At 67.4% G+C, this 105,617-nt stretch carries 95 protein-coding genes and 1 tRNA gene; 43 read left to right on the top strand and 53 right to left on the bottom strand.

Annotated elements, in window-relative coordinates; translation table 11 throughout:
* Positions 1–273: 273 nt before the first annotated feature.
* Together rpsT and mutM are read right to left on the bottom strand one after the other, a co-directional pair.
* A complete protein-coding gene (gene rpsT / locus ACZ5BM_RS16635) occupies positions 274–543 on the bottom strand; it encodes a 30S ribosomal protein S20 (protein WP_498909258.1) in 270 nt (89 codons plus the stop codon).
* A gap of 142 nt (positions 544–685) precedes the next feature.
* Complete coding sequence (mutM, locus tag ACZ5BM_RS16630) at positions 686–1,534, bottom strand: Fpg/Nei family DNA glycosylase (RefSeq protein ID WP_498909257.1); 849 nt, start codon at positions 1,532–1,534, stop codon at positions 686–688.
* 27 nt (positions 1,535–1,561) lie between these two features.
* On the opposite strand from mutM, the gene ACZ5BM_RS16625 reads away from it, so the two are divergent.
* The 5 genes from ACZ5BM_RS16625 to ACZ5BM_RS16605 all read left to right on the top strand — a co-directional run bounded on the left by ACZ5BM_RS16625 (position 1,562) and on the right by ACZ5BM_RS16605 (position 7,341).
* A complete protein-coding gene (locus ACZ5BM_RS16625; RefSeq protein ID WP_498909255.1) occupies positions 1,562–2,338 on the top strand; it encodes a class I SAM-dependent methyltransferase in 777 nt (258 codons plus the stop codon).
* The gene (gene coaBC / locus ACZ5BM_RS16620) at positions 2,338–3,573 is read left to right on the top strand and encodes a bifunctional phosphopantothenoylcysteine decarboxylase/phosphopantothenate--cysteine ligase CoaBC (protein ID WP_498911696.1); all 1,236 of its coding nucleotides are present in this window, start codon (positions 2,338–2,340) and stop codon (positions 3,571–3,573) included. The genes ACZ5BM_RS16625 and coaBC overlap by 1 nt, the downstream gene beginning before the upstream one ends.
* A gap of 58 nt (positions 3,574–3,631) precedes the next feature.
* The gene (dut, locus tag ACZ5BM_RS16615; RefSeq protein ID WP_498909254.1) at positions 3,632–4,087 is read left to right on the top strand and encodes a dUTP diphosphatase; all 456 of its coding nucleotides are present in this window, start codon (positions 3,632–3,634) and stop codon (positions 4,085–4,087) included.
* A gap of 156 nt (positions 4,088–4,243) precedes the next feature.
* Positions 4,244–5,989, top strand: coding sequence for an ABC transporter permease (locus tag ACZ5BM_RS16610; protein ID WP_498911694.1), 1,746 nt, complete (start codon positions 4,244–4,246; stop codon positions 5,987–5,989).
* A gap of 14 nt (positions 5,990–6,003) precedes the next feature.
* Positions 6,004–7,341 (top strand): ABC transporter ATP-binding protein, encoded by a 1,338-nt coding sequence (locus tag ACZ5BM_RS16605; RefSeq protein WP_498909252.1) that lies wholly within the window; start codon positions 6,004–6,006, stop codon positions 7,339–7,341.
* A 63-nt stretch (positions 7,342–7,404) separates the two neighbouring features.
* Here the strand turns inward: ACZ5BM_RS16605 and msrA are convergent, their stop codons facing one another.
* Positions 7,405–7,968, bottom strand: a complete 564-nt coding sequence (gene msrA, locus ACZ5BM_RS16600; RefSeq protein WP_498909251.1) for a peptide-methionine (S)-S-oxide reductase — start codon at positions 7,966–7,968, stop codon at positions 7,405–7,407.
* Positions 7,969–8,188: 220 nt separating this feature from the next.
* Here msrA and ACZ5BM_RS16595 point away from each other — a divergent pair, with 220 nt between their 5' ends.
* Positions 8,189–8,632 carry a DUF2934 domain-containing protein gene (locus ACZ5BM_RS16595; protein ID WP_498909250.1) on the top strand — a complete coding sequence of 148 codons (444 nt, stop codon included), beginning with the start codon at positions 8,189–8,191 and terminating at the stop codon, positions 8,630–8,632.
* A gap of 47 nt (positions 8,633–8,679) precedes the next feature.
* On the opposite strand, the gene ACZ5BM_RS16590 is transcribed toward ACZ5BM_RS16595, so the two are convergent.
* Positions 8,680–8,973, bottom strand: coding sequence for a hypothetical protein (locus tag ACZ5BM_RS16590; RefSeq protein WP_498909249.1), 294 nt, complete (start codon positions 8,971–8,973; stop codon positions 8,680–8,682).
* Between the two features lie 11 nt (positions 8,974–8,984).
* Positions 8,985–9,857, bottom strand: coding sequence for a glycosyltransferase family 2 protein (locus ACZ5BM_RS16585; RefSeq protein WP_498909248.1), 873 nt, complete (start codon positions 9,855–9,857; stop codon positions 8,985–8,987).
* A gap of 178 nt (positions 9,858–10,035) precedes the next feature.
* Here ACZ5BM_RS16585 and ACZ5BM_RS16580 point away from each other — a divergent pair, with 178 nt between their 5' ends.
* Together ACZ5BM_RS16580 and ACZ5BM_RS16575 are read left to right on the top strand one after the other, a co-directional pair.
* The gene (locus tag ACZ5BM_RS16580) at positions 10,036–11,589 is read left to right on the top strand and encodes an amino acid permease (protein ID WP_498909247.1); all 1,554 of its coding nucleotides are present in this window, start codon (positions 10,036–10,038) and stop codon (positions 11,587–11,589) included.
* The gene (locus tag ACZ5BM_RS16575; protein ID WP_498909246.1) at positions 11,583–11,828 is read left to right on the top strand and encodes a hypothetical protein; all 246 of its coding nucleotides are present in this window, start codon (positions 11,583–11,585) and stop codon (positions 11,826–11,828) included. Before ACZ5BM_RS16580 ends, ACZ5BM_RS16575 begins: the two co-directional genes overlap by 7 nt.
* Before the next feature lie 40 nt (positions 11,829–11,868).
* On the opposite strand, the gene yajC is transcribed toward ACZ5BM_RS16575, so the two are convergent.
* The gene (gene yajC, locus ACZ5BM_RS16570; RefSeq protein ID WP_498909244.1) at positions 11,869–12,255 is read right to left on the bottom strand and encodes a preprotein translocase subunit YajC; all 387 of its coding nucleotides are present in this window, start codon (positions 12,253–12,255) and stop codon (positions 11,869–11,871) included.
* Between the two features lie 99 nt (positions 12,256–12,354).
* On the opposite strand from yajC, the gene ACZ5BM_RS16565 reads away from it, so the two are divergent.
* On the top strand, positions 12,355–13,203 hold the full coding sequence (locus tag ACZ5BM_RS16565; protein ID WP_498909243.1) for an ATP-binding protein: 849 nt from the start codon (positions 12,355–12,357) through the stop codon (positions 13,201–13,203).
* On the opposite strand, the gene ACZ5BM_RS16560 is transcribed toward ACZ5BM_RS16565, so the two are convergent.
* The 11 genes from ACZ5BM_RS16560 to argS all read right to left on the bottom strand — a co-directional run bounded on the left by ACZ5BM_RS16560 (position 13,200) and on the right by argS (position 26,147).
* Entirely contained in the window at positions 13,200–14,753 is a 1,554-nt protein-coding gene (locus tag ACZ5BM_RS16560; RefSeq protein ID WP_498909242.1) for a glycosyltransferase family 4 protein, read from the bottom strand. The two genes, ACZ5BM_RS16565 and ACZ5BM_RS16560, sit on opposite strands and share 4 nt — an antisense overlap.
* The gene (locus ACZ5BM_RS16555) at positions 14,750–16,228 is read right to left on the bottom strand and encodes a glycosyltransferase family protein (protein ID WP_498909241.1); all 1,479 of its coding nucleotides are present in this window, start codon (positions 16,226–16,228) and stop codon (positions 14,750–14,752) included. The genes ACZ5BM_RS16560 and ACZ5BM_RS16555 overlap by 4 nt, the downstream gene beginning before the upstream one ends.
* Positions 16,229–16,270: 42 nt before the next feature.
* Positions 16,271–18,199, bottom strand: coding sequence for a glycosyltransferase (locus ACZ5BM_RS16550; RefSeq protein WP_498909240.1), 1,929 nt, complete (start codon positions 18,197–18,199; stop codon positions 16,271–16,273).
* Positions 18,200–18,267: 68 nt separating this feature from the next.
* Complete coding sequence (serS, locus tag ACZ5BM_RS16545) at positions 18,268–19,548, bottom strand: serine--tRNA ligase (protein WP_498909239.1); 1,281 nt, start codon at positions 19,546–19,548, stop codon at positions 18,268–18,270.
* Entirely contained in the window at positions 19,548–20,309 is a 762-nt protein-coding gene (gene tatC, locus ACZ5BM_RS16540) for a twin-arginine translocase subunit TatC (protein ID WP_498911692.1), read from the bottom strand. Before tatC ends, serS begins: the two co-directional genes overlap by 1 nt.
* A 70-nt stretch (positions 20,310–20,379) precedes the next feature.
* A complete protein-coding gene (gene tatB / locus ACZ5BM_RS16535; RefSeq protein ID WP_498909238.1) occupies positions 20,380–20,946 on the bottom strand; it encodes a Sec-independent protein translocase protein TatB in 567 nt (188 codons plus the stop codon).
* A gap of 76 nt (positions 20,947–21,022) precedes the next feature.
* The gene (scpB, locus tag ACZ5BM_RS16530) at positions 21,023–21,631 is read right to left on the bottom strand and encodes an SMC-Scp complex subunit ScpB (protein WP_498909237.1); all 609 of its coding nucleotides are present in this window, start codon (positions 21,629–21,631) and stop codon (positions 21,023–21,025) included.
* Positions 21,628–22,458: a segregation and condensation protein A gene (locus tag ACZ5BM_RS16525; RefSeq protein WP_498909236.1), complete on the bottom strand. Its 831-nt coding sequence runs from the start codon at positions 22,456–22,458 to the stop codon at positions 21,628–21,630. The genes scpB and ACZ5BM_RS16525 overlap by 4 nt, the downstream gene beginning before the upstream one ends.
* The gene (nagZ, locus tag ACZ5BM_RS16520; protein ID WP_498909235.1) at positions 22,452–23,450 is read right to left on the bottom strand and encodes a glycoside hydrolase family 3 protein; all 999 of its coding nucleotides are present in this window, start codon (positions 23,448–23,450) and stop codon (positions 22,452–22,454) included. Before nagZ ends, ACZ5BM_RS16525 begins: the two co-directional genes overlap by 7 nt.
* Positions 23,450–24,307, bottom strand: a complete 858-nt coding sequence (locus tag ACZ5BM_RS16515; protein ID WP_498909234.1) for an SPOR domain-containing protein — start codon at positions 24,305–24,307, stop codon at positions 23,450–23,452. Before ACZ5BM_RS16515 ends, nagZ begins: the two co-directional genes overlap by 1 nt.
* A gap of 37 nt (positions 24,308–24,344) precedes the next feature.
* Entirely contained in the window at positions 24,345–26,147 is a 1,803-nt protein-coding gene (argS, locus tag ACZ5BM_RS16510) for an arginine--tRNA ligase (RefSeq protein WP_498909233.1), read from the bottom strand.
* Positions 26,148–26,365: 218 nt separating this feature from the next.
* Between argS and ACZ5BM_RS16505 the strand changes: the two genes are divergently transcribed.
* The 3 genes from ACZ5BM_RS16505 to ACZ5BM_RS16495 all read left to right on the top strand — a co-directional run bounded on the left by ACZ5BM_RS16505 (position 26,366) and on the right by ACZ5BM_RS16495 (position 27,928).
* Positions 26,366–26,686, top strand: a complete 321-nt coding sequence (locus ACZ5BM_RS16505) for a DMT family transporter (protein WP_498909231.1) — start codon at positions 26,366–26,368, stop codon at positions 26,684–26,686.
* A gap of 65 nt (positions 26,687–26,751) precedes the next feature.
* The gene (locus ACZ5BM_RS16500; RefSeq protein WP_498911690.1) at positions 26,752–27,144 is read left to right on the top strand and encodes a HesB/IscA family protein; all 393 of its coding nucleotides are present in this window, start codon (positions 26,752–26,754) and stop codon (positions 27,142–27,144) included.
* Position 27,145: 1 nt separating this feature from the next.
* Positions 27,146–27,928, top strand: coding sequence for an exodeoxyribonuclease III (locus ACZ5BM_RS16495; RefSeq protein ID WP_498909230.1), 783 nt, complete (start codon positions 27,146–27,148; stop codon positions 27,926–27,928).
* Positions 27,929–27,949: 21 nt separating this feature from the next.
* On the opposite strand, the gene ACZ5BM_RS16490 is transcribed toward ACZ5BM_RS16495, so the two are convergent.
* From ACZ5BM_RS16490 to ACZ5BM_RS16480, 3 genes are read right to left on the bottom strand one after another with little or no spacing between them, the layout of a single operon-like run.
* The gene (locus ACZ5BM_RS16490) at positions 27,950–28,660 is read right to left on the bottom strand and encodes a hypothetical protein (RefSeq protein ID WP_498909229.1); all 711 of its coding nucleotides are present in this window, start codon (positions 28,658–28,660) and stop codon (positions 27,950–27,952) included.
* Positions 28,661–28,707: 47 nt separating this feature from the next.
* Positions 28,708–30,015: a P-loop NTPase and SpoVK domain-containing protein gene (locus tag ACZ5BM_RS16485; protein WP_498909228.1), complete on the bottom strand. Its 1,308-nt coding sequence runs from the start codon at positions 30,013–30,015 to the stop codon at positions 28,708–28,710.
* A complete protein-coding gene (locus ACZ5BM_RS16480) occupies positions 30,012–30,800 on the bottom strand; it encodes a hypothetical protein (RefSeq protein WP_498909227.1) in 789 nt (262 codons plus the stop codon). Before ACZ5BM_RS16480 ends, ACZ5BM_RS16485 begins: the two co-directional genes overlap by 4 nt.
* Before the next feature lie 39 nt (positions 30,801–30,839).
* Between ACZ5BM_RS16480 and ACZ5BM_RS16475 the strand changes: the two genes are divergently transcribed.
* The 3 genes from ACZ5BM_RS16475 (at position 30,840) to ACZ5BM_RS16465 (ending at position 35,668) form a co-directional block, all read left to right on the top strand.
* Complete coding sequence (locus ACZ5BM_RS16475; protein ID WP_498909226.1) at positions 30,840–32,810, top strand: M61 family metallopeptidase; 1,971 nt, start codon at positions 30,840–30,842, stop codon at positions 32,808–32,810.
* Between the two features lie 111 nt (positions 32,811–32,921).
* Positions 32,922–34,985, top strand: coding sequence for a phosphocholine-specific phospholipase C (locus ACZ5BM_RS16470; protein ID WP_498909225.1), 2,064 nt, complete (start codon positions 32,922–32,924; stop codon positions 34,983–34,985).
* On the top strand, positions 34,982–35,668 hold the full coding sequence (locus ACZ5BM_RS16465; protein ID WP_498909224.1) for a hypothetical protein: 687 nt from the start codon (positions 34,982–34,984) through the stop codon (positions 35,666–35,668). Before ACZ5BM_RS16470 ends, ACZ5BM_RS16465 begins: the two co-directional genes overlap by 4 nt.
* 24 nt (positions 35,669–35,692) lie before the next feature.
* On the opposite strand, the gene yghU is transcribed toward ACZ5BM_RS16465, so the two are convergent.
* From yghU to ACZ5BM_RS16440, 5 genes are all read right to left on the bottom strand, one after another.
* Positions 35,693–36,559, bottom strand: a complete 867-nt coding sequence (yghU, locus tag ACZ5BM_RS16460) for a thiol:disulfide oxidoreductase (protein WP_498909223.1) — start codon at positions 36,557–36,559, stop codon at positions 35,693–35,695.
* 107 nt (positions 36,560–36,666) lie between these two features.
* Complete coding sequence (locus ACZ5BM_RS16455) at positions 36,667–39,360, bottom strand: valine--tRNA ligase (protein ID WP_498909221.1); 2,694 nt, start codon at positions 39,358–39,360, stop codon at positions 36,667–36,669.
* Positions 39,361–39,449: 89 nt separating this feature from the next.
* Entirely contained in the window at positions 39,450–40,130 is a 681-nt protein-coding gene (locus ACZ5BM_RS16450; RefSeq protein ID WP_498909219.1) for a DUF2497 domain-containing protein, read from the bottom strand.
* 3 nt (positions 40,131–40,133) lie between these two features.
* A complete protein-coding gene (locus tag ACZ5BM_RS16445) occupies positions 40,134–41,555 on the bottom strand; it encodes a TolC family protein (protein ID WP_498909218.1) in 1,422 nt (473 codons plus the stop codon).
* 96 nt (positions 41,556–41,651) lie between these two features.
* Positions 41,652–42,356 carry a protein-L-isoaspartate O-methyltransferase family protein gene (locus tag ACZ5BM_RS16440; protein WP_498909217.1) on the bottom strand — a complete coding sequence of 235 codons (705 nt, stop codon included), beginning with the start codon at positions 42,354–42,356 and terminating at the stop codon, positions 41,652–41,654.
* A 171-nt stretch (positions 42,357–42,527) separates the two neighbouring features.
* Here ACZ5BM_RS16440 and ACZ5BM_RS16435 point away from each other — a divergent pair.
* The 3 genes from ACZ5BM_RS16435 (at position 42,528) to ACZ5BM_RS16425 (ending at position 44,744) form a co-directional block, all read left to right on the top strand.
* A tRNA-Cys gene (locus ACZ5BM_RS16435) sits at positions 42,528–42,601 on the top strand.
* 379 nt (positions 42,602–42,980) lie between these two features.
* Positions 42,981–43,436 (top strand): hypothetical protein, encoded by a 456-nt coding sequence (locus ACZ5BM_RS16430; protein ID WP_498909216.1) that lies wholly within the window; start codon positions 42,981–42,983, stop codon positions 43,434–43,436.
* Between the two features lie 30 nt (positions 43,437–43,466).
* Positions 43,467–44,744: a hypothetical protein gene (locus tag ACZ5BM_RS16425; protein WP_498909215.1), complete on the top strand. Its 1,278-nt coding sequence runs from the start codon at positions 43,467–43,469 to the stop codon at positions 44,742–44,744.
* 162 nt (positions 44,745–44,906) lie between these two features.
* On the opposite strand, the gene hpxZ is transcribed toward ACZ5BM_RS16425, so the two are convergent.
* The 6 genes from hpxZ to nrdR all read right to left on the bottom strand — a co-directional run bounded on the left by hpxZ (position 44,907) and on the right by nrdR (position 49,170).
* On the bottom strand, positions 44,907–45,284 hold the full coding sequence (gene hpxZ / locus ACZ5BM_RS16420) for a nuclear transport factor 2 family protein (RefSeq protein WP_498909214.1): 378 nt from the start codon (positions 45,282–45,284) through the stop codon (positions 44,907–44,909).
* A complete protein-coding gene (locus ACZ5BM_RS16415) occupies positions 45,281–46,681 on the bottom strand; it encodes an amidase (RefSeq protein ID WP_498909213.1) in 1,401 nt (466 codons plus the stop codon). The genes hpxZ and ACZ5BM_RS16415 overlap by 4 nt, the downstream gene beginning before the upstream one ends.
* Positions 46,678–46,869 (bottom strand): DUF4089 domain-containing protein, encoded by a 192-nt coding sequence (locus ACZ5BM_RS16410; protein WP_498909212.1) that lies wholly within the window; start codon positions 46,867–46,869, stop codon positions 46,678–46,680. The genes ACZ5BM_RS16415 and ACZ5BM_RS16410 overlap by 4 nt, the downstream gene beginning before the upstream one ends.
* Positions 46,870–47,087: 218 nt before the next feature.
* A complete protein-coding gene (gene thiL / locus ACZ5BM_RS16405) occupies positions 47,088–48,038 on the bottom strand; it encodes a thiamine-phosphate kinase (RefSeq protein WP_498909211.1) in 951 nt (316 codons plus the stop codon).
* Between the two features lie 9 nt (positions 48,039–48,047).
* Positions 48,048–48,581: a transcription antitermination factor NusB gene (gene nusB, locus ACZ5BM_RS16400; protein ID WP_498909210.1), complete on the bottom strand. Its 534-nt coding sequence runs from the start codon at positions 48,579–48,581 to the stop codon at positions 48,048–48,050.
* Between the two features lie 55 nt (positions 48,582–48,636).
* Entirely contained in the window at positions 48,637–49,170 is a 534-nt protein-coding gene (gene nrdR, locus ACZ5BM_RS16395; protein ID WP_498909209.1) for a transcriptional regulator NrdR, read from the bottom strand.
* A gap of 133 nt (positions 49,171–49,303) precedes the next feature.
* Between nrdR and ACZ5BM_RS16390 the strand changes: the two genes are divergently transcribed.
* Complete coding sequence (locus ACZ5BM_RS16390) at positions 49,304–49,759, top strand: copper chaperone PCu(A)C (RefSeq protein WP_498909207.1); 456 nt, start codon at positions 49,304–49,306, stop codon at positions 49,757–49,759.
* Positions 49,760–49,829: 70 nt separating this feature from the next.
* Here ACZ5BM_RS16390 and glpK read toward each other — a convergent pair whose 3' ends face one another.
* The 13 genes from glpK to ACZ5BM_RS16325 all read right to left on the bottom strand — a co-directional run bounded on the left by glpK (position 49,830) and on the right by ACZ5BM_RS16325 (position 66,109).
* Positions 49,830–51,311: an FGGY family carbohydrate kinase gene (glpK, locus tag ACZ5BM_RS16385; protein ID WP_498909206.1), complete on the bottom strand. Its 1,482-nt coding sequence runs from the start codon at positions 51,309–51,311 to the stop codon at positions 49,830–49,832.
* A 37-nt stretch (positions 51,312–51,348) separates the two neighbouring features.
* Positions 51,349–52,236, bottom strand: a complete 888-nt coding sequence (locus tag ACZ5BM_RS16380; protein WP_498909204.1) for an MIP/aquaporin family protein — start codon at positions 52,234–52,236, stop codon at positions 51,349–51,351.
* A 61-nt stretch (positions 52,237–52,297) separates the two neighbouring features.
* Entirely contained in the window at positions 52,298–53,851 is a 1,554-nt protein-coding gene (gene glpD, locus ACZ5BM_RS16375) for a glycerol-3-phosphate dehydrogenase (RefSeq protein ID WP_498909203.1), read from the bottom strand.
* A gap of 40 nt (positions 53,852–53,891) precedes the next feature.
* Entirely contained in the window at positions 53,892–54,689 is a 798-nt protein-coding gene (locus ACZ5BM_RS16370; RefSeq protein ID WP_498909202.1) for a DeoR/GlpR family DNA-binding transcription regulator, read from the bottom strand.
* Between the two features lie 108 nt (positions 54,690–54,797).
* A complete protein-coding gene (locus ACZ5BM_RS16365; protein ID WP_498909201.1) occupies positions 54,798–56,516 on the bottom strand; it encodes a methyl-accepting chemotaxis protein in 1,719 nt (572 codons plus the stop codon).
* Between the two features lie 142 nt (positions 56,517–56,658).
* Entirely contained in the window at positions 56,659–58,524 is a 1,866-nt protein-coding gene (gene recQ / locus ACZ5BM_RS16360) for a RecQ family ATP-dependent DNA helicase (protein ID WP_498909200.1), read from the bottom strand.
* Between the two features lie 29 nt (positions 58,525–58,553).
* Positions 58,554–58,979 carry an OmpA family protein gene (locus ACZ5BM_RS16355; protein WP_498909199.1) on the bottom strand — a complete coding sequence of 142 codons (426 nt, stop codon included), beginning with the start codon at positions 58,977–58,979 and terminating at the stop codon, positions 58,554–58,556.
* 135 nt (positions 58,980–59,114) lie between these two features.
* The gene (gene cydC / locus ACZ5BM_RS16350; protein ID WP_498909198.1) at positions 59,115–60,794 is read right to left on the bottom strand and encodes an amino acid ABC transporter ATP-binding/permease protein; all 1,680 of its coding nucleotides are present in this window, start codon (positions 60,792–60,794) and stop codon (positions 59,115–59,117) included.
* On the bottom strand, positions 60,791–62,572 hold the full coding sequence (gene cydD / locus ACZ5BM_RS16345; RefSeq protein ID WP_498909197.1) for an ABC transporter ATP-binding protein/permease: 1,782 nt from the start codon (positions 62,570–62,572) through the stop codon (positions 60,791–60,793). Before cydD ends, cydC begins: the two co-directional genes overlap by 4 nt.
* A gap of 39 nt (positions 62,573–62,611) precedes the next feature.
* Positions 62,612–64,366, bottom strand: a complete 1,755-nt coding sequence (locus tag ACZ5BM_RS16340; protein ID WP_498909196.1) for a sensor histidine kinase — start codon at positions 64,364–64,366, stop codon at positions 62,612–62,614.
* 1 nt (position 64,367) lies between these two features.
* Positions 64,368–64,553 (bottom strand): hypothetical protein, encoded by a 186-nt coding sequence (locus tag ACZ5BM_RS16335; protein ID WP_498909194.1) that lies wholly within the window; start codon positions 64,551–64,553, stop codon positions 64,368–64,370.
* A 132-nt stretch (positions 64,554–64,685) separates the two neighbouring features.
* Complete coding sequence (locus ACZ5BM_RS16330; RefSeq protein ID WP_498909192.1) at positions 64,686–65,270, bottom strand: sigma-70 family RNA polymerase sigma factor; 585 nt, start codon at positions 65,268–65,270, stop codon at positions 64,686–64,688.
* A gap of 368 nt (positions 65,271–65,638) precedes the next feature.
* Positions 65,639–66,109, bottom strand: a complete 471-nt coding sequence (locus ACZ5BM_RS16325; RefSeq protein ID WP_498909191.1) for a sigma-70 family RNA polymerase sigma factor — start codon at positions 66,107–66,109, stop codon at positions 65,639–65,641.
* Between the two features lie 158 nt (positions 66,110–66,267).
* On the opposite strand from ACZ5BM_RS16325, the gene ACZ5BM_RS16320 reads away from it, so the two are divergent.
* The 9 genes from ACZ5BM_RS16320 (at position 66,268) to ACZ5BM_RS16280 (ending at position 82,983) form a co-directional block, all read left to right on the top strand.
* The gene (locus tag ACZ5BM_RS16320) at positions 66,268–67,011 is read left to right on the top strand and encodes a response regulator (RefSeq protein ID WP_498909190.1); all 744 of its coding nucleotides are present in this window, start codon (positions 66,268–66,270) and stop codon (positions 67,009–67,011) included.
* A gap of 218 nt (positions 67,012–67,229) precedes the next feature.
* Entirely contained in the window at positions 67,230–70,316 is a 3,087-nt protein-coding gene (locus ACZ5BM_RS16315) for an alpha-1,4-glucan--maltose-1-phosphate maltosyltransferase (RefSeq protein ID WP_498909189.1), read from the top strand.
* Between the two features lie 47 nt (positions 70,317–70,363).
* Positions 70,364–73,669, top strand: coding sequence for a maltose alpha-D-glucosyltransferase (gene treS, locus ACZ5BM_RS16310; RefSeq protein ID WP_498909188.1), 3,306 nt, complete (start codon positions 70,364–70,366; stop codon positions 73,667–73,669).
* Between the two features lie 4 nt (positions 73,670–73,673).
* Positions 73,674–75,863: a 1,4-alpha-glucan-branching protein gene (gene glgB, locus ACZ5BM_RS16305; protein WP_498909187.1), complete on the top strand. Its 2,190-nt coding sequence runs from the start codon at positions 73,674–73,676 to the stop codon at positions 75,861–75,863.
* Positions 75,860–77,851, top strand: coding sequence for a 4-alpha-glucanotransferase (gene malQ, locus ACZ5BM_RS16300; RefSeq protein ID WP_498909186.1), 1,992 nt, complete (start codon positions 75,860–75,862; stop codon positions 77,849–77,851). Before glgB ends, malQ begins: the two co-directional genes overlap by 4 nt.
* Before the next feature lie 136 nt (positions 77,852–77,987).
* The gene (locus ACZ5BM_RS16295) at positions 77,988–79,487 is read left to right on the top strand and encodes an alpha,alpha-trehalose-phosphate synthase (UDP-forming) (RefSeq protein ID WP_498909185.1); all 1,500 of its coding nucleotides are present in this window, start codon (positions 77,988–77,990) and stop codon (positions 79,485–79,487) included.
* 109 nt (positions 79,488–79,596) lie between these two features.
* A complete protein-coding gene (locus ACZ5BM_RS16290) occupies positions 79,597–81,402 on the top strand; it encodes an ABC-F family ATP-binding cassette domain-containing protein (protein ID WP_498909184.1) in 1,806 nt (601 codons plus the stop codon).
* Positions 81,402–81,686, top strand: a complete 285-nt coding sequence (locus ACZ5BM_RS16285) for a 4a-hydroxytetrahydrobiopterin dehydratase (protein WP_498909183.1) — start codon at positions 81,402–81,404, stop codon at positions 81,684–81,686. The genes ACZ5BM_RS16290 and ACZ5BM_RS16285 overlap by 1 nt, the downstream gene beginning before the upstream one ends.
* 73 nt (positions 81,687–81,759) lie before the next feature.
* On the top strand, positions 81,760–82,983 hold the full coding sequence (locus tag ACZ5BM_RS16280) for a PepSY-associated TM helix domain-containing protein (protein WP_498909182.1): 1,224 nt from the start codon (positions 81,760–81,762) through the stop codon (positions 82,981–82,983).
* On the opposite strand, the gene ACZ5BM_RS16275 is transcribed toward ACZ5BM_RS16280, so the two are convergent.
* Positions 82,970–83,179, bottom strand: coding sequence for a hypervirulence associated TUDOR domain-containing protein (locus ACZ5BM_RS16275; RefSeq protein ID WP_498909181.1), 210 nt, complete (start codon positions 83,177–83,179; stop codon positions 82,970–82,972). The genes ACZ5BM_RS16280 and ACZ5BM_RS16275 overlap by 14 nt on opposite strands.
* Before the next feature lie 186 nt (positions 83,180–83,365).
* Between ACZ5BM_RS16275 and ACZ5BM_RS16270 the strand changes: the two genes are divergently transcribed.
* From ACZ5BM_RS16270 to ACZ5BM_RS16255, 4 genes are all read left to right on the top strand, one after another.
* Entirely contained in the window at positions 83,366–85,468 is a 2,103-nt protein-coding gene (locus tag ACZ5BM_RS16270) for a S46 family peptidase (RefSeq protein WP_498909180.1), read from the top strand.
* 416 nt (positions 85,469–85,884) lie between these two features.
* A complete protein-coding gene (locus tag ACZ5BM_RS16265) occupies positions 85,885–86,481 on the top strand; it encodes a LysE family translocator (protein ID WP_498909179.1) in 597 nt (198 codons plus the stop codon).
* Between the two features lie 107 nt (positions 86,482–86,588).
* Entirely contained in the window at positions 86,589–88,040 is a 1,452-nt protein-coding gene (locus tag ACZ5BM_RS16260) for a mechanosensitive ion channel domain-containing protein (RefSeq protein WP_498909178.1), read from the top strand.
* 185 nt (positions 88,041–88,225) lie between these two features.
* On the top strand, positions 88,226–89,068 hold the full coding sequence (locus ACZ5BM_RS16255) for a class I SAM-dependent methyltransferase (RefSeq protein WP_498909177.1): 843 nt from the start codon (positions 88,226–88,228) through the stop codon (positions 89,066–89,068).
* A 24-nt stretch (positions 89,069–89,092) separates the two neighbouring features.
* On the opposite strand, the gene ACZ5BM_RS16250 is transcribed toward ACZ5BM_RS16255, so the two are convergent.
* A complete protein-coding gene (locus tag ACZ5BM_RS16250; RefSeq protein ID WP_498909176.1) occupies positions 89,093–90,124 on the bottom strand; it encodes a Gfo/Idh/MocA family protein in 1,032 nt (343 codons plus the stop codon).
* Between the two features lie 182 nt (positions 90,125–90,306).
* Between ACZ5BM_RS16250 and ACZ5BM_RS16245 the strand changes: the two genes are divergently transcribed.
* The 3 genes from ACZ5BM_RS16245 to secF all read left to right on the top strand — a co-directional run bounded on the left by ACZ5BM_RS16245 (position 90,307) and on the right by secF (position 94,432).
* Positions 90,307–91,677 carry an NAD-dependent succinate-semialdehyde dehydrogenase gene (locus ACZ5BM_RS16245; protein ID WP_498909175.1) on the top strand — a complete coding sequence of 457 codons (1,371 nt, stop codon included), beginning with the start codon at positions 90,307–90,309 and terminating at the stop codon, positions 91,675–91,677.
* A gap of 192 nt (positions 91,678–91,869) precedes the next feature.
* Positions 91,870–93,423 carry a preprotein translocase subunit SecD gene (secD, locus tag ACZ5BM_RS16240; RefSeq protein ID WP_498909174.1) on the top strand — a complete coding sequence of 518 codons (1,554 nt, stop codon included), beginning with the start codon at positions 91,870–91,872 and terminating at the stop codon, positions 93,421–93,423.
* A gap of 10 nt (positions 93,424–93,433) precedes the next feature.
* Positions 93,434–94,432 (top strand): protein translocase subunit SecF, encoded by a 999-nt coding sequence (gene secF, locus ACZ5BM_RS16235; RefSeq protein WP_498909173.1) that lies wholly within the window; start codon positions 93,434–93,436, stop codon positions 94,430–94,432.
* Positions 94,433–94,442: 10 nt separating this feature from the next.
* Here the strand turns inward: secF and ACZ5BM_RS16230 are convergent, their stop codons facing one another.
* Positions 94,443–94,742, bottom strand: a complete 300-nt coding sequence (locus tag ACZ5BM_RS16230; RefSeq protein WP_498909172.1) for a hypothetical protein — start codon at positions 94,740–94,742, stop codon at positions 94,443–94,445.
* Positions 94,743–94,979: 237 nt separating this feature from the next.
* Here ACZ5BM_RS16230 and ACZ5BM_RS16225 point away from each other — a divergent pair, with 237 nt between their 5' ends.
* Positions 94,980–95,411, top strand: a complete 432-nt coding sequence (locus ACZ5BM_RS16225) for a DUF3597 domain-containing protein (protein ID WP_498909171.1) — start codon at positions 94,980–94,982, stop codon at positions 95,409–95,411.
* A 71-nt stretch (positions 95,412–95,482) separates the two neighbouring features.
* On the opposite strand, the gene mscL is transcribed toward ACZ5BM_RS16225, so the two are convergent.
* Positions 95,483–95,965: an MscL family protein gene (gene mscL / locus ACZ5BM_RS16220; protein WP_498909170.1), complete on the bottom strand. Its 483-nt coding sequence runs from the start codon at positions 95,963–95,965 to the stop codon at positions 95,483–95,485.
* 80 nt (positions 95,966–96,045) lie between these two features.
* On the bottom strand, positions 96,046–96,966 hold the full coding sequence (pdxY, locus tag ACZ5BM_RS16215) for a pyridoxal kinase (RefSeq protein ID WP_498911688.1): 921 nt from the start codon (positions 96,964–96,966) through the stop codon (positions 96,046–96,048).
* Position 96,967: 1 nt separating this feature from the next.
* On the opposite strand from pdxY, the gene ACZ5BM_RS16210 reads away from it, so the two are divergent.
* The 3 genes from ACZ5BM_RS16210 (at position 96,968) to ACZ5BM_RS16200 (ending at position 98,551) form a co-directional block, all read left to right on the top strand.
* Positions 96,968–97,558, top strand: a complete 591-nt coding sequence (locus ACZ5BM_RS16210) for a Spy/CpxP family protein refolding chaperone (protein ID WP_498909169.1) — start codon at positions 96,968–96,970, stop codon at positions 97,556–97,558.
* Between the two features lie 109 nt (positions 97,559–97,667).
* Positions 97,668–97,898 (top strand): 50S ribosomal protein L31, encoded by a 231-nt coding sequence (gene rpmE, locus ACZ5BM_RS16205; RefSeq protein ID WP_498909168.1) that lies wholly within the window; start codon positions 97,668–97,670, stop codon positions 97,896–97,898.
* 173 nt (positions 97,899–98,071) lie between these two features.
* Positions 98,072–98,551, top strand: a complete 480-nt coding sequence (locus tag ACZ5BM_RS16200; RefSeq protein ID WP_498909167.1) for an alpha-crystallin domain-containing protein — start codon at positions 98,072–98,074, stop codon at positions 98,549–98,551.
* 61 nt (positions 98,552–98,612) lie between these two features.
* Here the strand turns inward: ACZ5BM_RS16200 and ACZ5BM_RS16195 are convergent, their stop codons facing one another.
* The 3 genes from ACZ5BM_RS16195 to ACZ5BM_RS16185 are packed head-to-tail and all read right to left on the bottom strand — an operon-like array spanning position 98,613 to position 102,393.
* Positions 98,613–99,341 (bottom strand): DUF1266 domain-containing protein, encoded by a 729-nt coding sequence (locus ACZ5BM_RS16195; RefSeq protein ID WP_498909166.1) that lies wholly within the window; start codon positions 99,339–99,341, stop codon positions 98,613–98,615.
* Positions 99,338–100,669 (bottom strand): hypothetical protein, encoded by a 1,332-nt coding sequence (locus ACZ5BM_RS16190; protein WP_498909164.1) that lies wholly within the window; start codon positions 100,667–100,669, stop codon positions 99,338–99,340. Before ACZ5BM_RS16190 ends, ACZ5BM_RS16195 begins: the two co-directional genes overlap by 4 nt.
* The gene (locus tag ACZ5BM_RS16185; RefSeq protein WP_498911686.1) at positions 100,666–102,393 is read right to left on the bottom strand and encodes an Hsp70 family protein; all 1,728 of its coding nucleotides are present in this window, start codon (positions 102,391–102,393) and stop codon (positions 100,666–100,668) included. The genes ACZ5BM_RS16190 and ACZ5BM_RS16185 overlap by 4 nt, the downstream gene beginning before the upstream one ends.
* A gap of 280 nt (positions 102,394–102,673) precedes the next feature.
* Between ACZ5BM_RS16185 and ACZ5BM_RS16180 the strand changes: the two genes are divergently transcribed.
* Positions 102,674–103,255, top strand: coding sequence for a DUF1013 domain-containing protein (locus ACZ5BM_RS16180; RefSeq protein ID WP_498909162.1), 582 nt, complete (start codon positions 102,674–102,676; stop codon positions 103,253–103,255).
* A 43-nt stretch (positions 103,256–103,298) separates the two neighbouring features.
* Here ACZ5BM_RS16180 and ACZ5BM_RS16175 read toward each other — a convergent pair whose 3' ends face one another.
* Entirely contained in the window at positions 103,299–103,466 is a 168-nt protein-coding gene (locus tag ACZ5BM_RS16175) for a YdcH family protein (RefSeq protein ID WP_498909161.1), read from the bottom strand.
* Between the two features lie 168 nt (positions 103,467–103,634).
* Here ACZ5BM_RS16175 and ACZ5BM_RS16170 point away from each other — a divergent pair, with 168 nt between their 5' ends.
* Genes ACZ5BM_RS16170 through ACZ5BM_RS16160 form a run of 3 tightly spaced genes read left to right on the top strand, consistent with a single transcriptional unit; the run spans position 103,635 to position 105,550 of the window.
* A complete protein-coding gene (locus ACZ5BM_RS16170; protein WP_498909160.1) occupies positions 103,635–103,835 on the top strand; it encodes a DUF465 domain-containing protein in 201 nt (66 codons plus the stop codon).
* Positions 103,836–103,847: 12 nt separating this feature from the next.
* Entirely contained in the window at positions 103,848–104,399 is a 552-nt protein-coding gene (gene purE, locus ACZ5BM_RS16165; protein WP_498909159.1) for a 5-(carboxyamino)imidazole ribonucleotide mutase, read from the top strand.
* Positions 104,396–105,550 (top strand): 5-(carboxyamino)imidazole ribonucleotide synthase, encoded by a 1,155-nt coding sequence (locus ACZ5BM_RS16160; protein WP_498909158.1) that lies wholly within the window; start codon positions 104,396–104,398, stop codon positions 105,548–105,550. The genes purE and ACZ5BM_RS16160 overlap by 4 nt, the downstream gene beginning before the upstream one ends.
* The last annotated feature ends 67 nt before the right edge of the window (positions 105,551–105,617 follow it).

Genomic DNA, 105,617 nt, shown 5'->3' with positions numbered 1-105,617 from the left:
ACGACAGGCCTTGTGTCGGTCCAGCGACCGTTCCGGACGATAGAGCCGCGACTCGTCCGAGGCAACGGGAATCTGGTCACAAAACCGCCTTGAGACGCACTCTCCGGCCAGGGGCGACTCGCGTGTGGAACATACAACGAAGTCGCCGGAAATCGTGATCAGACAAGGCAACAACGAAAACGGCCCATGCGCGGACGCATGGGCCGTTTCAAAATTTCGATCGCTGTGGATCGCGGGAGGACAGGCCTCCCGGAACCCGCTCCGGCGCCTGGATCAGGCGGTCGCGATCGCCTTGATGCGAGCGCTCAGACGGGAGATCTTGCGCGAAATGGTGTTGGCATGGGCCACGCCCTTGCCGGCCGCACGCTGCATCTCCGGCTGCGCGGCGCGCAGAGCGGCGGAAGCCTGCTCCTTGTCGCCGGACGCGATCGCGGTCTCGACCTTCTTGATGAAGGTGCGCATGCGCGACTTGCGGGCTGCGTTGCGGGCGGTGCGGACTTCGGTCTGCCGGATGCGCTTGCGCGCGGATGCGGTGTTCGCCATGGCTCTCTGTTCTGTAAGCGCGTCAATGAGCCGGTGGCCGTTCCCTCCCGCGTCAGCGAGAACAAACAGCAACCCCGGCGAAGGGTCGGACTTCTAGTTCACCCCCTGCCGCCAAGTCAAGGAAACCGGCAACGCTTTCCGATCACACCTGCCGTGTCGGGCAGAAGAACGTGCTCCGCCCGCCCTGGACGATGCGCCGCACCCCATCGCAGCCGGGTTTTCCGACGCAATCCGGGCAAGGCTCGCCTTCCCGCCCATAGACCCGCCAGTTGTGCTGGAAATAGCCCAGCTCCCCGTCCGGCTGCACGTAATCCCTGAGCGACGATCCCCCGGCCGCGATCGCCTCGGTCAGAACCGCCCGAATCGCCTTCACCAGACGCTCGATTCCCGTCCGCCCGACCGAACCCGCCACACGCTCTGGCGACAGCCCGGCCCGGAACAACGCCTCGCACACATATATATTGCCCAGACCCGCCACGATGCGCTGGTCCAGCAGCGCAGCCTTCAGCGACGTCCGACGCCCGGCGAACGCCTCCCCGAGAAACCGCGCCATGAACCCCGTCTCCAGCGGCTCCGGCCCCAGCCCCGCCAGAAGCCGGTGCGAGTCCTCTCCCGCCGTCGGCATCAGATCCACCGCCCCGAACCGGCGCGGATCCACCAGCCCCAGACGGCAGCCCTCCTCGGTCTCGATCACCACATGCTCGTGCGGCCCGACGACCACCTCCTGCACCGCATCCAGACGGGTCAGATTGATCCGCCCGGACATGCCGAGATGCCACAGCACGCTGTCGCCGCCATTGAGACGCATCAGGATGTATTTGCCGCGCCTGCGGAAATCCCGCACCAGCGCCCCCTGCAAACGCGCCGCCAGCCCGGGCGGCATCGCCCAGCGCAGATCCGGGCGGCGCACTTCCGCGCGCACGATGGTGTGGCCTTCGAGATGCGCTCGCATCCCGCGCATCACGGTCTCGACTTCGGGGAGTTCCGGCATGGGCCCGGCAGGCTATACAAGGGACCGATGAGCGACAATTCCCTGCCCACTCCGCACGCCGCCCCCTCGGGCACCACCACCGATTTCGGCTTCCGCGACGTGCCGCTGGCCGAGAAGAAGCCCATGGTGCGCGCGGTGTTCGACAGCGTCGCGCCCAAATACGACCTGATGAACGATCTCATGTCGCTGGGCATCCATCGCGCCTGGAAGCGCATCTTCATCCAGACCCTCGCCCCCCGACCGCATCTCTCCCTGCTCGACCTCGCCGGCGGCACGGGCGACATCTCGTTCGGCTGGCTCCGCGCCGGCGGCGGTCCCGCCATCCTCAGCGACATCAACGCCGCCATGCTGGGCGTCGGTCGCACCCGCGCCGTCGAGCGCGCCCTGGTCGCCGATCTCCGCTTCCTGGTCGCCGATGCCGAGCGCCTGCCCCTGCCCGACCGCTCTGTGGACCGCGTGTCCATGGCGTTCGGCCTGCGCAACTGCACCGACAAGGACGCCGTGCTGTCCGAAGCCCGACGCGTGCTCAAGCCCGGCGGCCGCTTCCACTGCCTCGAATTCTCCCGCGTGCAGGTCGCGGCCCTGGCTCCGGTCTACGATGCCTGGTCCTTCCGCGTCCTGCCCAGGCTCGGACAGGCCATCGCCGGCGACGCCGAGAGCTACCAGTATCTCGCCGAAAGCATCCGCATGTTCCCCGATCAGGACACGCTCGCCGGCATGATGCGCAAGGCCGGCCTCGCCCGCGTCTCGGTGCGCAACCTGTCCGGCGGAATCGCCGCGATCCATTCCGGCTGGCGCCTGTGATCGCCCCCGGCACGCTCCAGGGCAGGAGCGTGCTGCTGATCGTTTCCGGCGGCATCGCCGCCTACAAGTCGCTGGAACTGATCCGCCTCCTCACCGCCGAGGGCTGCACGGTCCGCTGCGTCCTCACCGAGGCCGGCGCCCAGTTCGTCACCCCGCTCAGCCTGCAGGCCCTCAGCGGTCATCCGGTCCACACCACCCTCTGGTCGCTCACGGACGAAAGCGAGATGGGCCATATCGCCCTGTCCCGCGCCGCCGATCTCGTCGTCGTCTGCCCCGCCTCCGCCGACATTCTCGCCAGGATGGCCGCGGGCATGGCCGGCGACCTCGCCTCGACCCTGCTGCTCGCCACCGACACGCCGGTCCTGGCCGCCCCCGCCATGAACGTCCGCATGTGGCTGCACCCCGCCACGCAGCACAACGTCGCCACGCTCCGCGCCCGCGGCGTCAGCTTCGTCGGCCCCGAGGACGGCATCATGGCCTGCAACGAGTTCGGCCCCGGCCGTCTCGCCGAACCGCCGGAGATCCTCCGCGCCATCGCCGCGCAACTCGCCGCGCCCGCCGCACCGGTGCAGCCCCTCGCCGGCCGCCACGCCCTCGTCACCGCCGGCCCTACCCACGAACCCATCGACCCGGTGCGTTACATCGCCAACCGCTCCTCCGGCCGTCAGGGCTATGCCATCGCCGCCGCCCTCGCCGCGCGCGGCGCACGCGTCACTTTGGTCAGCGGCCCCGCCGCCCTGCCCACGCCGCCCGGCGTGTCCCGCATCGACATCGAAACCGCCCGCGAGATGCTCGCCGCCTGCGACGCCGCCCTGCCCGCCGACATCGCCGTACTCTGCGCCGCCGTCGCCGACTGGCGCAGCGCGCACGAGGCCTGCCGCAAACTCAAGAAGCACCCCGGCGAAGCCCCCGAGCCGCTCCCGCTCGTGCTCAACCCCGACATCCTCGCCCATCTCTCCGCCCCCGGCCCGAACCGCCCGGCCCTCGTGGTCGGCTTCGCCGCCGAAACAAACGATCTGCTCGCCAACGCCGCCGCCAAGCTCGACCGCAAGGGCTGCGACTGGATCGTCGCCAACGACGTCGCCGACGGCACCGGCATCATGGGCGGCGACACCAACGAGGTGCATCTGCTCACCCGCGACGGCGCCGAAACATGGCCCCGCCTGCACAAGGACGCCGTGGCCGACCGCATCGCCGACCGCATCGCCGACCGGTTCGCCACCCCGCCGGCTTGACCGCGACGCCCCTCGCCCGCAGACACGCGCTCCCAACGCACAGCGCAGGATCCCGCCCATGACCGCACCGACACGCATCATCCGCGTGCGACGCCTGCCGCATGCCGCCGGCCTGCCCCTGCCCGGCTACGAGACCGCGGGCGCCGCCGGCATGGACCTGCTCGCCGCCATCGACGAACCGATCCTGCTCGAACCCGGCGCCCGCATCCTCGTGCCCACCGGCCTCGCCATGGCCTTGCCGCCCGGACACGAACTCCAGATCCGCCCCCGTTCCGGCCTCGCCTTCAAGCACGGCATCGTCCTGCCCAACGCGCCCGGCACGATCGACGAGGATTATCGCGGCGAACTCAAGATCATCGTCATGAACGCCGGCGACGCCCCCTTCCGCATCGAACGCGGCACACGCATCGCCCAGGCCGTGCTGGCCCCCGTGCTCCGCGCCGAATGGAACGAGGTCGAAACGCTAGACGACACCGCACGCGCCGCAGGCGGTTTCGGCAGCACGGGACACTGATCCGCTTCCTCGCCCCGACGGCCACGGGACCGACTGCCACGGGAACGTCACGAACAGCCCGCCCGGGCGGGCTGGCGGCCCCGCAACGGGTGCGCTAAAGGCCGACGATCCGCCCCGGAACGCAACGATCGCACTAAACGAGGCCCCATGCTGCAAATGCGCTTCGCCAACCTGCGCGTGCCCGGCATCGGCGTTCCCGCCAATCCGTCCGTCGAAACCAAGCCCAACGTGTTCGACTTCGTCGCGATCATGCTGCTGCTCGGCGTCGCCGTCGCCGTCGCCTCGGTCGCACGACACACCTTCGCGCCTCTCTCCGCCCCCGGCGCCACCGAGATCCATCTCGATCCGGCCTATCTGCCCGCCTACGCCGTGCGCACCACGCTGCGCATGTTCGCGGCCCTGCTCGCCTCCCTCGTCTTCACCTTCACCTATGCGGTGTGGGCCGCGAAAAGCCGACGCGTCGGCGCGATCCTGGTCCCGATCCTCGACATCCTCCAGTCGATCCCGATCCTCGGCTTCCTCACCTTCACCGTCGTGTTCTTCATGAGCCTGTTCCCCGGCCGCGTGCTGGGCGCCGAACTCGCCGTGATCTTCACCATCTTCACCTCGCAGGCCTGGAACATGGCCTTCTCCATGTACCAGTCGCTGAAGACCGTACCCTCCGACCTCAACGAGGTTTCGCGCGGCTTCGGCCTGTCCTCCTGGCAGCGCTTCTGGCGGCTCGAAGTGCCCTACGCCATGCCCGGACTGGTGTGGAACACCATGATGAGCATGTCCGGCGGCTGGTTCATGGTGGTCGCCTCCGAAGCCGTCACCGTCGGCAACACCTCCTTCGTGCTGCCCGGCGTCGGCTCCTTCATCGCCGAGGCCGTCTCCCACAAGGATCTCTGGGCGGTGGTCGAGGCCATCATCACCATGCTGGTGGTGATCCTGATCTACGACCAGATCCTGTTCCGCCCGCTGGTCGCCTGGTCGGCACGCTTCCGCATGGAAACCACCGCCGGCGCCGTCGCGGAAGACCCGTGGATGCTGGCCCTGCTGCGCCGCACTCGCCTGCTCAACCGCGCCTCGCGCCTGTTCGGCGACATGCTCACCTCCGTCGGCGGCCTGCCGATCGGCGCCCGCCCCACTTCGCGCCAGCGCGCCCTGGTGCCCGCCCGCCTCGGCGACGGGCTGTGGTACGGCATGCTCGCCGTCGTGGTCGCGATCGCCTGCTGGCAGGTCTACGAATACGCCCGCGCCAATCTCTCCTGGCACGAGATCGGCCATGTCATGCTGCTCGGCTGCTACACCATGATCCGCGTGGTCACCATGATCGCGCTCGCCTCGCTCGTCTGGGTACCGATCGGCGTCTGGCTCGGATTGCGCCCCAGCTGGGCCCAGCGCGCGCAGCCGGTGGCGCAGTTCCTCGCCGCCTTCCCCGCCAACCTGACCTATCCGGTGTTCGTGGTCGTCATCGTCCACTACCATCTCAACAGCAATATCTGGCTGACCCCGCTGATGGTGCTCGGCACGCAGTGGTACATCCTGTTCAACGTCATCGCCGGCGCCGCCGCCTTTCCGGGCGACCTGCTGGAAGCAGCGCGCAACTTCCAGATCCGCGGCTGGCGCTGGTGGTATCGCGTGATGCTGCCCGGCATCTTCCCGTATTTCGTGACCGGCGCCCTCACCGCCTCGGGCGGCGCCTGGAACGCCTCCATCCTGTCCGAGATCGCGAGCTGGGGCTCCACCACGCTCGTCGCGACCGGCCTCGGCTCCTATATCGCCGAAGCCACCACCGCGGGCGCCACCGCCAAGGTCGCTCTCGGCATGGTCGCCATGTCCTTCTTCGTGATCCTGTTCAACCGCATCCTCTGGCGTCCGCTCTACAGCTTCGCCAGCCGCCGCCTCACCTTTTCCTGAAGGAGCCCACCCTCATGGACACCGCCATGCACGCTCCGGTCCTGCAGGAAGAGCTGGTCCGCGTTCGCGAATGCCGTCAGGCCTATCACAAGGAAAGCTCCGCCGACCTCGTGGTGCTCGACAATGTCGACCTCACCCTGCACGCGGGCGAGATCGTCGGCCTGCTCGGCCGCTCCGGCTCGGGCAAATCCACCCTGCTGCGCATCGTCTCCGGCCTGCTGCGCCCCACCTCCGGCGACGTGCGCTGGCGCGGGCAGCCGCTCACCGGCCCCGCCCCCGGCGTCGCCATGGTGTTCCAGAGCTTCGCCCTGTTCCCCTGGCTCACCGTGCAGGCCAACGTCGAACTCGGCCTCGAAGCCAAGGGCGTGCATCGCGCCGAGCGCGAGCGCCTCGCCGAGGAGGCGATCGACCTGATCGGCCTCGGCGGCTACGAGAACGCCTATCCCAAGGAACTCTCCGGCGGCATGCGTCAGCGCGTCGGCCTCGCCCGCGCCCTCGTGGTCCATCCCGACCTGCTGCTTATGGACGAGCCCTTCTCCGCGCTCGACGTGCTCACCGCCGAGAACCTCCGCACCGACCTCATCGAGCTGTGGTCGGAAAAGAAGCTGCCGGTGAAGGCCGTGCTGATCGTCACGCACAACATCGAGGAAAGCGTGCTCATGTGCGACCGCATCCTCGTGTTCTCCTCCAACCCCGGACGCGTCGCGCACGAACTCACCGTGCCCTTCCCGCACCCCCGCAACCGTCACGATCCCGCCTTCCGCCAGTTCGTCGACCGCATCTACGGGCTGATGACCAAGCGCGAGGTAGAGCCCCCGGTCGATGCCGCCGCCACCACAGGCGGCCTGCCGGCGCGCGCCTTCGCCCAGGCACTGCCGGAACTGCCGATGAACTTGATGGCCGGCCTGATGGAAACACTGGCCGAGCAGCCCTATCGCGGACGCGCCGACCTGCCGCTTCTGGCCGGCGCGCTGCAGCTCGAACTCGACGAGCTGCTGCCGCTGGGCGAAAGCCTGCAGATGCTCAAATTCGCCGAGCTGGCCGAAGGCGACATCCTGCTCACCGCGGAAGGCACACGCTTCGTCCAGGCAGACCGCGACGAGCGCAAGAGCATCCTCGCCGCCAGCCTGCTCAAGAACCTCGCTCTGGTCGGCGCCATCAAATCGGTGCTCGACGAGCGCTGGAACCACCGCGCCCGCGCCGAACGCTTCCGCGACGAGCTGGAAGACCACATGTCGCCGGATTACGCGCGCCAGACCTTGCAAACCGTGATCGGCTGGGGCCGCTACGCCGAACTGTTCGACTTCGACGAGGAAGCCGACCAGTTCTTCATCGAGGACGACGACGACTGAACCGCCGTCACCAGGACGACACGAAAAACCCCGGCCGTTTCCGCGCGCCGGGGTTTGTTGTTCTCAGGCCGGACGCTTCTGCAAGCGGTCGGCGTAGCGCTTCCTGAACTTCGCCACCTTCGGCGCCACCGCCACCTGGCAATAGCCGCTGTTCGGGTTGAGCGCGAAATAATCCTCGTGCTCCTGTTCCGCCGGCCAGAACACCGGCATCGGCGCGATCTCGGTGACGATCCGGCCGTCCCACACGCCTTCCGCCGCCACCTCCGCCACGATCGCCTCCGCGCGCGCCCGCTCGGCGTCGTCATGCACGTAGATCACCGAGCGATACTGGGTGCCGACATCGTTTCCCTGCCGGTTGAGCTGGGTCGGATCGTGGATGGTGAAGAACACGCGCAGAAGATCGTCGAACGACACCGCCGCCGGATCGTACTCCACGCGCACCACCTCGGCATGGCCTGTGTTGCCGGAACACACCTCCTTGTAGCGCGGCCTTTCCGTATGGCCGCCGGCATAACCGGACTGCACGGACAGAACGCCCTGCAACTCCTTGAACACCGCTTCCACGCACCAGAAGCAGCCACCGCCCAGAACGGTGGTCGCGGTGCCGCCCGATCGGTCGTCCGACATGCCGTATCCTTTTCCGTGTTTCATCGAACGTCACCAGATGGTCGTTCGGCGACGCGGTTGCAAACCCCCTTCAGGGAAACGCGGAATCGCACGGCCTGGGACGGCTTGCGGCATCCACGACACGCCTCGCCGCGAATTCCCCGGACCCGGAACTCGGTCCCGCAACGAACGCTTTGATCGCCGACGATCCGCTTACGCGACCAGCCTCAGGAGGGCGCCCTTGTCCGACAATCCTCTGGAAAACGACCCCGCCCGCGAGGAACGCATTCGGCACCGCGCCTATCACCTCTGGGAGGCCGACGGAAAGCCGCACGGCCGCGACGCGGAATACTGGGAACGCGCCAGCGAGCTGGTCGGTCTCGAGGACAGCGCGGGCGCGGGCCAGCTTCCGAACCCCGCCACGCTGCCGGGCGCGGATCCCTACAGGACAGAGCCGGTCGAGGAAGCCTTCATCCAGGACAATCTCGGCGAATTCCCTGACCGTCTCGCCGATCAGGGCGACATCCGCCCGACCCCCAGCAAGGAAGCCGAGGACGAGGTGGCTCACGAAAGCCCCGCTCCGGGTGCGGAAGGTCCGGCCGTCGCCAAACCGAAGCGCGCCAAGAAGGCAGCCGAGGCCGATACGGCAGCCAAGCCGAAACGCAGCGGCAAACCCAAAAGCTGAACCCCTCGAGGCGACGACCATCCTTCGACGGTCGCCGCCTCTTGGTTCTATTTCGGCACCACCACGGTCCCCCGGGGGACCGCCTTGTCCGGTCTGACGATCTTCGTCCGAGACGTGTCCCTGTGCGGTTTCACGACAGGCATCGCCGGATCGACCGTCGCCGGCGGCTTCATCACCGGCATGGTCGTGTCCACCGCCGGCGGCGGCTTGACCACCCCGTTCTCACTGGGGCCGCTCGCCGGCACATGGGTCGTCGCAGCCCCGTCCTGCGGGGCCGCTTCCGCCGTCCCGATCGTCGCGAGCAGCACCAGAGCGCCCGTCGCCATCCAACCCGTCCGCATCGCCGTTCTCCTCAGAACTCGTTCCGGAGCCGCGTCGGCACCTCCCAGAGATGCTCGCCGCTCAGGTGCAGGTCGATCCGGTAGGTCTCCGTCTCGCGGCCTCTCGTGCTGTCCATCACACGACTGAGCCACGGACCCAGCACCGGGTCCTCCGCCTTCAGGGCCACGGCCTCCACACGCGGAAGCCCCGCCATCCGACGCAGCATGGTTTCCCAGTCCGTATCCGGCATGCGCTGGTGCGCGCCGGCCTCCGCCGAGACCCAGGGCTGCTGCCGTGTCCGCTGCAAACGCTCCAGACCGCTCGGCAGATCCGCGTAGCGCAGATGGAACAGAAACAACGGTGCGAACCAGGGCGCTGCATCGATGCAGTGGAAGCCCGGCGCCCAGGACACGCGTCGGCGGATGATCACCGGCTTGCACATGGCGCTGCTGAAGCGCAGCCAGCGGCGTTGCGCACCGATGGGGCGCGACCAGTCGATCGCCGGCTCGTCCTCCGGCGCGTGAATCACGTCGAGCCCGATCGCCGTCACCACCGCGTTCTCCGGCAGGCCGGCGGCGAACGCGGCCAAGGACGGCGCCACATCCGGATCGGCCACCAGGATCTCGTCCACATCCACGTAGATCACGGCCCGGTACCAGCGCAGCAATCCGGCGCAGAGATCGCCGATGAAGCCGTTGCGCGTGGTGTCGTCCTGCGGCGAACGCGGGATCCGGATCACGCTGGCCCTGCCGGTGCGATCGGGCACGGTGCTGCCGTCGTCGCTGCCGTGATCCACGACATAGCAGTGCTCCTCGCCCACGGCGGCGCCGTAATGGCGCAGCCAGACAGGCAGGAACACCGCCTCGTTGTAGACCATGGTCACGATCGCGAGCGGCGCCTTCATGCGACGATCCTATCCCGAAACGAGCGGCAACAGAATGCCGCCGCGACCGGCGTTATGGCGGCTCTTGCTGGAAGCCCGACCGTCCTCCATACGTTCATCGCATGGCATCCATGCAACGGCTCTTGTCCCAAAAGTTCGACGCCCCGAAATTCGACGCCCCCGGGACAGGGGTTTCGCGATGATCTCCGGCTTCCGGTCCAGCCGGCTCGGCCTGCGCAAGACCATGGCGCAGATCGCGGCCGAGGCGGACTCGCATGGTCTGAAGCGCTCGCTCAGCGCGTGGCACCTGGTCATGCTCGGCATCGGCTCCATCATCGGCGCCGGCATCTACGTCATGACCGGAACGGCGGCGGCGAACTACGCGGGACCGTCGATCCTGCTTTCCTTCACCATCGCCGGACTGGCCTGCCTGTTCACCGCCCTGTCCTACGGCGAGCTGGCCTCCACCATGCCGGTCAGCGGCTCGGCCTATACCTACGCCTACGCGTCGATGGGCGAGCTGGCCGCCTGGATCGTCGGCTGGCTGCTGCTGCTCGAATACGGGATTTCGTCCGCAGGCGTCTCGGCCGGCTTCTCGGGCTATGCCGCCAGCCTGCTGGCCGATTTCGGCGTCCATGTGCCGAACTGGCTCACGGTGCCCTATATCCAGACCGTCCCCGGCCCGAACGGCACCACGCTGCTCGATGTCGGACACGGCATGAACCTGATCGGCGCCGGCGCCTCCCTGCTCGTCACCGGCGTGCTGGTGATCGGCGTGTCGGAATCCGCCCGGCTCAACAGCATCATCGTCGTGCTCAAGGTCTCGGTGCTGTTGTTGTTCGTGGCGCTCGGCATCCGCGCGATCCATCCCGCCAACTGGGTGCCGTTCATCCCGCCCAACGAGGGCGGTTTCCGCTACGGCATTCCCGGCATCTTCCGCGCCGCCTCGGTGATCTTCTTCGCCTATGTCGGCTTCGAGGCCGTGTCCACGGCATCGTCCGAAGCGCGCAACCCGAAGCGCGACGTGCCGATCGGCATCATCGGATCGCTGCTGGCCTGCACGCTGGTCTATATCTGCGTCGCCGCCGTGATGGTGGGCGTGGTGCCGTTCCGGGAACTCAACGTCGCCGATCCGCTGGCCATCGCGGTGAACGCCATGCACCAGCCCTGGCTCTCGCTGTTCATCAAGATCGGCGCCGTCACCGGCCTGTGCTCGGTGATGCTCGGCATGCAGTACGGCCAGAGCCGCATCTTCTTCACCATGTCGCGCGACGGGCTGCTGCCCAAGCCGTTCGGCGTGCTGCATCCGCGCTTCCGCACGCCCTGGCTCGGCACCATCCTGCTCGGCGTGGCCGTGGCCGCCGGAACCGCCCTGCTGCCGATCGACATCATCAGCGATCTGGTCAGCATCGGCACGGGCGCCGCGTTCGGGATCGTGAGCTTCACGGTGATCTGGCAGCGCAACGTTTGTCCCGATCTGCGCCCGCCCTTCCCGGTGCCGCTCGGCGGCATCCGCATCCGCGGCATCTGGCTCGGCATCGTGCCGATGCTCGGCATCCTGTTCTCGCTGCTGATGGTCGTTCCGCTGATGATCGATATGGTTCGCGCCCTGCTGAACCATAATCCGGTGCCGGCGTTGCTGTTCCTCACCTATTCGGCGATCGGCGCGCTCTGCTACCTGTTCTACGGCTTCCGCCATTCCAGGCTGGCCGCGGACAACAAGGCCGCCCGCCTTCCGGAGCGCCCATGCTAATCAATCGCGCCGTCACCATCGCCGCACTCCTGGTCGTGGGCCTGCTGGTGCTCAGCATTGGCACCTGGGTGCTGGCCTTCAACCCGCACTCCAGCAACACGGCGTTCCTGTCGGGCCCGTGGGTGCTGCAGCGCCTGCCGGTGGCGATCGGGCTGGTGATGGTGGTGGCGGGATTCCGGATGCTGTCCAGCACCAGGGTACCGACACCGGTCATGACCGACGACGACCCGGCCCCCTAAGGGACCGGGCAGATTAAATTACATCGTGTAATTTAATCGGTCAGTTGGCGCGCGGCGCCCGCTTCTCCGGCGTGGAATCGTTGGCCGCGACCGGAGTGTCCACCACCACCGAGCTGATGGTATCGCGCAGCACCTGCACCCGCACGTTCGGCGCGATCTCGACCTCGATCTCGCCCGAACCGTCCTTCACACGCTGCACAGTGCCGATGATGCCACCCGCCGTCACCACGCGGTCGCCGCGCTTCAGCGCCGAAAGCGTGGCCTTCAACTGCTTCTGACGCTGCTGCTGCGGGCGGATCAGCAGGAAGTAGAACACCGCGAACACCAGCACGATCGGCAGCATCGACGCATACTGGCCGAGCCCTCCCAGAGGGCCCGCATTCTGGGCGGCGTCCTGGGCAAAGGCAGGCGAAATGAGAAAGGACATGAAATCTTCCGACAAGAACCCGCGGCTTGCGGGCGTTCGGGCAGGACCATAGTTTTCGGCGCCCGTTCGTCAAGGAAACCGGAAGGATACGAGGCCCTCATGAACGCATCCGAACCCGGCCTCGCCGTCGCTCTCGCCCGGATCGCCGCAGCGCTGGAGCGCCTGTCGCCGCCGCCGGCGACGCCGAGCCTGGAGGGCGCCGACGCCTTCGTCTGGAACCCGCGTGCCGGCCGCCTCGACCCCGTGCCGACCGTCGCCGCCGTGCCCCTGTCCATGCTGGCCGGGATCGACCAGCAGGCGGGCATCCTGCTCGCCAACACCGAGCGTTTCGCGCGCGGTCTGCCGGCCAACAACGCCATGCTGTGGGGCGCGCGCGGCACCGGCAAATCCTCCCTGGTGAAGGCGGTGCACGGCCACGTGCTGGCGAGCGGCGAAACGCTGGCGCTGATCGAGATCCAGCGCGACGATCTCTCCACCCTGCCCGTCCTGCTGGACCATCTGCGTACGCAGGACCGACGGATCGTGCTGTTCTGCGACGATCTGTCGTTCGAACGGGAGGATGCCGACTACAAGGCGCTGAAATCGGTGCTGGATGGCGGCATACGCGGCCGGCCGGAGAACGTGCTGTTCTACGCCACCTCCAATCGCCGCCATCTGATGCCGCGCGACATGGTGGAGAACGAGAGCGGCACCGCCATCAACCCCGGCGAAGCGGTGGAGGAAAAGATCTCTCTGTCCGACCGGTTCGGTCTCTGGCTCGGCTTCCATTCGATCGATCAGGCCACCTATCTGGCCATGATCGAGCGCTACGCCGCCGCGCGCGGCCTCGATATCGCCCCGGAAACGCTGCGGGCCGAGGCACTGCTCTGGTCGGTGACGCGCGGCGCCCGGTCCGGCCGGGTCGCCTTCCAGTTCATCGAGGACCTGACCGGGCGCCTCGCCCGTTAAGCCAGCGCGTCCACGGCGTCGCACAGGGCGGCAGCGGTACGATCCCAGCCCACCGGGACGAACTCGCGCCGCACCCGCGCCCGCCAGTCCGCCAGACCATGCGGATCACGGATCGCGTTGCCGATCACCGACACCGCATCGTCCAGATCGAACGGATCGAAATAGCGCGCCAGCGTGCCGCCTGCTTCCGGCAGCGACGTCGTGTTGGAGCAGATGCAGGGCGCGCCTGCGGCCAGGCTTTCGCTGACCGGCAGACCCCAGCCTTCGTAGAAGGACGGGAACACGGTGAACAGGCAGTTGTCGTAGAGCGCGTGCAGCGACGCGTCGTCGAGCCCCTGGATCACATGCAGCTTGCCATCCAGGTTCCGGCTGTTCTCGATCTGGTTCATCAGGTCGTTCACCAGCCAGCCGACCTTGCCGGCGAACACCAGATCGGGGACCTGCTCCGGCCCCATCTCGTCCATCAAACGGCGCCACGCCCGGAACAACAGCAGATGGTTCTTGCGCGCCTCGATGGTGCCCACGAACAGCACGTAAGGACGTCTGCCCAGCCGAACGAGAAGCGATTCCGGCAGCGGCGCAGGCGCACCGCCCCGCGCCGACACGGCCCCGAACCCGGTCCCGACCGGCAGAACTCGGACCGGACCGACCAGCGGGATCGAATCGCGCGCACACCAGTTCTCGGTATCCGATGCCGTCGCCTGCGAATTGCCCAGCACCAGATCCGCCAGCGGCAGAACGGTACGATACCAGTTGCGATACACCCTGACCGTGCCGCGATCGACCCATTCCGGACGTCGTACCGGGATCACGTCGTGCACCAGCACAGCCAGGCGCAAGCCGAGCCGGCCGCGCGCATGACCCGCCATTTCGGCGTATTCCTGTTCGAACCAGGGCGAACCGAGCACCACAAGCACGTCGCCGCGCTGCGCGATCTCGGCCAGGCGGCGCGGTTTGGCCGGAGGCAGGGCTTCGAGCAAGGGCGGTGGGGTATCCCGCTCGAACACCAGTGCGCTGCCACGACGCAATCGGTCGAGCGACCAGACGGCGCCGCCGTGCAGACGATGCCGCACGGTCCGCTGCACTGTACAACCGAGCGCCGCGCCGGCCTGCACCTGCATCACCGCGAACAGGAAACCGGGACGTGCGATCCGCTCCGGCACCACCGACCTGAAACGGCGCAGAACCCGTCGCGCAAATCCGGCACGCTTCCGCTCCGGCACCGCAGGTGCCACCGCCGCCGACGCGACGGGTCGGGGCTCTGGCTGCTGTCCCAGCAGATCCGTCCGGCGATCGGTGATGCTCTGGAAACGGGCAGACAATTCGACCCAATCGGCTTCCACGAAGCCGCGCTCGTGCCCGCTCGCATGACGGACGAACCCGATCCGATTGCGCAGGGACGGATCGGCCCAGACCGCGCGATACACCTCATAGCAGACGCGCTGGATTCCAGTCGGCCGGGCATGATGCTCGGCGAAATCGATCAGATCCTCAACGTCGAACCAGATCCGCGCCGCTTCGCGCACCAGCGGAGCATCCGGCCGGCTCATGCCGCGCTTCCGGCGAGAACAGGCGCGAGGTCGACAGCCTCGGCCGACAGCCTGCCCAGGATCGCATCGGCGGACCGCGTCCAGGGTACGGGCACGAAATTGTTCCGCACCTGCTCCTGCCAGTCCGCGAGTGCATCGCGATCGGACAGAATTTCGTGGATCACGCGGGTGGCGTCGTTGAGATCATACGGATCGAGCATGCGGGTCAAACCGGCGCCAGCTTCGGGCAGCGATGTGTTGTCGGAGGTAACGCAGGGTTTGCCGAATGACAGGCTTTCCGTGACCGGAAGGCCCCAGCCCTCGAACAAGGATGGCAGCACCGTGAACAGGCATCCTTCATAGAGCCGCATCAGAACCGCATCGGACGGATCCTCGATGATCTGAAGTTTGCCGTCGCAGTAATTGGTGTTGGCGATCTGCGTCATCAGATCCGACACCAGCCAACCGATCCGCCCGGCGAACACCAGGGTCGGCAATTGCTCCGGCGGCATGATCTCGGCCAGCCGTCGCCAGACCTGGAACATCAGCGCATGGTTCTTGCGCGCCTCGATCGTGCTGACGAACAGGACGTAGCTGCCGGGCTTCGGCACGGCATGGTCGGGAACCGGCTCCAGCACCTGCGCCGTCGCCGCCTTGGAGGCCGGGAAACCCGTGCCGACCGGCATCGTCACGACCGGATCGGCCCGTCCCCGCGCGCGCAGCAGGCTGGAAACATCCCTGGCCGTGGCGTCGGAAATCGCAAACAAGGCGTCGCATTGCGGCAGGATCCCGTTCAACCACGCTCCGAACGTCTCGACCAGCGAACGGTGACACCATTCCGGCCTGAGAAGAGGGATCAGATCGTAGAGCAGCAGCCCGGTGTGCAAGCCCGCCTCGCGCCGCGCGCATTCCACCAGCCTGCCGTAATCGACGCGATGCCAGGGTGCGCCGAGCGACAGCAGCCAATCGCCCGGCTGGGCCACGTCGAGCAGCCGTGTCGGCACGTCGGCCCGCCTGGCGATCTGACTGGCTGCGTGCCTGACCGTTCCAACACCCGCGCGTCGCAGCTGCGCCAGGGATCGAAGCGCTTCGAGTTGCAGGGTGCGGAAGCGCGCGAATGGTTCGCGCGCCGTTTCGGGAAGGCGATGGTTCACGTAAAGCGCGGCGTGACGGCTGAACGCGCGAGCCCGCGCCAAGACGCCATCGCGCGCGCCGCTCGCGGACGGCGATGGATGCGCATGATCCGGCAACGGATTGTCGGTGGTGAGGCCGTGGCACAGGCGGCGCACGTCCTGCCAGTCGACGACGACGAATTCGTCCAGGGCCGGGTCGATTCGCAGATACGCGGAGCGAAGGCCGAAGGATCCGGCCTGCTGCTCGATCGCGGAATACAACTCGTATGTCAGACGCTGAATGCCGCTCAGTCGGGCGTTGTGCGCGACGTAATGGAACAAATCGTCGACATCGATCCAGACGGTCCGCTCAGCCGATGCCATGAATACCCTCTCCTGCCCATCGGGACAGGAAATATGACGAGGTCATGACGTCAATGTAAGACCACCGGCGACGACCAGACCCGCGACGCGGCCCGGAGCGGCCGGATCGAGCCGCGTCGTGCCGCCAGCAGCCAGCAGGAATGGGTGTAGAAACCGGTCGGTGCGCAGAAATCGTCCGTGCCGGCGTCGGACGATGCGAAGGCTCCGGGCGAGTTGCGCGGTGTTTTCCGGGGCATGATCGGGCGTGCGTGTTCCCATCTCGTCATGACGCAGAACGCAGGACGCGGCGACGACGATATCCAGTTTTCCCCTACGTAATCTAAGACAGAAATCGAGATCGTTCCAGGTCACCGGCAGGGTCTCGTCGAACCCGCCGAACGACGTGAACAGATCACTGCGCACGGCGAGACAGGCGCCCGTCACGGCGGAAACACGCCGGTGGAACGGAGTCGGTTCGGGGCCGCCATCGAGCCTGTGCGACGCCGTCAGACCGCGTCCGATCACAACGCCGTTATGTTGAACTCGGCCATCGGCGAACAGCAGTTTCGCCCCCGCGGCGCCGATATTTCGCTGTTGCAGCGCACAAACCAAACGCTGCAGCCAATCGTCGCGGAAACATTCTATATCGTTGTTCAGGAACACCAGTGTCGCACCGCGTGCATGCCGTGCGCCGTCATTGCACAGAGCCGACCAGTTGAAGGCGCCGGGATGTCGGATCACCGTGCATCCCTCCTGGCGATAGCGTTCCAGCAAGGCCAGCGCTTCGGCATTCTTGGTGCCGTTATCGACCAGAACGATCTCCACCTCGCCGCCGGCATAGGCGGCCGTGGTGAGCCGGATACTCTCCACGCAGCGTCGCAGCAGATGCGGCTGGTCACGCGTCGCGATCACCACGGAAACACTCGTTGCCACGAAGGCGTCTTCGGCGAACACGTCCATCGGCGGAGACGCATCGAAACGATGCAGCAGCGGCCAGGGAAGATGACGGGAACGCTGCGTCAGACCGGTTTTTCCGCGACGCAACACGAGGCCGGCGGACCGTTCCAGGAACGGCACAGAACGCACGCCGCTCCCGTCGATCCGATCCTCATCCGTACGCCACGATGCCGTCCGTGGACGACGCAGCGCGGCCAGAGCCACGGTGGACAAGGCGAACGGAGACAGCACGTCGCCCGGCCGAACCGAACCGTGGAGAACGCCGCGCCACCGGCCCGCGCGCGGCGTCGCATGCGTCCGCACGATGCGCGGATCCACCGGCGGCCTCCAGCCTTCCGGACAGGATCCCAGAAGATGCAGCCTCCAGCGGCCGTAACGCTGATCGCGCAGCGCAGACAACGTTGCGTCGAGCAACGCCGGGTCGGTACACGCATCCATCCGAAGCGTCAGGACCACGCGCATCCCGAACATGCGCAACAGCGACGCAGACCAATCGGCCACCCGAAACAGGGCGGCGTCGATCTCCGCCGCCCAGAGACGATAGCCCCAGCCCGGTCCCGCATCGTCATCGAGCGGATCGATGCCTTCGGGAAACAGCGCCGACAGGATCTCGTCGCGACGCGGGGGCCGACGCACCAGATCGGCGACGAAATCCGCGAGCCCGGCGGCATGCCGCCACGCCGCCGGAAATCCGTCCGGTCCGCCACCGGCGCGTTGCCAGAAGATACGGGCCGTGGCGCATCGATCGTCGAGCACCGCGTCGGAAACGGCCAGAAGCGATGCGGCCAGTTCTGCCAGGGTGCTGCCATGGGCAAGAAGATCGGCATGATGACGAAGACCAGGCCGATCCGGCACGGTTTGCAGAACCAGCCGATACAATCTGGCGACGTCGTCGAGACGGCGCCGATCCGGATCCGGCGAAAACGCGGTCGGAACGACCGGCTGCGACGGCAGAACCGGCGACGACGCGCCGCCATCGCGGCGGAGGCCGGCAGCGACACGGAAGCTCCCGAAAGCGGCCTGGGCTCCCAACATCGCCTCCTGAGTGCTGCGCGACAGGTGCTTCTAGCACCCGTCACGCAGCGACACTATCGCTTTGTTAGTCAACAGATACGATCGATCCCGCCCATGTAAGGCTGAAGAACAGTGGGGATGCTGATCGAGCCATCCTCGTTCTGGTTGTTCTCCATCACCGCGATCAGGGCGCGCCCGACGGCGACGCCGGAGCCGTTCAGCGTGTGGAGGAACTCGGTGCTCGCCTTGGCGCCGGCCACCGGCTCGCGGCGGAAGCGCGCGTTCATCCGGCGTGCCTGGAAATCGCGCGTGTTGGAACAAGACGAGATCTCTCGCCAGGCACCCTGCCCCGGCAGCCAGGCTTCCAGATCGTAGGTGCGCGCGGCGCCGAAGCCGGTATCACCCGCGCAGAGCAGCATACGGCGATAGGGGATGCCCAGCCGCTCCAGCACCGTCTCCGCCGCGCGGGTCATGCGCTCGTGCTCGTCGGCGCTGCTTTCCGGCGCCACCACCGACACCATCTCCACCTTCATGAACTGGTGCTGGCGCAGCATGCCGCGGGTGTCTCGCCCGGCCGCGCCGGCCTCGCTGCGGAAGCAGGCCGACAGCGCAGTGAGCCGGATCGGCAGCGTCGCCGCAGGGACGATCTCGCCTGCCGCGAGTGCTGTGAGCGGCACTTCGGCGGTGGGGATCAGCCAGCGCCCGTCGGTGGTGCAGAAGCTCTGATCGGCGAATTTCGGCAGCTTGTCGGTGCCGTACATCGCCGCCTCGCCCACCAGCAGCGGCACGGCGGTTTCCTCGTAGCCGTGCTCGGTCACGTGCAGGTCGAGCATGAACTGGCCGATCGCACGCTCCAGACGCGCCAGCGCGCCGCGCAGCACCACGAAGCGGCTGCCGGAGAGCTTGCTGGCGGCGGCGAAATCCATCAGCCCGAGCGCCTCGCCCAGCTCCCAGTGCTCCTTGGGCTGGAACGCGAAGTTCCGGCGTTCGCCGCGCTCGTGCACCACAACGTTGGCGGTCTCGTCGGCGCCTGCGGGCACGCCGTCGTCGAGCCGGTTCGGCAGCTCGGCCAGAATGGCCTGGATACGCTCGTCGGCGGATTTCGCCTCGGCGTCCAGCGCCGCCATTTCGGCCTGGGACGCCACGGATTCCGCTTCCAGCGCGCTGGTGTCGGCGCCGCTGCGCTTCGCCTGCCCGATCTCCTTGGAGATGGCGTTGCGCCGGGATTGCAGCTCCTGCAGCCGGGTCAGCGACGCGCGCCGCCCCTCGTCGATCGACACCAGCGACTGCGCCACCGGCGGCAGGCCGCGGCGGGCGAGATCGGCATCGAAGGCGTCGGGATCGGCGCGAAGGGCGCGCAGGTCGTGCATCAGCTGTCCTGTTCGGTCGGCGCCTCTCGCGCCTGTTTCGGCTCCACGAGGCGGGCGCAGATGATGGAGATCTCGTAGAGCCCGATCAGGGGCACGGCGAGACCGGTCTGGGTGATCACGTCGGGCGGGGTCAGGATCGCCGCCGCGACGAACGCGCCGACATAGGCGTAACGGCGAAGGCGCTTCAAGGTGGCCGAGTTCACCAGCCCCACCTTGGCGCACAGCGTCAGTACCACCGGCAACTCGAAGGCGATGCCGAAGGCCAGGATCAGCTTGGTGACCAGCGCCAGATATTCGCTGACCTTGGCCTGGAGCTGGATCTGCAGCTGGTCGGGTCCGTTGCCGGTCTGGAACGACAGAAAGAACTTCCAGGCGAACGGGAAGACGAAATAATAGGCGAGCGCGGCGCCGGCTAGGAACAGGATCGGGGTGGCGATGAGGAACGGCGCGAAGGCGCGCTTCTCGCTGCGGTAGAGGCCCGGCGCGATGAAGATCCAGGCCTGGCTCGCCATCACCGGAAAGCTCAGGAAGGTCGCGCCGAAGAAGGCGACCTTAACGTAGGTGAAGAACGCCTCGTAGAGCGCGGTATAGATCAGATGCGGCTGCTCGCCCTTCTCGGCCATGATGTGGGCGAGAGGCTGGGCCAGGAACAGGTAGATCCGTCCGGAGAAATGGTAGCAGATCGCGAACGAGATCGCGAAGGCGACCATGGACCAGATCAGGCGCCGTCTCAGTTCGATCAGGTGATCGAGCAGCGGCATCGGCTTGTCGTCGATCTGGTCGGCACTCACGAGTCTCGTCCCGGTTCTGTTCTTGTGGGCACGGGGGCGCTCAGTGCGGACGGCGCGCCGAGGGCGGCAGGCCGCCCGCCGCGTGCGGCGGCACGAAGCGGGGCGCCGTCGGCTTGGCCCTTTCCGCGCGCAGACGCCGTGCCAGCGTCGGTGGCAGGATGGAAGGCGCCGGATCGGCCGCTTCCGAAGGGTCCGGCGTGTCGGCCGCGAAATCGTTGAAGGCGGCCGCCGAGGTGCCGAGTTGCGGGCGCTCGTCCACCGTCACCGGCTCGGGCAGAACGGCCGGCGCAGCGGAGGTCTCGACCGTCTTCGTCTTGAACGGATCGTCCTGGAAGGTGCGGCGGATGCTGCCGTCGGAATCCAGCGCGCGCATCACCTGGCCGCGCACGTTGAGCGAGCGGAGCTGGCGGAACTGGTCGCGCGCCTCGCCCAGATCGGCCTCGCGGATCATCTCGTCCACATGGCCCTGGAATTCCTGCGCGAGCTTCCGGCCCTTCTTGATCATGTTGGTGACGGTGCGGATCGCCACCGGCATGTCCTTGGGGCCGATGAACAGAAGCGCCACGATGCCGATCAGAGCGAACTCGGAAAGATCCAGCCCAAACATTGCTTCCAGCGCCTCGACAACCGCCCCGGACCGCAGCCGAGCCTTCGATGCGATCCCCTAGCACGCGCGCAGACGCTCAGCCATCTCGCGCCGCGTCCGCCGGTTCCGCGTCCTCGCCGGGCGCGGACGGGGCGGCGGCGACGGCACCGGGAAGCTCCACCAGCAGCTCCTCGCGGCGTGGAAGGTCACGCAGATGGTTGAGGCCGAAGCGTTGCAGGAAGGCGGGCGAGGTGCCCCAGAGCACCGGCCGCCCCGGCACTTCCTTGCGTCCGCGCGGCACGATCAGCCCGGTTTCCAGGAGCTGGTCGAGGGTCTGCTGGCCGAGCGACACGCCGCGGATCGCCTCGATCTCGGTGCGCGTGCAGGGCTGGTGATAGGCGACGATCGCCAGCGTTTCCATCGCCACGCGCGGCAGGCGGCGCGGCCGTTCCAGCACCGTGGTCAGGGCCGGCGCCAGATCGGGCGCGGTGCGGAACTGCCAGCCGCCGCCCACCTCCACCAGCTCGACGCCGCGCCCGGCATAACGCGCCTGCACCGCCAGCAGGACGGCGCGCACATCGACCTCCTCCCCCTCGCCCAGCCGGGCCTGGAGCAGATCGGCCACCGCCGCCTCGCGCACCGGCTCGGCGGCGGCGAACACCAGCGCCTCCACCAGCCGGACCCGGTTCTCCGCGTCGTCACTCATGCCGCTTCCGCCTCCGGCACGGCCGCGCTCAGGCGCAGCATCACCGGCCCGAACGCTTCCTCCTGCTTCAGCTCGATCGCCCCGCTCTTGGCCATTTCCAGCCCGGCGATCAGCGTGCCGGCCAAAGCCGCGCGACGCGGCCAGCTCGGATCGCCATGCGGGTTCGCCGGCGTCTCGGACGGGCTCGGCAGGAACCGCTCCAGGGTGCACCAGTCCGCCGCAACGTCGCCCACGAGTTGCCGCAACCTTTCCAGCGCATCCTGCACGGTCCAGAACGAGGGCGGACGCGGACGGTACACGCCGCGACGCGCGGTGCGGCGACAGGCGGCCATGTAGGCGGCGAGCAACTGCCCCATGTCGAGAGACAGGCCGCTGCGGTCGATCTCGCGCAGCTGTTCGGCGGCCCCGCGCGAGAACACGTCGCGTCCGAGTTGCGGGCGTCGGTCCAGCCAGCGCGCCGCTTCGCCGATCCGGGCCAGTTCCAGCAGCCGTTCCTGCAACGCCTCGGCGGCGATCTCGCCTTCCTCCGCCGCGGCGGGATCGTCCGGCAGCAGCAGGCGCGATTTCAGCCAGGCGAGCCAGGCCGCCATCACCAGCCAGTCCGCCGCCAGCTCCAGCCCCACCGGTGCGCTTCGCACCACCGCGAGATACTGCTCCACCAGGGTCAGGATGGAGATGCGCGCCAGATCGACCTTCTGCGAGCGGGCCAGATCGAGCAGCAGATCGAGCGGCCCTTCGAACCCGTCGAGCTGGAGCATCGGCGCCACCGAGACCGGCTCCGTCGGCACGACCGGCGCGGGACCTTCCGCCGGCGGCGCGGTCACCATGGCAGCAAGGATGCCCGTTCGGCGGCGAGCGCATCACGGTCGAGCGACTGTTTGCGCGTGGCCGCGAGCGTTGACGCCGCATCGAGACGCGCGCGCACGGCTGCGTCCGGCGCTGGCGAGGCGGCCAGCACGGAGCGGGTTTCCGCCAGCACGCCGGAACAGTGCAGCGCCACGTCGCAGCCGGCCGCGAGCGCCGCCGCGGCCAGGGCGCCGGGCTCGCCGCTCACCGCGTGCATGGACAGATCGTCGGACACGATCAGCCCGGTGAAGCCCAGCTCGCGCCGGAGAACGCCCTCGATCACCGTGCGCGACAGGGTAGCGGGCTGGTTCGGATCGAGCGCGCGGTAGCGGATATGCGCGGTCATCATCCAGGGCAGGTCGCGATTGGCGCGGAACGGCAGCAGGTCGTTCTCGTCCAGCCCGTCCAGTTCCGGCAGGGCCAGATGGCTGTCCACCAGCGAGCGTCCATGGCCGGGCGCGTGCTTGCCGACCGGCTGGATCCCCGCCGCCAGCAGACCGTCGGCGAAGGCCGCGCCGAGCACCGCGACGGAATCGGGATCGGCGGAAAAGGCGCGATCGCCGATCACCGCATCGGCGCCGGGCACATGCAGATCGAGCACCGGGGCGCAGACCAGATCGAACCAGGCCCCGGCGCATTGCAGGCCGATCAGCGCGCCGCACAGGAAGGCGGCGCGCAGACCGGATTGCGGGTCACAGGCATAGACCGCGCCGACGGCGGCGGCGGGCGGATGCGCCTGCCAATGCGGCGGGCGCAGACGGGCGACACGGCCGCCCTCCTGATCCACGCAAACGAGCAACCCCGGCACCGTTTCGCGCAGCGCGGCGATCAGGGCGGCGAGCTGGTCCGGCGTTTCCACGTTGCGCTTGAACAGGATCACGCCGAGCGGCGGCATCTCGCGCAGCAGATCGCGCTCCGCCGGCAGCAAAGCCGGGCCGGACAGGCCGACGATGGCGGCGCGCCGGGACGTCATCAGAAATCGGCCAGGGTGCAGGCGATCCCGCTCTGCTTGGCCTGCTGACAAAAGCTGGTGGCCTCCGCAATGCTGGCGAAACCGGCCGTGCGCAGACGGAAGAACTGCTTGCCGTCGTGGGTGGTGGTCGCGATCACCGGCTTGTGGCCGGAGAACAGGGACGGCGCGCGACGCGACAGCCGCGACCACTCGCTGCGGGCGGCGGCGTCGCTGTCCAGCGCCGCCAGTTGAACCGCGTAGCGGCCACCGGTCGCGCCCTGGTCGGAGGAAGGCGCAGGATTCCGATCGGCAGGCGCCGCCTGGGACGGCGCAGGCATCGCCGATGCGTTGTCGTCCCGCGCGGCAGGGGCGGGTGCCGGAACCGCCGCCGAGGTCGCCGCAGGAGCCGGCACGCTGGGCGCGGCCACGGCGGGCGGCGGTACTGCGGGAGGCGTTACTGCGGAAGGCTTCGGCGCAGGCGGCGGGCTGTCGGCCTGACGCGCCCGGTCGACCTCGGCCTGCAGCGCCTGCGGAGCCGCTTCCTCGGGTCCGGGCGCCAGGATCTGCTTGCCGTTGTCGGCCGTGGTCGAAACCTGCGGACCCATCAACTGCATGCCGCCAGGATCGAGCGGCTTCACCCGCACCGGGCCGGACGGGGGCGCCAGGATCGGGATACCGCCCTGGTGATGGCCGAGCAGGCTCCAGCCGCCGACCATCAGCACCAGAACGCCGCCGAGCCCGCCTGCGACGATGGCCAGCTTCTTGGTGCCGGAATCCATGCCGCGCTGACCGCCGCCGGACGGGCGCGGCCGATCCTCGGCGCTCGCGGCCAGGCGGGCCTGACGCTCCTCTTCCACCAGATCACGGTCCTGGCTCATCACGCCTCCTTGCGCCGGGGAACGATCCGGCCGCGCCTCAGCGCATCTCTTCCACCGGCTCCACGCCCAGAACGGCCAGGCCGGAGCGGATCACCGTGGCGGTGGCCTCCACCAGGGCCAGACGCGCGCGAGTCGCATCCGGCTCGGCATCCTGCAGGAAGCGCAGGGTCGCATCATCGCGTCCACGGTTCCAGAGCGCATGAAAATCGCCGGCCAGATCGTTGAGATAGAACGCAACACGATGCGGCTCGCGCGCCAGCGCCGCGCCCTCGATCACGCGCGGCCAGTTGGCGATGCGACGCACCAGCGCCAGCTCCGGCTCCGCCTGCAGGCTGGAAAGCGGCACGGCGGCCAGCGTCGCCGCATCCACGGAACCGAACGCGCCGGTCTCGGCCGCCGCGCGCAGAACCGAGCGGCAGCGGGCATGGGCGTACTGCACATAGAACACCGGGTTGTCGCGCGTCTGCGCCACCGCCAGATCGAGATCGAACTCCATCTGCGCGTCCGGCTTGCGGGTCAGCATGGTGAAGCGCACCGCGTCCCGGCCCACCTCGTCCAGAAGATCGCGCAAGGTGACGAAGGTGCCGGCGCGCTTGCTCATGCGCACGGGCTGGCCGTCCTTCAGAACATGCACGATCTGGCAGATCACCGCCTCGAACGCGACCGGTCGGTCGGAATAGGAGGGCGCGATCGCCGCCACGGCCGAGCGCATCCGCGACACGTAGCCGCCATGGTCCGCGCCCAGCACGTCCACCAGGACGTCGGCGCCACGGGCGATCTTGTCGCCGTGATAGCCGATGTCGTTGGCGAAATAGGTGTTGGCGCCGTCCGCCTTGCGCAAAGGCCGGTCCACGTCGTCGCCGAACTGGGTGGCGCGGAACAGGGTCTGCGGACGCGCTTCCCAATCGGCGGTCATCTTGCCCTTGGGCGGCTCCAGCACGCCTTCGTAGAGCAGCCCGGCCGCATCCAGACGGCCGATCGCCTCGTCCGCCACGCCGCGCTGGAGGATCTCGCGCTCGGAGGTGAACACGTCGTGCCGGACCCCGAGCAGGGCAAGATCCTCGCGGATCGCGCGCAGCATCCAGTCGAGCGAGAAATCGCGCACCGTGTCGAGCCATTGCTCGGTCGGCAGCGGGCGCTTCCCGGCATCGGCCAGGGCGCCGCCATGCTGCTCCGCCAGCGCCACGCCCACCGGGATCAGGTATTCGCCGCGATATTGCAGCGCGCCGCCCGGCACCAGCGTCTCGAACTCGGCTTCCGGCATGGCCGTGCCGAGCGCCTCGAGGTAGCGCCAATAGACCACCCAGGCCAAAGCCAGCACCTGCGCGCCGGCATCGTTGACGTAGTATTCCTTGGTGACCGCGAAGCCGGCCTTGGTCAGCAGGTTGGCGAGCGCATCGCCCACCACGGCGCCGCGGCAATGCCCCACATGCATCGGCCCGGTCGGGTTGGCGGACACGTATTCCACGTTGATCCGCGTGCCCTCGCCCACCGTGCCGTCGCCGAAGGCAATGCCTTCCTGAAGAACCGCCGGCAGAACGGCGCGCAGCGAGTCGGCGGACAGGGTGATGTTCACGAAGCCCGGCCCGGCCGCCACGGCGCTCTCGATCCCGTCCACTCCCGCCAACGCCTCGGACAGGGCGGCAGCGATCTCGGCCGGCTTGCGGCGCGCCGGCTTGGCGGCCAGCAGGGCGGCGTTGGTGGCCATGTCGCCATGGCTCGGATCGCGGGTCGGCGTCACCTCGATTCGCGACAACACGGCATCGGGCAGGTCGGGCACGATCTGCCGCAGCGCTTCGACGACATGGTTGCGGGTGGTAGCGAACAGGTTCTCGGCCATCTGCCTCTGGTTCCTTGTGCGAGCCGGAGCTCAGGCCGGGGTTTCAGCGCGTCGGCCGCCTCCGCGTCAACCGTTCCGGCTCCGCGCGGCGACGGCGCGCTTGAACCGGCAGCGCGACCGGGCCATTTTCGGGGAGCGGCGACGACGTTCCCGCGCCCCGCACAGCAGGGGGGTTTCAAGACCGGGACGGCCCGGCAGCGCTCGAAAGGAGCCTGCCCATGGCCTGGATCGCCATCATCGCCGCCGGTCTGCTGGAAGTGGTCTGGGCGGCCGCGATGAAACAGGCGCGCGGCTTCGCCGACCCACGCGCCCTGGTCGTGATGGTCGTCGCGATGGCCGGCAGCATCGTTCTTCTGGCCTGGGCCATGCGCACCCTGCCGCTCGGCACCGCCTATTCGGCCTGGACCGGAATTGGCGCCCTGGGCGCGTTCGCGGTCGGCATCGTCGTGTTCGGCGAGGCCGCGACCCCGGCACGGATTCTGGCGGCCGCCCTGATCCTCGGCGGTCTCATTTTGATGAAACTGTCTCCAGATACATGACGGTCGCGGTACAAACGTCGATGCGGACCCTTCAAGTCCGGATACGAGATGCTATGTCTTCGCCCATGGACACGCAGCACGCCGATCCGGTCGCCCAGGCGGCCTCCTCGCCCGCCATCCCGTTCACGGTCTCGGACCGGGCGGCGGAGCGGATCGGCGAGATCGTTTCCGCCCAGCCCGGCAGCACCGGACCCGGCTATCGCATGCTGCGCGTCGCGGTTCTGGCCGGCGGATGCAGCGGCTTCCAGTACAGCTTCAAGCTCGACGACGCGGTGAACGAGGACGACCGGGTGATCGACGCCAACGGCGCCCGCGTGGTGGTGGACGAAACCAGCCTCGATCTTCTCGGCGGCGCCGAGCTGCATTTCTCGGACGCGCTGATGGGCGCGCATTTCACCGTCCGCAACCCGAACGCGACCTCGTCCTGCGGTTGCGGCACCTCGTTCTCGATCGACTGAGGTGCGGTTCGCGACCTGGAACGTCAACTCGGTCCGGCAGCGCCAGGGCCTCGTGACGGACTGGCTGTCCCGGAACAGCCCCGACCTTCTGTTGCTGCAGGAAATCAAATGCGAAACGGCGCAGTTCCCCGCCGACGCGTTTCGCGATGCTGGCTACGACAGCGTCGTCGTCGGACAGAAGAGCTATAACGGCGTCGCGATCCTGTCGCGCTCGCCCGTCGCCGTGCGTCACCGCCACCTTCCCGGTCTCGAAGCGCCGGAAGGCGGCGAGCATCAGGCCCGCTATGTCGAGATCGAGACCGGCGGCATCGTGTTCGGCAATCTCTACCTCCCCAACGGCAATTCCGGCGGCGCGGACGGCTATGCCGCGAAGCTGCGCTGGATGGACGCACTGATCGCCCATGCGCGCGACATGCTGGATTCGGACACGGATTTCGTTCTGGCCGGCGACTACAACGTCGCCCCCACGGACGAGGATTTCGCCGCCGGCGCGCTTTCCGCCGACGACGCCCTCGTGCGGGTGGAAACGCGCGAGCGCTTCCGTGCCCTGCAATGGCTGGGTCTCACCGACGCCGTGCGCGCCCTCACGCCGCATGGCGCCGTCTACACGTTCTGGGATTATCAGGCCGGCTGCTGGCCGCGCGATCGCGGTCTGCGCATCGACCACGCCATGCTGTCGCCCCGCATCGCCGAACGGCTGGTCAGCGCCGTGCCGGACCGGATGGAGCGGGACAAGCCGCAGCCGTCTGATCACGTGCCGCTGGTGGTGGAGTTGGCGGAGTAGCGTTGGCCCTTCGTCGTGGCATCAGCGAGGCTGCGCGTCGAAGCCCTTGTGCAGTTCGGCCATGTACCGCGTTGCCCACGCCGTTCGCGCAGCACCTGCCATCGAGGCCGTGGGCAGCAGGACGATCGTGATCTGCCAGCCCCGATCAGTCGAACGGACGAACTGCGCCGCAAGCATCTTGTCGGGTATAGAAATCCCGCTATCGCCCAGCCGATCGAGCGCGCGTGGCCATGGAGAGTCGCTCCCTCGCCCGGCCAGCTTCTGCATGTCGGCCGGGACGAGCGCCCAGCATTCATGCTGCAATGGGCTTTGATCGGGTAGTTCCGGCACGATCGCTCCGTCGATCCGGTTCGGATCGGCGCATTGCGGAGGCACCCCGACCGGACCGGGAGGACCGCCGAACACGCCCGTCGCCGTCGCCAGGATCATCTGGTCGAGCCGGTGTTCGGTCACATGCGCCAGGATCTGCTGCTGCAACCCGTTCGGCAGCGTGGCATAGGCAACCTGCAGCCAGTTGCCCTGCGGCAGCGGCAAGCTGTGCCCGGCAAACGGGATCGACCCGGTTCGGATTTCTCCCAGAGGCGGCATCGAAACGATGCCCTTGGCCGCCTTCTCGGTCGTTTCGGATTGGAAATGCGGCGCAGCGTCTCCGTCCCGCGTGACAGCCCGCCAATGCGGCAGCTCCGGCGGAAACATGGCGGCAAGCGCGAACAAACCCAGCGACGAGATCAAACAAAAACGCCAGGCCGGTGCGCGGCGCCAAAGACGCCCGGCCGCACTCACGGCCGTAATGCCTCGCGGCCATCCGCCGACAGATCCACCGCACGCGTGCGGATCCCGGTCTCGCTCTTCTCCAGCGCGACGCGATGCGCACCCTGCTGCCGCGCCTCGATCAGGCCGTCGCTGACCATCTCCTCGATCGACCGCACCAGATCGCGCGCACTGGCACCTTGCCCGAGCCTGTCCTGCTTCTGCATCACGTCGAACAGCAAGGCCGGATCGATCCCGCCAGCGGCGATGTCGAGACCGTAGGACGCGATCATCGCCTCGATCTCGAGCGCCGCGACACGCGCCACGTCCAGCCCGGCCAGTGGGCGGAACACGAAGATGCGGTCGAGACGGTTCAGAACCTCAGGGGCGAACCCGGCCATGCGCAACGCTTCGACCGACTGCTGACGCATGGTGTCGGGATCGTCGGCGTGACGCGCGGCGATCTCGCTCAGCGCCTCCGTGGCGATATTGGAGGTCAGCACGAAGATCGCCCGCGTCGTGCCGATCTGCGCACCGACCGACGCCTCGGTGACGTGACCGTCGTTCCAGGCGCTCAGGAACTTCTTGAAGACGTCCGGATGCGCCTTCTCGATCTCGTCCAGCAGCACCACGGCATCCGGCGTTTCCTTCAAACCGCCCGTGAGCTTGCCGTAGCTGTCGGAGCCGACATAGCCTTTCGGCGAGCCGAACAACTGCGTCGCCGCATGCGGCGAACTCATCTGCGTCATATCGAAATGCAACAGCTTGCGCCCGAGCGCCGTCGCCAGACATTTGGCGAGATAGGTCTTTCCCGTCCCTGGCGGTCCCGCCAGCAGAAAGATGCCGACCGGCTTGCCGCGCACGTGCAGCGCCAGCCGTCGCCGGAGCTGCTGCGCCATGTCCTCACAGACCTGATCCTGGCCGATCACCTGGGCGCGAAGCTGCGCGGACAGCGCGACGGCATCGATCACCACCGCCTTGTCCTGATGCGCCAGCATCTCTTCCAATGCCGCGCGATTGGTCAGCCGGGCCAGAACATCCATGATCCATCCCCGCTTTCTGGAACGCAGCCGAAACCCGCGCCCGGCCTTGGCCGCTGCGCGATCGGCAATGCCGGCACGCCATTCGTAACCCAGCCCGGCTAAACAGAGAACCATGGAAACGGCGCCGAGCCCGGCGAACGCCCAGCCGCCACGTTGCAAAACACCCAGGCACCAGAACAAGGCATGGCTCGGCGAGACATGCATCTGCGACAGGATCTGCACCGTCGCCAGCGTGAAGAATGCCAGCATCATCAGTGGCATCAGCCGCGTGGCGGCCGGCAAAAGCCCCTTCATTCGACGGCAACCCCCACATCAAGCACATCGCCGGCGGCGATCTGCGGCAAGCGGGTCGGTCCCTGGACCGTGATGGCGCCGATCTGCACCGGTCCGGGGGCGGCACTGGAAAATTCGATCTTGCCGGCACGGTCGATCGGTAGCGTCACCACGACCGGTTCCCGTCCGAGCCTCACGACGCGGGAGAATCCGGCCGTCCGCACCAGAACGGAACGGCCGGCATCACCGCCCTGAGCCGTCGGGCCGCCTGCGTCGAAGAGCGGCAGCTGCGCGAGGCGGACACGACGATCCTTGAGCGCCGCCTGCAATTGTTGGGCTTCTCCGGACGACAGGCCGATCGCCGCCACCGCGGCGGGCTCCGCCGAGTCCGGCAGGACCTGCAGATCGAGCAGCCCGGCCGGCTTGTCCGTCGAGGCATTCGCAGAAGATGCGGCCAGCGGCGCCACGAACGGCACCACGGAGGCGATCGGCCCGTTGAACCGGACCACCGCACCCGCGACCAGAGCGACCGCGAGCACCGTGTACAACGAACCACGCAGCCTGCTGCCGCCAGCGGAGCCCGCAGGAACCGGTTCGGTATCGGGGACGGGGCTCAGCCTTTCCATTGCAATGCAGCAGAGCCGAGCTGGCGCCGCGCCGCAACCATCGTCGCGTGTCTTTTTGGCCATGTTTCGTAACAGCGGTGTCGGGCTGGAACCGGTCTGCGTAATGTCGCTCGCCGCTCGACCGTCCAGGCCGCCGGCACGATCATCGCCAAAACGGCGGTTGCACCCGGCCGCCGGCAATGGCTTTTTGTTGCAGCAATCTCCCGGAGCGTCCGCCTCTTGTCTTCCTCCCCTGCCCCATCACGGCGACGCCTTTCGGTTCTGTCGCGCTGTTCGGTCCTGGCCCTGGCCACCGCCTTCGCGCCGTTGGCCGCGCATGCGGACACGCAGCCGCAACCAATGCCGGCCCCCGAGGTGCCCCCGATCGCACCACCGCGCGACCAGCCCTATCCGGGCACCATCACGCTGCATATCGACGCCACCGATCTCGACCGGCACATCTTCACCGCGCACGAGACGATCCCGGTCAGCGGAGCCGGCGACCACGTGCTGCTATTCCCGAAATGGCTGCCAGGCGACCATTCGCCCACAGGCGATCTCGACAAGCTGGGCAGCCTCGTGATCCGCTCCGGCGACACGGTGCTGAACTGGACGCGCGATCCCGTGGACGTCTATGCGTTCCACGTTCCCGTGCCGGACGGCGCCAGGGAGATCCAGCTCGACTTCCAGTATCTCTCGCCCACGGAGCCGAAACAGGGCCGGGTGGTGATGACGCCGTCCATGCTCAGCCTGCAATGGAACAACATCCTGCTGTATCCGGCAGGGTATTTCTCGCGCGACATCCCGTTCGACACCACCGTCCGCTATCCCGATGGCTGGCGCGCTTTCTCTGCGATGGATGTGGCGAGCCAGGACGGCAGCACGATCCATTACAAGACCACCCCACTGAACACGCTGGTCGACGACCCGGTCCTGGCCGGGCGCTACACGCGCCAGGAGGATCTGTCGCCAGGCGGTCCGGTGCCGGTGCATCTCGACATCGTCGGCGATACGCCGGCCGATCTCGCCATCACCCCGGACCAGCTCGCCGCGCATCGCCGTCTTGTGGTGCAGGCGAACAAGCTGTTCGCGTCGCACCACTACCCGCACTACGATTTCCTCTTGTCGTTGTCGGACGAGTTGGGTGGCATCGGCCTCGAGCATCATTCCTCGTCCGAGAACGGTGTCGGCCGAAACTATTTCACCGGTTGGAGCGACGATCAGGCCGATCGCGATCTGCTCCCGCATGAATACACCCATAGCTGGAACGGAAAGTTCCGCCGCCCGGCCGATCTGTGGCAGCCCAACTTCAACGTTCCAGAGCGTGACTCGCTGCTCTGGGTCTATGAAGGCCAGACCCAGTACTGGGGCAAGATTCTCGCCGCACGCTCCGGGCTGTGGTCGAAGCAGGACGCGCTGGAAAGCCTGGCGATGACGGCTGCGGCCTACAGCAACGGCGTCGGCCGGTCCTGGCGCAACCTGGAAGACACCACCAACGATCCGATCAGCGCCACGCGTCGTCCGATCCCCTGGCGTTCCTGGCTGCGCTCGGAGGATTACTACGAAGAAGGCGCTCTGGTCTGGCTCGACATCGACACCAGATTGCGCGAGATGACGCACGGAACGAAGTCGCTCGACGATTTCGCGCGCGCCTTCTTCAGCATGGACAACGGCAGCGCCATCACCAAGACCTATACGTTCGACGATATCGTGCAGGCGCTGAACGGCGTCGCGCCGTTCGACTGGGCATCGTTCCTGAAGAAGAAGCTCTACGCCACCGGGCCGGATGCGCCGTTGGACGGTCTGGAGCGAGGCGGCTACAAGCTGGTCTACACCGACAAGCCCAACAGCTTCGTCAAGAGCGAAGACGCGATCAGGAGCGTCGACGATTTCAACTATTCGCTCGGCCTCGCTTTGACCAAGACGGGCGCGGTGCGGAACTGCATCTGGAACAGCCCGGCCTTCGGTGCCGGAATCGTCGTCGGCGCGCAGATCGTCGCGGTGAACGGGCTGAAATACGACGCGGAGTTGCTGAATCAGGCGATCACCGCGGCGAAGACCGACAAAGCGCCGATCGAATTGCTGGTGCTGGCAAGCAATCGCTACCGCACCGTGCGCCTCGATTACCATCAGGGGTTGCGCTACCCGCATCTGGTGCGCAACGCGGGCAAGGACGCTTCGCTCGAGAAGATCATCGCGCCGAAGCCCTGAGATTCGTTGTAGATGCGAAACGTCGTCAAGCTTTAACCGAAGCGGGCGACGGAAGCGTCTAGGAAGACCGCGCGGCCACAACGGCCGCGCGGAAGGAAAGCGGCTGAAACGGTGAGCACGACGAATCGCAGATCATTCCTGGCGATGTTGGGTGCAGGCACGGCGGCCACCGCCCTGCAAGGCAGCATCGAACGCGCCCTGGCGATACCGGCGCATCACCGCACCGGCACCATCCGCGACATCGAGCACATCGTCGTGCTGATGCAGGAAAACCGTTCCTTCGATCACTATTACGGTACGCTGTCCGGCGTCCGCGGCTTCGACGACCCGCGCGCGGTGCGTCTGCCGAATGGCGCGCCGGTCTGGCAGCAGCCGCACGGCACCGGCACGCTGCTGCCGTTCCATCCCGAGGTGCCGGATCTCGGCCTGCAATTCATCGAAGATCTGCCGCATGACTGGGACACCACCCACGCGGCCGCCGATGGCGGACGCTGGGACGGATGGGTGGCCGCCAAAGGCACCACCACCATGGCCCATCTCCAGCGCTCGGATATCCCGTTTCATTATGCGCTGGCCGACGCCTTCACCATCTGCGACGCCTATCACTGCTCTCTGCTCGGCCCGACCGACCCGAACCGCTACTACATGTGGACCGGCTGGGTGGGGAACGATGGCAAAGGTGGCGGTCCCGTCATCGACAATGCTGAGGCGGGCTATAGCTGGACGACCTTCCCGGAGCGTCTGCAGCAGCAGGGCATCGACTGGAAACTCTATCAGGACACAGGCACGGGCCTGACCAAGGCCGGCTCGTGGGGCTGGACCCAGGACGCCTATATCGGCAATTACGGCGACAACTCGCTGCTCTATTTCACCCAATACCAGAACGCACCGGACAATTCGCCTCTGGCCGAAAGGGCCCGCACCGGCACGAAGATTTCCGAGGGCCAGTCGCCTTTCGCCCTGCTGCAAGCCGATGTGGACAACGGCACTCTGCCAGCCGTGAGCTGGATCGTGGCGCCGGAGGCCTACACGGAACACCCCAATTGGCCCGCCAATTACGGCGCATGGTTCATCGCCCAGGTGCTCGACATCCTCACCGCCAGGCCGGAGGTGTGGAGCAAGACGGCGCTCTTCATCACCTACGACGAGAATGACGGTTTCTTCGACCATGTCGTGTCGCCCACCGTGCCGCACGGCCCGGATACGGGCGCTTCCACCGTCAGCACGGAGAACGAGATCTTCGCAGGCGCCGGCAAGAGCGTTGCCGGACCGTACGGGCTCGGCGTGCGCGTTCCGATGCTGGTGGTCTCGCCCTGGAGCCGCGGCGGCTGGGTGAACAGCCAGGTCTTCGACCACACCTCCATCATCCGTTTCATCGAGCAGCGTTTCGCCGACACCCATCCCGGCCTGAGCGAGCCGAACATCACCCCCTGGCGTCGTGCGGTCTGCGGCGACCTCACCTCGGCGTTCGATTTCCGCAATCCGAACGCGCATATCGGCAAGCTGCCGAGCACGGCCGGCTACAAGCCGCCGACCGCCACGCGTCACCCCGACTACAAGCCGGTTCCGCCGGTTTCGGGCACGATGCCGAAGCAGGAACACGGCCTGCGACGCGCCCGTGCCCTGCCCTACCGGCTGGACGCCGAGGCCCGGATCGGTGCAGGCGACGTGACCCTGCGTTTCGCCAATCACGGCGATCAGACCGCCGTGTTTCAGGTTCGCTCCGCCGATCCGACGCAAGGCCCGCGCTTCTTCACCGTGTCGCCGGGACGCGAGTTGTCGGATCGCTGGACCATCCATCAGAGCCCGTTCGAATTCTCCGTCTACGGTCCCAACGGGTTCCTTCGTGCCTTCGCCGGCATCGCCGGCGGCAACCCGCTCTCCGTCCGCGCCACCGAACATGCCGAAACACGGTCGGTGTCGCTCGAACTCGCCGATCACGGCGGCCGCGGTGCGATCGTGCATCTACACGACGCCTATACCGGGCTGACCGTGCCGGTCGTGGTGGCGCCCGACCACGCGATCCGCGTTCCCGTACCAGCCGCGGATACGTTCGGCTGGTACGACGTCACGCTGACAATCCCCGCCGACCCGACCTTCAAGGTCCAGGTCGCCGGCCATGTCGAAACAGGCTGCGACAGCGTGACCGATCCCAGGATCGGCCAGAAAGCGTGAGGCCGTTCGCGCCCATGCAGGTGGCCGGCACGCGCTACTGGATCGCGCTCTGCCTCGCCAGCCTGCTCGGCGCCGATCTCGGCGATCAGGTCGCCCATGATCTGCATATGGGCCATTGGCTCGGGGTCGGACCGCTGGCGATGGTGCTGGCGGCGACGATCGCACTGCATCGTCGCAGCGCGGTCGCCACGGGTGCGTTCTTCTGGATGTCCGTGGTGCTGCTGCGCACAGTGGCCACCAACATCGCAGACCTGCTCACGCATGATCTGCACCTCTCGCAGGCGCCGCTGATCGCGCTACTCGCGGCCGGGCTGCTCGCAGCCGGCTGGCGCGCGACGCCGCTGCGAACGGATGCACGGTTCTGGCTCGCCCTGTTCCTGGCCGGCACGCTCGGCACGGTTCTGGGCGACGACGCGTCCGGTTGGGCAGGATTGCCGTTGGGATCAGGCATGTTGGCGATCGCGACCGCAATCGGTTTTGCAGGAACCGTCGGGACGAACCGGACCTCGGCTGCACTCTACTGGCCTCTGGTGCTGCTGGTGCGCACGGCCGGCACCAGCATTGCCGACTGCCTGGCCGACCGCAGCGGATTAGGGCTGGATGGCAGCAGTGCCGCGATCGCCCTTCTGTTCATCGTCTGTCTGACACTGCGGAAAACCGAACCCGCGCTCGCTCCGACCTGACGGCGCGAGCGCGGCTGACAGGATTCAGCCGATCTTGTCCTGCGTTTTCGTCTCGAAATCGCTGGCATCATGCCGCTCGTGCAACTGCTCGGACGGGTCGCCGCTGACCCGGTTCACCATACGGCCACGCTTCACGGCAGGGCGCGCCGCGATCTCATCCGCCCAGCGGACGACATTGCGATACTCCGACGCCTGGAGGAATTCGGCGGCGTTGTAGGCCCAGCCTTTCACCAGACTGCCGAACCAGGGAAACGAGGCGATATCGGCAATGGTGTAATCGTCGCCGGCCAGGAAACGTGTTTCGCCGAGACGCCGATCCAGCACGTCGAGCAGACGCTTCGTTTCCATCGTGTAGCGGTCGATGGCGTATTCGATCTTCTCCGGTGCATACGCGAAGAAATGTCCGAACCCGCCGCCGACGAACGGCGCGCTGCCCATCTGCCAGAACAGCCAGGACAACGTTTCCGCGCGTCCGGCCGCATCCTTCGGCAGGAACGCGCCGAATTTCTCCGCCAGATGCAGCAGGATCGCACCGGACTCGAACACCCGGATCGGCGTTTCGCCACTCCTGTCTTCCAGCGCCGGGATCTTCGAGTTCGGATTGAGCGCGGTGAACCCGCTGCCGAACTGATCGCCATCGCCGATGCGGATCAGCCACGCATCGTATTCCGCGCCTGCGTGTCCCGCCTCCAGCAATTCTTCCAGCATGATGCTGGCCTTTTGTCCGTTCGGCGTCGCCAGCGAATAAAGCTGGAACGGATGCCGTCCCACCGGCAACGCCTTCTCGTGCGTCGCGCCGGCAATGGGCCGGTTGGTGGAGGCGAAGGCGCCGCCATTGCTCTTGTTCCAAGCCCAGACGCGCGGCGGTTCGTACGGCTTCGGATCGCTCATCGACCGGTTCTCCTGTTGCGAACCCTCCAGATGGGGTGCGCGACGCCAGGAGCAACGTTTACCGGAGCTGCGCCCGAACGTCGCGAAACGTCCGGGCGCGTCGGTGCTTACCCCAAACGCTGCAACGCCGCCTGCAAGCGCGCTGCTTCCTCGCCGAAGGCACGCAGACGCTCGCGGTTCTCCTCCACCACCTCCGGCTTGGCCCGCGCCACGAAATCGGCGTTGCCCAGCTTGCGCTCGACCTTGGCCGCCTCGTCCAGTGCGCGGACATGCTCCTTGCGCAGACGCGCCCGCTCCACATCGAGGTCAATGATCCCGGCGAGAGGCAGGATCAACGTCGCTTCGTCCACCACGGCCTGGGCGGCGCCCTGCGGCATCTCACCCGCCAGGACCGACACCTCGGACACGCGGGCCATGCGGCCGATCGCTTCCGACCAGTTCCGCGCCCGCGTCACGGTCGCTTCGGACGCGTCGCGCAGCAGCACAGGCGTCACGCGCGACGGCGGCACGTTCACCTCCGCCCGCACGGCGCGGATCTCGCCGATGAAGCGGATCACCCAGTCCAGTTCGGCGCCGATCGCATCGGCTTCGGCCAAACGCGTCGGTTCCGGCCAGGGCGCGCGGATCAGGCTGCCCTCGGCACCGAAGCCGAACTCGGCCCAGATCGTTTCCGTCACGAACGGCATCACCGGATTCAACAGACGCAGGATCACGCCGAGCACATGCGCGGCTGCGGCGCGCAACTCGTTCGCCTCCGGCGTATCGCCGGCCAGGAACACCGGCTTGGCGAATTCCAGGAACCAGTCGCAGAAGCGGTTCCAGGTGAAGCGGTAGGTCGCAGCCGCGTATTCGTCGAAACGATACGCCTCCAGAGCCGCCGTCGCGTCCGCCACGGCGATCCCGGCCTCGTCGATGATCCAGCGCGCGAGCTGCCCGCGCGCCGCCGCGGGGTCGAACCCCTCCACCGGACGAACGCCGTTCATCTCCAGGAAACGCGCGGCGTTCCAGAGCTTGGTGACGAAGGACCGATATTCCTCGACCCGCTTGGCGCCGAGCTTCACGTCGCGACCGAGACCGGTCAGCGCGCAGACGGTGAAGCGCAACGCATCGGCACCGTAGCTGTCGATCAGCTCCAGCGGGTCGAGCCCGTTGCCCTTGCTCTTGCTCATCTTCTGGCCGCGCTCGTCGCGCACGAGGCCGTGGATGAACACCTGCCGGAACGGCACGTCGCCCATGAAATGCAGCCCCATCATCATCATCCGGGCCACCCAGAAGAAGATGATGTCGAAGCCGGTCACCAGCACGTCGCCGGGGTAGTAGCGCGCCAGATCGGCGGTCCGGTTCGGCCAGCCCAGGGTCGAGAACGGCCACAGACCGGACGAGAACCAGGTGTCGAGCACGTCCTCGTCGCGCGAGAGCGCGGTCTCGGTGCCGTAATGCGCGCGCGCCTGCTCCAGCGCGCCGGCCTCGTCATGCGCCACGAACACCTGCCCGTCCGGGCCGTACCAGGCCGGGATGCGGTGCCCCCACCAGAGCTGGCGGCTGATGCACCAGGGCTGGATGTCGCGCATCCAGGCGAAGAAGGTATTCTCCCACTGCTTCGGCACGAACTGGACCCGGCCGCTTTCCACCGCCTCGATCGCCGGACCGGCCAGCTTGGCCGCGTCGCAATACCATTGCACGGTCAGGCGCGGCTCGATCACGGCGCCGCCGCGCTCGGCATGCGGCACCTGATGCGTGTGCGCCTCCACGGCCACCAGCAGCTCGAGCCGCTCCAGCTCGGCGACGATGCTCTTGCGGGCCGCTTCGCGCGACTGTCCGGCCAGACCGCGCACGAACGCCGGATCGGCCAGACCCGGAACCGCGCAGAGTTCGGCCTCGATCTCGTCCAGAACGATCTTCGCATCGGCGTCGAGGATCGACGGCATCGCCAGCTTGTGTCGTTCGCCGACGCCGAAATCGTTGAAGTCATGCGCCGGCGTGATCTTCACCGCACCCGTGCCCTTTTCGGGATCGGAGTAGCCGTCGGCGACGATCGGAATGCGCCGCCCGGTCAGCGGGAGCACCACGAAGCGGCCCACCAGGGCGGTATAGCGCTCATCCTCCGGATTCACCGCGACGGCGGTGTCGCCCAGCATGGTTTCCGGACGTGTGGTGGCGACAACGACGCTGAGCCCGTCCTCACCCTCGACCGGATAGCGGATATGCCAGAGATGCCCGCGCACTTCGCGGCTCTCGACCTCGAGATCGGAAATGGCCGAGCGGAAAGTCGGGTCCCAGTTCACCAGACGCTTCGCACGGACGATCAGCCCCTCGCGATACAGACGCACGAACACCTCGCGCACCGCTTCCGACAGGCCCTCATCCATGGTGAAGCGTTCGCGCGGCCAATCGAGCGACGCGCCGAGTCGCCGAAGCTGCTGGGTGATCACCCCGCCGGACTGTTTCTTCCAGTCCCAGACGCGCTCGATGAACCCGTCCCGCCCGAGCGCCTCGCGACGCACACCCTCGCTGTCGAGCTGGCGCTCCACCACCATCTGCGTGGCGATGCCGGCATGGTCGGTCCCGGGCTGCCACAAGGCGTCACGGCCCTGCATCCGGCGCCAGCGCACGAGAATGTCCTGCAACGTCATGGTCAACGCATGACCTGCATGCAGCGTGCCGGTGACGTTGGGCGGCGGGATCATGATCGCGAACGGCTCGGAATTGCTGTCCGGCCGGGCGGCGAACGCGCCGGAACGCTCCCACAGCTCGTAGAGGCGCGATTCGGTCGTGTCGGGAGAGAAACTTTTGTCCAGCATGGGACGAAGAATACGGGTTCAGCGCATCCGCCGGAAGCCGCACGCGCGCATGGGCGTTCGCCCCGCGGCGTGACCGTTCCGCGTCGTGTTCAGCCGCGCTTGACCAGCCGGCCGATCTCCTGCGCGACGAGACGTTCCACCAAGGCCGGCAGATTGGCGTCCAGCCAATCCTTCAGTTGGATGCGCAGCTCGTCGCGCACCATGTCTTCCAGGGTAGGGCCGCCCGTACGGAGCAGGCGGGGATTGTCGGACGAGGGCGACTCGGGACGCATCGCTTCCTCCAAACTGGCCAAAGCCTGCGCCGCCGCCATGCTGGCCGAAGGCGCCAGAAGCGGTTCCGCCACGGCGGCGTCCGCTGGCGGCGTATCCACGACACTCGGCTCGACCGGCGCGAACGTGGGCGGAGGCGGGGCGACGACCACCGGAACCGGAATCGAGACGGGAGGAGGTTCCGGCGCCGGCGCAACCGCCGCCGGCTCGGAGACCGGCTTCGCAGCCGGCGGAGGATCGTCGAACAGGGCTGCAGCCAGATCGGTCGCGCTCTGCTTGGCAGTGTCGTCGAACGCGGGCGCCGCCTTGGCGCCACCCTCAGCCTTCGCCTCGACGATCATGGACGGCTGCAGCACCAGCAGCTCGTCCTCGACATCCTTTCCGTCGCCGCCCTGCGCACCGGCCTCGTCTTCCATGATGATCCGACGGATCGATGCCAGGATCGTGTCCATCGACGCGTCCTGCTCGTCATGCGGTGGCTGGCGAGACGCGTCGGGCATTGTTCAGCGGCCTGGCTGGGAAACGGCGTAGTCGTTCAACCCCCACAGGCGATCCTTGACCGCGTTGTAGTAGGCCTTCTCGTCGTAGAGCGGCACGCTCAGCGCCAGATCGCGTGCCGTGAGACGGCCGATCGCGGCGGCGACGCCATAGGAGCTCAACACCAGATTGCTGAGGCTCTGCACCAACGCGACCTGTGACGACAGCAGGGTCTGCTGCTGCTGCAGCACTTCCAGCGTGGTGCTGGTGCCGACGATCGCCTGACGCTCGACGCCGTCCAACGCTACGATGTTGGACTGGATCGCGGTGCGGTTGCTGTCGATCGATGCCTGATAGGCGACGAGGTTCTGCCAGTTGGAGATCGCGAGCTGGGCGGCGCTGCGACGCTGCACGTCCACCAGACGGCGCGCCTGCTGGGCGGTCTGCTTGGCCTGACGAACCGCCGCATATTCCGCACCACCCTGGTAGATCGGAATCTGCAACGTCACCAACCCTTCCCGAATCGTGCTCTGCTGGTCCCGGAAGCTCTGGTTGCTGCTCTTCAGGTATTGGCCCTGGAGCGCCAGCTTCGGCATCAAGGACGACATCGCGACATCCACCGCATCCTTATCGCTGGATTCGGTGAACAGGGCGTTAATGACGTTCGGGTTATTGGCAACGGCCAGCGATACCGCGTGATCCTGATCGCTCACCGGAAGATGCAGCGGCTGCGGCGGGATCAGATTCGGTGCCGGCGCGATGCCGACCTGCTGGGTGTAGGTCGCCTGCGCGGTCTGCAGCGTGCCCTCGGCCTGCTGGCGCGCCGCCCGGGCGCTCGCCAGCGCGGCTTCGGCCTGTGCCACGTCGGTCCGGGTGATCTCGCCGACGCGGAACCGGTCGTTGGTGGCGCGGAGCTGCTCCTCCAGCACCTTCTCGTTGTTCACCTGCAGTTGCAGAAGCTGCTGGTCCTCGATCACGCCCACATAGGCCTGGACGACGTTGGCGAAGACCTGCTGCTCGGTGGAGATCAGGTTGGCACGTTCCGCCATCACCCGGTTCACCGCCTGATGCGTCTGTCCGGTGGTCTTACCGCCCTGATAGAGGTACTCGGTGCCGGTGATCTGCGTGTTGTAGCCGACCAGATTGTGGAACCTCTGGCTGGTGGCTACGCCGAAGCTGCTCGAGCCGCCTTCCAGCGTCCCGGATTGGCTCACGCTGATCTGCGGATGCCAGCCCGCCAAAGCCGTCGGCACGTTCTCGTCCACCGCGCGCAGGGCCGCACGCTCGGCCTGCAAGGTCGGGTTGGTCAGATAGGCGTGCGCCAGCGCTTCCTGCAGCGTGTGCGGAACATAGGTCGGCGGTCCGCTGCCATCATATTTCTGCGCCAGCGCCGTGGAGCTGTACAGCAGGGCAAGCAAACCAACGCCCACACCTCGGCTGATGGTCATCGCGCAAAGTCTCCGTCACAAGTCCGGCATCGGACGAAACCGTCCGCATCCCTTCTTCCTGCCACGAAACCCGGCGAGGCTTCTAGTCCGAGCGGTTCAGAACCGGAACGCGGGCTCCGGAGCGAGTTCTGGAAGCAACGGTGTCGCGCAATCGAACTGGACACGCGGACGCAGGCCGGAAGGCTGCTTTTCCGCCAGGAACGCGGTCGGAACCCCGCCGGGACGGTGGAGAACGCCGCCCACGCGACCAGTCTCAGCCAGCTGCGAACCATACGCCGCCGGGATTTCCGTCACCCCGCCATCGATCAGAATGAAGTCGAACGGCGCCGCTTCCGGCACGCCGGCCGACAGCGCACCCTCATGCACACGCACGCCCGGAGCCAGCTCCGCCAGCAACGAGCGCGCCTGCGCCGCCAAAATTCGGTTCTCTTCCAAAGCCACCACGTCGCAATTCAGCGTGTGCAGCAGACAGGCAGCGTAGCCGGTGCCAGCCCCCACCACCAGCGCACGCTCGCCGCGCCGCGGCGCCAGGGCCTGGATCAGGCGCGCGATCACGCGCGGTTCGGACAGCACCCGCCCGGCCAGAAGCGGCACGTTCTGATCCATGTAGGCCACTGCCACACGGTCGGCGGTCACGAATCGCTCGCGCGGAATCCAGCGCATCGCTTCCAGGATGCGCGGATCGGACACCTGCACCGGCCGGATCTGGGTATCCACCATCTGCAAGCGGGCGATCGACCAGTCCGGAACGGACCCGGTCCGGGCCTGCGCGGCCGGATCGAAAGCGGCGGAATGACTCACGCGGGGGTGCTCCAAACGCGAAAGGGGGCCGGACGCGCGAGGGCGAACGGACGTTCCACCCTTATAGGTTTCCGCTCCCGGCGAGGAAAGCGTGGCCGCCACGCTTCGCCGTCGCCGTCCTGCGCTTGACCAATCCACCGGGGCGGGCCATACGCCTTGCCGCAACCCTCCGGTCCGGTGGCAGAGTGGTGATGCAGCGGACTGCAAATCCGCGAATGCCGGTTCAATTCCGGCCCGGACCTCCAAAATCCTGCCCTATCGCCCACTCCGGGCTTCAGCTCGTCTCTGCAGAGCAGGGGAATCCTAATCCCCTGGGCACACTTCATGATCGTCAGCTTTGCCTGAGACCCCGCCGTGTGAGGGCGATGCTCTACCGCGATCTCCTTCCGCGCAGGACAACGCCCTCTCACGGCGGTTAGGCAGATTCGAACCTTTGGCCCCTGTGTCCCGAACAGAGTGCCGCCGGTCGTGCAGCGGTTTTGTAAACCGTTGGTCGGACCTCTCCCTTACCAAGGGAGTGCTCTACCGTCCCGAGCGATCACGCCCCGGCCGAAAACCAGCATCGGCACGCCGGACCGGCCCACACGGTTTGACCACCCGCACCATTCCCGCACACTCCCCGCCGTGATCCGCCTCCATCCCCTCGCCCGCCTTTCCCTCCGTGCGATCGCCTTCCTTTCCGGCCTTTGCGCCCTTTCCATCCTCATGCTGCCGCTCCTGCTCGCCCTGCTCATGATCCTGTTCGACAGCACGGCGCGCGGCCTCCTCATCATGCTCGGCAGCATCCTCCGCTGGCTCGGCTCCTTCCTGCCCGCAGGCAACGCCCTGCCGCCTTACCGCAGCCTTTCGCTCGATCCGGCCGCCATCGCCCTCGCCGCCGGACTCCGCATGCTCCCCTGCCTGCTCGGCCTTCTGCCGCTCCTGACAGCACCGGAACGCCGCGCAAGCTGGGGTCTCGCCGCGATCATCTGGTGCGCCGCCCTTCCCTTCACCGGCCGACTCCCCGCTTTCGCGCTCCTGCCCGGGATCGCCGCCGCCCTTCTTCTGGCCGTTGACGCGGATCGCCGCACCGACGCATAGCCGCCGCACAGGCACGGCACGGGAATGACCATGAACACGGCGATCGGCACCGGAACGCGGCTGCGCCCCCTCGCCTGGTGCGCAGCCGTCATCGTGTTCGCAGTTCTGCTCTTTTCCCGCCAGCCCGATGCTCTGCTGCATGCCGAACTCTGGGGCGACGAGGGCTGGTCGTTCTATCCCGATGCCTACAACCAGGGCTGGCACGCGCTTCTGATCCCGGCCGGCGGCTATCTCGACAGCTTCCAGCGCATCGTCGCTCTGCTCTGCCAGCCTCTCCCGCTGCACCTGATCCCGACCGCGTTCGCCGCGGTCGCCTTCGTCGTGCAACTCCTTCCGGCCCTTTTCCTGCTCAGCGACCGCGTGTCCGCCTTCCTGCCGCGCATGCTGCCGCGCGTGGTGCTGGCCCTGCTCTATCTGCTCACGCCGAACGCGATGGAGCTGTTCCTCAACCTCACCAACACGCAATGGCTGCTGGCGCTTCTCGCCCTGCTGATCGTGGTCGGCCATCCGCCGCGTTCCGCCGTCGGCTGGGCGTTCGATGCCGTCGTGCTGATCCTGTCCGGCCTCAGCGGTCCCTTCGCCCTCATGCTGCTGCCGGTGGCCGCATGGCGCTGGCGTCAGGAACCGTCCCCGGCGGCGCGTATGCGCTTCGTCCTGCCGGCGCTGTGCGGGGTGATCCAGATCGCGGTGATGCTCGGCGCCCTCCAGGACACGCGGTCGCACGCCCCGCTCGGCGCAGGTCCGCGCATGCTGGCGCAGGTGCTGGCGACGCAGGTGGTGCTGGCCGCAGAGATCGGCTGGCGTCGGGCCGGGCCACTGCAGGTCCTGCCGATCTGGCAGAACAACATTCTGCCCGTCTCACTCACGCTCGGCGCCGCGATCGTCACCGCCCTCGCGCTGCGCCGCGGCCCTGTCGCACTGCGTCAGGCGGCCGCGTTCATCCTGCTGATGCTCGCAGCCAGCCTGGTTTCGCCGCAGGTCTCGCTGGACCGGCCGCGCTGGGAGATCATGACCCATGCGCCGATGGGCAACCGCTATTTCGCTTTTCCTGTGATGCTGTGGATGGCCGCGCTCGTCTCCCTGCTGGCCGATCGCTCACGCCTGCTGCGCGCGCTGGCTGTTCTCTGCCTGCTGCCGATCGTGTTTCTGGCGATCCCGCGCGAATGGCACGTGCTGGAACAGGCGCGCACCGATTTCGTCACCCGCGCACGCCAGTTCGAGGCCGCACCGCCGGGAACGAGAATGGAGTTCCCGATCATCCCGACCGGGATCACGCCGATGCAACTGGTGAAGAAGCCAGCAACGTAACGTATGAAGAAAGGTGATGTTCTTTCTTGGAAGAAAGAGCCAAAGAACTTCTGAATGTTGAACGGCGCTCTCGCGACGGCTCGATAATCAAACGGATAGAGTCTTTTTGCTTCTTTTTCTTCAGAAAAAGAAGACCTCTTCTTGCCGTTCCCAACACGCCGTCTACACCATCAACGACACATGCGCCGAAGCGATCCGCCACCCCGCGTCGGTCCGCACCCAGCATTGCGTCTGCCGGCCGATCCGGGCGCTGCCGACCGGCTGGAACTCGAGATCCGCCGACGCCACGTCGCGCCCGAACGCCGTGATCGCGCGTCTCAACACCACGCGCTGCGGCGCACCGTTCGGACGCGCACGCCGGAAGGCGGCGATCGCCTCGAACCCGTACAGGTTCTCGGTGGCGCCGAAGCGCCTCGTCTGCGGCGCGGTCCAGAACAGCGCGTCGAGCTCGACCAGGTCGTTCGCCATCAACGCACGCTCGTAGCGGTCCAGCGCCACGCCGACCTCGCGCAGAACCTCCGGATCGTCGATCGCGATCATGCCGACGATCCGGGCACCGGACACACAGAAACCCCATCCCGCTCCAGACGGAACGCCGCCTCGAACAACGTCCGCTCGGCCCAGGGCGCCCCGATCAACTGCACCCCGATCGGCAACGCGTCCGTCTCCCCCTGCGCCGGCACGCTCAGAACCGGCAGACCGATGAACGAGATCGGCTGGGTTTGCAGGCCGAGATTGGCGCGCGCCGGCACAGGCTCCCCGTCCAGAAGCATGGTCGCGGCGCCGCGCTTCACGGCAGCGCAGGGCGTGGCCGGGGCCAGCAGAATATCGAAGCGCTCCAGAACGCGCGCCGCTTCCGCCCGGAACGCCGCCCGGACCCGCTGCGCCCGCAACGTCACGGCGGCCGGCAGCATCGCCCCCGCGATCAGGCGGTCGCGCACGGCGGGATCGTAGAGACCGGCATCCGTCCGCAGGGTCGGCAGATGCAGCGCACCACCTTCGGAGGCGGTGATGCAGAAGGCGGCCGAACGCGCTGCCTCCGCGCCCGGCAGGCTCGCTTCGCGTACCGACGCCCCTGCCCGCGCCAGACCGTCGGCGATCCGCTGCACCGCGGCCAGCGCCTGCGCATCCGCGCCGCGCCGGAACCAGCCGTCCAGAACGCCCACGCGAAGCGCGCGCAGATCCCCGCCTGATGCGCCAGACACCGTCTCGACCGGCCGCGCCGCCAGAGCGGCATCCTCCGCATCCGGCCCCTGCATCAGGTCGTAGCACAGCGCCAGGTCGGCCACGCTGCGTGCGAACGGCCCGACATGATCGAGGCTGTGCACGAACGGAAACGCGCCCCGTCGCGACAGCCGGCCGAAACTCGGCTTCAACCCGAACACGCCGCACAGGGACGCCGGCACGCGGATCGACCCGTTGGTGTCCGAACCCAGAGACAGCGGCACCAGACCCGCCGCCACCGCGGCTGCGGACCCACCCGACGAACCACCCGCGATCCGTCCGAGGTCATGCGGATTGGCGGTGTTGCCGTGATGCGCGTTCTCGGTGGAGAACCCGTAGGCGAACTCGTCCATGTTGAGCTGGCCGAGCAGGATCGCCCCCGCCGCGCGCAGGCGCGCCACCATGACCGCATCGCGCTCCGCTGGCGGGTTCCTTTCCAGCAGTTTCGACCCCGCCAAGGTCGTCGTCCCCGCCACGTCGAACAGGTTCTTCACCGCGAACGGCACGCCGGCCAGAGGCTTGTCGCGATCGCCCGCTTCCAGGGCCCGCGCCTCCGTCAGCGCTTCGTCCGCACGGAGCCCGGTGAAGCAGTTCAGCACCGGGTCCGAGGCCGCGATCCGCTCCAGCGCCGCCTGCACCACGGCCACCGGAGACAATCGCCCGTCCCTCACCCCGGCGGCGATCTCGACCGCGCTTGCGAACGCGCTGCTCATGGCAGGAAGACCGGCGCGGGATCGAGCTCCGGCGGCAGATCGAGCGCATCGAGGCGCGCTGCATGCGATCGCAGCAGCGCCAGATTGGCGCGCACGCCGGGCAAATGAGCCGGATCGAGCGGCAAATCGAGAAACACGGCGGCGGACTCGGCGAGAGCCTGTTCGGGGTCGGTCAGAATCGCCTCCACATATCGCCCGGAGACATTATGGGATTCAGGGAGACGAAAACAGCAAGAGTCTTCTTTTTCTGAAGAAAAAGAAGCAAAAAGACTTTTATCCGTTCGGATACGTCAGCCAACCAGCACAAGGATATACGAACAAAGTTCTTTGGTTTTTTCTTCCAAGAAAGAACATCTCTTACGTCTGCGCCGAATGCCAAACCGACACAGAAGACCCCGGCCACCTTCTAGAAATGGCTCCACCCGGCCCGCACGAACCGCAACGCCGCGCCGCTCTTGTCCCGCACCATGACATCCGCAGGGCCGGCCCCGAACACGCCGATGCGCGTCACCGGGATGCCGGCCCGTTTCGCCTCCGCAAGCAGCGCATCCTCCCGATCAGGCGGCACCGCCAGAAGCAACTCGTAGTCGTCGCCGCCGGTCAGTCTGCACTCCAGCAGATCGGCTCCCGCTGCACGCGCCGCGTCGGACGCCGGAACGCGTCCGGCCTCGATCTCCGCCCCGACCCCGCTCCTGCGGCACAGATGGCCGAGATCCTGTACCAGACCGTCCGACACATCGATCGCCGCCGACGCGATTCCGTCCAGACGCAAACCCAGACGCGGCTGCGGCCGGCGATAGCGATCCACCAGAAACCCGGTCGGATCGGGCAACCCGTCCTGGAGACACATCAACCCCAGCGTGGCGTCGCCGATCGTGCCCGTCACCCAGACGCCGTCGCCCGGACGCGCGCCGTTGCGGCGCAAGGCGCGGCCCGGCGCGACATGGCCCAGAATGGTGAGCGACAAGCAAAGCGGCCCCGGCGTGCCGGTGGTGTCGCCACCCAGCAGCGTCAACCCAAACCGTTCCTGCGACCGGCGCAATCCGTCGGCGAAACCCGCAAACCAATCATCCGACAGCGATCTCGGCGCGGACACGGTCAACAGATAGCCGAGCGGCTCCGCCCCCATCGCCGCCAGATCGGACAGGTTCACGCCGAGCAGCTTCTCGCCGACGCTGTCCGCCGGGTCGTCCGGCAGGAAGTGCACGCCCGACACCACCGCATCCGCCGCCAGCACCAGCTGGCGGCCAGGCGGCGGCGCCATCACGGCGGCATCGTCGGACAAGCACAGCGCACCCGGCCCCGCGAGCGGCAGGAAATGCCGGTCGATGAAGTCGAATTCGGGCGCGCTCGCCATGGCGCGGGCTCAGCCGGCGGCCGGTCTGTCCGCGTTGAAGTCCTGCGGACGCAGACGGCGGCCGACGGTGTCGAGCAGCCCGTTCACCATGCGCGGCTCGTCGCCGAAGAAGAAGCCATGCGCGATGTCGAGATATTCGTTGATCACCACGCGGCCCGGCGGACCGTCGCGCATGGTCAGCTCGCCGGCGGCGGCGCGCAGAAGGGCGCGCAGAACCGGGTCGAGCCGGTCCAGCGGCCATTCCGGCGGAAGGGCTTCGGCCAGGATCGCGTCGAGCTTGTCCTGGGACGAGACGGCGGTGCGGACGATGCGCCCGAACAAGGCCGCATCCGCATCCGGCACCCGGCCATCCTCGTAGCCGCCCTCAAGCCCCTCGACGCCGCCCATGGCACCCAGACGGTGACGCACGAACTGGTCGATCACGGTTTCGGCGCTTTCGCCGCTTTGTTCGCTCTGAAACAAAGCCTGCACGGCGCCGACGCGGGACGCGGTGCGCGGACGGCTGCGCGGCGGCTGCCGCCCCTTGTTCGGCTCGACCGCCATCAGTTCCGCCCCATCCGGCAAACGGCTTCGTTCATCATGTGTCGCATGGCGCGCTTCATCGCGCCTTTGCGTCGTCCAGTCCAGTGTCGCCAAGCCCAGCCTCGCGCACGGCGCGCAGGCGCTCTTCCTCCGTCGCAGAGCCGGAGGTGAGCGAGCCCAGAATGGCCTCGAAATCGCTCGCCTCGCGGAAATCGCGATACACGCTGGCGAAACGCACATAGGCGACCGGATCAAGTTCGCGCAGCGTATCCATCACCCGCTCGCCGAGCTGCGCGGAAGGGATCTCGGTCTCGCCGGAGGCCTCGAGCTGGCGCACCAGGCCGCTGACGATGCGCTCGATCCGTTCCTCGTCCACCGGGCGCTTGCGCAGGGCGATACGGATGGAGCGCGCCAGCTTCTCCCGGTCGAACGGCACTCGGCGCTGATCGGCCTTGATCACCACCAGCTCGCGCAGCTGCACGCGCTCGATGGTGGTGAAGCGCTGGCCGCAGCCGGGGCACAGGCGGCGACGGCGGATGGCCGCGGCGTCCTCGTTCGGGCGGCTGTCTTTGACCTGGGTGTCGTCGTGACCGCAGAAAGGGCAGCGCATCGGCTCGGAACTCGATCGGTAAAGGAATGGCTCCGGAAACAGGTGCCTTTCCGGCCCGCAACGCACAAGGCCCGTGCATCAAACCGCCTCGTTCGCGCGTTCAGGTCTCACCGTTTCGAGAACAGGACCGAGAATGAACGCGCTGCGCCGCTTCCTGCTTCCCGCTTGCCTTCTGCTCGCCGCCCCGGCGCTGGCGGACGCGCCGAAAAAAGCACCCGACAAGCCGGCCCCGTCCATCACCGTGGACAATGCCTGGTTTGCAACCGTCCGCAACAACGGCCCGACCTACGGCTATTTCAAGATCATCAACCCGACCGAGCATCCGGCGCTGATCACCGGCTACAGCGCCCCCGCCTGTTCCAGCCTCAAGCTGGAGGAAGCGCATAGCGGCGGCGTCAACGGGCGGGCTCCGGTGAAGATGACGGTGGCGCCGAAGACGACGCTGGTGTTCAGCCGCGGCGGCTATCACCTAGTGTGCGACCGGGGCGCGAACGTGCCGACTCCCGGACAGACCATCCCGGTGACGATGACCCTGCTGGGCCATCCCGACCTGCATACCGACTTCGCCGTGCGCGAATTCCCGCATTAAGTTTCACGATGCAACTTAATCGGCCCGCCCCCGGCGAGAGGGCGGGCCGCAATGGGACAAGAACGCGAGATCAGGCCGGCTGCAACAGCGCCCGCCGCAGCGCATCGTGCCAGCCGGCGACGATGGTTTCGCGCTTGGACGCGTCCATCTTCGGCTCGAACACCGCATCGCGCGCCCAGGTGGCGCCGATGCTATCGAGGTCCGGCCAGACATCGGTGGCGAGCCCGGCCAGGAAGGCGGCGCCGAGCGCGGTGGTCTCGAGGTTGCCGGGCCGCTCCACCTTCACGCCAAGCATGTCGGCCAGGAACTGGCAGAACCAGTCGTTCGCCGACATTCCGCCATCGACGCGGATCGACTCCGCCTTGCTGGCGCCGTCGTCGCGCATCGCCTGGAGCAGGTCGAGGGTCTGGAACGCGACCGATTCCAGCGCCGCGCGGGCAATGTTGGCGGCGGTGGCGCCCAATGTGAGGCCGCAGATCAGGCCGCGCGCATGCGGGTCCCAGTGCGGCGCGCCGAGGCCGACGAAGCCCGGCACCATGTAGACGCCGTGGCTGTCCGGCACCTGCGTCGCCATGTCATCGGTCTGCGAGGCGTGGGTGATCAGGCCGAGACCGTCACGCAGCCATTTGATCGCGGCGCCGGCGACGAAGATGGCGCCTTCCAGCGCGTAGGAGGTCTTGCCGTTGATCCGGTAGGCGATGGTGGTCAGCATCCGGTTGTTGGAGGACACCGCCTCCTCGCCCGTGTTCAGCAGCATGAAGCAGCCGGTGCCGTAGGTGGATTTGGCCATGCCGGGCTGGAAGCAGGCCTGCCCGATCACCGCCGCCTGCTGGTCTCCGGCCATGCCGCCGACCGGGATCGAGCGGCCGAACAAGGACGGGTCCGTTTCGCCGAGAATGCCGCAATTGTCGCGCACCTCCGGCAGCAGGGCTTCCGGCACGTTCAACAGGCGCAGCAGATCGGGGTCCCATTGCTGCTTGTGGATGTCGAACAGCAGGGTGCGCGAGGCATTGGTGATGTCGGTGGCGTGGACCTTGCCGCCGGTGAGGCGCCAGAGCAGGAAGCTGTCGATGGTGCCGAAGGCGAGCTCGCCCTTCTCGGCGCGGGCGCGGGCGCCGTCCACGTTGTCGAGCAGCCAGGCGAGTTTGGTGCCGGAGAAATAGGGATCGAGCAGCAGGCCGGTGCGGGCCTGGACCATCTCCTCCACGCCCTCGCGCTTGAGTTCGGCGCAGCGTTTGGCGGTGCGCCGGTCCTGCCAGACGATCGCCTTGTGGATCGGCTCGCCGGTCTTTCGGTCCCACACCACCAGGGTTTCGCGCTGGTTGGTGATGCCGATCGCCTCTGGCGCGCGTCCGCCGGACAGGGCGGCCTTGGCGGTATCGACCACGTCGCGCCAGATCTCGTCGGCGTCGTGCTCCACCCAGCCCTGCTGGGGATAAAACTGCTTGAACTCGCGTCGTTCGGTCGCGATCGGCCTGGTGTCGTCGCCGAACAGGATGGAGCGTGTGGAGGTCGTGCCCTGGTCGATCGCCAGGATGGTCTTGCCGCTCATGAACGGTCTCCGGTTCGTTTGTTGGTTGGAAGAAGGATCACGCGCCCCCGCGCGCGGTGGGGACCGGCTCGACCGTGGTGGACTCGATCGGCACCGGGCGGGCACGGTCGTCGCGCGGCTGCTCCGGCGTGGTCTGCGGCAGCGGCGGTTGCAGGAACGGACGGATCAGGAACTGGTACGCGCCGCCGCCGACCACGCCGCCGACCAGCGGGCCCACGATCGGCACCCACCAGTAGTCGCCGGGCGACGGAAACGCCGCCGGCCCCCAGCCGGCAACAAAACAGAACAGACGCGGGCCGAAATCGCGCGCCGGATTGATCGCCCAGGCTTCCAGATAACCCATGGAGGCGCCGATCAGAGCCACCAGCAGGCCGATGATGAGCGCGCCGGAATTGGCCTGCGGCGCCTGGGTGTTGAACTGTTCGGTCACGGCGAAGATGCCGAACAGGAGAAAGGCCGTGAGCACGATCTGGTCGACCAGACAGTGCATCGGGGTCAGGAAATCGCCCGGATGGGTGAAGAACACGCCGGCAGCACCGCCTTCGGGGCGCGTGAGATGCTGCGTCAGGTTGAAATGGTCGATCACCGGGCCGAACAGCAGGTAGACGATCGCGGCACCGAGAAAGCCGCCGACGATCTGCGCCAGCATGTAGAACGGCACTTTTCTCCAGGAGAAACCGCGATAGATCGCCAGCGCCAGGGTGACGGCGGGATTGGCATGGGTGCCGCTGACGGCGCCGGTGGCATAGATGGCGATGGTGACGCCGAGGCCCCAGGAGATGCAGACGCCCCAATAGGCCATCTTGTAGGGGCTGGGATCGTAGAGCGTGTACATGGCGGCGACGGAATCGCCGAAGGCGATGACGATCAGCATCGCGATGCATTCGGAGATCAGTTCCCCGAGCAGGATCTTGTTCCGGAACATCCTCGTTTCCTCCCCCGGTTCGCGCGTCGGCTTCTTTGTCCGATCGCGCCGCTTGAAGGTTCTAGGCGGCCTGTGCGCTCCCGATGGACAGAAGCGGGTCGGTCAGATGGCGGTCGATGAAGGCGGCCAGTCTCTGCTGCCCGTCCTGCGGGACGTGCAGCCCGAGACGCGAACGGCGCCAGAGCAGATCGTCCGCGGTGCGCACCCATTCCTTCTCGATCAGGAAACGCACTTCCGCGGCATGAAGCTCCGCGCCGAAATCCTCGCCGAGATCGGCCAGGGTCCGGGCCTCACCCAGAAGGGTCCAGGCCAGCGTGCCGTAGTTGCGGGCGAGGCGCCAGGACAAGGTCTCGGACAGGAAGGGCTTCTCGGCGCGGAGGCGTTTCAACAGGGCGTCGAAGCCTGTTTTCGCGAAATCGCCACCCGGAAACGCGGCCGTCGCGGTCCAGGCGGGTTTCAAACCCGGCAGGAAGGAGGCCAGCTTTTCGAGGGCATGTTCGGCCAGACGGCGCGAGGTGGTGATCTTGCCGCCGAAGATGGAAAGCAGCGGCGCGCCGTTTCCGCTGGTGTCGACGTCGAGCACGTAGTCGCGCGTCACCGCCGAGGCGTTGGCGGCCGCGTCGTCATAGAGCGGACGCACGCCGGCATAGGACCACGCGACATCCGCCGGCGTGATGGTGCGGGTGAAAGAGCGGTTGATGGTGTCGCAGAGATACTGCGTCTCGTCGGCGGAGATCCGGACCTGCGACGGATCGTCCGTGAACGGGACGTCGGTCGTGCCGACCAGGGTGAAGCGGCCTTCGTAGGGGATCGCGAACACGATGCGCTTGTCTGGATTCTGCAGGATGTAGGCGTGGTCGCCCTCGTAGAGCTTCGGCACCACGATGTGACTGCCTTTGACGAGGCGGACGGATTTGGAGGTGGCGAGCCCCACGCGTTCGGACAGCAATTCGCTGACCCAGGGGCCGGCGGCGTTCACCAGGATGCGTGCGGAGACGGTCCTGGGCATGCCGGACTCTTCGATCTGCGCCACCCAGATTCCGTCGCGCCGTTCGGCGCGTTCGAACCGGGTGCGGGTGCGGATCTCGGCACCGCGCGCAGCGGCATCGGCGGCGTTGAGCACCACCAGCCGGCTGTCCTGCACCCAGCCGTCGGAATACACGAAGCCGCGCTTGATCGACGGCACAAGCGCGCTTCCGAACGGAGAGGCTCCGAAACGAACACCGTGCGAACCCGGCAAGGTGCGTCGTCCGCCGATGTGATCGTACAGGAACAGGCCCAGCCGCAGCAGCCAGGCCGGGCGCAGGAAAGGCTGATGCGGCAGCACGAAACGCAGCGGCCAGATGATGTGCGGCGCCGTGGCGATCAGCCGTTCGCGCTCCTGCAGCGCCTCACGCACGAGGCGGAATTCGTAATGTTCGAGATAGCGCAGGCCGCCATGGATCAGCTTGGTGCTGGCGGAGGAGGTGTGCGCGGCGAGATCGTCCTGTTCGACCATCAGAACGCGGAGCCCGCGTCCGGCGGCATCGCGGGCGATCGCGGCGCCGTTCACGCCGCCGCCGACGATCAGAAGGTCATAGGGCGCCGGGTCGGGACGGGTCGGATCGGTTCGCATACTCGGACCATATACCCGGACCACATTTTCGCAAGCGAACTTATGAGGTTCCTTTGCGAAAATCGTCGCCATCCCATTCCGCCACGTGACAAGCGATTCCACGCTCGGCGAGAAGGCTCGCGATCGGGCCCGGCGGGGGCCGGTCGGTGAACAGGGCATCCACCTCGTCGAGGGCGCCCATGCGCATCATCGGACGGCGGCCGAACTTGGTGTGGTCGGCTAGAAGCAGCACCTGTCGCGCATTGCGCATGATCGCCCTGGCGACGCGGATCTCCTCGACGTCGAAATCGAGCAGGGCACCGTCCTCGTCGATGCCGCTGATGCCGATCACGCCGAAATCGGCGCGGTATTGTGCGATCTGTTCGCAGGCGGACTGGCCGATCACGCCGCCATCCTGCGCGCGCACCATGCCGCCGGCGACCACCACCTTGAAACCGGGACGGGACCACAGCCCCGCCGCGACCTGCAAATTATTGGTGATCACCTGAAGCCCGTCATGGCCGTGCAGTGCCTGGGCGAAGGCTTCGGTCGTGGTGCCGAGATTGATGAACAGCGAACTGTGATGCGGGATCCGGGCCGCCGCGAGACGGGCGATCGCCTGTTTCTCGCTTCGATTGAGCACCTGACGCTCGCTGTAAGCGATGTTCTCGATCGACGATGGCAGGCCGGCCCCGCCGTGATGACGGGCCAGCCGCCCTTGTTCGGCCAGACGGTTCACGTCGCGCCGCACCGTCTGCACCGTGACGCCGAGGATGCGGGCGAGATCGTCGTTGGACGCGTATCCGGCGTTGCGCACGATCTCGACGATATGGGCGGAGCGTTCGTCCGGAGAGCTCACGCGACGTCACTCCGCTGGCGCAAAAGGAAACGCCGGCGGGACGTCCGGCGGCACCGATGTTCGCAAACGCGCATCGCGCGTGCAACATGCGGCGCCGCCGATCCGAGCTCAGCCGTTCTTCACCAGCCTGAGGAAGTGGGTGACCTCGCGGTTCAGCGTTTCCGCCTGCTGCGACAACTCGCCGGCCGACGCCATCACCTGCGCTGCGGCGGCACCGTTGTCCTGAGCCAGACGACTGACCTCGACGATGTTGTCGCTCACCGTGCGGGTGCTTCCGGCGGTCTGCTGGACATTGCGGGCGATCTCGCCCGTGGCCGCGCCCTGCTCTTCCACCGCTGCCGCTACCGTCACCGTCGCCCGGCTGATATCGTCGATGCCGGATACGATGGACGCCAGGGCGGTCACAGCCGCATCCGTCGCCTGACGGATCTGCGCGACCTGTTCGCCCACGCCTTCCGTGGCTTTGGCCGTCTGCTGCGCCAGCGATTTCACTTCCGACGCCACCACGGCGAAACCCTTGCCGGCCTCGCCCGCACGCGCCGCCTCGATGGTCGCGTTCAGCGCCAGAAGGTTGGTCTGTGCCGCTATGGACGAGATCAGGTCGACGATCTGGCCGACACGGGTCGAGGCGTCGGCGAGGCGCGCCACGACCTCGTCGGTGCGCTTGGCGTCGTCTGCGACCTTGCTGGCCTGCTGCGCCGTGTTGGAAACCTGTCTAGTGATCTCCCGGATGGAGCCGGACAGTTGTTCCGCCGCCGAGGCTGCGTTCTGAACGCCGTGATCGGCATTGCGCGCCGCATCGGCGACGATGGTCGCCTGCTCGCCGGTCGTGACGAGCGTTCCGGACATTTCCCGTGCGGTCGCTTCCATCTCGGTGGAGGCGGAGGCGAGGATGTCGACCATCTTCGCGGCCTTGGTCTCGAAATCCCCGACCAGATTTTCCAGCTCTTCGGAACGCTTCTGTCTGGCGACCCGGCTTTCGCGATCGGCGGCGGCCAGCTCGTCCGCGCGGATCATGTTGTCCTTGAACACGTGAACCGCGTCAGCCATTTCGCCGACTTCGTCCCGCCGGCCGACGCCCGGAATATCGATCGTCTTGTTGCCGCCGGCCAGCCTGCGCATGGCCTCTGCCAGTTGGGCCGTCGCCCCGCCCACATGACGGGTCAGGTAAATCGAAAGGCCGACGCTCAGCGCCAGCACGGCCACCAGGACCACCAGGATCATCACGAGCGCATGCCGGTAATCGGTCAGCGCCACCGCCGCCGTCTGCGCGCCCGTACGCCTGTTGTAGTTGATGTCCCATTTGAAGAAGGCGAGCATCGGCTCATAAAGGGCGTTGCGCTCGTCGGCCAAACGCTTCCTGACGGCATCGACCTTGCCGTCCTGAGCATCGTTGACGAGTTGCTGGATGCTTTCCTGATACGGACCGAAATAGCGATCGAAATCGTCGGTGTAATGCTGACGCTCCTCCCCGTCGTCGATGTACGGTTCGCTGGCGGTGCGCGCCTTGCGCGCCTCGTCCATCATCTTGCCGATCTTCGCCGACGCCGCCGCGACCTCCAGCGGATCCTTGCCGGTGCTGAGGCCCAGCCGGTACTCGTTCCGGCGCGCTTCCTGGATCGTGTATGACAGGAGGCTCGCCTGACCCATGCCGGGCAGCCTGTCCTCGCTCACGGTCTGCATGGCCGTATTGATCGACCGGAGACGTTCGATCGCGAAGATGCCGAGAAAGCAGGTCAGCACGGTCAGAACCAGCATTCCGGCGGCAAGCTTGCGTCCGACCGTCAGGCGATGTCGCGGTCGGCCCGCAGACGTGATGTCGTTCATGGGTGGTCCATCCGTTGATAACAGGATGGCCTTTTTGCCAAGCGGCGCTTAAACGCCGGTAAATGTCCCGGTCCTCTTGCGACGACGCCGGTTCACGACGGCGTGAGCGGCGGGTCCGCCCGGCCTCGACGGCGCGTTCGGGCTACTGTCGCAGAACCTGCAGCACCGCATCGCCGTAGCGATCGAGCTTGGATGCGCCGACACCCTTGATCTCGGCGAGTTCGGTCAGCGTGTCGGGATGATCCGCCGCGATGTCGCGCAGCGTGGCGTCGCCGAAGATGAGGTATGGCGGCACGGCCTGATCGCGCGCCTCTGTCAGTCGCCATGCGCGCAGGGCCTGGAAGCGGGCCTCCGCCTCGTTGTCCAGCGCGCGATGCGGCGCGGACGGCCCGCGCGATCCCGGCGCCGCGGCATCGGACAAAGCCGCCGTGGCATCCTCGGCCAGCATCACCGCGGCTTCACCCCGCAGGATCGGGCGCGCGACGTCTTCCTGCAAGGCGAGGCTGCTGTATTCGCCATGAATACGAAGCGCGCCGCGCGCGACGAGCTGACGGATCACGCTGCGCCAGAAATTGTCGGATTTCTCGCGGCCGATGCCGTAGAGCTTCAGCTGATCGTGATTGTGCCGCTTGACCGCGTCGGTCTGCTTGCCGCGCAGCACGGACACGATGTGCAGCGCGCCGAACATCTGGCCGGTGCGATAGATCGCCGACAGCACCTTCTGCGCCGCGACGGTGCCGTCGAAGGTGGCGACCGGGAAGCGGCAATTGTCGCAATGGCCGCAATCGCTTTCCAGCGTTTCGCCGAAACATTGCAGCAAGGCGCGCGTGCGGCAGCCGACGGTTTCCGCCAGCACGATCATGGATTCGAGCCGCTGGCTCATCACCCGCTTCTGCGCGTCGGGCGCATTGCTCTGCTCGAGCCAGTGGCGCGCGCGGGCCATGTCCTCGCCGCCGAACAGCAGCAGCGTGTCGGACCGCTCTCCGTCGCGTCCGGCGCGGCCGATCTGCTGGTAATAGCCTTCGGGGCTGTCCGGCATGTCGAGATGCACCACCGAGCGCACGTCGGGGCGGTCGATGCCCATGCCGAAGGCGATGGTGGCGACGATCACCACCGGCTCGCCGGAGCGGAAGCGCAGCAGGGCGGCACGCTTCTCCAGCGGCGACAGGCCGGCATGGAAGGCGATCGCCGGCCAGTCGCGATCGCGCAGGCTCTTGGCGATGCGTTCGGTCTTGGCGCGCGAGCCGCAATACACGATCGAGGCCTCGCCCTGGTGGCGCTTGAGCATTTCCAGAAGTTGGTTCAGCTCGGAGCCCTTCGGGCGCGCGGCGATATGCAGGTTGGGGCGGTGGAACGAGGCGAGCAGCAATTCGGCGTCGGGGATCGCCAGCGCGTCGATGATGTCGGCGCGGGTGCGCGGATCGGCCGTGGCGGTGAGCGCGATGCGCGGCACGCCCGGCAGGCGCTCGGGGAGCTGGGCCAGCAGGCGGTACTCGGGGCGGAATTCGTGTCCCCAGGCGGACACGCAATGCGCCTCGTCGATGGCGATCACCGACAATTCGATGCGCGAGAGACGGTCGAGCATGGCGCCGGAGAGCAGCCGCTCGGGAGAGACATAGAGCAGATCGAGGCGGCCGGCGTTAAGATCGGCGTTGATCCGCGATGCTTCGTCCGGGTCGAGCTCGGAGTGGAGCGCGCCGGCATTGACGCCGACCTGACGCAGTGCCGCCACCTGATCGTCCATGAGTGCGATCAAGGGGGAGACCACCAGCCCGGTACCGGGGCGACACAGGGCCGGGATCTGATAGCACAGGCTCTTGCCGCCGCCGGTGGGCATGAGCACCAGCGCGTCGCCGCCCGCCATGACGCGATCGACGGCGCGTTTTTGCAGCCCGCGAAAGGCGGGAAAGCCGAACACGCGCGCGAGAACCGCTTCCGGCGTGTTCGGCGCCGAGGTTCCGGAGTCGCCCGGAGCCGCCTTTTCCCGTGTCAGGCTGTCATCCGTCATGGAAGAAGGCGGCTGTCCGGGGACTGGGATCAGGGCTGCTGGAAGAACGACACCTCGACGCGGCGTGCGGCCACGCCCGGATCTTCGTTCGAGGGCGGACGGGCGCGTTCGACGATGCGGTTGGCCGGAACGCCGTCGCCCTGGAGGGCCGCGGCGACGATCTGCGCGCGCTTCTCGGAGAGCGCCTGATCCGCGTCGATGTTGCCGTGCGCCGCCGCGAAGCCGGCCACCAGGATGCCCAGGCCCGGATGATGGCTGGACACGAGCGCCGCCTGACGGAGCACGCCGCTGCCGGCCGGGCTGATGTCGGTGGAGCCCTTGGTGAAGAACAGGACGTATTTGCGGCCGACATCGCCGTTCGCATCGTCCCCGGCGCAGCCGGCGAGCAGTCCCAGGCTGGTCGCGAGCGCGAGGGCGGGAGCCAGACGGCGTCCGGACGGGAAAGAAAGGCGCATGAAGGGCAGTCCTGCGGTTGTTCCGGCTTAGGTGCCGTCAACGCACGGGTGCGTCAATGCGCAGGCGCGCCCTGGCAAAAGAGTTTGGCGGGGTGTGGCGCGGAACGCCCCCGATGCCGGCCGCGCGGGCCCGCGTCAGGCCGCTGCCGCGGCTGCGCGGCCGCCGGCGAGGCGCCAGATCCGATCGAGGCGCTCCACGCCGGTGAGGCGGTGCGCGATCAGGATCACGGTGCGGCCCACGGCGACGTCGTTCAGCGTTTGCAGGAAGGCGCGTTCGGTTTCCGCGTCGAGACCTGCGGCGGGCTCGTCGAGGATCAGGATCGGCGCGGTGGACACCAGCGTGCGGGCCAGGGCCAGGCGGCGTTGCTGGCCGCCGGAAAAGCCGGAACCGCCTTCGCCGAGCCAGGTATCGAGCCCGTCCGGCATGGCGCGCACGACCTCGCCGATCATCGCCTGATCGAGCGCGTCCCAGAGTTCGGAATCGGTGGCGTCCGGACGCCCCAGTAGCAGGTTGGCGCGGATGGTGTCGGCGAACAGATGGGTCGCCTGGGACAGCCAGGCCATGCGCGAGCGCAGACCCGTCTCGTCCAGCGCTTGAAGATCGACCCCGCCCAGCGTGATGGTGCCGTGCTGTGGCGACACCACGCGCAGCAGCAATGCGGCGAGGCTCGACTTGCCCGAACCGGACGGACCCAGGATCGCGACGCGGGCTCCGGCCTGGATGTCCAGCGTGAGGTGTTCGAACACCGGCGGGCGGCCGGGTAGCCAACGGAAGCCGACATCGCGGAAGGCGATCGCGGTTCCGGCCGGGGGCGTGCCGGCGGGGACCGGGCCGCCCTGAACCGGCGCTCCGGCATCGAGCACGCGCTCGGCAGCATTGGCGACGTTTCCGGCCAGTGCGCCGGCGCGCGTCAGGCCGCCCACCAGTTCGAACGAGGCCAGCAGCGCGAACAGCACCACGGTACCGGCGATCGGATCGACGCGCGCGAAGACGAGACCGGTGAGGGCGGCGAGAACGGCTAGGATCGCGAGCTGCTGGCACAGAAAGGAGGCCGCGCCGGCGACGGCGGTGCGGAGGGCCAATCTGTGTTGAAGGGCGAGCAGATCGGTTTCGCGCGCCTGCACGCCGTCCAGCATGCGTCGCTCCGCGTTGAACGCACGCACCTCGCGCAGGCCGGACACCAGATCGAGCACGGCGATGCGCAGGGAAGCGGATGCGCCGGACAAGGCGCGCGAATCACGGCTCACTACCCAGCCCGCCAGATAAGGCAGGCCGAATGCGGCCAGGGCCAGAAGCGCGGCCAGCACCACGGCGAGCGCCGGAGACGCCCGCTCGGCCAGCAGGAACAGCAGCGGCACGGCGACCAGCGCGCCGGCGAGCGGCACCATGATGCGGAGATACAGACCGTCCAGCGCTTCCACGTCGCCGACGAGACGCGACAACAGATCGCCGGAGCGACGGAAGCCGAGCCCGCCGGAGGACCGTGCGGCGACGCCACGAAAGAACCACACCCGCAGATCGGCCAGCGCGCGGAAGGTGGCGTCATGTGTCGCGAGGCGCTCCAGATAACGCAGGACGACGCGGCCGACGCCGAAGGCGCGCAGGAGGAAGGCCGAGGCCAGCATGAGTCCGACGCCCGTCCCTGCCACGGCCGAGCCGGAGGCGGCGAGCAGGCCGAGACCGACCACGAAGGCGAGCAGGGACAGGATCACGCCGAGGGACAGGCCCACCGCATGCGACCGCCAGAGTCCGAGAATACGGAGCACCGGACGGAAGCCGGCCTGCCCGGCGCGGCTGGAAGCGGGATTGTTCATGCGACGTGTCCGGCGAGTGTCTGCTGCAGGAGCCTGCCGTTCTGGAGATCGACCCTGCGGCCGGAAAAGGCGTGCGCCGCGGTGGAGTGGCTGGCGAGCAGCACGGTTCTGCCGACGGCGAGGCGGCGGAGGCTGTCGAGGATCTCCAGTTCGGTGACCGGATCGAGATGGGCGGTGGGTTCGTCGAGCAGCAGCAGCGGCGCGTTGCGGAGGAAGGCCCGGGCGATGGCGACGCGCTGCGCCTGACCGCCGGACAGGCCGTAGCCGCCCTCCCCGATCACCGTATCGAGACCGTCCGGCAGGGTCTGGACGAAGGTGCCAAGCGCCGCGTTGCGGAGGGCGGCATCCAGCTGCTCCGGCGTGGCGTCGGGTTTGGCGAACAGGACGTTGTCCCGGATCGACCCGGAGAACAGCAGCGGACGCTGTCCGATCCAGGCGGTCATCTCCGACAGGGCTGCCGGAACGATGGTGGTGATGTCGGCCCCGTTCAGGGTGATGCGGCCGGAATCGGGGCTGACGAAGCCGAGCAGCAGCTCGATTAGGGTGGATTTTCCGCTCCCCGAGGGGCCGGCGAGGATCACCGTTTCCTGAGCCGGGATGCGGAAGGAGACGCCATCGACGGCGGGGCCACGCGCGGGATCCCAGGCGAAGCTGACATTCTCGAACGCGACGGCCACGCCGTGTGCGGAGACGGTCCGGACGGAGGGCGCCGGCAGGGTGTCCGGCTCTGGCGGCTTCGGGAGGGCGCCGAGCGATTCGGACGCGCCGACCGCTTGCATGCGGTCCTGATAAGCGAGCGCGAAGGTGCGGAGCGGAGCGAAGAATTCCGGCACCAGGATCAATGCGAACAGGGAGCGCGGCAGCAGCAACTCGCCGAGCCAGGAGCGAGTGGCGCCGCCGTGCAGCAGGGCGCGGCCGTCGAGAAGCGCGATGGCGACCAGGGCGACGGCAAAGGCGCAATCCAGCGCCGCGGAGGACAGAAAGGCGACGCGCAGCACGCGCATGGTGCGCTTGCGGAGTTCCGTCGCGGCGAGGCCGAGGCGAGCGGCCTCGTCGTCGGCGCGACCGGCCAGCACGATGGTGGAGATGCCGCGGATGCGGTCGAGAAAGCGTGCCTGCAAGCGGCCGAGGGCCACGAATTGCTGACGCGACGCGACGGCGGCGCCGATGCCGAACACGGCCTGGGCGAACGGGACGAACAAACCGCACACGAGCAGAACCAGCGCCGCGCTGGGCTGCACCACCGCGACGGCGAACAGAACCGCCGCAGGCGACAGGATGGCGAGCTGTGCGGCCGGTATCCAGCGGCCGAAGAAGCCTTCGAGCGCCTCGATCCGGTCCACCACGAGGGAGCCGAGCACGCCTGCCGAACCGGTGCGCAGCAGCGCGGGGCCACTGGCGAGAATGGCGCTCAGCGCCTCGCCGCGCAGGCGGCGCCGGGCGGAAGACGCCGCATTGGCGGCGCGTGTTTCCTGCGCGACCTGAAGCGCCATGCGGACCAGGGCCAGCAGGGCGAAACCCAGCAGCGGCCCCCAGGCCGGGCTCATGCGGGCACCGGGAAGTTCGCCCGGTGCGCCGAGGGTCGCCAGGGCATGCGCGAGCACGACGGCGATGCACCAGGCCTGGCCGATGGCGAGGCAGGTCACCACGAGGCCGAGCAGGATGGACGGCATCGCCAGTTTGCGGCCGATCCGGCTCTGCTGCTTGCTCCAGGCGCGAAACGCGGAGCGATCCGGCCGGGCGGAAGCGCCGGGCCGGGCGGCCTTGGATCGGGTCATCGGTAATGCGGCTCCCGTAGATAACGATCGACGGCGGTCTCACGCGGTGGCGTCGGCCTTCGCGGACGCAACAGGTGCCGCGTCGTCGCCATCGGCGTTCTCTGCCTCCGGCTGCAGCGGCACCGTCAGGGTATAACAGGTCCCTTCGCTGCGCCCATCCTGATCCGGCTCGCCTTCCACCACCTGGAGGGTCGCGCCGAGCTGACGGGCGAAGCCGCGGATGAGCTGGATGCCGAGTCCGTCACGGATGCCCGTTTCGGTTTCGGCGCGTCCGGCCGGGATGCCGATCCCGTTATCCTGGATAACCAACGTGGCGATCCCGGGCTCGTGCTCCGCCAGGGTGACGGACACGAAACCGCTGCGCCCGCCTGGAAAAGCGTATTTGATCGCGTTGCTGACCGCCTCGGTCACCACCAGGGCGAGCGGCACCGCCTGATCCGTGGACATAACGATTTCGGGCGCCTCGATCTCCAGGCGGATGCGCCGTCCTTCGGTCTCGCCGATGGCCTGGAACAGCTGGCCGCACAGCTCCTCTAAAAAAGACTTCATGTTGAGCGTGTGCAGCTCGCCTTCGGAATAGAGATGGCGATGCAGCGTCGCGAGGGCGCGCACCCGGTCGCGTGCGGACGCGAATTCGGCGCGGGCTTCCGGCTGGCGGATGCGGTTGGCCTGGAGGTTGAGCAGGGAGGCGATGATCTGGAGGTTGTTCTTCACCCGGTGATGGATCTCCTTGATCAGCAGTTCCTGCTTGATCTCCGCCTTTCTCAGACGCTCCTCGTGCGCGATCACGGACCGGGTCGCTTCGGCGAAGGCGCGGGACAGCTGACGCAGTTCGATCGGGGTCGCACGGGACTGCACCGGCGAATAGGCGCCGGCCTCGCGCCAGGTCGCGACGGAGCGCGTGACCGTGCGCAGCGGCACCACGATCAACCGGCTGGCACCGACCATCACCACGACGAGACCGGCCAGGAGCAGCGCTGCGATCGCGACCACGCGCCACAGGAACAGCGCCAGGGCACGATCCTCGGCCCGATTGGGCTGGGTGACGACGAGCAGGTCGAGATCGCCGATCACCTTGTGCTGGATCGAACGGCCTTCCTTGGCCCGGTCGACGGCGGTGCTGGCATGGCCGGCGCTGCTCCAGCCGCAATCGGCGCAGACCGGGATCGGCTGGCCGTGCGGCAGAAGCAGCCACGCATCGGTTTCGCCACCGCCAGAGGCCGGACGCCACAACTCGGCATCGGACAGTTCGGCCCGGGTCCAGCCGAGCGAGAGATCGGCGGACAGGATCGCGTTCTGTCCGTCGATCGTCGTGGGTACGGAAAGGCGGAGCACCGGCTGCTGGTCGTCGGCAATTCCCGCCGGCAGCGGCAGGAGATCGGGTTCGTCCCTGGCGCGCGCGGGAACGTCCGGCGCGGACGCGCAGATCCGGTGGCGCTCGCCGTCCAGCAGGACGATGTTGCGGAGGGCGGCGGTCTGGAGCTTCACCGTCTGCGTGAGAAGCGCATCGCAACTCTGCGGCTGCTGCATCTGCGGCTGTTGCGACAGTTCGTGAAGCATATGGCGCGTGTCGGAGACGCGCTGATCGAGCTGGGCCCGGAGGGTTTGGGCGACCACGGCGGCCCGGCTGGAGCTGGCATCCACCGTCGCCACGTAGGTGTGATAGGCCATGAGGGCGCCGAGAACGCCGACCGGCACGACGGCGAGCAGGATGATCAGAACGAGACGCGCACTGACCGTGTCGAACGGACGCAACCAGCGATGTTCGGTCGAGTGGGCCCGTCCAGGGGACATGTCAGCTCCCGCGATCGTCTTCGATGAGCCGGAGCAACTCTTCAGGGATGGGTTCGGATGCAGCCTCGTCGAACATTTGGTGCAGACCGCGCTGCAGCCACATGTCGAAGGCGTTTTCGCCTTTCCCCTTTCTGGGGGAGGTGGATTGCGAACGCCCCTTCGGCGGATCTTCGTTCGCTGACGTCATAAGTCCCGACTACTCCAGTTCCGCCAACCCCGACGCAGACATGGGAACGGGCCCTCGCCGGGCCCGTTCCCTTAAAAAGCGCCGAAGGCCCGTAACATTACCCCATGGTGCTGAAAAGCCGCGCCGACATGGTCAGGCGGCGCGTCCGCTGCGTGCGGCGTCGGCGAGACGCGCATCGATGGAACGGCTGAGGGCAGAGGCGCGCGCGGCGATCGCGCGACCCTCGGCGCTATCCGGCACCTCGCCGGTCAGCCAGGCCTCGAGTTGGCGGCGGGCGCGGAAGACGCGGCTCTTCGCGGTGCCGACGGCGCAGCCGGTGGCTTCGGCGAGCGATTCGTAGCTCATGCCCTGCACCACGACCATGACCAGCGCTTCACGCTGATCGACCGGAAGGCGGTTCATCGCCTTGCCGAGATCCTTGAGCGCCAGACGGTCCTCGTGCGGCGCCTCGGTCGCGAAGGCGGACGCCGGCACGTCATCGATATCGGTGGTGTCGCGGCGCTTGCGGAGGTTGGAGATGAAGCGGTTGCGCAGGATGCGATGCATCCAGGCCGGGAAATTGGTGCCCGGGATGAAGCTGTTCTGCGCCGACAGGGCGTTGCACACGGCATCCTGAACCAGATCCTCGGCAGCGGCCCGGTTGCGGGTCAGCGCCAGCGCCTGAACGCGCAGCTTCGGGAGGATCGCGATGACCTGGTCGTGGAAGGTGGCGGACATGGGCATTCACTCCGTAATCTGCCCGAGCAATGGCCGGCGGGAGCGAAGCGTTGCATCCTGTTGGGACAAACCGCATCACGAAAAAGAGAGTGAACGGCAGAGAATCGAACTTTCCCGATTCGCGTTTTGTGTCGCTGCGCCGGCTGGCCTGCCCTTTACAGGAACCGTTGCTTCCGCAACCGTGCGGCGGCGGAACCGACGTCCCGCCCCTGCGTGTTGCACGCGCCATCGCGAGGGTGCCATGACGTCGCCGGTACGGACGACGTCCTGCCGATCGCGACGCCGGTTCGCAGCCAGGACGACAACGCGTTTTGAACGGTCGGAAACAGGGAGGCCGGAAGATGATGATCGAGATCGGGACCGCGCCCTCATTCCTGTTCCGGCAGGGGGCCCATGTGGCGGGCGAGCTGACTTCTGGCGCGCGACACCCGCGCCTTCATCGTTCCGGTGGGCACGCCGCAGATCGCCGCGGCTTCCTCGTGCGACAGTTCCTGCGCGCCGACGAGCACCAGCGCCTCGCGCAAAAGCGGCGGCAGCGTCCACAGCATGCGCTGCAGATCGTTGAGGTCGCTGCGGCGATGCGCTTCCGGCGCCTGCGCTTCGGTGGCGGCGGTTTGTTCGCCCAGCATGCGGGTCTCGCGCTTGCGGCGCCGGATCTGCTCGTAGAACCCGTTGCGCTGGATGGTGAACAGCCAGGCTTTCAGGTTGGTGCCGGGCTGAAAGGATTCGAGCCCGGCCAGCGCGCGCACTACCGTGTCCTGCACCAGATCATCGGCGGCGGTGGCGTCGCGGGTCAGGAAGCGTGCGAAAGCGCGCAGATCTGGCAACAGCGCCGTCATCTGCCGACGCAGTTCTCCACCCGCTCCCTGCCCGGTCCGGCGACCGTCGGGAGCGGGTGTTCCGCCATCCGCCGCGTTCGGGATTCGCGCGCCGGGGGTTTTCGCGTTAGCCGGATCGTCCAACGAATATCCCGTTCCTATCCAGAGAGAGACGCCTGATGGCCAGCACGCGGCGCGACGACCTACTCCGCGCCCTTCCTTATGCACGTCGTTATGCGCGTGCCCTCACCGGAAGCCAACCACGCGGCGATCTGCTGGTGGCGGAAAGCCTGCGCGAGATGCTGGCGGCGACCGACAACACCATGATGCCGCGCTACGGCCTGTATCACTGGGTGACGCGTCGTTTCGATGCGGGCATCTCCACCCTGCCCTCCCTGGTCGGCGGCCTGTCCAACAAGCAGCGTCAGCTTCTGCTGCTGACGGCGCTGGAGGAGGTCACGATCGAGGATGCGGCGGGGATCGTGTCGCTGCCTCTGGCCGATGCGCAGAGCCAGCTGGGCGATGCCCGCGAGCGTCTGCGCGCGTCCGCGGCGACCGACGTTCTCATCATCGAGGACGAGCCGATCATCGCGATGGACATCGAGGAGCTGGTGGAAGGCTGCGGCCACAAAGTGGTCGGCGTGGCCTCCACCGAGGCCGACGCGGTGCGTCTGGCGCAAGCGACCAAGCCGGGGCTGATCCTGGCCGACATCAATCTCGGCCTGGGCGGCGACGGCACCTCGGCGGTGAGCCGCATCCTGAAGCACCACTACGCACCGGTGATCTTCGTGACGGCCTATCCCGAGCGGCTGCTGACGGGCGAGGCGGTGGAGCCCGCCTTCGTGATCACCAAACCGTTCGAGCCGCTGACGCTGGCGATCGCCACCTATCAGGCGGTCAGCGGCGGCGTGGATCTGCGCTAGCGATCCACCCAACCCGGTGCTTCCGAGGGGAACCCCGCCCCTCGGCCTCACGTTCGGTTCAACCGAAGCCCCCGCCCGTCACGATCCCTGAGCGGACGGGCGGACCGGCGCCGACGGAATCGATCGTGGCGTGCGCCGCGGCCGTTTCGTCGCGGGCATGAGCCGGCCGACAACCGTCGGCCGTGTTTTGCGGAACAGACACTATCGGGGGTCGGCAGATGGATGGGATCGAACCGCGCGAGCAGGTTGATCGGTTTGCTTCTCCCACCCGCGGCATCGCGCCGCGGCGCATTCTGTCCGGCGACGTCGACGCCGTTCTGTCGGCCCTTGCCTCGGTCCAGGCCGGGACGTTCGACGCGGCGCTGATCGCCGACGTCTCCCCAGACATCGCCGCGCGGTTCGCCGGCGCGATCGGCGCCGTTCTGGCCGATCTCGCCATCGACAAGGTTCTCGCCGACGGCCTGGCCGCACGGGAGCGGCCGGATCTGTATCCTGCGCCCGACCTGTCCCGTGCGCGCGATCCGCGTCATGGCTTCTCCGAAACCGTTTCCGAAGCGGCGTTCGACGGCATCGGCGCCCCCGTGGCGCTGGGCGCCTATTGGGGCAGGGTGATTGCCGGCTTATGCCGCCGGGGCTTTGTTGGCGCCCGGATCGGCGGGCTGGGTGCGGTGCCGTCCGGCCAGATTCATGCGTTGCTCTCCGCGCTCCGGCAGGCGGCACCCGACGCGGTGCTGATCGTCGAAACGAACGGTCTGAACTGGGACGAGATCGCGGGGCTGGCCGATCTCGGCCTGGATGGCGTGCAGTGCTCCCTGCCCTGGTGGAACGGCCGGGCCGCATGGCTGGCTCAGGAACTGGCCACCCTGTCCCGCGTGGCGACGATTCTGGCACCGTTCGATCGCGGTCCGGCGCAGGTGGCTGCGTCCGGTGTGAGCGTCGCGGCAGCGCGTGGGATCGGCATTATCGTGCCCGCGGGTGATGCGGCAGCCGTCGCGACGGCGGAACATGTGGCCTCGGTGTCGCGTCAGTTCGACGTGCAGCCGGTGGCGCGCGTGCTGTCCGCGCCGGGCAGCGACGTCCTGGCGGTGCTGCGCTCGGACGCCGATGCGCGTTTCGCCGACACGGCGACGCTGCTTCTGGCCAATCTGTCCACCCACGCGGCCTCGTTCGATCCGGCATCCGTGCTGCCTTCGGTGGGCGGCGCGTTCTCGCCCTTCGCGGCGGTGGCGGTCGAAGGCCAAGACGCGCCGCAGCACAGCAAGCTCGTGCCCGGCCGGATCGTGTCCTTGCCTGCCGGCACCATGCTGGCCTTCAGCGCCACGCGCGCCGCGGGCGGGACGCCGCTGCCGATCGATCCCGACTCCGCGACCCGTGCCGGCGCCTGGGCGCGTCTGGCGCTGGAGGATCCTTCTCCGGCCGTGGATGGCGGTGCGTTCCCGGTGAAGCGGACCGCAGGTGAGATCGTCGATGTGGAGATCGACGTCATCGGCGACGGTCACGACATGCTGAGCGCCGCGCTGCAATGGCAAGGGCCGGGCGACGTGGACTGGCACGAGACGCGGATGCGTCTGGTGGCGAACGATCGCTGGACCGCGTCTTTTCCGCTCGAGATGCGCGGTCTGCATCGCTACCGGGTGCAGGCCTGGCGCGATGCCTGGGCGACGTTCCGGCACGAGCTGGGCGCCAAGCACAAGGCGGGCGTGCCGATCGCGCTCGAGTTGCGCGAAGGCACGGAACTCGTGCGCAAGGCGGCGGCACGCGGCAACGTAGCGTTGGAACCGGTGCTGAGCGCGATCGAGGGCGCCGACGTCGATACGGTGCGTGAGACGCTGATGTCGACGGAAACGCTTGCGCTGATGCAGGCTGCGGACAACCGGCCACACGGGGTCTACAGCGCCGAGATCCCGGTGGATGCGGAACGCACCGGTGCGGGTTTCGCAAGCTGGTACGAGGTGTTTCCGCGTTCCATGGGGGACGATGCCGGCCGGCACGGGACGTTCGCGGATGTGGAGAAGCACCTGCCGCGCGTGAAGGCGATGGGGTTCGATGTTCTGTATTTCCCGCCGATCCATCCGATCGGAAAAACGAACCGCAAGGGACCGAACAACACGCTGACGCCGGAACCGCACGATGTCGGTAGCCCTTACGCGGTTGGCACCGAAGCCGGCGGGCACGACGCAATTCATCCGGAGTTGGGCACGTTGCAGGAATTCCTGCATCTGCGCGAGGCTGCGGAAGCCCATGGGCTGGAACTGGCACTGGACTTCGCGATCCAGTGCTCGCCGGACCATCCCTGGTTGCGCGACCACAAGGACTGGTTCGAGTGGCGGCCGGACGGCAGCATTCGCTATGCGGAGAATCCGCCGAAGAAATACCAGGACATCGTCAACGTCGATTTCTACGCCGAAGGCAGTGTGCCTGGCTTGTGGCTCGCGCTGGCGAACGTGGTGCTGTTCTGGTGCGAGCAGGGCATCCGTCTGTTCCGGGTGGACAACCCGCACACCAAGCCGTTCCCGTTCTGGCAATGGATGATCGCAGAGGTGCGCGCGCGTTATCCGGATGCCGTCTTCCTGGCCGAGGCGTTCACGCGTCCAAAGGTGATGAACCGTCTGGCCAAGGTCGGTTTCGGCCAGAGCTACACCTACTTCACCTGGCGCAACAGCAAGGCGGAACTGACGGAATATCTGACGCAGCTGACGGAAGAGGCGCCGAAGGACTTCTTCCGGCCGCATTTCTTCGTCAATACGCCCGACATCAATCCGTTCTTCCTGCAGAACGGCGACCGGGCCTCGTTCCTGATCCGCGCGGCGGCCGCTGCGACCCTGAGCGGTCTGTGGGGCGTGTATAACGGGTTCGAATTGTGTGAAGGGACGCGTCTGGCGGCGGGCAAGGAGGAGTATCTCGACAGCGAGAAATTCCAGATCCGTCACTGGCACTGGAACCGGCAGGGCAACATCGTCGGCGAGATCACCCGCCTGAACGCGATCCGCAACACCAGCCCCGCGTTGCGGTCGCATCGCGGCATCTCGTTTCTGGCGGCGCAGAACGACGCCGTTCTGTTCTTCGAGAAAGCGACGCGGGATCGCAGCGACGTTCTGCTGGTGGCGATCAGCATGGATCCGTTCCACGAGCAGACGGCCGTCGTCGACCTGCCGCTGTGGAAGTGGGGACTGCCGGATCAGGCGTCGCTCCGGATCGACGATCTGGTCAGCGACGAGAGCTTCGTTCTCTCCGGCCGCACCCAGACATTGACCTTGTCGCCGCAGAGTCCATACCGGATCTGGCGCGCCACCCCGGCGCGCTGATCCAGATCCTTTCTTCTCTCCTCTACCACGTCCGGGACACGCCCAAGATGACACCCCAAGCGACTCTGCCGCCGATCGAGGATCCGCTCTGGTACAAGGATGCGGTGATCTACCAGGTGCATCTGAAATCGTTCTTCGACGCCAACAACGATGGCGTCGGCGATTTCGAGGGGCTGTTGCAGAAGCTCGACTACATCGTCGAGCTGGGCGTGACGGCGATCTGGATGCTGCCCTTCTATCCGAGCCCACGTCGCGACGACGGCTACGACATCGCCGATTACCGCGGCGTGCATCCGGATTACGGCACGCTGAACGATCTGCGCCGCTTCGTGGTGGCTGCGCATGAGCGTGGGCTCAAGATCATCATCGAGCTGGTGATCAACCACACCTCGGATCAGCACAGCTGGTTCCAGCGTGCACGCCGTGCGCCGGTGGGTTCGCCCGAGCGCGATTTCTATGTGTGGTCGGACGATGACGGCAAGTATGCCGGTACGCGCATCATCTTCTGCGACACCGAGAAATCGAACTGGACCTGGGACGAGGAAGCCAAGGCCTATTACTGGCATCGTTTCTACAGCCATCAGCCGGACCTGAATTTCGACAACCCCCTCGTGATGGAGGAGGTGCTGTCGGCGATGCGGTTCTGGCTCGACATGGGTGTGGATGGGCTGCGCCTGGACGCCATTCCGTATCTGGTCGAGCGCGAAGGCACGTCGAACGAGAACCTCGACGAGACCCACACCGTCATCAAGCAGATCCGCGCCGAGATCGATCGCTACGCGCCGGGCCGCATGCTGCTGGCAGAGGCGAACATGTGGCCGGAGGATGCGCAGGCCTATTTCGGCGACAGCGACGAATGTCACATGTCGTTCCATTTCCCGCTGATGCCGCGCATGTACATGGCAATCGCGCGCGAGGATCGGTTCCCGATCACTGACATCATGCGTCAGACCCCGGCGATCCCGGAGAACTGCCAGTGGGCGGTGTTCCTGCGCAACCATGACGAGCTGACGCTCGAGATGGTGACGTCGTCGGAGCGCGACTATCTCTGGGAGACCTACGCCTCCGACAAGCGTGCGCGCATCAATCTCGGCATCCGTCGCCGCCTGTCGCCGCTGATGCAGCATGATCGCCGCCGCATCGAGCTGATGAACGGCCTGTTGCTGTCCATGCCCGGAACGCCCGTGATCTATTACGGCGACGAGATCGGCATGGGCGACAACATCTATCTCGGCGACCGCGACGGCGTGCGCACGCCGATGCAGTGGTCGATCGACCGCAATGGCGGTTTCTCGCGTGCCGATCCGGCGGGTCTGGTGATGCCGCCGATCATGGACCCGATCTACGGCTATCAGGCCGTGAACGTGGAAGCGCAGGCCGGCGATCAGCATTCCCTGCTGAACTGGATGCGCCGCATGCTGCGCGTGCGCGGGCGCCATCGCGCGTTCGGCCGCGGCACGCAGCAATTCCTGTTCCCCGGCAATCGCAAGGTGCTGGCGTATCTGCGCCAGCATCCGACCGAGGACGGTTCGGACGAGACTCTGCTTTGCGTCTACAATCTTTCTCGCTCGGCGCAGGCGGTGGAACTCGATCTGCACCAGTTCGCCGGACGCGTGCCGGTGGACGTGATCGGCGGTTCGGTGTTCCCGCCGGTCGGCCAGCTGACCTATCTGCTCACGCTGCCGCCCTACGGCTTCTACTGGTTCCTGCTGGCGACCGAACGCGCTTTGCCGTCCTGGCACGCGCCGACGCCGGAGCCGCTGCCGGACCTGTCCACCATCGTCGTGCGCAACACGCTGACCGAGATCGGCGATGGCGCGTCGCGCCAGTTGCTGGAGCAGGACGTGCTGCCGGCCTATCTGGCCAAGCGCCGGTGGTTCTCGTCCAAGAGCGAAACGCTGAACGGCGTGCGGATCGAGTATCTGCAGCCGCTGTCGCAGGATCGCGACAACACCGCGCTGCTCAGCGAGATCACCGTTTCGGTCGGCGACCGCGAGGAGCGCTACTGCCTGCCGATCGGGGCCGCGGAAGAGGACAACGTTCTGCCGCTGGCGCAACAGCTTGCTCTGACCCGCATCCGTCGCGGGCCTTTGGTCGGCTATGTCACCGACGGGTTCGCGACCGACGCCTTCGCGCGTTCGACCATGGATTTGATCGCGCAGGATGCGACCATGACGCTTCCGGATGGCGGCAGCCTGCAGTTCCGCAAGACGGATCGGCTGGAAGACGTGAAGCCGAGCGGCGAAGTGCATATCCGTCGCCTGTCGGCCGAGCAGTCCAACAGCTCGATGATCATCGACGACGCGATCGTCTTGAAGGTGGTGCGCAAGGTTCTTGCCGGCATCCATCCGGAAGCGGAGATCTCGCGCTATCTGACCCGGCGCGGTTTCGCCAACACGCCGCCTCTGCTGGGCGAAGTCACGCGCGTCGATGCGAACGGCACGCCGAACACGCTGGTTCTGGTGCAGGGCTTCGTGCGCAACCAGGGCGATGGCTGGCAGTGGACGCTCGACTTCCTGGATCGTGCGGCGGAAGATTCGATCGCCGTGGTGGCGGGCGACGAGGATCAGACCGAGGATCATTACAGCAACTATTCCGGCTTCGCGCAGGCGCTGGGCCGGCGGCTGGCGCAGCTGCACGACGTGTTCGCGTCCGCCGGCGACGATCCGGCATTCAAGCCGGAGATCGTGACCGATGCCGAGCTGGAAGATTGGGCCGATGGTGTGGTGCACCAGATCGATCTCGCGGTCGGAGCGCTCGCCCGCACCGCCAATGGCGAGGGCGAAAATGCCGAGATGGCCGGTCGCCTGCTGGCGCGCGAGCAGGAGCTGAAGCAACTGGCGCGTCGTCTGGCCAAGGCCGGCAAGGGCTCGCTGCGCACGCGTGTGCATGGCGACTTCCATCTCGGCCAGGTTCTGGTGGTGGGCGGCGATGCGTTCCTGATCGATTTCGAAGGGGAACCGGCCAAGACCATGGAACAGCGCCGCGCCCATTCCTCGCCGCTGCGCGACGTGGCGGGCATGCTGCGCTCGTTCGATTACGCCGCAGCCACCGCGGCGCAGCGTATGGACAGCAACACGGATCGCACCAACGAGCGCCGCGTGGCGCTGGTGGAAACGTTCCGCACCCGTGCGGGCGCCGACTTCGCAGCGGCGTATCGCGAGGTCCTGGACGCCAGCCCGAATCGCTGGGTCGAGCCGGGAGCCGAGAAGGCGCTGGTCGATCTCTTCTTGCTGGAAAAGGCCGCCTACGAGATCCGCTACGAAGCCGACAACCGGCCGGACTGGATCGGCATTCCGCTGAACGGTCTGGAACAGATCGCAGATCGCCTTCTGGGCTCTGCGGGAGAATAAACGCATGGCCGAGCATCTTCCGCATCCCGGCGCCGTGGACAGCTTCGTCCAGGCGCGACACGGCGATCCGTTCTCCCTTCTGGGGCAGCACGGCGCCGCCGTCCGGGCGTTCCTTCCGGACGCGCTCGCCGTGGAGGTGGTGGATGCGACCAGCGGCCTGTCGCGCGGCACGCTTGATCGCGTGCATGCCGACGGGCTGTGGTCGGGCACGGTGAACGGTTCCGGTCCCTATCGCCTGCGTCAGACGCTGGCGGACGGGGCCGGTGGCCAGACCGTGACCGAAACGGCGGATGCCTACGCCTTCCCGCCGATGCTCGGCGATCTCGATCTCTATCTCTTGGCCGCGGGACGTCATCACGATCTCGGCGAGGTTCTCGGCGCGCATCCGCGCGTGGTGGACGGCGTTTCCGGCACCTTGTTCGCGGTGTGGGCGCCGAACGCGCAGCGCGTCTCGGTGGTGGGATCGTTCAACAACTGGGATGGTCGCCGCCATCCGATGCGGGTGCGCATCCCCTACGGGGTCTGGGAGCTGTTCATCCCCGGCGTGTCCGCCGGCGCTCTCTACAAGTTCGAACTGGTCGGGCCGGACGGCAACGTCCTGCCCTGGCGGGCCGATCCGGTGGCATGGCAGGCGGAGAAGCCGCCGCAGACCGCGTCTGTCGTGGTCGATCCGGAGCCGTTCGCCTGGACCGATCAGGCCTGGATGGACGGCCGCGCCGCACGTCAGGCGCCGGACGCGCCGATTTCCGTCTACGAACTGCACGCCATGTCCTGGCTGCCGCATGACGGGCAGGAGCCGAGTTGGTCGCTGCTGGGCGATCGTCTGATCCCCTACATCCAGGCGCTCGGTTTCACCCATATCGAGCTGATGCCGATCATGGAGCATCCGTTCGGCGGCTCCTGGGGTTACCAGGTTCTGGGACAGTTCGCGCCGACCTCGCGCATGGGCGAGCCGAAGGAGTTCGCCCGCTTCGTGGATCGCTGCCACGCGGCCGGGATCGCCATCCTGCTCGACTGGGTGCCGGCGCATTTCCCGACCGACGCACACGGTCTGGCGCATTTCGACGGCACCGCGCTCTACGAGCACGGCAATCCGTTCGAGGGCTACCATCAGGACTGGAACACCTTCATCTACAATCTGGGCCGCAACGAGGTGCGCGGCTTCATGATCGCCAGCGGGTTGTTCTGGTTGAAGCATTTCCACATCGACGGTCTGCGCGTCGATGCGGTCGCCTCCATGCTGTATCGCGACTACAGCCGCAAGCATGGCGAATGGGTGCCGAACATCCATGGCGGACGCGAGAATCTGGAATCCATCGCGTTTCTGCAGGATCTCAGCCGGGCGGTGAAGGAAACGAGCCCGGGCGCGATCCTGGTGGCGGAGGAATCGACCTCCTTCCCCGGCGTGACGCGTTCCGCCGACGAAGGCGGGCTCGGCTTCGACTACAAATGGAACATGGGGTGGATGCACGACACCCTGCACTACATCGAGACCGACAGCGCCTATCGCAAATGGCATCACGGCGAGATCGCCTTCGGTCTGGTCTACGCGTTCTCAGAGCGCTTCGTCCTGCCGATCTCGCATGACGAGGTCGTCTACGGAAAAGGCTCGATGATCGGCAAGATGCCGGGCAACGACGACTGGCAGCGCTTCGCCAATCTGCGTGCCTATTACGGTTTCATGTGGGCCCATCCGGGCAAGAAGCTGTTGTTCATGGGCAGCGAGATCGCGCAATGGCGCGAATGGAACCACGATACCGGGCTGGACTGGAACCTGCTGGAGAACCCGGCGCATCGCGGCATCCAGACGCTGATCGGCGACCTGAACGCGCTTTATCGCGCGGAGCCGGCCCTGCACGGACGCGATTGTCGCGAGGACGGGTTCCGCTGGGTGGTGCTGCACGACGCGGAACAGAGTGTCTATGCTTGGCTGCGCTTCGGCGAGTGGGGCCAGCGCCCGCTTCTGGTGATCTGCAATTTCACCCCCGTGGTGCGGCACGATTACCGCATCGGCGTGTCGCAGACGGGGGCGTGGGAAGAGCTGCTGAACACGGATTCCGAGCGCTATGGCGGCTCGAATGTCGGCAATCATGGCGCGGTGGATGCGGTGGAGCAGCCGATGCACGACCAGCCGGCATCGCTCGGCGTGACCCTGCCGCCTCTGTCGGTCCTGATCCTGGCGCCGCGCGCATGAAACATCCGGACGAGATGCTTCACGCGCTCTGCGACCGCGCGGGCGTGGCGACGCGCTGGGTGGATGCGTTCGGCAAGGAGCAGGAGGTCGCGCCCGAAGCGCTGAAGCGTGTCCTGAAGGCCCTCGGCATCCCGGCCGATGACGATGCGTCGATGCGCGATGCGATCGCGGCGCTGGAGAAGGAAGACGAGTCGCTGCCGCCGCTATTGACCGGCGATGTCGGCACGGTGCTTGCGGTTCCGGGCCTCGAAGGGCCGTGGAGGCTCACGCCGGAAGACGACGGCGAGGCCGTTTCCGGTGAAGGCGCGCCGCGTCTGCCGGACACTCCCGGCTACTACACGCTGGAGGCCGGGCCGATCCGCACGCGTGTGGCGGTTTCGCCGGTGCGGGGCTTCACTGTTTCCGATGCCGTGGGAGAGGAGAAGGCGCGTGCCTGGGGGCTCGCGCAGCAGCTCTACGCCCTGCGCCGCCCCGGCGATGGCGGTGTCGGCGATTTCGAGGCGCTGCGCGCGTTCGTGGTGGAGGCGGCCGCCTATGGCGCGGCCTCGGTGTCGATCAGCCCGGTGCATGCACAGTTCTCCGCCGACCCGGACCGGTTCAGCCCCTATGCGCCGTCCAGCCGAATCATGCTGAACGTGCTGCATATCGCCGCCGACGATCCGGGCGAGGAAGCCGCGCGTCTGGAAGCGCTGGAACTGGTGGATTGGCCGGCGGTGGCGCGCGACCGGCTGGTCCGCCTTCGCCGGACGTTCGAGGCCGGTGGAGAAAGCGATGCGGACTTCATGGCATGGCGCAAGAACGAGGGCGACAAGCTCGAATCCCACGCCGTGTTCGAGGCGCTGCACGCGCATCTTTGGCGCGAGCAGGGTCTGGCCTGGCATTGGCGCGAATGGCCCGAGGAGTATCGCACGCCCGACAGCGATGCCGTCCGGGCCTTCGTCGAGGCGAACGTGCGCGAGATCTCGTTCCATGCCTGGCTGCAATGGCGCGCCGATCGCGAGCTCGCGTCGGCGCAGGAGGCAGCCGAGGGTGCAGGAATGCCGATCGGGCTGGTGTCCGATCTTGCCGTGGGCACGGATTCCGGCGGCAGCCATTGCTGGAGCCGGCAGGACGAAAGCCTGGTCGGGCTGACCGTCGGCGCGCCGCCGGATCTTTTGCAGAAGAACGGCCAGAACTGGGGCATCACCGCCTTCTCCGGCCGCGGCCTGCGACGCAACGGCTTCCGCGCCTTCATCGAGATGCTTTCGGGCGCCATGCGCCATGCCGGCGGCGTGCGGATCGACCATGCGATGGGTCTGAACCGTCTTTGGGTGGTGCCGGAGGGCGTGAGCGCGGCGGAAGGCGCGTTCCTGCAACTGCCGGAAGCCGACCTGCTGCGGCTGTTGAAGCTGGAATCGGTTCGCAACCGCGCCGTGGTGCTGGGCGAGGATCTGGGCACGGTGCCGGAAGGGTTCGGGGATCGCCTTCAGGCAGCCGGAATCGACGGCATGCGCGTGCTCTGGTTCGAGAAGACCGAGGACCGGTTCAAGCCGCCGTCGGAGTGGACCGAACAGGCCAGCGCGATGACCAGCACCCACGATCTGCCCACCGTCGCTGGCTGGTGGAAGGGCATCGACATTGCCCATCGCCGCGCTCTGGGCGGCACCGAGGAGGACGAAAACAAGGCGCTGTACCAGCGCGAACAGGAGCGGCGGGCGCTCTGGGATGCGTTTCTCGAGGCCGGCACCGCGCACGGGGACCGGCCGGCGGTGTGGGATGCGATCCCGGTGGTGGACGCGGCGGTGGCACAGGTGGTGCGCTCGGCCTGCGAACTGGCGGTCCTGCCGATCGAGGACGTCCTGGGGCTGGAGGAACAGCCCAACATCCCCGGCACCATCGACGAGCACCCGAACTGGCGGCGCAGGCTCGACTCGCCAGTGGGGTCGGTTCTGTCGGAGGAGCGTGCCTCGCTGCGTCTCCGGGCGGCCGACCGGTTGCGGAGGCGCTGAGCGGCCCCAGGCGAATTTATGCAACTTCCCTGGCCCGACGGGGCTTTATAACGCAACGAGACGGGACGATCCAATTGCGTCCCGCCGGGAGGCGTTCCATCCTAGCGAATATCCAGGGGTGGGCAGGAGATGTGGCATGAGTAGGCTGGTTGTCGTCTCCAACAGAGTGACCATTCCGACCGGCGATGCGAAGGCAGGTGGTCTGGCCGTCGCCCTCAACGATCTCATGGAGCGACAGGGCGGTCTGTGGTTCGGCTGGTCCGGCGGCACGTCGAGCGACGAGAAGCGCTGCAACACGCCGACCGTCGTCGATCACGGGCAGGTGGAATACGCCACCGTCGATCTGACCCCGACTGAACTGGAACTCTATTACAACAGCTTCTCCAACGGCACGCTCTGGCCCCTGCTACACTCCCTGCCCGAGCAGATGAATTTCGACCGGCGCAGCCTCCAGGGCTATCGCGCGGTCAATCAGAGACTGAGCGACGTGCTGCTGCCGTTGCTGCGCCCGAGCGACACGATCTGGATCCACGACTACCACCTGCTGGCGATGGCGGCGGCCCTGCGTGCGCGCAATGTGAGCTGCCCGATCGGCTTTTTCCTGCATACGCCGTTCCCGAGCCCGGACATGCTGTCCAGCGTGCCGGAGGCGGCCTTGTTTATCCGCGATCTCCTTTCGGCGGACCTGCTCGGCTTCCAGACCGCGAACGACGCCGAGAACTTCTCCGCTTCCGCACAGCGGATCGCCGGCGCCGCGCGTCTGGCCGGCGGCGGTCTCCAGCTCGGCAACCGGCAGATCAAGGTCGGCGCGTTCCCGGTCGAGATCGATCCCCGCGACTTCGCCGAGATGGCGGAACAGAACCAGGCCTCGCCCGAAACGGAGCGCCTGCGTCGCAGCCTCGACGGTCAGCACCTGATCCTGGGCATCGATCGCATGGACCCGACCAAGGGCCTGCGTCATCGTCTCGCCGGCTATCGGCGCCTGCTGGAAACACGCAAGGAATGGTCGCGCCAGACCACCTTCCTGCAGATCGCTGCCGCCAGCCGTCAGGACGTGGATGCGTACCAGCATCTGCGCGACGATCTGGAAGGATCCGCCGGGCGCATCAACGCGACCCTGGGCGAAAGCGACTGGGTACCGTTGCGTCTGATCAGCCGCGGCGTTCCGCGCGATGCGATTTCGGGCTTCATGCGCGAGGCGCGGATCGGTCTCGTCACCCCGCTGCGCGATGGCATGAATCTGGTCGCCAAGGAATACGTGGCGGCGCAGGACCCGGAGGACCCCGGCGTGCTCGTGCTGAGCAAGTTCGCCGGTGCGGCGCGCCAGCTCGGCGCAGCCATTCTGGTGAACCCGGTCGATCCGGACGAGATCGCAGACGCGCTGGATCTGGCGCTGCGTATGAGCCGTCCGGAGCGGCAGGACCGCTGGCACGCCTGCTGGGAAGCGATCAAGGATGCGTCCGCCCTCGGCTGGGGACGGTCCTTCGTGTCGGCGCTATCGCGTGCCGGTGGCGAGGCGACCCGCCCTGCCCGTCCGGCGCGGACCGTGGTCGAATCGCCGATCGAGCGTCGCACGCCCACCGGGGCCGATATCCGCATCGTGTCCACGCAGCCGGCGTCCCGCTCGGTCAACTGAGCCGGGTCCACCGTTCTGCTTCTGGCCCCATCGCCGGTTTCCTCCGGCGGTGGGGTTTTCGCGTTCTTCAGGTTTGCACGCGCGCCCGCCATCGGCGAGAACCGCGCCCATGGCCCCACCGCTTCTGCTTCTGAACGACATCACCCTGACCCTGGGCGGCAAGCCGCTGCTGGACGGGGCAAAATTCGGCGTTTCGCCCGGCGAGCGCCTGTGTCTGGTCGGGCGCAACGGTTCCGGCAAATCGACCCTGCTGCGCATCGCCGCGGGCGAACTCCAGGCGGATAGCGGAGAGCGCTTTCTCCAGCCCGGTACCACCGTGCGCTATCTGCCGCAGGAGCCGGATCTGAGCGGTTTCGCCACCACGCTGGATTACGTGCGGGCCGGGCTCGGTCCGAACGACGCCGAATATCGCGCGCCGACCCTGCTCGGCGAGCTTGGCCTGGACGGCAGCGAGGACCCGAAGCGGCTCAGCGGCGGTGAGGCGCGCCGTGCGGCCCTGGCCCGCGCCCTCGCCCCCTCGCCCGATCTGCTGCTGCTGGACGAGCCGACCAACCATCTCGACATGCCGGCGATCGAGTGGCTCGAACGCGAGTTGCGCTCGCTCCCGTCCGCCATCGTCATGATCAGTCATGACCGTCGCCTGCTGGAGACCCTGTCGCGCTCGGTGGTGTGGCTGGATCGCGGCGTCACCCGCCGTCTCGATCAGGGCTTCTCGCGGTTCGAAAGCTGGCGCGAGGAGGTGCTGGAACAAGAAGAGCGCGACCTGCACAAGCTCGACCGGCAGATCGCCCGCGAAGAGGACTGGATGCGCTACGGCGTCACCGCGCGCCGCAAGCGCAACGTCCGGCGGGTGGGCGAGCTTGCGGCGCTGCGCCAAGCGAGGCGGGAAGCGACCAGCGCCGGGCAGGCGTTGAAGCTGGAGGCGAGCGGCGCCGGCACGTCGGGCAAGCTGGTGGCGGTGCTGGAGGGTGTGTCCAAGGGCTATGACGGTCGCCCGATCGTCTCCAATCTCGATCTGCGCGTTCTGCGTGGCGACCGTCTCGGCATCGTCGGCGCCAACGGGGCCGGCAAGACCACTCTCCTGAAGCTGCTGACCGGCAAGGAGCAGGCAGATAGCGGCGAGATCCAGCTCGGCGCCAGCCTGTCCGCCGTGACGCTCGACCAGCAGCGCCGCACTCTGGACGATACCGCGACCCTGGCCGAGACGCTGACCGGCGGTGGCGGCGACATGGTGCAGGTGGGCGACGAGAAGCGCCACGTGATCGGCTACATGAAGGATTTCCTGTTCCGCCCGGAACAGGCACGGACGCCGGTCGGCGTGCTCAGCGGCGGCGAGCGCGCGCGTCTCATGCTGGCCTGCGCGATGGCGCGTCCGTCCAACCTGCTGGTGCTGGACGAGCCGACCAACGATCTCGACCTGGAAACGTTGGACCTGTTGCAGGACATGCTGGCGGCCTATCCCGGCACCGTCCTGCTGGTCAGCCACGATCGCGATTTCCTGGATCGCGTCGCCACCTCCGTGGTCGCCTCGCGCGGCGGCGGCGCGTGGATCGAATATGCCGGCGGCTATAGCGACATGGTGGCGCAGGGCGGCTCGCTCGCCGGCGGCGCGCAGGGCGACGCGGACACGCCGAAGCGCAAGGCCGCGCCCGCTCCGCAGGCGGCGAAGCCGGCCGGGCGCAAGATGTCTTTCAAGGACAAGCACGCTCTGGAACAGCTTCCGGCGCAGATGGCGGCGGGAGAGAAGGAGATCGCCAAGCTGCGCAAGCGTCTGGACGATCCGGAACTGTATGGCCGCGACCCGGCGGGTTTCACCCGCGCCACCGAAGCCCTGGCCCGTGCCGAGGAGGCACAGGCCGCGCTGGAGGAACGCTGGCTGGAGCTGGAGATGATGCGCGAGGAGGCCGGGGGCTGATGCCGGCACGACTCTCGGAGCGCGAGATCGCATCGGCGCTGGCAACCCTGCCCAGTTGGCGGGTGGAGGGCGGCGCGATCGGGCGCGACTGGGCGCTGCCGGATTTCGCGGCCGCTTTCGCGCTGGCCGGACGCATCGCAGAGGTCGCGGAAGCGCTCGGCCACCATCCGGACGTCACGTTCGGCTGGGGCCGGGTTTCGGTGTCCGCCACGACCCATGATGTGGGCGGACTGACGGCACTCGATGTCGCGCTGGCACGGCGGATCGACGCCGTCGCGGGCTGAAGCCGCTTGCACCGGATACGGCCGCACCGTATCAGTTGCGAATGAGTATCACTTTCCTCAGCCATATTGACGGATGACGCGTCCGCGCGCCGTTCTGCTCGGCCTGCACCGTTATGTCGGGCTGGCGCTGGCAGCGTTCCTGCTGCTGGCCGGGCCGACCGGCAGCGTGGCGGCGTTCCATGACGCGTTGGACGGGTGGCTGAACCCGGATCTGTTCCGCGCCCGAACGGCGGGGCCGGCCCTGCCGCCGGATGCGCTGGCACAGCGTCTCCGGGAGCAGGTGCCGAACGGCCAGCTCGGCTATCTGGTGTATCGCCCGGCGCCCGGCTTCACCGCCCGTGCCTATCTGCAGCCGGCACCCGGAGCGTCGCTGACGAAGAACGAGGTGTTCCTCGATCCGGCGACGGGCGACGTTCAGGGCGCGCGCAGTTCCGATGCCGGCTGCTGCACGCGGCGCACGATCATCCCCTTCCTCTACCGCTTCCATTATTCCCTCGGCCTCGGACGCACCGGCATTCTGGTGATGGGGATCGTGGCGGTGATCTGGTCGCTGGATTGCGTCATCGGATTGCTGCTAACCCTGCCGGTGCGCTGGCGTCCCTGGCGCCGCACGGATTGGCGGCGCTGGGGCGTGTCCTGGCGGATCGAGCCGGACAAAGGCGGGATCCGGCGCTTGTTCGACCTGCATCGAGCCTTCTCGCTGTGGCTCTGGATCGTGCTGCTGGGCATCGCCATCAGCGGCGTCGCGCTCAATCTGCAGGACCAAGTGTTCCGGCCGGTGGTGACCGCGCTGCTGCCGGTGAGCAAGCCGCCGAGGATGCACCGGACGGCTCCGAAAGCGGAGACCGGTCGGATCGACCTCGGTGATGCGGACCGGATCGCTACGGAGGCCGCGCGCCGGCTTGGCTGGGATGGTCCCCCGGGGGCGCTGTTCGCGATCGGCCCGCGGATCAACATCTATTTCGAGGACGCGAACGGGAGACGGGCTGCCGGACTCGGTGCGCCCGTCGTGACGCTGGACGCCGCCAACGGTGCCGTGGTGCAGAGCTACAGGCCGGGTCATGGCAGACTGGGCGACACCGTGCTGGACCTGCAATTCCCCTGGCATAGCGGCGAACTGCTCGGCCTGCCCGGACGCATCCTGGTCGCCGCGACCGGCGTCGTTGTGCCGATGCTGGTGATCACCGGCATCCTGATCTGGCAGCGCAAGCGCCACCCGAAACGGCGTTCCGCCCGCCGGCCGGCGAAAGCCGCGAAACGCCGCGCGCCGGAGCTGGAGCCGGTCAGGCCTTCTTGAGCGCTTCCGGCTTGTGCACCGCCTTCTTGCCGGTCTTCTCGCTCTTCACCACCACCTGCGGATCGTCCTTGGTCGCCTTGGCGGTGTGGCCGGCGATCTTCGTGGTGCTGGTGACCACCTTCTCCACCTTGCCCGTCGTTTCGCCGGCGCTGCTGCTCCACTTCACCTTGTCGCCCTTGTGCGGGGTCGCGGTCATGATCGGTGCTCCTCGGTTGATGCATAGGGCAACCGCCCGCCCCACCCTCCGGTTTGCACCCGCTTCGATCACGAAACGGACGGCACAGGGCCTCGGCAGATGAAAACCTGCTCATGTTCCGGTGAGACGTTGGCGTAATGACGGTGCGGGAGTATGGGCTTTACCACCCTTTCATGAGGAATTTGCATGTCTAGCCCGTCCTTGCTGCAACGGCTTCTCCGAGGTGCCGCACCGGTTGCCCTGCTCTGCTCGCTCGGCACACCCGCTCTCGCCGACGAGGGCATGTGGACCATGGACAACCTGCCGCTGAAGCAGCTCAAGGAACGCTACGGCTTCACCCCGTCCGCCGAATGGATCAGCCGGGTGACACAATCCTCTGCCCGTCTGGCGCTGGGCTGTTCGGCCTCGTTCGTGTCGGCGAACGGTCTGGTGATGACCAACCATCACTGCGCCAACGAATGCCTGGCCGAGCTGTCGCCGAAGGGCCAGAACTGGTTCCAGGACGGCTTCAAGGCCGCCAGCCAGAGCGCCGAGCCGAAATGCCCGGCGATGGAGCTGGACCGCCTCGATCATATCGAGGACGTGACCGACAGGATGGGCCAGGCTTTGGCCGGCAAGCAGGGCGCCGCCTATATCGACGCGCAGAAGGCCGAGGAGGCCGACCTGCAGAAGGGCTGCGTCGCCGGCGACCCGACCCATTGGCGCTGCGACGTCGTCACCCTCTACCATGGCGGCAAGACGGCGCTTTATCGCTACAAGCGCTACCAGGACGTGCGCCTCGTCTTCGCGCCGGACCAGAACATCGCCTTCTTCGGCGGCGATCCGGACAACTTCAACTATCCGCGCTACGACCTCGATCTGACCGTTCTGCGCGCGTACGAGAACGGCAAGCCGGCCAAGACCACCTATTTCCCGTTCGATCCGAACGGCCCGAAGGCGGGCGAGCTGGTGTTCACCTCGGGCAACCCCGGCAGCACCTCGCGCGAGACGCCCGCCGCCCAGCTCGCGCTGATGCGCGACGTCGAGCTGCCGTCCGGCATCGGCTATCTCAGCACCCTGGATGGCGTGTTGTGGCAATATGGCCGCCAGGGGAAGCAGCAGCTCCAGGATGCGCAGGACGAGCTGTTCGGCATCGAGAACAGCCTGAAGGTCTATACGGGCTGGCAGCAATTCCTGGCCGATCCGAAGATGATGGAAACCAAGCTCGCCGCAGAGAAGAGCCTGAAGGACTGGATCGACGCCGATCCGCAGCGCAAGACGCAGTTCGGCGATCCCTGGGCCCAGCTCGTTCCGGTTCTGGCCAAGGAGCGCCAGCTCTATCAGCGCTACGTGATGATCGAAGGCGGCCGCAGCGCGCGCGGCTTCTCCGGCGAGCTGTTCGGCTATGCCCGCACGCTGGTGCGCGGCGCGGCCGAGCGCGCCAAGCCCGACACGCAGCGCCTGTCCGCCTTCCATGACGCGAACCTGCCGGCGATCGAGGCCGCGTTGGAATCCACCGCTCCCGTGCACAAGGATCTCGACGAGACCCTGCTCGCCTTCTCGCTGACCAAGCTGCGTCAGGTGCTGGGCGCCGACGACAAGACGGTGCACGAGGTGCTGGGCCATCAGAGCCCGGAACAGCTCGCCCATGCCGCCGTGCAGGGCACCAAGCTGGCCGATCCCGCCGCGCGCATGGCGCTGTGGAAGGGTGGCGAAGCCGCCATCGCCGCCTCCACCGACCCGATGATCGTTCTGGCGCGCGAAGTGGAGCCGGAAGCCCGTTCGCTGCGCGACCAGTGGGACAACGAGGTGATCGCGCCGGAACGTCAGATCAGCGCCACCATCGCCAAGGCCCGCTTCGCGCGCGACGGCAGCAACATCTATCCGGACGCGACCTTCACCCAGCGCCTGTCGTTCGGAAAGGTTGAAGGCTGGAACGAGAACGGCACCGACGTGGCGCCCTTCACCACCTTCGCCGGTCTCTACGCCCGCGCGACGGGCGCCGATCCGTTCAAGCTGAGCAAGGCCTGGCTCGACGCCAAGCCGCATCTCGACATGAACACCAAGCTCGACTTCGTCACCACCAACGACATCATCGGCGGCAATTCGGGCAGCCCGGTGATCGACGCCGACGGCCATGCCGTGGGCCTGATCTTCGACGGCAACATCCACTCCATCGGTGGCGATTTCGCCTATGACGGCACCAACAACCGCGCCGTCGCGGTGGACACCACGGCGATCATCGCCGCCCTGCGCAGCGTCTATCATGACGAGGCCTTGGCCGATGAGCTGGTGCGCGGCCATCTTTAAGCGCTGAAAAGACCCTTCTTTTTCTGAAGAAAAAGAAGCAAAAAGACTTTTGTCCGTTTGGTTCTCGTTGCAGTCGCGCACGTCGCCAAACGGACAGAAGTTCTTTGGTTCTTTCTTTCAAGAAAGAACACAAGAAAGAACATTCTTCCGTGTTTTCGACGACAAGTTCGACCGGAAGCGGTTTCGCTGGACAGGAACGGTACGACCTGGTTGTCTTATCGACGATGATCCGCTCCGCCGCCCGTCTCGTCGCCTGGATTCGCTCGCCCGGTGGGGCGGGAGCCGGCGCGCTGATCTGATCTCAGCCGTTTTCCCGAAACCCCCGCCGGTCCGGCCGGGGGTTTTCTTTTGCTCCGGTCCGCACCCGCCCCCCGGAGTTCCGTTCCGATGTTTTCCTGCTCCCATCCGGTGACGCCGTGAGCACCGAAGCGTTTTGGCCGCTGTTCCTGTTCGCCGTCGCGGCGTCTTTCTCGCCAGGGCCCAACAACATCATGGTCATGAGCACTGCAGCCCGGCTCGGCTTCCGTCGCACGATCCCGATGGCGATCGGCATCGTCGCCGGGTTCGGTTTCATGGTGTCCGTGGTCGGCATCGGTCTTGCCATGCCGCTGCAGCGTTTCCCTTCCCTGATCGGGGTGATGCGCTGGGCCGGTGCGATCTGGCTGCTGGTTCTGGCCTGGAAGATCGGCAGCGCGCCGGGCAACACCGACGGATCGGAGCGCCCCGCCATGGGTTTCGCCGCGGCGGCCGGCTTCCAGTGGATCAATCCGAAAGCCTGGATCATGGCGGTGGCCGCCGCCGCCACTTTCACCATCGCCGGTCACGGCCCGGTTGCGGCCAGCCTGCTGCGCGCGGCAGTGTTCACGTGTGTCGGTCTGGTCAGCATCGCAAGCTGGATGCTGCTGGGACTCGGCGCCGGGCGGTTCCTCGCCACACCCCGGCGTCTGCGCCGATTCAACATGGCGATGGGCGCATTGCTGGCGGCGAGCGTGGTGCCGGCGGTGCTGGAGTGAAGCTGCGCGCCCTGCCATCGATGGGCCGGGCATCGTTCCGGTGCTAGAACCGAGAACACCGCACGGGCGCGCATGGCCCGTGCGCGTTTCCGGCTGAACGGTTCCGCATGTCGACGCTGCCGCATCCGCTCTGGCTTGCTTCTGCCCTGCTGCTTTTGTCCATGGCCCTGCCGAGGCTGCGGGCGCGCTGGCCGCTCTGGGCAGCGGTGGCGGGACGCTCGCTGGTGTTCATCCTGGTGACTCTGCTGGTGGAGAAGGCGCTCGGCTCGCCGTTGCAGCCGCAGTTCTCGCCGGTCGGCTCAGCGCTCCGTTTCTGGGAGAAGCTGGTCGAGACGGGCTGGTGGTGGCTGGTCGCCGGTCTGATGATCGGGCTGATCCGCTTGTTCGTGGTGCTGGAGAACAGACCGCGCGAAAGCCGCATCGTGTCCGATCTTCTGGCCGGCGTGATCACCGTCGCCACGCTTCTGGCGGTAGTCAATTTCGCCTTCGAGGTGCCGATCAAGGGGTTGCTGGCCACATCCGGCGTGATCGCCATCGTACTCGGCCTCGCCTTGCAGAGCACGCTGTCCGACGTGTTCTCCGGCATCGCGGTGGGGCTGGAGCGGCCCTACGAGGCCGGCGATCTGCTCTGGGTCGAGGGCGGCATCGAAGGCCGCGTGGTGCAGATCAACTGGCGCTCCACCCAGATCATCACCGGCGACAACAACATCGCCGTCGTGCCGAACAGCATCATCGCCAAGGCGCGTCTGGTGAACCGCTCCACGCCGACGCCCGTGCGACGGATCACGACCGAGCTGCTGCTGCATCCTGCAGCACCGTTCGAGCGATGCCGCGAAACGCTGGGCGCCGCCCTTGCCGCCTGCCGTCTGCCCTTGCCGGACCCGGCGCCTTCGGTCGCCTGCACCGCCGTGCGCGGCGACGGCACGGTCTGGGAACTGGCTTTTTCCGTGGGCTCCAGCGCGGAGGTCGGATCGACGCGCGACGAGGTGCTGTCCAGGGCGCATCGCCACCTGCGTCATGCCGGGATCGCCCTCGGCGTGTCCGGAACGACCACGCAGCAGGCCGACATGCCGAGCCTGGCCGACATGCTGCGCCAGAGCGATCTGCTCGGCGTGGTGAAGGACGAGGAGCGCGCCCTGCTGGTGCCGCATTTCAGCCAGATCTGGCTGCATGCCGGCGACACGCTGCTGCTGCCCGGACAGACCGTCGACGCGATGTTCCTGCTGGCCGCCGGCACGGTGGAGGTGCGACGCGACGAACGTATCCTGCGTCGCATGAGCCCAGGCGAGAGCCTCGGGGCGGTCGGTCTGATCACCGGCGAGCCGACCCATGTGACGGCGACCGCGCTGACCACCGTGCGCGCCTTTCGCATCGGCCGAGACGATCTGTCCGCAGCGATCAAGCAGACCCCGTCTCTGGCTCTGGCGCTGGAGGAGCTGGCCCGTCGCGGCAAGGAAGCGCTCAGCCGCGACGGAGAGGCGACCGACCACCCGGAGGACAGCAAGCCGGAGATGTTCCTGGGCCGGTTGCGGGCGATGCTGCGGGCGTTGTCGAGTTAGAAAGGAAGGGTCTTCTTTTTCTGAAGAAAAAGAAGCAAAAAGACTTTATCCGTTTGGTTTGTGAACCTTGATCCAAGCATTACACAAACATTCAAGAGTTCTTTGGTTCTTTCTTTTAAGAAAGAACATCTTCCACCCTTCACACACCCGCCTACCCTCAAACGAGACCCGAGGATGACGCGACGATGGTTCATGCACCCGGAGCCTTCGAGCCCGACCGGAGACTGGAAACCGTCGACAATCCGCTCGGCATCCTGGGCCAGAGAACCTATAGCGGCTACAGATCGGTCATCCACATGGGTGGGCTGCTCGGCCGCAATCCTATCCTGGATACGGTGATCTGGCGGACCCACGATTCGACGCTGAACTACGAGGATCAGTGTTCCGCGACCTATTACGCGGATTTGTCGGACGATCTTCTCCGGCGGACGGGATCTCTCGGCCGTATCGTGGAGGTGGGCGTGTTCCAGGGCGGGGCGTCGGTGTTTCTGGCCTCGGCCGCCATGCATGCCGGCATCCCGCTCGATCTCGTCGATATCGATGCGAATTTCCTGCGGTTCTCGTTCGAGCGCGTGCGGCGGACATTTCCCGAATTCGCCGGGAAGATCCGCCTGTTCCAGGGGAACCTGGCGCAATACATCCAGACCGTTACGCTGCCGGAGGAGACTGGCAACATCTACCTGCATCACGACGCGTCGCATGAGTTCAAACAGGTCGTCAAAGACCTGTCCGCAGTGTCGTTCGCCAGGCACAAGATCGACGTTCTGGCGATCCAGGACACCAACCTGCGCGGCCGCATCGAATACTGCAATTTCGTCGATGCCGCGATCTGGGCGGTTTTCGGCCTGGAGGTCAAAGCCACGCCGATCGGCACGTCCTACAGGCGCGACCAGACGGAGATGGTCGAGCCGAACTGGGTACAGGGAAACTATTTCCTGCCGGATGTTCCGGAAGGGGCGATCATCGAGCTGCGCGAGAACGACTTCCGCTATCCCCATCCGTCCATGACACTGGACATGTTCCTCTGACGGCCGCGCTCACGGAGGCAAGCCCTACTCTGCCCAGCGGGCGATCTGGCCGATCAGACCCGAACGCTGCATCCGCGCACGGGCCTCGGCGATGCCGTCCGTGACGGCCAGGGCGGCTTCGAGGGCACGCCGGCCGGCAGCGGCATCGACCACCACAGGGGCGCCATCGAGGCAGGCGGCGCAGAACGCCTCGTGCTCCGCGGCCAGCGTGTCGTGGTCCTGCCAGCTCACCGCCTCGCGTCGGAAGCCGCCGGTGCCGGGCAGCGGCAGGCCACGTTCGCGTCCGATCATGGTGAGTTCGCGCGCCACGAAATCGGCGGACAGATAGCCTTCTTCCGAGAACAGACGCATGCGCCGCTCGGTCTTCAGCGAAATCCGCGAGGCGGTGATGGCGGCGACGCAGCCGTTGCGGAAGCGCACGCGGGCGTTGGCGATGTCCTCGTGCGGTGAGCTGACGGCGGCGCCCAACGCGTCCACACTTTCGATCGGACTGTCGACGATGGCCAGCACCAGATCGAGATCGTGGATCATCAGATCGAGGATCACGGACACGTCGGTGCCGCGCGGCTTGAATGGTGCGATCCGCGTCGCCTCGATATAAAGCGGCCGGGCGATGCGCTCGGTGATCGCCTTGTGCTCGGCGGAATAGCGCAGCAGGTGTCCGACCTGAAGCACGAGCCCGGTCTCGGTCGCGAGCGCCGCCAGACCATCGGCCTGTTCCAGCGTCGAGGCGATCGGTTTTTCGATCAGGACGTGCTTGCCGGCACGCAGAACGGCATCGGCCAGCGCGAAATGGTGTTCGGCCGGCGCCGCCACGATTGCCGCGTCGCATTGCGCCAGAAGGGCATCGAGCGGGAGGGCGGGTGCGCCACCGGCCTCGCGTCCGACCTGTTCGGCGCGCGCCGCATCCGGGTCATGGATGCCGACCAGCACGGAACGTTTCGACGCGGCCACCTTCAGCGCATGGAACCGGCCGAAATGCCCGGCGCCGATCACCCCGATCCGCAGTGTCTCTCCGGCCGGAGCCTGCGCCGCACGCTTTCCGAACAATGCCACGCTCCGCTCCCTGCCGGTTTCCAGCCCGCCATCATGCGGCCGAAGCGCGTGCCGGACCAGAGAGCGGCAGCCCCGATGATGTTGCAACGCAACCTGTTGACGCTCCAGCCGCTGTTCCGGCTCCACCCTCCATGACAGACAGGCGGCCCGGCGATCGCGCGCGGCCGCCAGGGGAGCGCAGCATGAGCCCGTATCGCACCGTCAATCCCGCCACCGGCAAGGTCGAGCGCGAATTTCCGCTGCATGACGAGCAGACCGCCTTCGCCAAGCTGACCGCGGCGCAAAGGCTCTGGAAGACGGACTGGAGCCGCCGGAGCTTCGCCGATCGCCGGGCGATCATCGCCCGCGCGGCGGAGATCCTGGAGCGCGACAAGGAGAATTATGCCCGGCTAATCTCTCTGGAGATGGGCAAGGTAAAGGCCGAGGCGATCGCGGAGACCGAAGTGTCCGCCAAGATCCTGGCCTATTATGCCGAGAACGCCGAGCGCTTCCTGGCGCCGCGCGCGTTGCCGGTCGAGAGCGGGAGCGCGATGGTGCTGAGCCAGCCGCTCGGCGTGATCTACTGCGTCGAACCCTGGAACTTCCCCTACTACCAGCTCGCCCGCGTCGCCGGTCCGAACCTGATGGCCGGCAACGTGGTGCTGGCCAAGCATGCGCCAGGTGTGCCGCAATGCGCGCTCGCCTTCGAGGAGCTGTTGAAGAAGGCCGGCCTGCCCGAAGGCGCCTGGACCAACCTGTTCATCGACAACGACGTGTCGGAGACGCTGATCGCCCGGCCGGAGGTGCGCGGCGTGGCGCTCACGGGCAGCGAGCGCGCCGGCAGCGCCGTGGCCGCCCAGGCCGGCAAGGCGCTGAAGAAGACCACGCTGGAGCTGGGCGGTTCCGACCCGTTCATCGTTCTGGACGATGCCGATCTGGACACGGTTCTGCCGCTCGCCGTCGCCGGACGCATGAGCAACAACGGCCAGGTGTGCACCTCGGCCAAGCGCATGATCGTGCACGAATCCCTGGTGGAGAGCTTCACCGAGCGCTTCAAGACCGCCCTGGCCGAGTTCCGCTACGGCGATCCGCTGGAACAGGGCGTGACGCACGGCCCGATGAGCAGCGAGAACGCGATGGACCTGGCGCTGAAGCAGGTCGACAAGGCGGTGCAGCATGGCGCGACGCTGGTGACGGGCGGCAAGCGCCTGGACCGGGACGGCTTCTTCATGCAGGCCGGACTCCTGAACAACGTCACGAAGGACAATCCGATCTTCTACGAGGAGATCTTCGGTCCGGTGGCGATCATCTATTCCGTCGCGGACGAGGAGGCGGCGATCGCGCTGGCCAACGACTCCCCGTTCGGCCTGGGCGGCGTGGTGCATACCGGCGACGTCGAACGCGGCCGGCGTGTTGCGGAGCGGATCGAGACCGGCATGGTCTTCGTCAACACGCCCAATGACAGCGTACCGGAGCTGCCGTTCGGCGGCGTGAAGAACTCGGGATATGGGCGCGAACTGTCGCAGTTCGGCATCGAGGAGTTCGTGAACCACAAGCTGATTCGTTTGCCCTAAGGCAATCAGACGACCGGCGGCGATGATGCCGCCGGTTTGCCACGCTCGGGCCCGATCGTCGCGCGGTCGTGACGACGAGGTTGCATCCCTGTCTGCGCCCCGGCATGGTCCGCCGCGGCTGCGGTTCCGTTACGGGGCTGGCCGCCCTGTTTCGTTCAAGCCGGTGGCTTTTGGGGAGTCGGCTGCGCCGTCATGATGTACTATAGCCGCCCGAAGCTGGCCGCCGTTCTGGGGGTCTGCCTGCTCGGGCTCCTCTTGTGCCTGCCGAATTTCGTCCGCATGCCGGGTGCTTCCATTCCCTGGCGGCAGATCCATCTGGGTCTCGATCTGCGGGGCGGCTCCTATCTGCTGATGCGCGTGGACATCCAGGCTCTGGAGCGCGAGCGCCTGGAAAGCCTGACCGATCAGGTACGTCAGGCGCTGCTGAAGAACGGGCTTGGCTATCGCGACCTGAAGGCCGAGAACGGCGCCGTGACGTTCCAGCCGCGTTCGGCGGACGAGACGGCGCGCGACCTGCAGGTTCTGAACGGGCTGCAGGGCACCGTGCCGCATGAGTTCGCGGCCAGGACCGAGGCGGATGGGCGTCTGGCGCTGGTTCTGTCGCCGGAAGCACTGCGCCTGCGCGCGCGCGACGCCGTGGCGCAGTCGATCGAGATCGTCCGTCGCCGTATCGACGCCACCGGCGCCGTGGACCCGACCATCACCCCGCAGGGTGACGACCGCATCGTGGTCGAGCTGCCCGGCGTGAGCGATCCGGACCGTATCCGCCAGTTGCTCGGCACCACGGCGAAGATGACGTTCCATCTCGTGGCCGAAGGGGTGAGCCCGCAGGGCGTGCCGCCGCCGGGCGTCGACCTGCTGCCGATGCAGGACAATGCGCAGCAGAAGCTGCCCGTTTATCACCATGTCGATGTGGACGGTTCGGACCTGACCAACGCTTCGGTGACGCAGGACCCGCAGACTGGCGGACCTGCGATCGCATTCAACCTGGACAGCGTCGGCGCGCAGCAATTCGCCGCCATCACCCGCGCCAATCTGGGAAAGATGTTCGCCGTGGTTCTGGACGGCAAGGTGATCACCGCGCCGGTGATCCAGGGTGTGATCCCGAGCGGCACCGGCCAGATCACCGGCCATTACACCAGCGAATCCGCGCATGATCTGGCGCTGCTGCTGCGGGCCGGTGCACTGCCTGCGCCGCTGGCGGTGATCGAGCAGCGCTCGGTCGGCCCGACGCTGGGTGCGGATTCCGTGCGGGCGGGCGCCATCAGCCTGGCCGTCGGCTTCGTGCTGGTGGTGGCCTTCATGGGGCTGTTCTATGGGCTGTTCGGCTGGTTCGCGAACCTCGCTCTGCTGGCCAACCTGGTTCTGATGTTGGCGATCCTAAGCCTGTTCGGCGCCACGTTGACCCTGCCCGGCATGGCCGGACTTCTGTTGACGCTGGGCATGGCGGTGGATGCGAACATCCTGATCAACGAGCGCATTCGCGAGGAGGTGAAGCGCGGCCGCACCGCGCTCGCCTCCATGCAGGCGGGTTTCGAGCGGGCCACTTCGACCATCGTGGACAGCAACGCGACCGCCTTCCTGGCGCATGTGATGTTGTTCGTGTTCGGCTCGGGCGCGGTGAAGGGCTTCGCGCTCACCATCACCATCGGCATCGCCACCACCTTGTTCACCACCCTGCTCTTGTCGCGGATGCTGCTGGTGCGCTGGTACGCGCTGCGCCGTCCCGCCACCCTGCCGGTTTGAGGCGCGTCCGATGACCACCTTCTCCCTGGGCCGCCCCGTGTTCCGCTTCGTCAAGGACGGCACCCGCATCCGCTTCATGCGCGGGCGCTTTCTGGGTCTCGGCCTGTCGGCGTTCCTGTCTCTGGCCTCGCTTGGGCTGTTCTTCTATCCGGGCCTGACGCTCGGTATCGACTTCAAGGGCGGCATCAAGGTCGAGGCGCGCACGCAGGGGCCGGCGGACTTCGCCCGCATCCGCGCGGGTCTCGCTCAGAACGGCGTTTCCGGCGCCGGCCTGCAGCGCTTCGGCGCGGCCAATGACGTTCTGATCTCGATCGACCAGCCGGGAGGCAAGGACGCTGGTTCGGAAGCGGCGACGCAGAATCTGGTCGACAAGGTGCGCAAGGGCGTGACCGAAGCGCAGCCCGGTGCGACCATCCTCAGCGCCGATGCCGTGGGCGCATCGGTCTCGGCCGAGCTGTTCCGCAACGGTCTGCTGGCGCTCGGCATCTCTCTGCTGATGATCCTGGCCTATATCTGGTTCCGGTTCGAATGGGAGTTCGCGGTCAGCGCGGTGGCGACGTTGATCCTGGACCTGACCAAGACGGTCGGCTTCCTGGTGATCACGCATTTCGAGTTCGATCTGGTGATGGTCGCCGCGATCCTGACCATCCTGGGCTACTCCACCAACGACAAGGTGGTGGTCTATGACCGGGTGCGCGAGAACCTGCGCAAATATCGCTCGATGCCGCTGCGCGAGCTGATCGATCTGTCGATCAACGAGACCCTGAACCGCACGTTGGGCACGTCCTCGACCGTGTTCCTGGCCGCCCTGCCCTTGGCGCTGTTCGGCGGCCACACCCTGGCCGGGTTCGCTTGGGTGATGCTGTTCGGCATCGTGGTCGGCACCTCGTCCTCAATCTTCATCGCGGCGCCGATCCTGCTGCTTCTGGGCGAGAAGCGCCTGCGTCGCGACGCGCAGAAGCCCGCCGCCAAGGGCGACCGCAAGGACAAGGCGGCTCCCGCCGCCTGATCCGGCTGTGCTAAGGCTCGGCCGTGTCCCGCGCGGGCGCGTCCGGAGCCGGGATGCCGGAGAGATCCTTCTCGTCCGTGTAGTTCAGCATCGCCACCACGGCCGTCTGCGCCTGCCTGGTGTTCGCCCCGCTGGGCTGGAAGGTGGCCTGCGCCACGGCCAGCATGGCGGCGCGATCGTATGCGATGAGTTGCGCCACCTCGGTCGGTCCGGCGCGGCCGGAGCGTGCATAGCCGAGCGCCATGCCGTGCGCGACCAGATAGCTGTCGATCAGCGCCCGTTTGCCGGTGATCGGTTTCGGCTGCGGCATCGAAGCGGTCGTGCAGGCGGACAGAAGCGCGGCCGCGGCCATCGGAAGCAAGACGCGAGGCAGACCGAACCGCCGAACGAGATCGAGAGCCATGCCGGCCTTTCGGGTCAGGGGAAGCGCCGCCGCGGCGGACCGGGTATCGCCCGGGCTTCCGTGCATCGGGAACCCTGGAACAGTGCGGAACGCTTGTCACCCGTGCGAGATCGAACTCGCGATACGGAAGTTGAGGAAGATGGCATGAGCCTGTTCGGATCGATCGTGGACAAGATCGTCCACTATGCCTCCAGCGTAATCCCCGGCGCGTCCGCCGCGACGCAGGGCGGCGACAGCACCACCGGTGCGACGGCGGCAAGCCCGTCCGCGGCACCCGCTCCCGGCGGCGCGCCTGCCGGCGGCGAAGCGTCGATCCAGTCGGTCGATGTGGGCGCGGTCCTTGCGGCGCTTTCGGAGAAGAAGGGCGGCGGCCTGAACTACCAGACCTCCATCGTCGATCTGCTGAAGCTGCTCGACCTGGATTCGAGCCTGGCGGCGCGCAAGCAGCTGGCGCAGGAGCTGAACGTGCATGCCGGCGAGGATGGCAGCGCGGAACAGAACATCGCTCTGCACAAGGCGGTGGTGGCCAAGCTGGCCGAGAACGGCGGCAAGGTGCCGGCCTCGATGCAGCACTGACCGGCTGCGAAACCGTCGATCGGAGAACCGCCGGGCGATGGATCGCCCGGCGGTTTTCGTTTGCCCTGGACTCAGAGCGTGGGCGGCAGGGTGGTGCCCGGACGATGCACGAGCGCATCGCGGATCTCGGTGAGCAGCAGCTCGCTCTTGGTCGGCTCGGCCGGGGCGGCCGGCTTGGCTTCCTCGCGCACGTGCAGGCGGGTGAGCAGCTTCACCAGCCAGAAGATCACCATGGCGACGATCAGGAACTGGATCACCGCGTTCAGGAACACGCCGATATTGACCGTCGGCACGCCCGCCTTCTGGGCCTCGGCGAGGGTCTGGAAATGCTGGCCGTTCGGCGCCTTGAGCTGAACGAAGATGTTCGAGAAATCGATGCCGCCCACGATGAGGCCGATGATCGGCGTGAAGATGTCCTTCACCAGGCTCTGCACGATGCCGGTGAAGGCGGCGCCGATGATGATACCGACCGCCAGATCGACGACGTTGCCGCGCATGATGAAGGCGCGGAATTCGCTGACCCAACCGGGCGCACGCACTGCGGGTGTTTTCATGTTTCGTTCATCTCCAGGTAAGATTGCAGATGAGAGCACCATGACTGGCGGTTCTGGACAACCGTTAGGATAAAATTCCTTCAAACCGTGACGGAAGTGGCCGCAAAACGGCGTCGCGGCGCGACCAACTGTTCCTGAGCCTGGACGACCATCGGTTCGCGTCCGCCGTGTCTGGCCGTGTGATCCAGCACGCACCACACCGCGCTGGCGGCATGCTCGAGCGACGCGACCGGCAGGTCGCCGCGCACACATCCCCACAGAAACAGGGCGGACAGCAGATCTCCGGCACCGTTGAAGGCGGCGGGAAGTTCCGGGGTATGCAGCAGGTGGTTCCCGTCCGGAGTGGCGAGGAAGAGTCCGACCGTGCCGGGCGGGCTTTCCTCGAGCACGACGCTGGTGACGAGAACCATCCCGCCCGGACGCATACGCGCGCGTAGGCGGGCGGTGTCCCGGACCAGCGTGGCGAGATCGCGCGGCGCATACGGTGCGCCGGGGCCATCGAGCAGGAAGCCGAGTTCAAACATGTTGGGCAGGAGGATGTCGGCTTCCGGCACCGCGCGCTGACGCAGCGCATCGGCGAGGGCGGGAGCAACGTAGACTCCCGGGCCGCGATCGCCGAGCACGGGATCGCAGCAGAACAGGAGGTCCGGTCTGGCTTGCCGTGCGCGGGCGACGCTTCCGAGCACCGCCTCCAGGCTGCCGGCGTCGCCGAGATAACCCGACAGGACGGCATCGAGCCTTGGCAGGATGCCACGCCGTTCGACACCCGCCAGCAGATCGGCGACCGTCTCGCCGCCGGTGATCCGGCCGGCATGGTCGCCATAACCGGGGTGGTTGGAGAACTGGACGGTATTGACCGCGAACACCTCGGCGCCGAGGCGCTGCAACGGAAACACGGCAGCCGCATTTCCGACATGGCCGTATGCGACCCAGGACTGGACCGACAGGATGTTCACGATCCGGGTCTCCGATGCTTCCATGGCATCCGACAGGAGGAACACGATGCTCAAACGCATGTCCACCGGGGGTTACGGTGTCGGCGGGGTCGCCCTGCTGACCCTGGCGCTGGCGGCGTCCGGCCCGGCCCGCGCGCAGGGCGCCGAACCCGCGGCCCCGACCGCCCCCGTCGGCGGTGCGGCGATGACACCGCCGGCGCATCCGCCCGTGCCACCGCCCCCCTCGGCGCCCTCGCCCGCCAATGCCGACGGCGCCGTTCTGGATCAGGCCGCATTGCAGACCGCTCTTGGCAAGGAGAAGGCCAACCGAATCGAGACGCGGATCGGCCGCCTGCACAACGACCTGAAGATCACTGCGGCCCAGGAACCGGCCTGGCAGCGTTTCGCCGGCACCATGCGGGCCAACGCGGTGCAGATGGACAACGCCTTCACCCGCCGGCAGCAGAACTACGATAGCATGAACGCCGTGCAGGATCTGCAATCCTACGGCGAGGTGGAGCAGATCAACGCCCGCAACATCGCCCAGCTCCTGCCGCCGTTCGAGGCGCTCTACGCCGCGCTCTCTCCGCAGCAGCAGAAGACGGCGGACACGATCTTTGTGCGCCACATCGACAAGGCGGTGAAGAAGGTGAACTGAGCGGCGAAAGGGCAAGCCAGCGCTTGAGCTTGCGGCCCCGACGCTCTATACGTGCCCGATTGCGTGCCCCGGTCGGTAACCGTGGCAGCCAACAGCACACGAGAACATCATGAAGCCCGGCATCCATCCGAACTACCACACCGTGAACGTCATCATGACCGATGGTTCGCAGTTCACGACGCGCTCCTGCTACGGCAAGGAAGGCGACACGCTGCGCCTCGACGTCGATCCGAAGTCGCATCCGGCCTGGACCGGCGTGCAGCGCATGATGGACACCGGCGGTCAGGTGGCGAAGTTCAACAAGAAGTTCGCCGGCCTGGGCAACCGTACGAAGGGCTGATCCCCCTTCCCTCCGGTTGGAGAAATTTCGCAGCGCCGCCCCTTGTTGCAGGGGGCGGCGCTGTCCATTTCGGGATGGCAGGCGATGCCCAAAGGGGTCGCCGGCAGACACAACCGAATGGATCGGCCCCGCCTGACGGGGGGCCACGAAACCTTGCTCCTCGGAGGTTCACCATGCAGACCGACTTCGCTCCCCTGTTCCGCAATGCCATCGGCTTCGACCGTCTGGCGCGTCTGATCGACACGGCCCAGGCGGCCGGCAGCGCGAACGGGTCGTCCTTTCCTCCCTACAATATCGAGAAGACCGGTGACGACAGCTACGTGCTGACTCTGGCCGTGGCCGGATTCGGTCCGGACGACATCGAGATCTTGGTGCAGGACAACACGCTGCGCGTGTCGGGTCGTGCGTCCGGACATCCGGCGTCGGGCGAACTGCTTCATCGCGGCATCGCGACGCGTGCCTTCGACCGTCGCTTCGCTCTGGCCGACCATATCCAGGTCGAGGATGCGGATCTGGTGCACGGGCTGTTGCGGATCGCCGTGAAGCGCGTGGTGCCGGAAGCGCTGAAACCGCGCCGGATCGCGATCGGGAACGGGCCGAAGCAGATCGCCAATGACGGCGGCGCGCCGGCCGAGAACACCCAGGCTGCCTGAACGGCCGCCTTGTGAAGCGAGAGAGGGCCGGGTAACCGGCCCTCTTTTTTGTTTCGTCTGCCTAGCTGCCGATGATCCAGACCGGCTCGTCCGCGCGCAATCTGCGTTCCGGCCGGGGGACCGCGAGGCCTGCGGCGCCCCAGGGGGCCTTGGTCCAATAGCCGCCGGGAGCAAGCAATCTGGTGACGCTCACGTCGTTGTAGGAGCGCTGGTTCCTGGCATTCCAGAACGCGAAGCCGGCACGGTAGTCGGCGGCATACTCTTCCCAGCCGGAATAATGGCGCTGGGTGTCGGCGGCCATGTCGAGCAGGAACGGCCAGATCATCTCCGGCTCGCCCCAGCCGAGCAGCAGAGCGCAGCGCCCGAGCATGGCGGCGCGGGACACGTCGAAGGCGAGCAGTTTGGCGCCGAGCAGATCGTGTCGGTTGCCCTGCACCGCCTCCATGCGCCAGATCTCCTGCAGAGCGTCCGGGTCGGTGCGGGCGATGTCGCGCAGTTCTTCGCGGCGCGCGGCGAGCTCGGGGCGGCAGGAGAGCGCGTAGCGGCGAACGGACAGGCGTTGCGACTGCCTGTGCCCGGCTCGGCCCAGCCAGGAGAGCAGGCGATAGATGTCCTCGGGGCCGTTAGCCGACCAGTTCTCGGCGAGCGATGCCAGCACATTGCTGATGAGTTCAGGGGATGGCGTTTGCGGCAATGCGTCCACGGGGAAACGCTCGCCGAATTCGAAATGGCTGGCCAGCGCATAGGCGAAACGCTGCGCGTCGCTCCACGACGCGGAGGGATCGCTCATGGCCAGTTCTCCGGGATCGGAAAGACGACGATGGGAGATTCGGACCCGTCGTTGAAGACGACCGAGACGGTTAGGAAATCGGCGTCGTCCGGCACGGTGAGCATGGTGGGCCCGCTCTGGTCCGGCAGGAGCGGAAATCTGTCGCGAACCGCCGGGAGCGGCCAGGATTTGACCGGCGTCTGGGCGCCGAACCCGTAGCGCAGTTCGCGGATCGCGGCGGCATCGGCCACGATCGGGGCGAAATTGGCCACGGTCCTGTTGTCGATCCGGGTGAAGACCACCCAGCGGAAGACGGTCTGGTCCAGAGCGCTGCGCGCCATGTTCGCGGGTTGCATCATTGTCTCGACGGCGGCGTTCGGCGGGCTCGGCGGACGGTCCCAGTTGTCCCGCATGTATTGAGCAATGCCGGCGAAGAGACAAAGCAGCAAACACAGCCGCAGTACGCGCCTCCGCAATCGTTGCAGTCGCGACGCCGGGTTGTGCCGGAGAATGGTGCGTCGCTCTTTCGGGTTCTGTTTCGGAGGTTGCCCGGCGGCGACCGCGGTCGGGGCCGAGCCAGGGGCCGGGGCGACCGGCTTCGTCGGATCGGCACTGCCGTAAGGAAGCCCCTGTGCCGCATCTCGAAGGGCGGCGAGATTGCGGGCATCGAAGCGCGGCAGGAGCGTCGTCCCCCATTTCCGCAGCAGGTTGATCACATGGTAGGCGCGGCTGCGTTCCTGCTCGTCGAATTCCGGACGCATCTGACCGGGCGGATCGCAAAGCAGCGTGGCTGCGACCTGATCGTCCGGATGGTCCGCATGGGCGGCGAGCAGGCTGGCATACCAATCATTGGCGGTGATGCGCTCGGCCATGGCTCCGTGCAGTTCCGGATTTTCGCGCGCGGCTGGGCCGGAAGCGTCGCGCCACTCGAACCGGTCCACCATCGCCATGAACAGGTCGGGTGGAACCGTTTCGTCCTGCGCGACGGTTTCGAACAGGTGGAAGCCGACGGCGCGCACCAGGGGCGATCCGGCCTGTTCGTCGGCCAGAAACGCGTCCAGCGCGGCGATCGCGGCGGAAACGTCGCCGGAGCGGCGCTTGCACTCCAGCCGCTCGACGACGGACGCGACGGCCGGGCCGAGATCGGGCTGTTGCCGCGGTGTCTCGGCACTGGCGGACGCTGCGAGCAGCATGTCGCGGGCGGCGCGGAGGGCCTGGAACGCGTCCGGGTCGGCTTCCGGGTCGATTCGTTTCAGGGCACGGGCATAGGCGCGACGGATCGCGTCCGGAGCCGCATCGGCGTCGAGTTCCAGCAGCAGCCGGGCTTCGGCAAGCTCCGGAGCGTTCACGCGCCGGCGCTCCTGTCCTGTTCGATCGCGTCCACGAAGGCGGATAGTCTCTGCCGTGTCTCGTCGATCGCGTTCGGCTGGTCCGCCTTCAGTGCGGCCTCGAACGCGGCAGCGGCGTGCACCAGCGCCTGTCGCGCTTCGCCCGTGGCGCGTTCGTGCAGGCGGTCGGCGCGCGCCAGAAGCAGCCGGTTCTCGGCCATGTCGCGCGGCGCGAGCTTAAGCGGGGCCAGGGCTTCGAGCCGTTCCGCCACCTGTTCGGGCGTGAGCACGCCGGCATGCTGCTCGATCACCAGACTGCGCATCTCGCCATCCGGCAGGCTGCGCGCCGCGACCTCGAGCAGGCCGTTGGCGTCGTAGGTGAAGCGGATCTCCACCTGCTGCTCGCTGATGCGGCGCGGCTCGATCCGCAGCGTGAGGTTGCCGAGGGGGATGTTGTCCTTGGCGAGACGGCTTTCACCCTGGAACACGCGGACATTCACCGCCGTCTGATAGTCGCGCACCGGGCTGACGAGCTGTGCGCGGCTGACGGGAACGGCGCTGCCGCGCTCGATCACCGGCAGCAGGCGACCGGAGGCGATCCCCGACAGACCCACCTGTTCGGAGACCTCCACGCCCAGCGTGTAGGGCGCGACGTCGGTGAGCACCACATCGTCCAGCGCCGCATCGCGCATGCGCAGACCCGCCTGCACGGCGGCACCGAGTGCCACCACCTGATCCGGATCGTGCGATTGCAGCGGCAGACGGCCGAGCATGGCGGCGACCAGACGACGGACGGCCGGCATGCGCGTGGCGCCGCCGGCAAGCACCACGGCGGAAAGCTGATCCGGCTGGATGCGACTGTCGTCCAGCGCGCGGGCGACGGGACGGCGCAGACGCTCCAGCAGCGGTTTGCAGAGCGTGGCGAAGCGGTCGGCATCCAGCGTGGCTTCATGAATCCGGCCGTCATGCTCGATCCGCATCACGGCGTCCGGCGCGCGCGACAGGGTGCGCCGGGCGGTCTCGGCGGCGTGCAGCAGGCTCATGGACAGAGCGCGCGCGTTCGCGTCCGGATGGAGGCGGTCCGGGGTGGGCAGGGAACGCTCGGCGGCGAACCATTCCGCGACGGCCTGATCGAAATCGTCGCCGCCGAGATAGTTGTCGCCGGCGGTGGCGCGGACCTCCATCACCCCGTCCAGCATGTCGATCACCGAGACGTCGAAGGTGCCGCCGCCGAGATCGAACACCAGCACGCGCCCGTCACGACCGGCGCGGTGCTCGTGCAGCCCGTAGGCCAGGGCGGCGGCGGTGGGCTCGTTCAGGACGCGCTCGACGCGGAGCCCGGCGAGTTGCCCGGCGATGCGCGTGGCCTTGCGCTGGGCATCGGAGAAATAGGCCGGGACGGTGATCACGGCATCGGTGACGGGTTCGCCGAGAAAACGTTCGGCGTCGCGCTTCAGGGCGCGGAGGACGAAGGAGGACAGTTCGTCGGCACGGAAGGATTGCGCGCCGAGCGAAAAGCTGCGGTCGGTGCCCATGGCGCGCTTGAACGAGGCGGCGACGCGATCGGGCATGATCTCGGCCAGAGCGCGCGCGGCCTCGCCCACCACGATCTCGTTGTTGCGGTCGAGCCCGACCACACTGGGCAGCAGGAAGCCGCCGGTCTCGTTCGGCACCAGAACTGCCTCGCCGTCTTGCCAGACCGAAGCGAGGCTGTTTGTGGTGCCGAGATCGATGCCGATGATCATGGGGGTCTCCGCCCGTTCCGCCGACCGTCCGCCCTCCCCGGAGACGGGGCGGACGGCGTGGAGCAAACCATCCGCAGACGGAATGGTTCGCGCAAGGCGTGCAGGCGGCCGATCCCGGGCGGGAGCATGGCGCGGAGGGCCCGGCGGCGCGTTCCCTGTCCGACGCATGGCTGAAAGGCTTGACCGGGTCCGCCGCGGAACCCCATATCCCCGCAATCTTTCCGAATAGCACCCGTCCGGCCCAGCGGCCGGGCCACCTTGCGCCCATAGGACCGTTGCCATGACCCTGCCCCTGATGCCCAAGGCCACCGCGGTCTGGATGATCGAGAAGACCGGGCTGACCTTCACCCAGATCGCCGAGTTCTGCGGCATGCATCCGCTCGAGGTGCAGGCGATCGCGGATGGCGAGGTGGCGCAGGGCATCGTGGGCTACGACCCGGTGGCGAATCACCAGGTTTCGGCGGACGATATCGCCCGTGCCGAGAAGAACACCGAAGCGCGTCTGACGGTGCTGACCACCAAGAACCCGGTGGCCCGCCGGTCCAAGGGCGCACGCTATACCCCGGTTGCCAAGCGGAATGACCGCCCGGATGCGATCGCGTTCGTGCTGCGCAACTATCCGCAGTTGAGCGAAGTGCAGATCATCAAGCTGCTGGGCACGACGAAGGACACCATCGCCAAGGTGCGCGACCGCCAGCACTGGAACAGCGCCAACATCAAGCCGCGCGACCCTGTCATTCTGGGCCTGTGCTCGCAGACGGATCTGAATGCGATGGTGAATGCCGCCAACGAGCGGCTGATCCGCGATGGCCACAACGTACCGCTGCCGCCCGCGCCGCATTCGGATGACGAAGCGGCGTAAGAACGGCTTACGGCTCCGGGGTTCTCCCGGAGCCGCGATGCGATCAGCTTTGTCGCAAACGTTCGAGTTCGCGTTTGACGCGGAGCTTCTCGAGCTTGATCTGGTTCAGCATCGCCTGATTGGGCATGGGGCGTGTGTCTTCGTCGTGCAGACGGGCATCGAGCGAAGCATGTCGGGTTTGCAGGCTGTCGATCCGCGATTGCAGGCTCATGTGATGAACTCCTGTTTCGTGTGACGGAACGATGACACGCTAGACCCGCCTCGGTTCCACTGGCGAGTCCCAAAAGGGTGGCGACAGCACGAATGACGGAGCCGTAACCGAACGGACGTCCTTCGAACGGATGTGGAGCCGGATGCGGACGCGTGCTATGCGATTCCCATGCTGATCGACCGCGATACCCTGCTGCGCAGACTGCATGAACTTCGCAGCGAGCACCGCGATCTGGACACCGTGATCGGCCGTCTGGCGCCGCAGCCGATGGACCAGCTGCAGTTGCAGCGGCTGAAGAAGCGGAAATTGCTGCTGAAGGACGAGATCGCGCTGCTGGAAAGCCGGCTGATCCCCGACAGCATCGCCTGAGGACCACGAGACATGAGCGACATCGAGCTCGAGGCCGAGCCCGTCCTGCCCGAAACCGGAGAAACCGGATCGCCTCTGGTCGGGCTGATCATGGGATCGCAATCCGACTGGGCGACCATGAGCCACGCGGCGTCGCATCTCGACACGCTGGGCATCCCTTACGAGACGCGCATCACCTCGGCGCATCGCACGCCGGACCGGCTGCGCGAGTATGCCGACAGCGCGCAGGGGCGCGGGATCAAAGTGATCATCGCCGGCGCCGGCGGCGCTGCGCATCTGCCTGGCATGTGCGCGGCCTGGACCACCCTGCCCGTTCTGGGCGTGCCGGTGGAAAGCCACGCGCTCAAGGGCATGGATAGTCTGCTGTCCATCGTGCAGATGCCGGCCGGGATTCCCGTAGGCACGCTGGCGATCGGCCGCGCCGGCGCGGTGAACGCGGCGCTTCTGGCGGCGTCGATCCTGTCTCTGGCCGATCCGGCTCTGCGCGCGCGACTGGAAGCGTGGCGCGCGTTGCAGACCGCCTCCGTGGCCGACGCGCCGTCGACGGACACGCCCGCTTCGTGAGCGACGGCGCTTTGCCCCCGGGCGGGGTGATCGGCATCGTCGGCGGCGGCCAGCTCGGCCGGATGTCGGCCATGGCCGCAGCCCGGCTGGGGTTCCGCACCAACATCCTGACCGACGACGCGGATGGCCCCGCCGCACAGGTGGCGACGGCGGCGACGCTGGGCGCGCATGACGATCCGGCGGCGCTGCGCCGTTTCGCCGAGGCGGTGGACGTGGTGACGTTCGAGTTCGAGAACGTCAGCGCGGACGGTCTGGAGTTGCTGGCTTCGCTGCGTCCCGTGCGTCCGTCCGGCGCCATCCTGCGCACCAGCCAGGACCGTCTGGTGGAGAAGGCGTTTCTCGAAGAGGCCGGCGTCCCGGTGGCGCCGTATCGCGCCGTGCATGATCGCGCGGCGATGGACGGGGCTGCGGAAGCGCTCGGGTTTCCGTTCGTGTTGAAGACGACGCGGCTCGGCTATGACGGCAAGGGCCAGCGTCTCCTGCGCGACGCCGCCGAGCTCGACGCGGCGTTCGAGGCACTGGCGCCGCATCCGCTGGTGGCTGAAGGCTTCGTGGATTTCAGCTGCGAGCTGAGCGTGATGGTAGCGCGCGGCACGGACGGCACCGTGCGCTGCTTCGATCCGGTGCAGAACATCCATCGCCATCATATTCTTGACCTGACCCTGGCGCCCGCGCCCGTCGGCGAGGCGACATGCGACGAGGCGGTGGCGCTGGCGACGCGGGTGGCGGAAGCGCTCGATCTCGTCGGGCTGATGGGGGTCGAGTTCTTTCTCGACCGAAAGGGCCGGCTGCTGGTGAACGAGATCGCGCCGCGTCCGCATAATTCCGGGCACTGGACCATGGATGCCTGCCCGGTGGATCAGTTCGAGATGCATGTCCGGGCCGTCGCCGGACTGCCTCTTCCGCCGGCCGGGCGCCATTCGGACGCGGTGATGCGCAACCTGGTCGGGCCGGAGGACATGGCATTGTGGCCGGAGATCCTGGCGACGCCGGGTCTGCTGCCGCATCTCTACGGCAAGGCGGAAGCGCGTCCGGGCCGGAAGATGGGCCATGTGAACCGGTTGTTCCCGAAGGGCGGGTTGCCGGGCGCGTTCGGGGTGCGGGATGCGCTGGGGGTGCTAGCGCGGGTGGATGAGGACGTTCTTTCTTAAAAGAAAGAACCAAAGACTTATCCCGGCCAAGTAAATATGAGACTGCGACAAAACTCAACTTGTTACT

The organism is Lichenicola sp. GTC18331, from assembly GCF_055386855.1.
The sequence above is the reverse complement of the archived record's forward strand: the minus strand, read 5'-3'. Positions and strand labels throughout refer to the sequence as shown.

Coding starts and splice junctions, on each gene's coding strand:
- ACZ5BM_RS16355 (WP_498909199.1), bottom strand. CDS start 58,979: ATGCGCCTTTCTTTCCCGTCCGGACGCCGTCTGGCTCCCGCCCTCGCG.
- ACZ5BM_RS16500 (WP_498911690.1), top strand. CDS start 26,752: ATGGACACGCAGCACGCCGATCCGGTCGCCCAGGCGGCCTCCTCGCCC.
- ACZ5BM_RS16195 (WP_498909166.1), bottom strand. CDS start 99,341: ATGAGCGATCCCTCCGCGTCGTGGAGCGACGCGCAGCGTTTCGCCTAT.
- ACZ5BM_RS16555 (WP_498909241.1), bottom strand. CDS start 16,228: ATGGCATCGGCTGAGCGGACCGTCTGGATCGATGTCGACGATTTGTTC.
- mutM (WP_498909257.1), bottom strand. CDS start 1,534: ATGCCGGAACTCCCCGAAGTCGAGACCGTGATGCGCGGGATGCGAGCG.
- ACZ5BM_RS16550 (WP_498909240.1), bottom strand. CDS start 18,199: ATGTTGGGAGCCCAGGCCGCTTTCGGGAGCTTCCGTGTCGCTGCCGGC.
- glgB (WP_498909187.1), top strand. CDS start 73,674: ATGGCCGAGCATCTTCCGCATCCCGGCGCCGTGGACAGCTTCGTCCAG.
- ACZ5BM_RS16335 (WP_498909194.1), bottom strand. CDS start 64,553: ATGACGTCAGCGAACGAAGATCCGCCGAAGGGGCGTTCGCAATCCACC.
- ACZ5BM_RS16590 (WP_498909249.1), bottom strand. CDS start 8,973: ATGCGGACGGGTTGGATGGCGACGGGCGCTCTGGTGCTGCTCGCGACG.
- ACZ5BM_RS16575 (WP_498909246.1), top strand. CDS start 11,583: ATGCTAATCAATCGCGCCGTCACCATCGCCGCACTCCTGGTCGTGGGC.
- ACZ5BM_RS16170 (WP_498909160.1), top strand. CDS start 103,635: ATGCTGATCGACCGCGATACCCTGCTGCGCAGACTGCATGAACTTCGC.
- ACZ5BM_RS16325 (WP_498909191.1), bottom strand. CDS start 66,109: ATGACGGCGCTGTTGCCAGATCTGCGCGCTTTCGCACGCTTCCTGACC.
- ACZ5BM_RS16585 (WP_498909248.1), bottom strand. CDS start 9,857: ATGAAGGCGCCGCTCGCGATCGTGACCATGGTCTACAACGAGGCGGTG.
- msrA (WP_498909251.1), bottom strand. CDS start 7,968: ATGTCGGACGACCGATCGGGCGGCACCGCGACCACCGTTCTGGGCGGT.
- cydC (WP_498909198.1), bottom strand. CDS start 60,794: ATGAACAATCCCGCTTCCAGCCGCGCCGGGCAGGCCGGCTTCCGTCCG.
- ACZ5BM_RS16625 (WP_498909255.1), top strand. CDS start 1,562: ATGAGCGACAATTCCCTGCCCACTCCGCACGCCGCCCCCTCGGGCACC.
- malQ (WP_498909186.1), top strand. CDS start 75,860: ATGAAACATCCGGACGAGATGCTTCACGCGCTCTGCGACCGCGCGGGC.
- ACZ5BM_RS16270 (WP_498909180.1), top strand. CDS start 83,366: ATGTCTAGCCCGTCCTTGCTGCAACGGCTTCTCCGAGGTGCCGCACCG.
- ACZ5BM_RS16515 (WP_498909234.1), bottom strand. CDS start 24,307: ATGAGCCAGGACCGTGATCTGGTGGAAGAGGAGCGTCAGGCCCGCCTG.
- ACZ5BM_RS16425 (WP_498909215.1), top strand. CDS start 43,467: ATGAACACGGCGATCGGCACCGGAACGCGGCTGCGCCCCCTCGCCTGG.
- nagZ (WP_498909235.1), bottom strand. CDS start 23,450: ATGACGTCCCGGCGCGCCGCCATCGTCGGCCTGTCCGGCCCGGCTTTG.
- mscL (WP_498909170.1), bottom strand. CDS start 95,965: ATGAAAACACCCGCAGTGCGTGCGCCCGGTTGGGTCAGCGAATTCCGC.
- purE (WP_498909159.1), top strand. CDS start 103,848: ATGAGCGACATCGAGCTCGAGGCCGAGCCCGTCCTGCCCGAAACCGGA.
- hpxZ (WP_498909214.1), bottom strand. CDS start 45,284: ATGATCGCGATCGACGATCCGGAGGTTCTGCGCGAGGTCGGCGTGGCG.
- serS (WP_498909239.1), bottom strand. CDS start 19,548: ATGCACGACCTGCGCGCCCTTCGCGCCGATCCCGACGCCTTCGATGCC.
- ACZ5BM_RS16295 (WP_498909185.1), top strand. CDS start 77,988: ATGAGTAGGCTGGTTGTCGTCTCCAACAGAGTGACCATTCCGACCGGC.
- ACZ5BM_RS16390 (WP_498909207.1), top strand. CDS start 49,304: ATGAACGCGCTGCGCCGCTTCCTGCTTCCCGCTTGCCTTCTGCTCGCC.
- ACZ5BM_RS16580 (WP_498909247.1), top strand. CDS start 10,036: ATGATCTCCGGCTTCCGGTCCAGCCGGCTCGGCCTGCGCAAGACCATG.
- ACZ5BM_RS16290 (WP_498909184.1), top strand. CDS start 79,597: ATGGCCCCACCGCTTCTGCTTCTGAACGACATCACCCTGACCCTGGGC.
- ACZ5BM_RS16380 (WP_498909204.1), bottom strand. CDS start 52,236: ATGTTCCGGAACAAGATCCTGCTCGGGGAACTGATCTCCGAATGCATC.
- ACZ5BM_RS16525 (WP_498909236.1), bottom strand. CDS start 22,458: ATGGTGACCGCGCCGCCGGCGGAAGGTCCCGCGCCGGTCGTGCCGACG.
- ACZ5BM_RS16175 (WP_498909161.1), bottom strand. CDS start 103,466: ATGAGCCTGCAATCGCGGATCGACAGCCTGCAAACCCGACATGCTTCG.
- ACZ5BM_RS16365 (WP_498909201.1), bottom strand. CDS start 56,516: ATGAACGACATCACGTCTGCGGGCCGACCGCGACATCGCCTGACGGTC.
- scpB (WP_498909237.1), bottom strand. CDS start 21,631: ATGAGTGACGACGCGGAGAACCGGGTCCGGCTGGTGGAGGCGCTGGTG.
- yghU (WP_498909223.1), bottom strand. CDS start 36,559: ATGAGCGATCCGAAGCCGTACGAACCGCCGCGCGTCTGGGCTTGGAAC.
- ACZ5BM_RS16245 (WP_498909175.1), top strand. CDS start 90,307: ATGAGCCCGTATCGCACCGTCAATCCCGCCACCGGCAAGGTCGAGCGC.
- nusB (WP_498909210.1), bottom strand. CDS start 48,581: ATGGCGGTCGAGCCGAACAAGGGGCGGCAGCCGCCGCGCAGCCGTCCG.
- ACZ5BM_RS16280 (WP_498909182.1), top strand. CDS start 81,760: ATGACGCGTCCGCGCGCCGTTCTGCTCGGCCTGCACCGTTATGTCGGG.
- ACZ5BM_RS16415 (WP_498909213.1), bottom strand. CDS start 46,681: ATGAGCAGCGCGTTCGCAAGCGCGGTCGAGATCGCCGCCGGGGTGAGG.
- ACZ5BM_RS16610 (WP_498911694.1), top strand. CDS start 4,244: ATGCGCTTCGCCAACCTGCGCGTGCCCGGCATCGGCGTTCCCGCCAAT.
- ACZ5BM_RS16505 (WP_498909231.1), top strand. CDS start 26,366: ATGGCCTGGATCGCCATCATCGCCGCCGGTCTGCTGGAAGTGGTCTGG.
- tatC (WP_498911692.1), bottom strand. CDS start 20,309: ATGCCGCTGCTCGATCACCTGATCGAACTGAGACGGCGCCTGATCTGG.
- ACZ5BM_RS16210 (WP_498909169.1), top strand. CDS start 96,968: ATGCTCAAACGCATGTCCACCGGGGGTTACGGTGTCGGCGGGGTCGCC.
- cydD (WP_498909197.1), bottom strand. CDS start 62,572: ATGACCCGATCCAAGGCCGCCCGGCCCGGCGCTTCCGCCCGGCCGGAT.
- argS (WP_498909233.1), bottom strand. CDS start 26,147: ATGGCCGAGAACCTGTTCGCTACCACCCGCAACCATGTCGTCGAAGCG.
- thiL (WP_498909211.1), bottom strand. CDS start 48,038: ATGGCGAGCGCGCCCGAATTCGACTTCATCGACCGGCATTTCCTGCCG.
- ACZ5BM_RS16315 (WP_498909189.1), top strand. CDS start 67,230: ATGGATGGGATCGAACCGCGCGAGCAGGTTGATCGGTTTGCTTCTCCC.
- ACZ5BM_RS16340 (WP_498909196.1), bottom strand. CDS start 64,366: ATGTCCCCTGGACGGGCCCACTCGACCGAACATCGCTGGTTGCGTCCG.
- ACZ5BM_RS16330 (WP_498909192.1), bottom strand. CDS start 65,270: ATGTCCGCCACCTTCCACGACCAGGTCATCGCGATCCTCCCGAAGCTG.
- ACZ5BM_RS16445 (WP_498909218.1), bottom strand. CDS start 41,555: ATGACCATCAGCCGAGGTGTGGGCGTTGGTTTGCTTGCCCTGCTGTAC.
- glpD (WP_498909203.1), bottom strand. CDS start 53,851: ATGCGAACCGATCCGACCCGTCCCGACCCGGCGCCCTATGACCTTCTG.
- dut (WP_498909254.1), top strand. CDS start 3,632: ATGACCGCACCGACACGCATCATCCGCGTGCGACGCCTGCCGCATGCC.
- nrdR (WP_498909209.1), bottom strand. CDS start 49,170: ATGCGCTGCCCTTTCTGCGGTCACGACGACACCCAGGTCAAAGACAGC.
- ACZ5BM_RS16180 (WP_498909162.1), top strand. CDS start 102,674: ATGACCCTGCCCCTGATGCCCAAGGCCACCGCGGTCTGGATGATCGAG.
- ACZ5BM_RS16185 (WP_498911686.1), bottom strand. CDS start 102,393: ATGATCATCGGCATCGATCTCGGCACCACAAACAGCCTCGCTTCGGTC.
- ACZ5BM_RS16455 (WP_498909221.1), bottom strand. CDS start 39,360: ATGCTGGACAAAAGTTTCTCTCCCGACACGACCGAATCGCGCCTCTAC.
- ACZ5BM_RS16255 (WP_498909177.1), top strand. CDS start 88,226: ATGGTTCATGCACCCGGAGCCTTCGAGCCCGACCGGAGACTGGAAACC.
- ACZ5BM_RS16560 (WP_498909242.1), bottom strand. CDS start 14,753: ATGAGCCGGCCGGATGCTCCGCTGGTGCGCGAAGCGGCGCGGATCTGG.
- ACZ5BM_RS16485 (WP_498909228.1), bottom strand. CDS start 30,015: ATGAAGGGGCTTTTGCCGGCCGCCACGCGGCTGATGCCACTGATGATG.
- glpK (WP_498909206.1), bottom strand. CDS start 51,311: ATGAGCGGCAAGACCATCCTGGCGATCGACCAGGGCACGACCTCCACA.
- rpmE (WP_498909168.1), top strand. CDS start 97,668: ATGAAGCCCGGCATCCATCCGAACTACCACACCGTGAACGTCATCATG.
- rpsT (WP_498909258.1), bottom strand. CDS start 543: ATGGCGAACACCGCATCCGCGCGCAAGCGCATCCGGCAGACCGAAGTC.
- secD (WP_498909174.1), top strand. CDS start 91,870: ATGATGTACTATAGCCGCCCGAAGCTGGCCGCCGTTCTGGGGGTCTGC.
- treS (WP_498909188.1), top strand. CDS start 70,364: ATGACACCCCAAGCGACTCTGCCGCCGATCGAGGATCCGCTCTGGTAC.
- yajC (WP_498909244.1), bottom strand. CDS start 12,255: ATGTCCTTTCTCATTTCGCCTGCCTTTGCCCAGGACGCCGCCCAGAAT.
- recQ (WP_498909200.1), bottom strand. CDS start 58,524: ATGACGGATGACAGCCTGACACGGGAAAAGGCGGCTCCGGGCGACTCC.
- secF (WP_498909173.1), top strand. CDS start 93,434: ATGACCACCTTCTCCCTGGGCCGCCCCGTGTTCCGCTTCGTCAAGGAC.
- ACZ5BM_RS16450 (WP_498909219.1), bottom strand. CDS start 40,130: ATGCCCGACGCGTCTCGCCAGCCACCGCATGACGAGCAGGACGCGTCG.
- ACZ5BM_RS16565 (WP_498909243.1), top strand. CDS start 12,355: ATGAACGCATCCGAACCCGGCCTCGCCGTCGCTCTCGCCCGGATCGCC.
- ACZ5BM_RS16275 (WP_498909181.1), bottom strand. CDS start 83,179: ATGACCGCGACCCCGCACAAGGGCGACAAGGTGAAGTGGAGCAGCAGC.
- tatB (WP_498909238.1), bottom strand. CDS start 20,946: ATGTTTGGGCTGGATCTTTCCGAGTTCGCTCTGATCGGCATCGTGGCG.
- ACZ5BM_RS16225 (WP_498909171.1), top strand. CDS start 94,980: ATGAGCCTGTTCGGATCGATCGTGGACAAGATCGTCCACTATGCCTCC.
- ACZ5BM_RS16260 (WP_498909178.1), top strand. CDS start 86,589: ATGTCGACGCTGCCGCATCCGCTCTGGCTTGCTTCTGCCCTGCTGCTT.
- ACZ5BM_RS16230 (WP_498909172.1), bottom strand. CDS start 94,742: ATGCCGCAGCCGAAACCGATCACCGGCAAACGGGCGCTGATCGACAGC.
- ACZ5BM_RS16285 (WP_498909183.1), top strand. CDS start 81,402: ATGCCGGCACGACTCTCGGAGCGCGAGATCGCATCGGCGCTGGCAACC.
- ACZ5BM_RS16320 (WP_498909190.1), top strand. CDS start 66,268: ATGGCCAGCACGCGGCGCGACGACCTACTCCGCGCCCTTCCTTATGCA.
- ACZ5BM_RS16605 (WP_498909252.1), top strand. CDS start 6,004: ATGGACACCGCCATGCACGCTCCGGTCCTGCAGGAAGAGCTGGTCCGC.
- ACZ5BM_RS16200 (WP_498909167.1), top strand. CDS start 98,072: ATGCAGACCGACTTCGCTCCCCTGTTCCGCAATGCCATCGGCTTCGAC.